A 112,413-nucleotide genomic window follows, 5' to 3' on the forward strand; every position below is an offset into this window, starting at 1 on the left:
TCGCGGCCGAAGTAGGCTTGGATGTCCTTGCCATTGACCGTGATCTTGCCAGTGCCTTTTTTCAGAAACACGCGGGCGACGCTGGATTTGCGACGGCCTGTGCCATTGTTCCATTCACCAATCATCTCAAGGCTCCTTAGATGTCCAGCACTTTGGGCTGTTGGGCGGTGTGTGGGTGCTCTGCGCCACCATACACCTTGAGTTTCTTGATCATGGCGTAACCGAGTGGGCCCTTGGGCAGCATGCCTTTGACAGCCTTCTCGAGTGCGCGGCCAGGGTGTTTGGCTTGCATGTCGCGGAAGTTGGTGGCAGTGATGCCCCCTGGGTAGCCGGAATGGCGGTAATAAATCTTGTCGGTCGTCTTGGTGCCCGTCACCTTGAGCTGGGCAGCATTGATGATGACTATGAAGTCACCGGTGTCGACGTGAGGCGTGTAAATGGCCTTGTGTTTGCCGCGCAAACGGAGAGCAACTTCGCTGGCTACTCTTCCGAGGACCTTGTCGGTCGCGTCAATCACAAACCACTCGTGCACGACCTCAGCGGGTTTGGCGCTGAAAGTTGTTGTCATGAGTTTTCTCTTTAAAAGAAAGGTTTGGCGGGTCCTTTTCCACGGTCGGTGCTCCTCTTTTGGGAGCCTCTTAGGTGGGAATTTGCTTGGGCCTTGCGGCGGTTGGCGTCTTCGCCGCGGGACCACTGGATCGCTGCGAAGCCTTCTATTATACGAAAAATCAAGGACTTGCGCGTGTAATTGGTTACCATCAAGACATGTTCAGTTACCGACACGCTTTTCACGCGGGCAACCATGCCGATGTGCTCAAACACATCACCTTGCTCGCCACCATGCGCCACCTCATGCAAAAAGAGGCCGGCATCACCCTGATTGACACCCATGCCGGGGCCGGCCTGTACCGCCTGGACGGCGATTACTCCCAAAAAGGGGCTGAGGCTGAAGACGGTTTGTTCAAGCTTTTGGCTGCTGCCGAGAAGCTCGAAGTCCTGCCTGACCCCGTGCAGGATTACCTGGAACAAATTGCCAGCTTTAACCCCAACGGGCAAGCCAAAATTTACCCTGGTTCGCCGTTTTTGATGCACAAACTGATGCGCCACGCCTCGCGCGACCGCTTGCGGCTTTTTGAGTTGCACCCCACCGACAGCAAAGCGCTGATCGCCAACATCGCACAGCTCGAAGCCGGCCGCACCATCACCGTCAGCCGCGAAGACGGCTTTGAGGCGCTCAAAAAAATCCTGCCGCCCCCGCCTTCGGCCACAGGCTCTAAACGGGCCATGGTGCTGATCGACCCCAGCTACGAAATCAAATCGGATTACAGCAAGGTCGCCAGCGTCATTCAGGAATACCTCAAGCGCTTTTCAACCGGCACGTATCTGGTCTGGTACCCGATCATCCCGCGCCCCGAAGCGCACGACTTACCCAAACGCTTGCGCACCTTGGCCAACCAGTCCCAAAAGCCTTGGCTCAACGCCACACTGGCGATTGGGCGAGGTCCGGGCGACGAAGGCGGCCTGGTGGCCAGCGGCATGTTCGTCATCAACCCGCCCTTCACACTGAAAGACCAGATCCGCAAGGCTCTGGACATGGTGGGACCGGCTCTGGCTCGCGGATCGGGCAAAAACTGGGCGGTTGAATCGTCTTGAGGGGTGTTCTGAAACGAGCGTTTGGCGTTGGGCTTTGAGCAACGTAAGCTTGTTCAGCACTGATGTCTCTTCCGCTCAACGCTCAACCCACAACGCAAAACACCCACCACAGCAAGTTAACCGACCGCACGGTCGGTTAATGGGTATACTGGCACCTGCGCCGCGATCATTCCATCCTGTTTGGCGCAGGAGAAGCCCATGTACACGCAATCATTCAGCGTCCCGGACGGTTCCGACGACGCCAAGTCGGTCGGTCTGAAAGCCGTCCCCACAGCCTTGAGCGCACAAAACACCGCCCTGCAAGCAGCCTTTGACGCCCGCATCGACGCCGACGGCCGCATTGAGCCCCGCGAATGGATGCCCGAGGCCTACCGCAAAACCTTGGTGCGCCAAATCAGCCAGCACGCCCACAGCGAAATTGTTGGCATGCTGCCTGAAGCCAACTGGATCAGCCGCGCCCCGAGCCTGAAGCGCAAAACAATTTTGATCGCGAAAGTGCAAGACGAAGCCGGCCATGGCCTGTACCTGTACAGCGCCGCCGAGACCCTGGGCACCAGCCGCGACCAGATGCTGGACGGCCTGCACAGCGGCAAAGCCAAATACAGCTCCATCTTCAACTACCCCACCCTCAACTGGGCCGATGTGGGCGTGGTCGGCTGGCTGGTCGATGGCGCGGCCATCATGAACCAGGTGCCCCTGTGCCGCTGCTCTTACGGCCCTTACGCCCGGGCCATGGTGCGCGTTTGCAAAGAAGAAAGTTTCCACCAGCGCCAAGGCTACGAAGCCCTGTTGGTGATGATGCAAGGCACGGCCGAGCAAAAAGCCATGGTGCAAGACGCCGTCAACCGCTGGTGGTGGAAGTGCCTGGCCATGTTTGGCCCGCCTGACGCCGACAGCCCCAACAGCGCGCAAGGCATGCGCTGGGGCATCAAGCGCATCAGCAACGACGACCTGCGCCAAAAATTTGTCGACGCCACCGTGCCACAAGCCAAGGTGCTGGGCGTGACCCTGCCCGACCCGGACCTGAAATGGAACGAGGCACGTGGTCAACACGACTACGGCCAGATCGACTGGGACGAGTTTTGGGCCACGGTGAATGGCAACGGGCCTTGCAACAAAGAACGCCTGGGCGCCCGCGTCAAGGCTTGGAATGACGGCGCCTGGGTGCGAGAAGCGGCTCTGGCCCATGCCAAGAAACAACAAGCACGCCAATTAAAGGAAGCCGCATGAACACCACTGCCAACACCGCCGCATTGAAAGAATGGCCCCTGTGGGAAGTTTTTGTCCGCTCCAAGCAAGGCCTGGAGCACAAGCACTGCGGCAGCCTGCACGCATCGGACTCCGAGCACGCCCTGCAAATGGCGCGCGATGTCTACACCCGCCGCCAAGAGGGCGTGAGCATCTGGGTCGTGCCCTCCGCCAACATCTCGGCCAGCGAGCCCAACGACAAGCCTGAGTTCTTCGACCCGGCCAGCGACAAGGTGTACCGCCACCCGACCTTTTATCAAATCCCCGACGAAGTCGGCCACATGTGAAAACGTTCGGCGTTCAGCGATCAGCGTTGAGCGTCAAGCACGCGACTCGTCCAATATGAACACGCTCAACACCCAACACTCAACGCCTAACGCGCCAGTCGACTACCTGCTGCACTTGGCCGACAACGCCCTGATCCTCGGTCAGCGCAACGCCGAATGGTGTGGGCACGGCCCCATCCTCGAAGAAGACATCGCGCTGTCCAACAACAGCCTCGACTTGATCGGCCAGGCCCGCATGCTCTACCAGCACGCGGCCACGCTGCAAGGCGGCGGTGCCACCGAAGACACGCTGGCTTATTTTCGCGAAGTGCCCGATTTCCGCAACTACACCATGTGCGAATTGCCGCACACGCCGTTGATGTCGGCCACAGCTCAGGGCGACCGCGATTTCGCCATGACCATGGCACGCAATTTCCTCTACAGCAGCCTGATGGTGCTGGTGTGGGACCAGCTGCAAAACTCCAAAGATGCGCAGTTGGCCGCGATTGCCGCCAAGTCGCTCAAAGAAGTGCGCTACCACCTGCGCCATTCGCGCGACTGGCTGGTGCGTCTGGGCGACGGCACCGGCGAATCCCACGCCAGAGCACAAGCGGCCCTCGATCAGCTGCTGCCCTACACCCAGGAATTTTGGGCCAACAGCCTGCATGAAGCCGCCGCACTGGCCAACGGCACAGGCATCGACCTGGCCGCTTTGCGAAACGACTGGAACCAAATCGTGAACGAGGCCCTGCAAGAGGCCACCCTGCAGCGCCCAGCCGATGGCGGCTTTGTGCCCACAGGCAAACAAGGCCTCCACTCCGAGCACCTGGGTTTCGTGTTAGCCGAAATGCAAAGCCTGGCGCGCGCTCACCCGCAAGCGACTTGGTAAGCCCAAACATGCCCCCCCTCTTTTCTCAGCCCACCACCGCCGATGTGGCCCACGCCTGGACCCTGCTCGACAGCCTGACCGACCCGGAAATTCCGGTGGTCACTTTGCGTGAGCTGGGCATCTTGCGCGACGTGCGTGCGGGGGGCACGGGACTGGAAGTGGTCATCACGCCCACCTACAGCGGCTGCCCGGCGATGGGCCAGATCGAGGACGACGTGAAAGCCCTGCTGCAAGCGCACGGCCTGCAAGGGCGTGTCGTCACGCAGCTGGCCCCGGCCTGGACCACCGACTGGATGACTGAAGCGGCCAAGGACAAGCTGCGCGCTTATGGCATCGCCCCGCCACATGCCTGCGCCAGCGGCGCCACAGGGGCGGCCAACGTGGTGCATTTTGCAGCCCGCGGGGCCAAGCCCGAAGTGGTGAATTGCCCGCAGTGCGGCTCGGCCAACACCACCGAAACTTCCCATTTCGGCTCCACCGCCTGCAAGGCCCTTTACCGGTGCCTGGCCTGCATGGAACCCTTCGATTACTTCAAACCTTACTGAGCGGCCGCAAGCCACCCAGCTTCAGAGCCTCAAGCCATGTCCGCACCTCGATTCCATGAACTCCCGATCGCACGCATCAACCCGGAAGCGGCAGGCGCCGTGGCCATCACGCTGAGCGTCCCCACCGATCTGCGCAGCAGCTTCGACTTCCAGCCGGGCCAGTTTCTGACCTTGCGTGCCGACATCGGCGGCGCTGACGTGCGCCGCAGCTACTCCATCAGCTCGGCACGCAGCCAACTGCACCAGCATGGTGTGCTCGAAGTGGGCATTCGCCCGGTGCAAGGGGGCTTGTTCTCCAACTGGGCCGCCAGCCAACTCCAAGCTGGCGATACCTTGCGCGTGATGCCACCCGATGGCCGCTTTGTGGTGCAGCGCGCCCGCGCCATCCACCGGGTGGGCTTTGCCGCAGGCTCGGGCATCACGCCCATCTTGTCCATTTTGTCGAGCACGCTGGAAGAACAGCCCGACAGCAAATTCACCTTGGTTTATGGCAACCGCCGCATGGACAGCGTGATGTACAACGAAGCGCTGCAAGACCTGAAAGACCGCTACCCCTCACGCCTGACGCTGATCCATGTCCTCTCACGCCAGGCGCAAGAAGTGCCGCTGCTCGAAGGCCGCATCGATGCGGCCAAAGTGCAGGCCATCATCGACGCCTTCTTGCCCGTGGCCAGCATGGACGAGGTGTTCGTGTGCGGACCAGAAGCCATGATCGAAACCACCGAGCAAGCGCTGCTGAGCGCAGGCGTGAAAGCCGACCGCATTCACACAGAACGCTTCAGCTCGCCCACACTCGATGCGCTGTCGCCCGCAGCCCGCGCTCAAGCGGTGCTGGGCCAACCCGCTGAGCGCGCCAAAGGCGAAGTGCAACTCACGGTGGTGCTGGACGGCAAGCCCTACAACATGCCCATGAACCGCAACGAAAAGATTCTGGACATCGCTTTGTCGCTGGGTCTGGACCTGCCCTACTCCTGCAAAGCCGGCGTGTGCTGCACCTGCCGCTGCAAAGTCATGGAAGGCACCACCGAGATGGAAAAGAACTTCACGCTTGAAAAGCCCGAAGTTGAACAAGGTTTCATCCTGTCCTGCCAAGCGAGACCCACCAGCAAGCGCGTGGTGATCAGTTTCGACGAGCGCTGAAACTCGCGCTAAAACCCGCACATCAAGTCCGCCATGGTCGCTGCGCAAAACGATGCTTATCGGACCTGAAGGCCCGACCTACAGGACAACCTGGGTTCACTCGCTCGACTGCTGCATCGCCCACATGCTGGCGTAGCGACCTTGCTGGGCCAGCAGCTCGGCATGGTTGCCGCGCTCAATGATTTGCCCAGCCTCCATCACCAAAATTTCGTGCGCATCCACCACCGTGGACAGGCGGTGTGCAATCACCAGCGTGGTTTTGTTTTGCGCCACATTGGCCAGCTCAGCCTGGATGGCGCGTTCGTTGGCCGAATCGAGTGCCGAGGTGGCTTCGTCGAACACCAGAATTGGCGGGTCCTTGAGCAAGGTGCGCGCAATCGCCACGCGCTGCTTTTCGCCGCCTGACAATTTCAGCCCGCGTTCACCCACAGAAGTTTGGTAGCCCTTGGGCGTGGAAGCGATGAAATCGTGGATGCGGGCCGAACGTGCCGCACCCTCAATCTCATCCTGGCTGGCACCGGGGCGGCCATAAGCAATGTTGTAGGCCACGCTGTCGTTGAACAGCACCGTGTCTTGCGGCACGATACCCAAGGCTTGGCGCACGCTGTTTTGGGTGACCTGCCGAATGTCTTGCCCTGCAATGCGGATGAAGCCTTGCTGCACATCATAAAAACGGAACATCAGGCGCGCCAGCGTGGACTTGCCCGAGCCCGAAGGTCCGACCACCGCCACGGTTTTGCCAGCAGGAATCGTGAAGCTGATGTCTTTCAGGATGGGGCGGTCGCTCTCGTAAGCAAACGACACGCGGTCAAACACCACATCGGGCGCGCCTTGCCAAGCCAGCGCAGGCGCACCGGGTGCATCGGCCACTTCGCGCTCACGGTCCATCAGCACAAACATCTTTTCCAGATCGGTCAAGCTCTGCTTGATCTCGCGGTACAGCACACCCAAAAAGTTGAGCGGGATGTAAAGCTGAATCATGAAGGCGTTGATCATGACCAAATCGCCCAAGGTCATGCGCCCGGCCACCACGCCTTCGGTGGCGCGCCACAGCATGGCCACCAAAGCCGCTGCAATGATGAGTTGCTGCCCGGTGTTGAGCAAGGACAAAGAGGTTTGGGCCTTCAGGCGCGACAAGCGCAGGCGCTCCAGGCTTTCGTCATAGCGGCCCGCCTCGAATCGCTCATTGCCAAAGTATTTGACGGTTTCGTAGTTCAAGAGCGAGTCAACCGCCCGCGTGTGGGCAGCCGAATCGAACTCGTTGGCCTGCTTGCGGAATTGGGTGCGCCATTCGGTCACGCGCACGGTGAAGAAAATATAAAACACCAAGGCTGTCAACGTGATGCCTGCAAACCAAGCGTCGAACTTGACGGCCAAAATGGTCAGCACCAGACCCACCTCGATCAGCGTAGGGATGACGCTGTAGAGCGAATACGAAATCAGCGACTCGATGCCGCGCACGCCGCGCTCAATGTCGCGCGTCATGCCCCCGGTCTGTCGCGCCAAATGAAAGCGCAGACTTAAAGCGTGCAAGTGCTCGAAGGTTTCCAGGGCGATGCTGCGCGAAGCGCCTTGGGTGGCTTTGGCAAACACCAATTCGCGCAACTCGGTGAAGGCCGAGGTCAGCAAACGCAAAGCGCCATAAGCCACCAGCAGCGCCACCGGCACGACCAACACCGCTTGCGCGTCGCCGGGCTTGAGGTTCATGGCATCGACCAACTCCTTGAGCAGCAGGGGCACACTGACGTTGGCCAGCTTGGCACACACCATGAGGCTCAGGGCAATCACCACGCGCCATTTGTATTGCCACAGGTAGGGCAAGAGGCGAGAGAGGGTTTTCCAGTCGTTGCCAGGCGGCGTTTGAGTCGCAGCGCCGGGCTTGGCGCCCGAGGCATGGGGAGAAGCAGGGGCAGCGGTTTCGCCGTGGTGGCGCATAAAGGACAATCCAATTCAACGATAACCACCGATTGTGCCCATGTCTGAAACCCAACGCCCCAACACTGTGTCTTTGCCCACTGACCAAGAGCTGGTCCTCAAGGTCATCCCCATGCCCGCCGACTGCAATGCCAGCGGCGACATTTTTGGCGGCTGGGTCATGGCGCAGGTCGACTTGGCCGGTGCTGTGTTGCCCGCCCGGCGTGTGCGAGGACGCATGGTCACCGTGGCGGTGAACGAGTTCATCTTCAAACAAGCCGTCAAAGTGGGCGACATCCTGTCCTTTTTCTCACGCATCGTCCGGGTGGGTCGCACCTCGGTCACCGTCAAGGTGGAGGTCTTTGCCGAACGATTTCAATTGCAAGGCCAGTACATCAAGGTCACCGAAGCGAACCTGACCTATGTGGCGGTGGACGACCAAGGCAAGCCCAGGCCCGTGCCGGCCGAGTGAATCGCTGCGGCACTCAGGACACAATGTAAGCCGCAGCACCGGTGGACATCAAGGTCCCATCGGGTCCGCAAAACTCCATGCGGGACGAGCCTACACGCGAACCCACGCGCAGGGCATGGGCCGTGATGGTGAAGTGCGCACCGATGCCGGGGCGCAGATAGTCCACCCGCAAGTCGATGGTGCCCAGCTTGGCAAAGCGCTCCAGGCGCTCGGCGGGCGGCTCGTCCATGTGTTTGGCAGCCTGCGCCGCCATCACGGCTGCGCTGCCAATGGCGTCCAGCACCGCGCTGATGACGCCGCCGTGGATTCGGTTGTAGGCGAAGTGCCCGACCAGCTCAGGCCGCATGTCGATGCGGGCCTCCACCCCTTCGGGTGACACCTTGACCAGTTTCAGGCCCAGAGTTTGGTTGAAAACGATTTTTTCTTCGTAGATCTGGCGAAAGCCTTCGATGTACTCGGGTTCCAGAACGACGGGGGTGTTTGGGCAATGGGGCATCAAGTGATTTTATCGATGGCCGCGCAGCCGGGGTGATCGGCGTCTGGGCAGGTTCCCTATCGCCGTCTGGGACCACAAAAAGGCCCTGCCACCCGCTGCAGGAGCGGTCTATGACCGCGATGGAACTGATCGCGGTCATAGGACCGCTCCTACGGGGCAAGCTTCAAAGCTTGGAAAAATCGGGCTTGCGCTTTTCCATGAAAGCACCAAAGGCTTCCTTGGCGGCGGGTTCGCGCAGCATGCGGCCAAAGCTTTGGCCTTCTTCGTCCATTTTTTGCAGCACGGCCTGCTGGTCGCCTTTCATCAAGCGCTTGGTGGCGATGAGTGATGACAAGGGTTTCGCGGCCAATTTGCGGGCCTGTGCTTGGGCATAGCCGTTGACTTCGGTGGGTGGCACAACGCGGTTGACCAGGCCAACTTCTTGCGCGGCTTCGGCAAAAAAGGGCTCGCCCATGAGCAAGGCCTCTGCGGCGCGGTGGTAACCAAACATTTTGGGGGCCAACAAGCTCGAAGCAGCCTCGGGGCACAAGCCCAGGTTGACAAAAGGCATGGAGAACGCCGCGTTGTCGCCGGCGTAGACCAGGTCGCAATGGAACAGCATGGTGGTGCCGATGCCCACCGCAGGCCCTGCCACGGCGGCGAGCAGCGGCTTTTCGAAGGTGGCGATGCCACGCAAGAAACGGAACACGGGCGACTCTTGCGTGCTGGGCGGCTGGCTCAGAAAGTCACCAATGTCATTGCCTGCACTGAAGATGCTTTCGTGCCCCTGAAACACCACCACACGCACGCTGGGGTCAGCCCCGGCCTGCGCCACCGCATCGGCCATGGCCGCGTACATGGTCGAGTTGATGGAGTTTTTCTTGTCCAGGCGGTTGAAAGTGATGGTCATCACCCCCGCGTCAATGTGTGTCAGGATGTCAGACATGGTGTTCCTTGTGGTGTGTCGTACGGGGCGAGAGGGCTTACTGCACCCGAATCCAAGTTTGGGTACGCCCCAACATGGGGGCACCGATGTAGCCGCGAACTTCCAGCTTTTTGCCGCCGTCGATGGGGGTCAGCCGCAGGCTGTAGTTTTTGCCGTTCTCGGGATCAAGAATTTTCCCACCCTCCCACACCGCTTTGCCGTCACCTTGTTGACCGCCTCGGATGATTTCCATGCCGATTTTGGGCTTGTCTTTGCGGTCGTCAGTGCACAAATTGCAATTCGGGTCGGTGTTGGGGTTGTTTTGCAGTGCGCGCTCCACCACGCCGGAGAGACCCGCACTGGCCGTTTGGGTGATGCGGATCTCTGCTTTGGGCTGCTTACTCTCATCGTCGATGCTGCGCCACAGGCCCACCGGGCTCATTTGGGCGTGGGCAGCCAGACTCAGCAGGCCAGCGCTCAGGGTCAAAATGGTTTTGATCATGGGGGAGTCCTCCTGATTCGGTTGCAGGGGTGAGGTCAAGCCAATGCGGCGTCGGTGTCCATCAGCACATCGCTGCCGGCCCTGATGCGGCGCATCAAGCTGGAGGTTTCGGGCATCAGGCGGGTGAAGTAAAAACGCGCGGTTTGCAGCTTGGCTTGGTAGAACGGATCGGGGCGTTGCGCCTCTTCTTCCGCCTCAGCCAGTTTGACCAGCGCAATTTGCGCCGAACGGGCCCAAAAGTAACCGAGCACCAAGTGCCCCACCACGCGCAGGTAGTCCACCGCCGCAGCACCCACTTCGTCGGCGTTGCTCATGGCTTTCATGCCGACTTCACCGGTCAGCTGCGTGAGCTTTTGGCCCAAATCGGCCAAGGGCTTGATGAACTCACCCATGGCTTCATTGGCCATTTCGGCCTTGACCAGTTGCTCGACCAGTTTGCCGAACTTCTTGAGGGTGGCACCCTGGTTGCCCAGCACCTTGCGGCCCAGCAAATCCAGCGATTGGATGGTGTTGGTGCCTTCATAAATCATGTTGATGCGGGAGTCGCGCACGAACTGCTCCATGCCCCACTCCTTGATGTAGCCGTGGCCGCCAAAAACTTGCTGGCAGGCCGATGTCGCCTCCCAGGCGTTGTCGGTGGTGAAGGCTTTGACGATGGGCGTGAGCAAGGCCACGACTTCGGCAGCCTCGGCCCGCACGGCCTCGTCGGGGTGATGGAGCTCTTTGTCGAGCAGCAAGGCGCAGTAGCAAGCGAGGGCGCGGCCGCCCTCGGCGTAGGCCTTCGCGGTCATCAGCATGCGGCGCACATCCGGGTGCACGATGATCGGGTCGGCCGGTTTACCGGGTGCCTTGACGCCCGTGAGCGAGCGCATTTGAACGCGGTCTTTGGCATAGACCAAAGCATTTTGGTAGGCCACTTCGGTCAGGCCCAGCGACTGGTTGCCCACGCCCAGGCGGGCCGCGTTCATCATGACGAACATGGCGGCCAGGCCTTTGTTGGGCGGGCCCACCAGGGTGCCCACGGCTTCGTCCAACACCATTTGGCAAGTGGCGTTGCCGTGGATGCCCATCTTGTGCTCCAGGCCACCGCAGTAAATGCCGTTGCGCTCGCCCATACTGCCGTCGGCCGCCACGTTGAATTTGGGTACGATGAAGAGGCTGATGCCTTTGCTGCCGACAGGCGCATCGGGCAAACGGGCCAACACCAAGTGCACGATGTTGGGGGCCAGATCGTGCTCACCTGCGCTGATGAAAATCTTTTGGCCACTGAGCTTGTAACTGCCGTCGGCCTGAGGCTCGGCCTTGGTGCGCAAGAGCCCCAAGTCGGTGCCGCAATGCGGCTCGGTCAGGCACATGGTGCCGGTCCACTCGCCGCTGGTCATCTTGGGCAGGTACAGGGCTTTTTGCTCAGGCGTGCCGTGCGCGTGCAAGCACTCATAAGCACCGTGACTCAAGCCGGGGTACATGGTCCAAGCTTGGTTGGACGAATTGAGCATCTCATAAAAACACTGGTTGACCACAAACGGCAAGCCTTGCCCGCCAAACGCTGGGTCGCAGCTCAGCGAGGGCCAGCCACCGGCCACATATTGCGCATAGGCTTCTTTGAAGCCATCGGGCGCTTTGACTTCGTGTGTGTCGCGGTTGAGTTGGCAGCCTTGAGTGTCACCTGAAATATTCAGGGGAAAGACCACCTCGGCGGCAAACTTGCCCCCTTCTTCCAGCACCGCGTTGATGATGTCGGCATCGGTCTCGGCGTGTTTGGGCAAGGCTTTGAGTTCGGCGCTCACGTTGAGCAACTCGTGCAAGACAAACTGCATGTCGCGAAGTGGGGGGGTGTAAACGGGCATGGGAAACTCCTTGAACCGGTGGGCAATGCTTGGGGAATTGGGAAAAATCAGTCGTTCGCAGGCTTGCGTCGCGCCTTGGGCACGGCAGCGAGCTTGTGTGACTTGGCCACGCTGGCAGGCGCAGGCAGGGCAGGTGTACCGGTGCCGGCGTAGCGGGTCAGGATGTGCTGAAAGCCTTGGCGTGCGCGGTCAGTCGCACTGGGGTTGCGCAAAAAGCGGGCCTCGTAATGCAGCGCTAGGATCAGACCATGGATTTCAAAAGCGATCTGGTGCGCATCGGATGCGCGGCTGAGCTGGCCTTCGACCTGGGCGAGCTCCACAGCCCGGCGCAAAGCGGTTTGCCAAGTGGCCACCGAAGAGGCCAGCGCGTCGCGCACCGGGCCGGTGCGGTCGTCAAATTCGACCGCCCCGCTGATGTAAATGCAGCCCGAATCAATCTCAGCCGAGGTCTGCACCATCCAGTTGTCAAACAAGGCCTGCAATCTCGATACGCCGCGCGGTTTTTGCATGGCGGCGTAAAACACCTCAGACTCGAATCGGTCGTGGTATTGACGGATGACAGAGATCTGCAGCTCTTCGCGCGAGCCGAAGTGAGCAAATACGCCCGATTTGCTCATGCCCGTGACTTCGGCCACCGCCCCAATCGACAGGCCTTCCAGACCGATTTGTGCAGCCAATCCCAAGGCAGCATCAATGATGGCAGCCTTGGTTTGCTGGCCTTTGATCAGCACACGGCGGCCATTTTCGGCAGCGGGTGAAAGCTCGGTTTCGCGCGGGATTGGGGTGTCGGTCATGGTGCACCAAAAAAGAACGATCGTTCTATTTTGCACCAATTTTCCGCCACACACGCATGCACCCGCCCAAATCAGGGTAAATCAGGGGGCGTTGAGCGTTGAGCGTTGAGCGTTGAGCGTTGAGCGTTGAGCGTTGAGCGTTGAGCGTTGAGCGTTGAGCGTTGAGCGTTGAGCGTTGAGCGTTGAGCGTTGAGCGTTTGGCTTTTGGCGTTGCGCGGCGAACACTAGACCCGACATGCCTCTCGCCTCTCGCTCAACGCTACGGCCCAGCCTGATCTCTCAGCGGCAAATGTCCCGCCAACTCAAGCTGCATGCAAATCATATTGACCAGCATGGCCACCGAAGGGCGGCCAGTTTCGATGACAAAGTGCGCCGCGTCTCGGTACAGTGGGTCACGCGATTCAAACAAGGTGCGCAAACGGCTGAGCGGATCGTCCACTTGAAGCAAAGGGCGGGCGGTGTCATGGCGCACGCGCCGAAATACATCTTCCGGTGTGGAGCGCAAGTAGATCACCTGGCCACGTTCATGCATGTGCCGTCGATTGGCTTCGCGCAGAACGGCACCGCCCCCCGTGGCGATCACGCCTTGCTGCGTTTGGGTCAACTCGTCAATCACCTGCTGCTCCAGATTCCGAAAACTGTCCTCCCCCTCGCGAGCAAAAAACTCCCGGATCGAGCAGCCCAGACGGTGCTCGATCTCATGGTCGGAATCGACAAACGGCTGACCAAGACGGCGCGCCAACTGGCGGCCAATGGTGGTTTTGCCCGAGCCGGGAAGGCCCACAAAGATGATGATCAAAGGAATTCTCTTGCAGAAAAAATCAGCGTCAGCCCCCAAGCTCGGGGCCTGGGGATCGCGGCCTGCAAGTGTATTCGACGCGGTTTGGGCGCTGCTCCCAATCACACGCTCATGTCACAAGTCAAGGGAACAGCGCGAAGACCGTCGCGAACATCAAGGCTGCTCAGTCGCCGGACCATCGGCCATGACGCGGGGCGTCAAAAAAATCAGCAACTCGCTTTTGCGCAGGGACTTGTCGCGGTTCTTGAACAACCAGCCCAAGCCCGGCACATCCCCCAGGCCCGGCACCTTGGCTTCGTTGTTGCGGTCGGTCTCCTCAAAAATGCCACCCAACACCACGGTGCCACCGTCCTCAACGCGCACCTGGGTCTTGACGTGCTTGGTGTTGATGGCAAAACCGGCCGGGGTGAGCTGGCCCACGCTGTCGCGGTTGACGTCCACCTCCAGCACCACCGAGCCGTCTGGGGTGATTTGTGGCGTGACCTCCAGCTTCAGGTTGGCCTTGCGGAAGGTGATCGAGGTCGCGCCACTGGCCGATGCGGTCTGGTACGGCAATTCGGTGCCTTGCTCGATCAAGGCCTTGGTTTGGTCGGCTGTGACCACCCGCGGGCGCGAGACCACCTTGCCCCGGCCATCGGCTTCCAGCGCGGAGATTTCCACGTTGATGAACCGATCGGCCGCCGCGTTGAACAAGGACACTGCAAAACTGGCTGGCGCATTCAATGTCTGCCCAGCCAAGCCCGCAGGCAGCTTGACCTGGTTGCCGGTCACCACCCCCGCGCCCGTCTCAGCATTGCCCGCCCCCAAAGCCAGGGTGTTTGCCCGCTGGTTCACACGCAAGGGCACCGCCAAGCCAGCCCCCAATCGCACGCCCAGCGATTGTCCGAACTGGTCGTCGGCCTCGACAATGCGAGCTTCGATCAGCACCTGTCGCACGGGAATGTCCAGCTGCAGCAACAGTTTTTGCACCTCTGTCAGTCGCTGCGGCAAGTCGGAAATGAACAATTGGTTGGTGCGCGGCTCTGCCAGAACACTGCCCCGGCTGCTGAGCCAGCGGCCACCTCCCGATCCGGCCCCTTGCAAGCGCTGAGCGACATCCGTGGCCCGGGCATATTGCAAACGCATGCTCATCGTCTGCAGCGGGCTCACAGACTCCAGCGCGGCTTGGGCTTCCAGTTGCATTTTTTCGCGCTGGGACCATTCCCCCTGCGGCGCCACCCACAGCACACGCCCATCCTGACGAGAAGCCAGTCCCTTGGACTGCAACACAATTTGCAGGGCTTGCGGCCAAGGCACATCGGTCAGCCGAACCGTCACCTGGCCCTTCACACTGTCGGTGGCCACCAAATTCAAGCCGGTGAACTCGGCAAAGACCTGCAGCAAGGTGGTGATCTCAACATTCTGAAAATTCAGGCTGATGGGCCGAAGATCATCGGCGGCGCCCGATGCGAGGGCACTCTTCAAAGCGGGAGCTTCAATTCCAATCTTCGGACTGGCCTGCTGCGGGGTTTGCGCTGCCACACCAGGCGCCATGCAAAAACACAAACAACACTGTGCGGCAAGCCACATCGGGCTTTTGCAAGCGCTCAAAGGAAGTGCACTGGATCTCATGGCGTTGCCTTTTCCAAACCAATCACCTGCATCGGACCTTGCCCAGCGCGCAAATGCACCTCCCGGGCATGAATGCTTTGCACCACATGACCTTGCGTACCGATGCGCTGGCCCACTCGGGCAGGCACCCAATGTGGTCCAGCCATCAAAATCAGCTGCGCTTCATGCGCATGCCGCCAAATGCCCGCCAGACGCACTTGCTCAAAGGGCCAATCGGCAGGGTCAGGCGAAAGCAGCGCTGTTTGCACAACCGAAGTGCGGTTCTCTTGCGGTGAGGTCAGGGAGGGCACGCCAGCCCCGGTGAGCCTGAACAGCGGGCCCTCGTCCTGTAAGTTCGGGGCCGCCACAGAAGAGGCCACGATGGGCACAGGCGTTGTCACAAAGACAGGGCCACCTGCCCTGGCTCGCCATCCGACAGGGGCAGGACCGGGAAACAAGGCCCCAGGCGCCATCGCTGAGCCCCCACCCGGCATACTCGTTGCCGGAGAAAGCCACAGGCGCATCACGGCTTCGATGGCCACCCCGCCCCCCTGGGGAGTGATGCGCAACCGCTCAATGGCCCAGATTGGGCCGCGCGCGTTCATGGCTGCCCAAACGGCCACCCAATCGTCAAATCGGGCCTGCAACCGCAACGCCACGGCCTGGCTGGGCCAAGCGCCCATGGGGCTGGCTGGCTCAGGTCGCAAAGACAACAAACGCACGCCGTGTTGCGCGAACAAGCGCTCGAGTTGTGGCCAAACTGCGGACTGCGTGCCTTGGACAGGCCACCAAGCCATGACCGGTGGCGGGCCCGCTGGAGCCGTCAAGTCGGTGTGGGCTCCAGGCCCATGGCTAGCCTGCTTTTGCTGCGCCAGAAGTTGCGCCCGCAGGTCTTGTAGCTGAGCCTGACTTTCCCACAAAGCGTCCAAGGCTTGGAGTTGCCCGTTGCCTACCCCCAGCAAACCCAGCCCAAATCCGGCCAGTGCAAATGCCCAGCGGCGTGCCAACCAGCGCCACCGGTCGCGCCAAAGGCTGGGCCAACCCAGCCGCCAAGCAGGGGCCAAGGCACGCCAGGTCAATGCTCGGGGTCGACTCATGGTTGCGCCCTGCCGGGCTCGGCCTCTCGCCGATTGATGCCAGGCGCTGCGGCAACGCGGCCTGTCCCCAACTGCGGCCAATGGGCCTGCCAGACAAACTCCTGCGTCGCCGGTGGGGCTGCGTTGTCAGCACCCGCCGAATTCAGCAGGCTGACCAGCGTCCAGGCTGGGTCCCGTGCAGGGTCAACCAGTGGGACAGACAAGCGCGCTTGGGCCTGCGCCATTCTCTGCAAATTGATCGCCTGGCCGTGCAACTCCAGGCTTTGTGAATCGAGCTGAAAGCGCAACAACTGCACCGAGTCCGGGCCGGCCTCCTGCAGCAAGGCCTGATGCAAGTCCTCCCAGGCCTGTAACTCCACCTTCAGCGCTTGAACATGTGCGGCTTGCTGCTGCCATGTGGTGTGCTGCGCTTGCCGAGCCTTGTCTGTCGCCAACTGGGTTTGCACCTGCTTCAAGCGGGACTGCAGCAGGGCAACTTCTTGCGCCAGATGCAGCCGTTGTTCCTGTACCCCCGCCATTCCCAATAAGGCCGCCAGGCCCCCCACCACCAAACCGGCCAAGGAGGTCCACCTGCGGTGAAGTCTTCGACGCTGCCTCGCCAAAGCAGGGTACTGCAAAAGGTTGAAGGCCATCGTCACAGCCAGGCTTTGAGCGCCAGACCCGAGGCCACCAGGCGGGGCCCGGCGTTCGATTGCAGGGCCTGCTTCAACAAAACATCCCATTCCACAGGCGCCCTGCCCAAGCCTTGCCGTTGACCCAGTTCCTGATCCAAAGTTAAATCGAATTGCCAGTCTTGCGGGGCTTGCGTGAGCAAACTGTCCAGACCCCCCTTGAGATGGCTCACCGCCCGATGGGCTGCGCACCAAGCGGGCTCGACGCTGTCGAGCTGCCAACCGGCCCTGCGCACCGCGTCCTTGAGCGCCAAAATGTGCACCTGATCGCAACCCACCCAATTCACGCGGGTCAGCAAGCCCTGGCTCACCGGGTCGGCTTCAAAATCAAAATTGACCTCATCTGGCGCCAAACCCAGCACCTGTGCCACTTCCAGCTGCACCTCGCTAGCCCAGTCATCGCGGGGCAACTGTGCAGGCAACTCCAGGACCCCCGCCATCACCTTGTCTTCCGCCAAGGCCACAGAAACCTGCTGGCGCGCCCGCACGCCCACCCGCCTCAATCCTTCAGTGAATCCAAAAGCAGCGTGATCCGAGCCCGTGGGAATGATTTTTTCCATCGCTTGCACGCGAACACCCACCACTTTGTGAAATGACAAGCCCATCAAGGCCCAATCCTGGCCATCCGAGGCCAAGCCCCAGGCCCGCCGCACCCGAAGACGGGCCAGTTGCTGCCAAAACCGAGACCAAGATGGCATGATCCTCCTTGTCCAAGCCAAAGATGGCTTGTGTTGCCAAGTTTTGTAACATGATTTTGCTGGAAGAACAATCTATTTTTATATTTAAAGTATTCATATTTCAAAATTTGACACTGTGCTGGCGCGCAGGATTTTTATAATGCAATGCGCCTGGTCATCCGCTGGCCGCACCCACCCCAAGCCCTATGCCCCATCAAGACACTGCACCGGACACCCGCCAAAGAGCCCCCAAAACCAAGCCCCCCGCTTCCAGCGCTTGGGGCTGGCTGGTCAAGTTGAGCTTGTGGGCCATGGGATTGCTTGCAGCAGGCTTGTTTTGTTTGCTGATGGTGGTGGGCGTGGCCATGGTAACGGCCTTCCCCAACTTGCCTGACATCTCGGACCTGGCCAACTACAAGCCCAAACTGCCCCTGCGCGTGTTCACCGCCGATGGTCAGTTGATGGGTGAATTTGGCGAAGAGCGCCGCAACCTCACGCCCATCCAAGACATCCCAAAAATCATGAAGTACGCGGTGCTGTCCATTGAGGACAACCGCTTTTACGACCATGGCGGCGTGGACTACCTGGGCATTTTGCGTGCGGGCATCGCCAACATCGGGCGTTTGAAAAGCCAAGGCGCTTCCACCATCACCATGCAGGTGGCGCGCAACGTCTACTTGTCTTCCGAAAAAACCTACACCCGCAAGATCTACGAAATTTTGCTGACCTACAAACTGGAACACCTGTTGACCAAGGACCAGATTCTGGAGATCTACATGAACCAGATCTTCCTGGGCAACCGAGCCTATGGTTTTGCCTCGGCGGCAGAAACTTACTTCGGCAAATCGCTCAAAAACATCTCCATTGCCGAAGCGGCCATGCTGGCCGGATTGCCCAAAGCGCCCTCGACTTTCAACCCCATCGCCAACCCCAAACGTGCCCGTTCACGCCAGCTCTACATCATCGAGCGCATGGAAGAAAACGGCTACATCACCGCGCAACAGGCTGCGCAAGCCAAAGCCGAGCCTTTGGCCTTGAAATCATCGGGCAACAAAAAAACCCTACACGCCGAGTTTGTCGCAGAAACGGTCAGGCAAATGGTCTTCGCCCAATACGGGCAGGACACCTACACCCGTGGGCTGAACGTTTACACCACCATTCAGTCGCAGGACCAAATGGCGGCCTACCAGGCGTTGCGCCAGGGCCTGATGGACTACGAGCGCCGCCAAGTTTACCGTGGACCTGAAAAATTCATCAACCTGCCCAACAACCCCAAACTGGCCGAAGACCTGATTGACGATACCCTGGAAGACCACCCGGACAACGGCGATGTGGTGTCAGCGGTCGTGCTGGAGGCATCCCCTAAAAAAGTCGTGGTGGTCCGACAAAACAGCGAACAAATCACCATCACAGGTGATGGCCTCAATCCAGTCCAATCGGGCCTGTCAGACAAAGCCCCAGAGGCCAAACGCATACGCAAAGGAGCTGTAGTCCGCATTGTTCAACTGCCTAAGGGCCAGTGGGAGCTGACCCAATTGCCGGAAGTCGAAGGCGCTTTTGTGGCTTTGACGCCGCAAACTGGCGCCATCCGAGCCCTGGTCGGCGGCTTTGACTTTGCCAAGAACAAGTTCAACCACGTCACCCAGGCCTGGCGGCAGCCAGGCTCCAGTTTCAAACCCTTCATTTATTCCGCCGCGCTGGAAAAAGGCATCTCGCCTGCGACCATGATCAACGATGCGCCCTTGTTTTTTGATGGGGGTGTGACCGGTGGCCAGCCCTGGGAGCCCAAAAACTACGATGGCAAGTTTGATGGCCCCATGAGCTTGCGCACCGGCTTGGCCAAGTCCAAAAACATGGTCTCCATTCGCGTGCTGCAATCGGTGGGCACCCGCCCGGCACAAGAGTGGGTCACCCGCTTTGGCTTTGACGCGGACAAACACCCACCCTACCTGACCATGGCCTTGGGCGCAGGCTCGGTCACGGTCATGCAAATGGCCACGGGCTATTCGGTTTTTGCCAACGGGGGCTACCGGGTCAGCCCCCATTTGATCAACCGCATCACCGACTACAAGGACCGTTTGTTGGTCGACAGCCCTGCCCCTGAAATCGATGACACGTCAAAACGTGCGATTCCCCAGCGCAACGCTTTTGTCATGAACAACCTGTTGCAGGAAGTGACCCGCTCCGGCACGGCCGCCCGCGCACAAGCGACACTCAAACGGCCGGACATTTACGGCAAAACCGGCACCACCAACGATGCCATGGACGCCTGGTTTGCGGGCTACCACAGCCAAATCGCCGCCGTGGTCTGGATCGGTTACGACACACCCCGCAAACTCGGCGACCGAGAAACCGGGGGCGGTCTGAGCTTGCCTGTCTGGATCAAGTACATGGAAACCGCCTTGCGGGCCCTGCCCATCACCGAGCCCACGCCTGCAGAGGGTTTGGTCCAAATCGGGGGCGAATGGTTTTATTCGGAATTTTCAGGCAACAACGGCATTGCGTCACTGGGCGGCAACAGCGACACCAGTGGCCAAGCAGACGCCATGCAACCGCAAGAAGAGCGCAAGCGAATACTCGACCTGTTCAGAAATTGAAGCCCTTGAAGGCTTGACACACGAAGCCAATGGCCCAAATGCTCATGGACTGAACGTCAAGCTTTGTCCTGATTGTTCCGAGGCATATCGCGACAGGCTCTGCCAAAACTCACCCTGGCCCTTGGTGTCTTGCCAGTGCGCGCCGTCAAATTTGTAATGAAAACCGCCGCAGCGGGCCGCCAGCCACACTTCATGCAGGGGCTTTTGCAGGTTGATCACGATCTGGCTGCGGTTGGGGAACGTCAAAGTGACCATGCCGCCCACCCGTTGGTTGTCCACGTCGGCATCGGTGTCGTCGTTCAGACGATCACAGCTGATCTCTACGCCCGTCAGCAGGCGTTCAGCTTGGTCCAGAAATTCAAGGTCGGTCATTACAATCGCAGCATGTTGAAGGTGATGAAGATTCTAGTCATGCTGCATGCCCTTGTTGGCGGTGCGGCCGTATTGAGCGCTTGCGGTCAACGGGGCCCGCTGGTCCTGCCCAGCACGCCGGCTTCGGCCGGGCGCGCCACCTTGCCCCAAACACTGAACCCGCTGCACTCGCCCCCCAAGGCCTCGCCAAGCGCGCCTGCGCCCGCTGGCCAAGCCACCACACCGCAACCGATTCCTGCTGCAACGCCTCGATAACGAGCACAGACCCAAGCTCAAGCCCCGTTGACACCTGCCTACTTGACATCCCTTTTTTTTCCCCGAGCATCCTTAACCCATGACCTCTAACACCGCGCTCCCAGGACAACCTCACATCGCCTATGCGGGCGACCAGCTGCATGTGGAGGGCGCGGCGCTGTCTCAACTGGCCCGCGAACACGGCACGCCCTTGTTCGTCTATTCCAAGGCCGCCATGCTCGCGGCCCTGGCCGCCTACCAGCGCGGCTTTGCCGGCCGCCAGGCGCAAATTTGCTACGCCATGAAGGCCAATTCCAGCCTGGCCATCTTGCAGGTGTTTGCCGAGGCCGGTTGTGGCTTTGACATCGTCTCGGGCGGCGAACTGGCCCGCGTGCTGGCCGCAGGCGGCGACCCGGCCAAGGTGATTTTTTCGGGCGTGGGCAAAACCCGCGCTGAAATGAAACAAGCCTTGCAAGTGGGCATTGGCTGCTTCAACGTGGAAAGTGAGGCCGAACTCGATGTGTTGAGCGAGGTGGCCATGGGTCTGGGCAAACAAGCCCCGGTCAGCCTGCGCGTCAACCCTAATGTGGACCCCAAAACCCACCCCTACATCTCGACCGGCCTCAAAGGCAACAAATTCGGCATCGCCCATGAAGAAGCCCTGCGCGCCTACCGCCATGCGGCCAGCCTGCCGGGCCTGAAGGTGGTGGGCATCGACTGCCACATCGGCTCACAAATCACCGACAGCACACCCTATCTGGACGCCATGGACCGGGTGCTGGACCTGGTGGCCGAGGTCGAGTCAGCGGGCATTCCGATCCACCACATCGACTTTGGCGGCGGTCTGGGCATCAACTACAACGGCGACACCCCGCCCGAAGCCGATGCGCTGTGGGCACAGCTGCTGACCAAACTTGATGCCCGAGGTTACGGCCAGCGCCAACTCATGATCGAACCGGGTCGCTCACTTGTGGGCAACGCGGGCGTGTGCCTGACCGAAGTGCTGTACCTCAAGCCCGGAGAGCAAAAGAATTTCTGCATCGTCGACGCCGCCATGAACGACCTGCCCCGCCCGGCCATGTACCAGGCTTTCCACCAGATCGTGCCCGTGACACCCCGCCCGGGCGATGGCGTGGTGTACGACGTGGTCGGTCCGGTCTGCGAAAGCGGCGACTGGATCGGCCACGACCGCCAGATGCAGGTAGCAGCGGGTGACGTGCTCGCCGTGTTGTCGGCAGGTGCTTACTGCATGAGCATGGCCAGCAACTACAACACCCGAGGCCGCGCAGCAGAAATTCTGGTGGACGGCACAAAGGCCCACCTGATTCGCCAACGCGAATCGGCGTTTGACACCTTTGCGTTGGAGCAGCTCGTCTAGAAAGCGACTGAACCCTCAAGACGATGCACAGCGTGTGAGCGGGCACTTAGGGTCGTCGCACTGACCGCAGCAAGCGCCAGCCCAGCAAACCCGCCAAGATGCCGCCATACACCAGCACCTCGTCAAAGTCCTGCTTGCCCGCGCGCATCCACCAAAAGTGCAGCACGGCCAGCACGGCCACCGCATAAACACCCCGGTGCAGCATTTGCCAGCGCTTGCCGCCCAGCCAACGCACAGCGCGGTTGAACGAGGTGGCGGCCAGTGCCAGCAAAATCACAAAAGCACTGAAACCCAACCAAATGAAGGGGCGCTTGAAGATGTCTTGCAGCGTGTCGGCCAGGTCAAAACCCATGTCGAACCAGGCGTAGCACATCAGATGCAGGCTGGCGTAGCCAAACACCAGCAATCCCAGCAGACGCCGAAAACGCAGCAGTTCGGGCCAGCCCAGCAGAACGCGCAAAGGGGTGACTGCCAGCACCAGGCACAGGCTGCGCAGCGTCCAGTCGCCCGTGGCGCGGATCAGGGCTTCGGCGGGGTTGGGGCCGAGCTGGTCCTGCAGGGTTTGCGCCAGCAACCAGGCCAAGGGCAGGCAGCCCAGCACCAAAAGGGCCCACCAAGCGGCGGGATGACGCAGCGCCGCCCTCATGCCCTCAAGACTTTGACCCGCAGCGGCATCAGAAGAACTTTTTCAGGTCCATGCCAGCATAAAGCTGACCGACCTGTGTCTCGTAGCCATTGAACATGAGCGTCTTGCGCTTCTTGGCCAGCAAACCGTCTTCGCCGATGCGCCGCTCGGTGGCCTGGCTCCAGCGTGGGTGGTCCACATTCGGGTTCACGTTGGAATAAAAACCATACTCCTGAGGCGCAGATTTCTCCCAGGAGATGACCGGCTGCTTGTCCGTGAAGCGGATCTTGACCAGGCTCTTGCTGCTCTTAAAGCCGTACTTCCAGGGCACCACCAGACGCAGGGGTGCACCGTTTTGCTTGGGCATCACCTCGCCATACATGCCAAAGGCCAGCAAAGTCAGGGGGTGCATGGCCTCGTCCATGCGCAAGCCTTCGAGATAAGGCCAATCGAGCACACTCGAGCGCAAACCCGGCATGGTCTTGGGGTCAGCCTGGGTGACGAACTCCACAAACTTGGCACCCGGCAGGGGCTCCACGCGCCGGATCAGATCGGCCAGCGAGTAACCGATCCAGGGGATCACCATCGACCACCCTTCCACGCAGCGCAAGCGGTAAATGCGCTCTTCCATGGCGCCCCACTTCAGCAGGTCTTCCAAGTTCACGCGGGCGGGCTTCTTCACCAAGCCCTCGATCTCCACGCTCCAGGGATCGGTCATGAGTGTGTGGGCCCGCTTGGCCGGGTCGGACTTGTCGGTGCCGAACTCATAAAAGTTGTTGTACGTGGCGGCATCTTTGTAGGGGGTGAGCTTGTCCATGACCACGGCACCCGCCATCTTGGTGGGCACCGACGCCAGGGGCGGCAGCTGGCCGGGCCGGGCCATTTGAGCTTGGGCGTCGCGCAGCCCCCAGCCCGCCAAAGCCACGCCCGCCGAGCCCGCGGCGAGCTGTCGCATGAGGTCGCGGCGGGATTGGTAAGCCGCCTGGGGGGTGATGTCGCTGGGCACAGGGTGCAAAAAACCCGATGAAGAAGAGCGGATGATCATGTGATGGACCTGATGGTGAATTACCTCGTGTTCATTGTGAACGGTCCCAATCACTTTTGCACAAAGGGGCCAAAAGTCCCGCAACAAGAGACAAGCCATGCCCCACTGTCGACCGACAGGCCTCGGCATTGGACGTCGCCAAACTGCGGCCAGTTCCAGGCTCTGGCCACACGCCAAGGCCTTTGAGCGGTCGTTAAAATCAAGTACCACCTTGTTTTTTGAAGCCCCATGTCCAACCCAGCCCTGATCGAAGTGGTCGATGACGATCCAGACATCCGGCGCATGCTGCAGCTGGTGTTGGAGGCCCGTGGCTTCAAAGTCCGCACCCACGACGGCGCCCATGCTTACCTGGCAGCCGAGCCGGTGACCGAGCGGCGTGTGATGTTGCTCGATGTGCGCATGCCCAAAATGACGGGCGTGGAACTCCAAGCCCAAATGGTCCAAGCAGGCAACCGCGTTCCGGTGATTTTCATGAGCGGCGAGAGCCTGCCCCATGAAACACTGGCCGCGCAGCAATCGAACGCGGTCACCTTTTTATGGAAGCCCTTCAGAACCGAGGTCCTGCTCAATGCCGTAACCCACGGACTGACGCTTTACGACCAGCTGTGAGTCGGAGGGCCCCAGGCCATTTCTGACTTGAGCAACATCGCCCCTGAAGTCACAGCGTGCCGTAGCTGTGCAAGCCGCTCAGAAACATGTTAACCCCGAGGAAGGCAAAAGTCGTGATGCCCAGGCCCGCCAAAGCCCACCAAGCGGCCACGGTGCCGCGCAGGCCCTTCATCAGGCGCATGTGCAGCCAGGCGGCGTAGTTGAGCCAGACAATCAGGGCCCAGGTTTCTTTCGGGTCCCAGCTCCAGTAACCGCCCCAGGCCTCTGCCGCCCACAAAGCGCCCAGCACGGTGGCGATGGTGAAGAAGGCAAAGCCCACGGCGATCGATTTGTACATCACATCGTCGAGGATTTCAAAAGATGGCAGGCGCTCGGCGATGCGTCGGCGGCCCAACAAAATGCCTGCCACGATGAAGGCGGACACCCCAAAATAAACCATCCAGTAGCTGCTGGTCTGGTCGTTGGCGGATTGGCGGAACACCACCGGCTCAAAACACAACACGATGCCCAACAACCACAAGGGGGCCAGTTTGTACCAACGTGTCTCGCCAGCGGTTTGCTTGATCAGGTAGGCAAAAGCCACCATCGCGGCCAGGGCAAAGGTGCCATAACCAATGAAGTTGGCCGGCACATGGATCTTCATCCACCAGCTCTTGAGGGCAGGCACCAAGGGCTGAATGGCATGCGCCTCACGCACCAGCGTGTACCAGAGCAAAAAGCCCACCGCTGCACTCACCACCAACATGACAAACGCACCCAAAGCGCGGGTCTTGTACTGCGCCTCATAGTACAAATAGAACGCCGCCGTCATCCAGCAAAACATGATGAAAACTTCATACAAGTTGCTGACCGGGATGTGGCCAATGTCCGGGCCCAACTGGTGGCTTTCGTACCAGCGCACCAGGGTGCCGATCAGCGCCAAGCCCACCGCCACCCAAGCCATGCGCGAGCCCAAAGACTCCATGGCATCGCCTTGCCCGCGAATGAACATGCCCGCCCAATAAAACATGGTGCTGATGAAAAACAGCAGGCTCATCCACAAGATGGCCGACTGGCTGGACAGGAAATACTTGAGCAAAAACACCTGCTCGGACCGGGCCAAATCGCCTTGGTAGAGGTAAATGGCCAACAGCGACAAACCCGTCACCACCAGCACCAGGGTGCGCAGCGGCCGCCAGAACCAGGCCAGCCAGATCACCGCTGGCAAAGTGCCGATCAAAATGCCTTGCTCGTACACATCCATGGCGTGCTGGTAGCGGGTGAAGGCGAACACCGTACCCAACAACGCCAACAGAGCAAAGCCCCAATCCAGGGCCGAGCGGCTGGAAAAATAGCCGGGGTTCAAAGTCACAGTCGTCATGGTGTTTTCTCGGAGCGGCCCAGCAAACGGGCGGTCAGTTGTTCAAATTCACGGTCTACGTCCATGGTCTTGCGGTTGGACGACAAGGCCAAGCTCGCTTGGGCACCCGCGCCCTGGGGCGACAGCCAAACCCACAGGCGACGGTCCCGAACATACAGCATGGCAAAAATACCCATGATCAAAAAGGCACAGCCCAAGTACACGATGGACTGGCCCGGCGCTCTGGCCACCTGGAACACGCTGGCTTGCACCTGCTTGAAGTCTTTCAGCAAAAACGTCATGGGCGCGGAGTAAAACGGCGCGTCAGACAGGGCCAGCACAGCTTGCGACATGAAGCCCTGCACTTTGTCGGCAGGCAAAGGTTGGGCTGCGGCTTGCTCGCGCGCCACGGCATCCAACTCGAGCAAGGTGCCGTTCAAAATGCGCACAAACATCTCGCCTGCGCGGGCGCGTTCGGCCTCGGGCACATTGGCCTCCAGAAAATCTGCCAAGGCCTGCAGGCCCGCTACTTTTTGGCCCTTGACTTCTTCTTTGCCTGCAAACAAGCCCAAAGCACGCTCAGCCGAATAGGCCAGTTGCTGGGTCAATTCGGGTCGTTGGGGGTCCACCGCTTGGCGGGCATAACGCTGCACCGCACGCGCACGCAGCTCGGGCGTTTCAAGGGCAGCACGCAATCGGATGAAACCGGTCAACTCGCCGTTTTCATCGGCCGGGGGGCGCAGGTAGCGGTAAGGCTCACTGGGCGCCTCGCGCATGCCCAGCAAGAACACCGGCACGCCGTCACCTGCATCCACCGGCAACATGTAGTTGTTGTATTCACGGGCTTGGCCCGCCGCATCACGCAGTTTGTAGCTGACGCTGGGGCCCACATTGCGCAGGTCTTTGGTCTGGGTGGTTTTGTTACCCGCCCCCAAACGCTCATCGATGGCGCTGCGCAAATCCACCTTGCGCACATCCACCGCTGTGCCTGTGGGGCCTTCACCTTCCGACATGTTCTCGACATTGATGACGCGCAACCCGGTGAACTCCAAGCTCAATTTTTCGTTGCCATTGGTCAGGTCGGTGCTGCCGCCAATGGTGCCTTCCACCTCAAAAGACTGGGTGGCCACCCCCATGGGCACGGCCTGCAGCTTGACGCTGGAGCCGCCGTCGTCAAAGCTGGACTGGTAAATGTTGATGCCCTTGAAGCTGGCCGGGTGGTTCACCTCAACACGCGCTTCCTTTTTCTCGCCCGTGGCCTTGTCGTGGATGATGATGTCGCTGGCAAAAAGCTTGGGCATGCCCGTCGAGTAGTACTCGACGATGAATTTTTTCAGCTCAATGACAAAGGGCAGCTCCTGCAGCAAGATGCCGTTGGACTGGTTCAGGATGGCGGTGCCCGACGCGGTGTCTTCGGCCACCAACAAATTGGCGCGAAACGCCGGGTTGCGCTCGGACAGGCGGTGCTGCGCGGGCACATCGGCGATCAGGCCGCCGCCGTTGTAGATTTCCTTGCCGCCAAACCACATCTGGGCGCGAACAGCCAAGTCGCCATCGAGCAAGCCCCCCACACACACCAGCACGATGGCCGAATGCGCCGCGATGTAGCCCATTTTGTTGGCCGCACCCGCCTTGGCCGCCAGCATCCAGCCCTTGCCCGCCGGGGTGTCCCGCTCTTGCAGCTTGACCTTCCAGCCGCCCGTGGCCAGCAGGGCCCCAAGGCGCTTGGCCGCAGCCTCGGGCGTCTCGTTCAAATGGCCTTCGGCCTTGTGATGAAAAGCCTTGAGGCTTTGCTCGCGGATGTTTTCCTTGTAGTTCTTCAGGTCCACCAGAATCTTGGGCGCGTTGCGGGCAATGCACAGGCTGGTGCTGAGCACCAGGAAAGCCAAAATCAACAAGAACCACCAGGCGCTGTAAACACTGTTGAGATTGAGGGTGGCAAACAACTCGGCCCAAAACGGCCCGAACTGGTTGATGTAGTTGTTGGTTGGCTCGTTTTGCTTGAGCACCGTGCCGATCACCGAGGCGATGCAAATGATCGTCAGCAAGGAAATGGCAAACCGCATCGACGACAGCAATTCGATCACGGCCTGCCCTCGGGGCGAGCTGCGCTCGGATTCAGGGTGGGATGCAACAGTCGTCATGGGGTGTTCAAAAAAGAAGCCAGCATAGAAATGGCGGGACAGGGCCCGCCAGAAACGTTCAAGGCCGGAAAACCGGCCTTGGTGCTTGTCATATCAGCCGATTCTTAATTATGTGCTAGGGCAGTGCCCTTGACCTTAAACCCCCTGAAGTTCACAGGGCAAAACGGACACGTGCCCAGGTCATCACCCGGCCCAACAATCAGCGCAGACCCGCGATGTAGTCCGACACCGCCTTGATTTCGCGGTCGTTCATCTTGGCGGCGACCTGCGTCATTTGCAGGTTGTTCTTGCGCACGCCTTCACGGAACATCACCAATTGGCCCGCGGTGTAGTCAGCGTGCTGACCCGACAGCCGGGGGTACTGCGAAGGCATGCCCGCGCCATTGGGCGAATGGCAGCTCGCGCAAGCGGCGATTTGGCGGTCAGGGATGCCACCACGGTAAATGCGCTCACCCCAAGCCACGGTTTCTTTGGCGTTGGCAAACCCAGGTTTGGCTTGCTTGGAAGCCAACCAGAAAGCGATGTTGCGCATGTCTTCAGGGCTGAGGGCAGCGACCATGCCGCTCATGACGGCGTTGGCACGTTTGCCCGATTTGTACTCTTGCAGTTGCTTGAGCAAATACTCAGGGTGTTGCTGGGCCAACTTCGGGTTGGCTGGCGTGCTGGAGTTGCCATCTGCCGCATGGCAAGCCACACAAGCTTGGCTGAAAATGGCTTCGCCTTTGGCCAGGTCGGGTTTGGCGGATTGCGGCGCAGGGCCGGCAGCCAAGGCAGAACCGGCCACCAAAGCGGCTGACAGGGCGGTGGTCAAGAGAGAGAAAATCGACTTCATGGCGTAATCCAAGAGTTGGCGCAAAACCCAAGGATTCTACAATGAGGTCTGCGTCAGTTTCCTGACGGCCCAAGGTATCCCTGATTTATGAGCTCCCGCCCCCATGTTCGCGTTCCTGCAAGCCCCCCCAAAGCCGCCAAAGCCAGTCCGGCCGTGGTTTCGGCGGCGCGCAACAACCCCGCAGTTGTCACGCCCATGGGCTGGATGCACACCGCCCGTTTTTTGACCACCGCCGCGCAACTGCACCACCTGCCCGCGATGGACGCGCCCGAAATCGCCTTTGTGGGCCGCTCCAACGCGGGCAAGTCCACCTGCATCAACACCCTGACGCAAAAAAAGCAGCTCGCCTTTGCCTCCAAAAAACCCGGCCGAACCCAGCACATCAACCTGTTCGCTTTAGGCAAACAAGGCATCACCGACACCGTGCTGGCCGATTTGCCCGGTTACGGTTATGCCGCTGTGGCCAAGATGGACAAGTTGCGTTGGCAGCAAGTCATGGCCAACTATTTGGTCAGCCGCGAAAACCTCAAGGGCATCGTCATGATGTGCGACCCGCGCCACGGCCTGACCGAACTCGACGACATCCTGCTGGAAGTGATCCGTCCGCGTGTTGAAGAAGGCCTGAAGTTCCTGATCATCTTGACCAAAGCCGACAAGCTCACCCGCGCCGAACAAGCCAAAGCCTTGTCGATTGCGCGTCTGCAGGCCGGTGGCGGTGAAGTCAAACTTTTTTCAGCCCTGAAAAAACAAGGCGTGGACGAAGTGGCCCAACTGCTGTGGGACTGGACCCACTCGGCCGAAGACGCCGCCCCGGCTCCGGCGCACTCCGAACCACCCGAAGCAGAACCCGAAGCAGAACCCGAAGCCCTGGACGAGTGAGTCCAAGCAGTTGACAGCAACTGGATCGCCGCCACGCAAGGAGTGCCCCCGTGTCAACATCCCCGACCGACATTGAGACCTGGCAGCAGGACCTGCCCCACGGCATCACCCTGAGCTGCCGCGCCTGCGGCAAACGGGGCCGTCCCGTGCTGATTTTCCTGCATGGCTTTCCGGAAGCCGCCTGGGTTTGGGACCCTTTGCTGGTCCACTTTTCCAAACCCGAAAACGGCGGCTACCGCTGCGTGGCCCCCAACCTGCGCGGCTATGAACGCTCCAGCGCCCCAGAAGATGTCAAGGCCTACCGGGCCAAGCACCTGGTGCAAGACATTGTGGCCCTGATCGGCCTGGAATCGGGCCTGGCCCCATTGGCCGCTTTGGTGGCCCATGATTGGGGCGGCGCGGTGGCCTGGAGCCTGGCCAACCAGCACCCCGACCTTCTGCGCCAAATGGTCATCGTCAACTCGCCGCATCCCGGTCCTTTTCTCAAAGCCCTGCAAAGTCACGCAGCGCAACAAGCGGCCAGCGCGTACATGAACTTTCTGGTGCAGCCCGATGCGGCAGCGCAACTGGCGGCCAACGATTTTGAACGCTTGCTGGGTTTTCTGGACGGAAACGACCGTTCACTGACCTCGCTCACGCAGCCACCGGGTGACCTCACCCACGCAGCCGCCCGCTGGCTCACCCCTGAAATCAAAGAACGCTACCGGCAGACCTGGCGACATGGCCTGCAAGGTGGGCTGAACTATTACCGGGCCTCACCCCTGCGCCCCGCTACGGCGCAAGACCCGGGCGCATCGGCGGTTCAGATCCCGCCAGAAGCCCTGCACATCGGTGTGCCCACGCTGGTGCTGTGGGCACAAGACGATGTGGCCTTGTTGCCCTGCCTGACCGAAGGCCTGGCGCAGCATGTGCCCGATCTGAAACTGGTGCCCATCGCCCAAGCCACCCACTGGGTGGTGCATGAAAAACCCGAGCAGGTGATCCGTGAAATCACCGGTTTCCTTGCGCCCTTGCTTCAATAAAAGCCCGGCTCAGCTTCGGGCCGAGTCTTGAAGCGCTTGTGCACCCAGTAATACTGCTCGGGCATGGTGCGCACCCAGTCGGCCAACAAGGCGTTCATGCGGGCGGTGTCTTGCACCAGGTCGGCGCTCGGGAAATCGGTCAGCGGCGCATGCACTGATATGTCATACCCCTGCGGCGTCATGCGCGTGACCACCGGCACCACGCGCGCACCCACCACCTTGGACAAACGCGACAGCGAAGGCACAGTGGCGGCTTGTTCGACCCCCATGAAGGGCACAAAAATAGATTCGCTGCGGCCAAAATCCATGTCAGGTGACAAGTGCAAGGGTTCGCCTTTTTTGAGGCGCGTCAAAATTTGCCGCATGCCTTCATGCCGAAAGTACGGCCGCACATTGCCCGAGCGCTCGCGCCCTTGGCGCACCAAGGCATCGACCGCCGGATTGGACTGCCCGACAAAAATGAACGCGATCGGCCCGGGGACATCCAGGGAGACTGCCAGGCCACCGGCATCCAGCCCCACAAAATGCGGGGCAAACACCACCAATGGCCCCGGCTGTTTCAAGGCTTGCAGATCCCCTACCCAGCGCAGGCGTTGCCGCACCAGTGCCTCAGGCGCATGCCAAAGCCAAGAACGGTCCAGCACCGACTGGCCAAACACCACAAAATGGCGGTAAGCCAGCGCCTCACGCTCCGGCTCGGACAACTCGGGCATGCACTTTTGCAAATTAATGGCCACAACGCGGCGGCGCTGACGGGCCAGGTGCCACAGCAACCAACCCAAACCATGACCCACCGCACGCAACCACGGCAACGGCATGCGCGCCAACAAACGCATAACAAAGATCAACAAATTCAGCATGATTTGTGAGGGCTGCTCAGGTCTGCCTGGGGGTTTTGTAGCGGGCATATCCCCAGACGTATTGCGATGGGCACTGCAGGATCAGCGACTCCATGGCCTGGTTGATCTGCACCACGGCGGTGTCCAGGTCAACCGACAGTTCGTGGCTCAGCGCCTGGGTGTGCAAGCGGTAACCGCGCCCCCAAGACAAGCGCTCGCCCCAGATGAGCACCACACGGGCGCTGGTTTGCAAGGCCAAACGCGCCGCCAAAGTCATGGTGTAAGCCGGTTGGCCAAAAAACGGGGCCCACTGGCCCATGCCCTCGGGCGGCACCTGATCAGGCAACAAACCCACGGCGCGGCCTGAGCGCAAGGCCTTGATCATTTGGCGCACCCCCGCCAAGGTGGTGGGCACCGCCTCCAGACCGGGTCTTTGGCGGGCCAAGGTCATCACTTCTCCCAATCCGGCATGGCGCGCAGGACGGTAAAGCACCGTCAAAGGGCCTTGCAGTTCAGAAAAGCGCAGCGCCAGTGCCTGCGCTGTGATTTCAAAACAGCCCATGTGCGGGGTCAAAAAAAGCACCCCTTGTCCGCTGGCATAGGCGTCTAAAGCGGCGCGGTCATCGTCCCAGAACAGTGGCGGGGTTTGGCCCAACCACAAACGAGGCAACTCGGCAGACATGCGCCCAGCCTGCCCCACAGCCCGCCACACCGTGCCCCAGTCCAAGCCCGCTTGGCGGGCATTGTCCAGAAAACGGCTTCTGTAGCTTCCCGAATAGAACCAGGCCAGCCACCCCCCCATGCTGCCCAGCAGATGCAGTAACCACAGAGGCCAACGGGAAAAGATACGGAACCAAAAAAGCATAGGGGGGTGATTTTGCCTTGAACCGGAGACGCTGCGGCTGGCACGACAGCCAACATGTGCCGCCCGCCTTCGAAACAATGGCCCATTGGGCGCATGTCAAGGTCATCACCCACCCATTGGTCTTGATGGGCATTCACCCGTCAATGGGGGTCTTTCTCATCGACTTGGCTCAAAAAATCAAGCTATTTAAGGGCGACATCAGCACCGACATGGTTTGCGGCGCTCTCTTGGACCGCTCAAAAGACACCGACACACCCTGCCCGCTTCGCCAGTAAAAAAGGCCCTGGACTTGAAATGTGCGAAAAAGCCCTTATCATTAGCACTCGAAGGAGTTGAGTGCTAACAACGCCCCTCCTCAGATTTCATCAACACCCTTTTTCAGGTGTTTTTGTTTTTTTAACCCTTGTTTCAAATCCAGGAGATTCCATGAAACTGCGTCCTTTGGGCGATCGCGTGATCGTCAAGCGTATCGAAAGCGAAACCAAAACAGCCTCGGGCATCGTGATCCCCGATTCCGCTGCAGAAAAGCCCGATCAAGGTGAAGTCTTGGCCATCGGCCCTGGCAAAGCCAACGACAAAGGCGACATCAAAGCCCTGAGCGTGAAAGTCGGCGACCGCGTGTTGTTCGGCAAGTACAGCGGCCAGACCGTCAAGGTCGACGGCGACGAGCTGTTGGTCATGAAAGAAGAAGACCTGTTTGCGGTAGTGGAATAACTTGCGGGACAGCGCGAACGACGCGCGAAGCGCCCGTTCGCTCTGTCCTCAACCGATTAAATCAATTTTGGAGTTAGAAAAATGGCAGCAAAAGACGTAATTTTCGGCGGCGAAGCCCGCGCACGCATGGTTGAAGGCGTGAACATTTTGGCCAACGCGGTCAAAGTGACTTTGGGTCCTAAAGGCCGCAACGTGGTTCTGGAGCGCTCGTTCGGCGCCCCCACCGTGACCAAAGACGGTGTGTCCGTGGCCAAGGAAATCGAACTCAAAGACAAACTGCAAAACATGGGCGCGCAGATGGTCAAGGAAGTCGCTTCCAAGACTTCTGACAATGCAGGCGACGGCACCACGACCGCCACCGTGTTGGCCCAAGCCATCGTGCACGAAGGCATGAAGTACGTGGCCGCCGGCATGAACCCGATGGATCTGAAGCGCGGCATCGACAAGGCTGTAACTGCTTTGATCGAAGAGCTGAAGAAAGCCACCAAGGCCACCACCACCACCAAAGAAATCGCCCAAGTCGGTTCGATCTCTGCCAACAGCGACCACAGCATCGGCGAAATCATCGCTAAAGCCATGGACAAAGTGGGCAAAGAAGGCGTGATCACGGTGGAAGACGGCAAGTCTTTGGACAACGAGCTCGACATCGTTGAAGGCATGCAGTTTGACCGCGGCTACCTGTCGCCTTACTTCATCAACAACCCCGAAAAGCAAGCCGCTTTGCTGGACAACCCCTTCGTGTTGTTGTTTGACAAGAAGATCAGCAACATCCGCGATCTGCTGCCTACATTGGAAGCCGTTGCCAAAGCGGGCCGTCCTTTGTTGATCATTGCCGAAGAAGTTGAAGGCGAAGCCTTGGCGACTTTGGTGGTCAACACCATCCGTGGCATCTTGAAAGTGGTCGCCGTCAAAGCCCCTGGCTTTGGTGACCGCCGCAAAGCCATGTTGGAAGACATCGCTATTCTGACCGGCGGCAAAGTGATCGCTGAAGAAGTGGGCCTGACCCTCGAAAAAGTGACTTTGGCCGATTTGGGCCAAGCCAAGCGCATCGAAGTGGGCAAAGAAAACACCATCATCATCGACGGTGCAGGCGCTGCGATCGACATCGAAGCCCGCGTCAAGCAAGTGCGTGTGCAAATCGAAGAAGCCACTTCTGACTACGACCGCGAAAAGCTGCAAGAGCGCGTGGCCAAGTTGGCTGGCGGTGTGGCCGTGATCAAGGTGGGCGCTGCCACCGAAGTCGAAATGAAAGAAAAGAAAGCCCGCGTTGAAGACGCCCTGCACGCCACCCGCGCTGCAGTGGAAGAAGGCATTGTGGCTGGTGGTGGCGTGGCTTTGCTGCGTGCACGTCAGGCTGCTGGCACCATCAAAGGCGACAACGCTGACCAAGAAGCCGGTATCAAGCTGGTGTTGAAAGCCATCGAAGCGCCTTTGCGCGAGATCGTGTACAACGCCGGCGGCGAGCCCTCAGTGGTGGTGAACGCTGTGTTGGCCGGTTCGGGCAACTACGGCTTCAACGCTGCCAATGACACCTACGGTGACATGATCGAAATGGGCATCTTGGACCCCACCAAAGTGACACGCACTGCTTTGCAAAACGCAGCGTCTGTGGCCTCTTTGATGTTGACCACCGAATGCATGATCTCTGAAGCCCCTAAAGACGAGTCCGGCGCTGGCGGCGGCATGCCTGACATGGGCGGCATGGGTGGTATGGGCGGCATGGGCATGTAATTGCCCTGTCTGCCTGGACTGAGGGTTTGCGCCCTCACCCAGCCAAACATAAGCCCCGCAAGGTTCGCGCCTTGCGGGGCTTTTTTCATGGCGGCAGTTCTAGGCCTGCGCTGGAAGGGAGCGCTACAAACACGCGGTGCCGATCGCTCTCGCCTAAAGAGCTCACAGGGCCGCAGCCTCGATCTTCACCACCCAATAAGCGCCTTTATCCTGTACCGCTTGAAAGCGCACTTTTTGGCCAACTTGCAAGGCGCCAACTTGTCTCGGGTCCTTGACCTGAAACACCATGCTCATGGGCGGCATGTCCAGATTCTTGATCTCGCCGTGCTTGAGCGCCACCTTGCCCGCAGCCTTGTCGATGCGCCGCACCTCGGCTGTGGCCCAAGGCAAAGCGGCAGCGTCATCGCTTACGCGTTGCAGGCCGTCACGCTGCGCCATGCGGCGCAGCCCCGGGTAGTGTTGAAAGCTTTTCGTGCTGCCATCTTTTTTTACCAACAGCACGTCGTAGGCGTCTTTGCGGCCCTTGTACTCGGGGCCGTCCATGCCGGGACTGCCAATCGGCATGCCCGGCACCGACAAACCCAAAGCCGCTGGCCGCTCCTTGAGCAGGCGGTGAATGTCGGCAGCGGGCACATGGCCCTCGATCACGTAGCCGCCCACGCTGGCGGTGTGGCAAGAGCCGAGCTGCTCGGGCATGCCCAGGCGCTTGCGGGCGGCGGTGTTGCCCACGTCGCGCACCTCGACCTTGAAACCGCTGGCCTGCAGGTGTTCCACCCACAAGTGGCAGCAGCCGCAGTTGGGGTCTTTCCAGACCTGCACGTTGGTGGCCTGCGCCAGCGCGGTGCGCTCAAAACCGGTGAGGGCCAACACGGCAGCCGCTGCCAGCCAATGCCGCCGAGGCAAGGTGGTGGATTGGGCATTTTTCATGGCGTGTCTCCTTTACTTGACGACGATGTGGCCGATCATGCCTGCTTCAAAATGGCCGGGGATCAGGCAGGCAAATTCAAAGTTGCCTGCGCGGTTGAAGGTCCAGACGATGGTGCCTTTTTGGCCGGGGTCCACATGCGCCATGTAGGGCTCGTCGTGTTCCATACCGGGGTGTTTTTTCATCATCTCGGCATGGGCTTTGAGCTCTTGCGGCGTGCCGATCACGATCTCGTGCAGCACCTTGCCCGCGTTCACGGCCACCAGGCGCACGGTCTCGCCCAGCTTGACCTGAATGGCCATGGGGGCAAAGCGCATGTCGTCGGTCATGCGGATCTCGATGGTGCGTTTGGCTTTTTTAAGATCGCCTGCAATGCCCCAGTCTTTTTGTTCAGCCGGGGATGCAGACTTGGCGAGGTGGTTTTGGTGGGCAGCGGGCGCATGGGCCTGCGCGAGTGGCAGGGACAACAGGCCAAGGCTCAGGATGAAGGTGTTCAATGCAGTGCTCATGGTTTTTCTTGATGTGTGTAGGTGGGTGCAGACGCCACGTTTGGGGCTTCAGAGGTGCCCGTGGCCCTACACCAGGGAAGAAATCCAGCTACCGCTCTGGCCCACGGCCATGTCGGTGGTGACCTCGGGCCCGTGCGCTGTGGGGACAAGTGGCCCATTCTGGAATCATAAGCCCAGCTCCGCAAGACTCGGGGGTTAACGAACCCCAGACCGTTCATGTCTCGCTTTCAGACAAAAGCGTGCAAGCGGCCACGTGCGTCGTAGGTGGTCAAAAACGGTAGCGCGTTGCGCACTGACGCCTGCGTCGTGGTGATGTGAATCAGAGGCGCCGCAAAACGGGGGCGCGCTGTATACCGGCTGGCATCGTAAGCACGACGCCGCTCAGGCTGGCTCAAAACCCTGTAGGCCTGGTTGATCCGGGCCATCTTGGCCGCCCACAAGGCGGATGCGCCGGCTTGGCGGTCGGGATGGTAACGCTGGGCCAACGAGCGAAAAGCCGCCCGAATGACTTCGGGTTCGGCTTGTGATGTGACGCCGAGTTCAGCGTAAAGATCCATGGCGTTGTCCATGGTTGAATCATAAAATATGAATACAAATAAACTAAATAAAAATGTAATTTAAACGTATCAAAATGTTAAAACTTCAAACGCATGGCCTGCTGTCAAGGCCGGGCCCACTGCGCATCTTCATGCCTGACCACCGGGGTTCGCCTTTGGCCGCACACGAACCAGAAGACGGACCCCGGGTCAAGCCAGGGGTGATCAAGCGGGCTGAAAATCAGCCCAAGCGCACGCGCTGCAACAAGGCGGCGCTCGAAGCATCCAGGCCCACCAGATCGCCTGAGGCCATGCGGGCATGGATGTCTTTAGCCAGCACTTTGCCCAGCTCCACGCCCCATTGGTCAAAGCTGTTGATGCCCCAGACCGAACCGCTCACGAACACACGGTGTTCTTGCAGCGCGATCAGTGCGCCCAAGCTGGTGGGCGTGAGTTCGTCGAGCAGCAAGAAGGTGCTGGGTCGGTTGCCGGGAAAGTGTTGGTGACCGCCTTCGTCGTCTTGGCCCAGCATCAACGCCTGGGCCTGCGCGATCGCATTGGCCAGCAGCAGTTCGTGGTGGTCGGCCAAGTTGTGCGTGGGCTTTTTCACAGCGATGAATTCCACCGGCACCACATCGGTGCCTTGGTGCAACATCTGGAAATAGGCGTGCTGCCCGTTGGTGCCCGGCTCGCCCCAGAGCACAGGCGAGGTGCCATAAGGCAGGGCTTGGCCATGGCGGTCCACCCGCTTGCCGTTGCTCTCCATCTCCAGCTGCTGCAGGTAAGCAGGCAGGCGGCGCAAGGCGCTGTGGTAGGGCGCAATGCTTCGGCTGGTGTAATGCAAAAAGTTGCGGTACCAGACGTCCAGCAAACCCAAGCGCACCGGCAAGTTGGCCTCAAAGGGCGCTGATTGAAAATGCTGGTCCATCGCATGCGCCCCGGCCAGCAGATCCCTGAAACCCTGGGCACCGATGGCGATGGCCAAGGGCAAGCCAATGGCCGACCACAACGAATAGCGCCCGCCCACCCAGTCCCAAAATCCAAAAGTGGTGCGGATGCCACATTCGGCTGCTGCGGCCACGTTGGTGGTCAGCGCCGCAAAGTGGCGGGCCACATCGGTGCCGCCTTGCGTCCGGAACCAAGCCAGCGCCGAGCGGGCGTTGGTCATGGTCTCGAGGGTGGTGAAGGTTTTGGAGGCGATCAGGAACAGCGTGTTCTCGGCCTTCAGGCACTTGAGCACGGCAGCCAATTCGTGCCCGTCCACATTTGACACAAAGTGAAAGCGCTTGCCCGGTATCGCCAAGTGTTGCAGCGCCAGCACCGCCATCTGCGGCCCCAGGTCTGAGCCACCAATGCCGATGTTCACCACGTCGGTGAGCTGCGCATCGGCGCGGATGCTTTCGGCATACGCCAGCATGGCCCTCAAGGTGTCGTGAACTTGCTGCAAGGGTACGGCCAGCGCACCGGGCAGCGTGCCTTCGGGCTGGCGCAGCAGCCAGTGCATCACGGCGCGGCCCTCGGTGTGGTTGATGGGCTCACCCCGGAACATGGCGTCGCGGTGCGCGGCCAGGCCGGTTTGACGGGCCAATGCTTGCAGCAGGGCTTCGGTCGCGGCATCCACATGGTTTTTGGACAGGTCGGCAAACACATGCGGGGCAGTCTGGCTCAGGGCCGGTGCCCGCTCGGCATCCAGCGCAAAAGCGCTGCGCAAATCAAAACCTGCAAAGCTCTTCGCATGGCGTTGCAAGGTTTGCCAGGCAGGTGTCAGGTTACAGCGCATCAGGGTCTTTCTGAGATTGAAGCACCTGCAAAACAAGCGCCGACAGAGTTTACGGATGGGCAGGTCGGGCCTTTAGGGTCCGACATCTTTTTAGCGAAACGACATGCCCCACGGCCACGGCGCACCCACGTCCCGTCGGACCTGAAGGCACGACCTACAAGGCAGAATCGTGTTTCAAGCTTTCTTCATCAATTCTTCAAGTTTCACGGCATCGGCGCAAAAGGCGCGAATGCCTTCGGCCAGCTTCTCGGTGGCCATGGCGTCTTCATTGAGCGCCAAGCGAAAAATGGCTTCGTCATACTGCACAGCAGGCAAGTCCATGCCCTGCGCCGCTGCCGCGTTGAGCGCCTGGCTCAGCGGCAGATCGGTCGCGGCCAGCTGTGCCAGCAGCTCGGGGCTGATGGTCAACAAATCACACCCGGCCAAGGCCACGATCTGACCGACATTGCGAAACGACGCGCCCATGACTTCGGTGGTGATGCCGTGCTTTTTGTAATGGTTGAAGATGGCCCGCACCGACTGCACGCCGGGGTCGTTCGCGCCTGACATCGCCGCTTCGTCCCAGGCGGCACCTGCGGACTTTTTGGTCCAGTCGTAAATGCGGCCCACAAAGGGCGAGATCAGTTGCACCTTGGCTTGACCACAGGCCACCGCCTGGCAAAACGCAAACAGCAGCGTCAGGTTGCATCGAATGCCTTCGCGCTCCAGTTCGGCCGCCGCCTGAATGCCTTCCCAGGTCGAGGCGATCTTGATCAGCACGCGCTCGCGGGGGATGCCTTTCGCCTCGTACAGCGCCATGATGCGGCGCGCCCGCGTCAAGGTGGCGGTGGTGTCAAAACTCAAACGGGCATCGACTTCGGTCGACACGCGGCCGGGAATGGTCTTCAGAATTTCACAGCCAAAACGCACCAGCAGGTGGTCCATCACCACGTCCAGTGGCTGGCCCCGGTGAGCGGCCACGGCCTCGGCCAGCAGGGGCGCGTATTCGGGCTTTTGCACGGCCTTCAAGATCAGCGATGGGTTGGTCGTCGCATCTTGTGGCTGGAACTGCGCCAACTGCTTGAAGTCGCCGGTATCGGCCACCACGGTGGTGAATTGTTTGAGGGCGTCGAGTTGGTTCATGGGGGATTTTTAAAACAGACTTGAATTATTGATGAAACAAAGTTACATTACAAATCAATTTTTTATGTAACTCAAGAACAACATGGCTTTTGATCTGGTTTTCTTCGGCGGCACGGGCGATCTGGTCTGGCGCAAACTCATGCCGGCGCTGCTCCAGGCTTTTCGACACGACACCTTACCCGAAGGCGGTCGCATCATCGGCGTGGGCCGCGACGACCTGAGCGACGAGCAATACCGGCAACGAATCCAGTCACGCTTTGAGCAAGTCGAAGGCGACAAACGGCCCAACCCTGAAGAATTTGCCCGTTTTGCCAGCCTGCTGTGCTACGTGCGCATGGACTTGTCCCAGCCCGAAGCCTACGCCGCATTGGCCAGTCGTCTGGCCGAGCGCGACACCGACCATGTGGTGATGTATTTGTCCACCGCACCCAGCCTGTTCACCACTGTGTGCGAACAACTCGCTGCCAACGGTCTGAACACGCCCCAAACCCGCATCGTGCTGGAGAAACCGCTGGGCCACGACCTGGCCTCCAACCGATTGATCAACGAGGCGGTGGGCCGCGCTTTCAAAGAGCAACAAATCTTTCGCATCGACCACTACCTGGGCAAGCCCGCGGTACAAAACCTGTTTGCCATGCGCTTTGGCAACGCCTTGTTTGAGCCCCTGTGGCGGCGCGAGCACATCGCCAACATCCAGATCACCATGTCCGAAGAACTGGGCGTAGAAAAACGCGGCGGCTTTTATGAGACCACCGGCGCCTTGCGTGACATGGTGCAAAACCACGCACTCCAGCTGCTGTGTGCCATCGCCATGGAGCCACCCATCAACGCACACGCCGACGCCATCCGCGACGAGAAACTCAAAGTGTTGCGCGCCTTGAAGCGCTGGACACCCGAGACCCTGGGCCAGCACGTCATTCGCGGCCAGTACAGCACGGGCAACACCGAAGGCAAAGCGGTGCCCGGCTACCCCGATGAGCCGGGTGTAGACCCGCAAAGCAGCACCGAAACCTTTGTGGCTCTGCGCACCGAAATCGCCAACTGGCGCTGGGCGGGCGTGCCGTTTTACATCCGCACCGGCAAGCGCATGGCCTCGCGCGAGGCGCACATCAACATCAATTTCCGCCCCACCCCGCACGAAATTTTCAAAAGCCCGGTGGGCCAGGTGAACAAATTGGTGATCCACCTGCAACCCAAAGACGGGCTGGAGTTGCACCTGTTTGCCCAAGGCCAAAGCAAACGCGGCCAAGGCAGCGGCGGTGCAACGCTCAGCCCGGTGCACCTGGACCTGGACTTTGACAAACGCTTTGGCAGCGAACGCGTGGGCGCTTACGAGCGCTTGCTGCTGGATGTGCTGGACGGCCGCCTGAACCTGTTTGTGCGCAGCGACGAACAAGAAGAAGCTTGGCGCTGGGTCGAGCCCATCCTCCAACACTGGAAAAACGACCCCACCGGCCCGCGCCCCTATGCCGCCGGCACCTGGGGCCCCAGCGCCGCCAGCGCCATGATCGCCCGCGACGGCTTTTGCTGGTCTGAAGAAAGCTAAAAGGAATTCCACCATGCTCGACCGAATCAAAGCCTCCCTGCCCTCGCTGGCCCCAGCCGAGCAACGCGTGGGCAAACTGGTGCTGGCCGACCCGCGTGCCTTTGCCAAACTGCCTGTGACCGAGCTGGCCGAGCGCGCCCATGTGAGCAAACCCACCGTGGTGCGCTTTTGCCGCAGCGTGGGCTACGACGGCCTGTCCGACTTCAAACTCAAACTGGCCGGCAGTGTCAGCGAAGGCGTGCCCTTCATCCACCGCAGTGTGGACGCCGACGACAAGACCAGCGACATTGCGGTCAAAGTCATCGACAACACCGTGGCCGCGTTTTTGAAGTACCGCAACGACGCCAGTTCCTTTGCACTGGATCACGCCGCCCAAGCCCTGGCCGGCACGCAAAAGACCAACCGCCGCATTGAGTTTTATGGCGTGGGCAATTCGGGCATCGTGGCGCAAGACGCACAGCACAAATTCTTCCGTCTGGGCGTCAACGCCATCGCCTACAGCGACGGCCACATGCAAGTCATGAGCGCCTCCATGCTCAAACCGGGCGACTGTGCGGTGATCATCTCCAACTCGGGCCGCACCCGCGACCTGATGGATGCCTGCGACATCGCCAAAAAACAAGGCGCCACCACCATCGTCATCACCGCCAGCGGCTCACCCCTGGCCAGCGCCGGGCACATCCACCTCACGGCCGATCACCCCGAGGGCTACGACAAATACAGCCCCATGGTCTCGCGGTTGCTGCACCTGCTGATCATCGACATCTTGGCCACCACAGTGGCCCTGCGGATTGGTGAAGCGCTGCAACCTGCGCTGCGCGACATGAAGAAAAACCTGAGCAGCAAGCGTTACACCTGAAGGGGCGGGTCTGCAAGGGTTCATCGCGCCGAATCCATCAAAAGTCAATCTGCGCAGATTGACCGACTCAGGCTGCAGACCAACTCAGGCGAATGGCTGTGCCGCGCCCATCGGCAAGAGGACTGCGCGCACTGACTTGCGCCCCATGCTGGCTCGCGATTTCTTTCACAATGGCCAGGCCCAAACCACTGCCCGCAACACCCGAGGGCGCGGCGCGGTAAAAGCGCTCGAACACATGGGCCTGGTGCTCAGGCGCGATGCCCGGGCCATCGTCCTCCACTTCAAGCCAACGGTCCCCGACCCGCACCGTGATGTGTGTGCCCGCAGGACCGTGGTGAATGGCGTTGTCGATCAGGTTGCTCAAGGCCTCGTGCAGCAACAGGTCAACGCCTTGCACCTCACAACGCACCACCTGGGCCTCTAGCCCAAGGTCATCGCCCAGCTGATGGGCACGCATCAAATGCTCTTGCGTCACGCGCCGCGCCAGCGCCACCAGGTCCACCGTCTGTGGGCTGTGCATTTCGCGGGCATGCTCGACCCGCGTCATGGCCAGCAGCTGTTCGGTCAGGCGCACAGCGTCGTCGGTGGTTTGCCTGGCCGCAGACAGCAAGGCCTGCGCCTGCTCGGGCTCGGCATTGCGCTGGGCCAGCGCCAGCTGCGTTTTGAGGGCCGTGAGGGGCGTGCGCAACTGGTGCGCGGCGTTGTCCAAAAAGCGCTTGCGGATGTCGATCAAACGCCCCAGGCGGTCCAGGTAGCTGTTGAGGGTCTCGATCAGGGGCCGCAACTCGCGTGGCAAGTCCGGCGGCTGAATGGGAGAAAAGTCGTCGTCGGCCTTGTTCACCAATTGTTGGCGAAACGCCTCCAGCGGCCTGATGCCGCGCTGTACACCCCAGACCACCAAAATTGCAGCCGCCAACAGCAACAAGCCCTGGCTGCCCAGGGTGTCCCACAAAATGTGTTGAATCAATTGCTGACGCGCCTCCATGGTTTCGGCCACGGTGATCTTGATCAGCGGCTCGCTCAGGCCCGCGTCCTCCATGACGTGCGTGAGCTGCGCCAGGCGCACGGGCTGGTTCAGGTACACCCCATCGTCAAACTGCACCAAAGCAAAGTACTTCACGGCCGACTGCGTGCGCACAGGCGCATCGGGCAAAGCCTCTACCCCCGCCAGCCAACGGCCGCCAGGGGTGGAGACTTTGTAAAACAAACGCGAGCCGGTGTGGTTTTCAAACAAGTAACCTGCGGCCTTCATCACGTCCAGCTGCAGGAGACCATCGCGCCAAGCCAGCTCTTCAGCCAAGGTGCGCGCAGCCAGGTACAGGGATCTGTCATAGGCCTCGTTGGCCGCCTGCACCGCGTTGCCATAGCCCACCCAGGCGTTGACGCCGATCAATGCGGCCAGCGGCAGCAAAATCCAGCTGAGCAAGCGCCTGCGCAGCGACGCCACGGCGCGGACCGGATGCGCTGGCGTGTCTGTCATGCGCTGCCCGAAGGCGAAGTCAGCATGTAGCCCATGCCGCGAAAGGTGGTGATCACCACTTCGGCTGGCCTCCCGTGGGATGCCGCAGAAGATTCAAGTTTTTTGCGCAGGCGGTAAATCAGCACCTCCACCGCGTCCAGGCCGGCGGCCTCCTCGGCAAACACCTCGCTGTGCAGTTGCTCTTTGCTCACGGTGCGCTGCGGCGAAGACAGCAACACGCGCAGCGCAGCGGCTTCGCGTTGTGTCAAAGCCAGCACCTGGCCGTGCAGTTGTGCGGTGCCGTTTTCGGGCTGCATCTCCAGCGGCCCCCAGCGCAGGGCCGTGGTTTTGGCGCGGCCATGGCGGCGCAGCAAGACCTGCAAGCGCGCTTCGAGCTCGCTCAAATCAAAGGGCTTGGGCAAGTAGTCGTCGGCGCCCATGTTCAGGCCCAGCACCCGGTCCGGCACGCTGGCACGCGCCGTCAAAATCAGCACCGGCACCGCATCGCCCCGCGCACGCAAGGCTTGCAACACGCTCAGGCCGTCTGGCCCCGGCAGCTGCAAATCGAGCAGCACCGCATCAAAGCCGTGCCCCGGCTGAAGGCAGCGCTCGGCCGCATGGCCATCGGTGGCAAAGTCCACCGCCATGCCGCCCTGGCGCAAGGCGGTGCCCAGCCACAGGGCAATGTCGGGCGTGTCCTCCACCAACAAAATTCGCGGGGTCATCGGATGCTTGAGGGTATTCACTGAATGGATTTGACAGGTGCTTGACAGCTTGACGCTTGGCTCGGCACCAAAATCGTGCCATCTGCCCAAGGCACGTGCCCGGCAGTGGCTTTTTGATTTTCACACAGGAGACCTGCATGTCCATTTCCAAACGCGACTTCCTGGCCCTCGGCGCTGCCGCTGGTGCTTCCATGGCCCTGCCCACTTGGGCACAAGGCAAACCCCTGTTTGACACGCTCAACATGTTCGTGCCCGCTGCCCCCGGCGGCGGCTGGGATGGCACCGCCCGCTCGATCGAACGCGCGGCCAAGGCCGCTGGCCTGGTGGGCAACATGCAGTTTGAAAACGTCGGCGGCGCCGGTGGCATGGTGGGCTTGCCCCGCTTCGTGAACCAGCGCAAAGGTCAGGGCAACATCCTGATGGTGGGCGGCTCGGTCATGATCGGCGCGGGCATCGCCAACAAGAGCCCGGTGACCATCAAAAACGTCACCCCCATTGCGCGCCTGACCGAAGAGGCTGGCGTCATCGTGGTGCCTGCAGCGGGCAAGATCAAAACCTGGAAAGAACTCGAAGCGGCCATCAAAGCCAACCCCAAAGCCGTCTCGGTGGCCGGTGGCAGCGCTGGCGGCACAGACCACTTGATTTTGGGCATGTTGATCAAAGCGCTGGGCAAAAACCCGCGTGAAGCCGCTTACGTGGCCTTTGCGGGTGGTGGCCCCGCCAATGCGGCCATTTTGGGCAACCAGGTGGTGGCGGGCATTTCCGGCTACTCCGAGTTTGAAGAGCAAATCAAAGCCGGCAAGATGATCCCTCTGGCCGTCTCGGGCAAAAGCCGCATTCCCGGCGTCAACGTCCCAACTTTGAGCGAACTGGGCATCAACGTGTCCGAATCCAACTGGCGCGGTGTGTTTGCAGCCCCTGGCATCAGCGACGCGCAGCGCAACAACTTGGTTGACTTTGTCACCCGGCTGAGCCAATCGGCCGCTTGGAAGCAAGAGCTCGAAACCCGCAAGTGGACCAACGCCTTCATGACCGAGCGCCCATTTGAGCGCGATCTGGCCAAAGACATTGCCGACAAGGAAGTGCTGATGAAAGAACTGGGCCTGGCATGACGCCTGTGCGCCTGGCTCTTTTGCTGTTGGCCGTGTGCGGCGTGGCGGCCTGGCAGGTCACGGTCATTCCGCCATCCCTGATGCAGATGACCGTGGGCCCGGTGCTGGCCCCAGCCGCCATCGTGGCAGCGCTCACACTGGTGGCGCTGCTCTACGGCTGGAGCGCCTGGCGCGGTCGCCAAGTGGACCTGAGCCAGGACGCAGGGCAAGAAGCCCTGCCCGGCGCGACCACCCGGATGCTCAGCTTGCTGGGCGGTGGGGTGGCCTTCATCACGCTGGTCATTCCACTGGGTTTTGTGCTGCCGGGTACGCTGTGCGGCATGTGCATTGCGCGTGCGTTTGACGCGCCCTTCAACGGCAAGTCGCTGCTCATTTGCGGCCTGATCGCCAGCGTGTTCTGGTTTGTCTTTGCCCGCCTTCTGGGCGTAGGGCTGGGCTCGGCTTTGCCCTGGTTGTTTTGAAACACGCCCTCTTCAGGAAGGCCCAAGCCTGAATCCTGAACGCTCAACCCCGAACGCTCATCGCTTAACCCCAACGGAAACCCCATGGAAGCTTTTGACGCCCTGATGGGCGGCTTTGCCATTGCCTTGCAACCCACCACCTTGTTGTGGGGCTTTGTGGGCTGCTTTATCGGCACGCTGGTGGGCGTGCTGCCAGGCATTGGCCCGGCGCTGACCATCGCTTTGCTGCTGCCCCTGACCTACCATGTGCCCGCCACCAGCATGTTCGTCATGTTCGCGGGCATTTATTACGGCGCGGCCTATGGCGGCTCCACCACCTCCATCTTGCTCAACACCCCCGGCGAATCAGCGGCCGTGGTCACCGCGCTCGAAGGCAACAAAATGGCCAGAAACGGCCGCGCCGGACAGGCCCTGGCGACAGCGGCCATTGGCAGTTTTGTGGCCGGTACCATCGGCACCCTGGCGCTCACCTTTTTTGCCCCCTTGGTGGTCGACGCGGCGCTGGCCTTTGGCCCCGCCGAATACTTCAGCCTCATGGTGCTGTCGCTGGTGGCGGTATCAGCCGTGCTGGGCAACTCCATGCTGCGCGGCCTGGTGGCCCTCAGCCTGGGCTTGCTGCTGGGCATGGTCGGCATCGACCTGCAAACGGGCCAACCCCGCTTCACCTTTGGCCGCCCCGAACTGCTCGATGGCATCGAAGTCACCGTGGCCGCGGTAGGCCTGTTTGCGGTGGGCGAAGCGCTTTACCTGGCCTGGCAAGGGCGCGAGTCCAAAGGCGGCGAAGTCATGAAACTCTCGGGCAGCCTGTGGATGAGCAAAAAGGACTGGGCCCGCTCGTGGAAAGCCTGGCTGCGTGGCGCTTTTTATGGTTTTCCCATCGGCGCCATGCCAGCGGGCGGGGCCGAGCTGCCCACGCTGTTGTCGTACTACACCGAGAAAAAACTCTCCAAACACCCCGAAGAATTTGGCCACGGCGCGATCGAAGGTGTGGCGGGTCCAGAAGCCGCCAACAACGCGGCCGCTGCGGGCGTGCTGATGCCACTGCTGACCCTGGGCATCCCCACGTCGGCCACCGCGGCCATCATGCTTTCGGCCTTTGAGGGCTACGGCATTCAAACCGGCCCGCAACTCTTCAGCCAACAAGGCGGCCTGGTCTGGACCCTGATCGCCAGCCTCTACATCGGCAACGTGATCTTGCTGGTGCTCAACCTGCCGCTGGTCAGTCTGTGGGTCAAACTGCTCAAGATCCCGCCGCCCTGGCTGTACGCGGGCATCATCGTCATCTCCACCGCTGGCGTTTATGGCGCAGGCAATTCGGTGTTCAACGTCGGCCTGCTGTTTGTCTTTGGCCTGCTGGGGTATCTGATGCGGCGCTTTGACTTCCCGGCCGCGCCCCTCATCGTGGGCCTGATCCTGGCCCCCATGGCCGAACAATCCATGCGCCAGGCCCTGACCATCAGCCAAGGCGAATGGTCGACCTTTTTCACCCGCCCTCTGTCGGGCAGCTTGATGGCGATCTCGGTGTTGCTGCTGGTAGCTCCGACACTTTGGCGACTGTTTCGCCGCCGCGCGAAACCTTGATACGTAATAACCCGCTTCAACGACTTCTTATTTTTTGGTTAGATACGGGTTCAATTTTTACACCACGAGTCCAGAGACATGCAAGATCCCCAATCCCCTCTCATTCCCCGCCGTGATTACCTCAAATGGATGGGCGCGGCTGGCCTGGCGGCTACTGGCGTCTCGGGCCATGCCCAATCCGCCTGGCCCAGCAAGCCCATTCGCTGGATCATCCCCTTCGCATCTGGCGGGACCTCCAGCATCGTGGCCCGCGGCATTGCGGCCCAGCTGACCAAACAATTGGGCGCCTCCTTTGTCATCGACAACAAAGGCGGCGGCGGCGGTGTGCCGGCCATGCAAGAGCTCCACCGCGCCCCGGCCGACGGCTATACCATCATCATGAGCCACATTGGCCTGATGGCGGTCAACCCCCTCATCTACCCCGACAGCGGTTACGACGTGAACAAGGACTTTGTGCCCGTGACCCTGCTGTCACGCGTGCCCAGCCTGTTTGTGGTGCACAAAGACGTGCCGGCCACCGACATGAAATCCTTGATTGCCTACGTCAAGTCCCGTCCGGGTCAGCTTAACTACGCTTCTGCAGGCAACGCCAGCGCGGGCCACTTGGCCATGGAAGCGCTCAAGCTGGCCACCGGGATGTTCATCACCCACATCCCCTACCGCGGCACAGGCCCCGCCTTGAACGACGTACTTGCGGGGCGTATTCAACTGATGTCCGCAGGTACACCAGCGCTCTTGCCACACATCAAAAGCGGCGTCCTGCGCTGCATTGCTGTGGGCACCACCGAACGCATCCCGGTTTTGCCAGACGTACCCACGGTGCAGGAGTTGGGCTTCAAGGACTTTGAAACCGTGCAGTGGTATGGCATCCATGCCCGCGCAGGCACACCGCCAGAAATTCTCTTGAAGCTGCAACAAGAGTGCGCCAAAGCCGTGAAGTCGCCTGAAGTCATGGCCCAAAACGCCGCCGAAAGCGCCATCCCTGGTGGCGGCCCCTCCAGCGAATACGCCGCCTTTGTGGCCCGTGAACAGGCACGCTGGAAAGAGGTTGTAATCAAGGCACAGATTCGGCCCGGTTGAGTCTTGCACTGCTTGGGTGACCTACGGCCCAAAATGCCAACCCTTGCAGGGCAACTTGCAGGGGTTTTTTTGATGAGGTTCATTTACGGTTCAGTGTTTGGACGTTCTGCGACTTTGCAGCACATCCACATTCGGGGCTGTCAAGACAAGCGTGACCGTTGCTTTTGTACCTCCTGAAGGAGGGTTTGAGCGGTGGACCGGCGAATGTCGAAACCACTGATCAAATCAGCCCACTGGTCCATCACGCCCAGCATGCCATCGAGCCGCTGAGCGGCCCAACGCTGATCGAGCCCGCCGGTCTGCGCCAATTGCATCACATGGCTGCGCTGGATGTTCAAACCCTCACCACAAACATCCATCTGGTGCTCACCACCGGGACCCTGGCTGTACGTCAGGTCAAAACAAGGCGCCAGCTTCCACTGGCGTTGCGCGTCCATGCGGAAAGCCAAATTTTTCGGGTGGTCATCCCGGTTGTGGAACAGCACATTGAAGACAGCGCGCTCAAACGCTTTTTGTACCTCGCGCTCATCGCGCGTGATCATGCGTGTGGCCCTTAAAAAAGTCGTGTAATCCACTGCCGAGGGAATTCTGAAGTCGGCGTGCAAGAAACCAGCCAACGAATGAATCGGGACGCGTTGACCTTGCGCCAGATCGAAGCGCTCAATGCCCAGTGCAGCCTGTTTGGCACTCAAATCAAACACATGCGTGTCGGGCATATCCAAACCGCAAGCTCTGGCCAGTTGTGCATAAAACGCCTCTATGGCACAGACTTCTTTGTGCTCGCCCATGGCCTGAAACTTGACCATCCAGCCTGCCCCGGCGGTCATGGGTGTTGTGCTGATGCGAGCCGTAGCCGGATCGTAAAACACAAGTACTTTGGGCCGGGCGCCCTGCGGAGAGCCACCCAACCAGGCCAAGCGTTGCAAAGTTTCGGTCTCTGCGCCCTGCAAGACCAGAGCAGTTTCGTTGGCCAGCGCCACCAAATCCACCGTGTCGGGCAGGACATCACCCTGTGTGTCAGGCTCGTAGGTGAGCGCACCCATGCCACGGTGGCCAATGAAGCTCAAACGGTCCAGTGGTGAAACTTGTTCGGGCCGAATTCCTTGCCATTTGAAGCGCTTGTCCATCTGTCTATGGGCCAGTTTCAAAATCTTCATGGCGGCTTAAGGGTAATCCCTCAAAGGGATTGCTCCCTATCACATATGCAAATGCTGCTACGCTGAATGTGCAGTTGAGACTTGGAAAACATACACTTATTTCACACCATCGAAGCTTTTCAGCCTGATGGTTTTTTATGGAAATCTAAGGTGATGGCACGAGCAGTCAAATCAGCTATCCGGGTGCTTGGGGTGTTGGAGTTGTTTGATCGACTTCAACGCGAGGCATCGGTCGGCGAAATTGCGCGTGAGTTGGGTTATCCCCTTTCCAGTACATCTATGCTCTTGGCCAACCTGTTAGAGATGGGTTATTTACGACATGGGCCTGATCAACGCACTTATTTTCCAACGCCGCGTGTCACTGCCTTAGGCGCTTGGCTTGAGCCACTGTTGACACCTGGTGCCGAGATCATGCGCATGATGTCGGATCTCGGTAATGAAACCGGAGAGACAATTATTTTGGCCGCACCCACGCGAGACCAAGCGCAATACGTTCATGTCGTGCCAGCGACTACAACCATGCGAATGCATGTAGGACCAGGAACGATGCGTCCTTTATTGGCCTCAGGACTCGGCAGAGTTTTACTTTCGTCCATGCCACAAGAAAAAATCAATCTTCTGGTCATGCGCCACAACGATGGTCCTTTTGCCACTGAGGGGCGAATCAGCAACGCGGCATTGCAACGCGAATTGGCAGCCATCCGCATCAAGGGTTATGCCGTTGTATTGCGTGGCGTGACACCAGGTGCCGGACTCATTGGAATGCCACTGCCACTCGAGTTGAGTGGCCTTCCATTAGCGCTCGGTATTGGCGGATGGGCCAAAGAGATTCGTTCGAGGCAACAAGAATATTTGCAATTAATGCGTGATGCCATAGACCGACATCTTCGTCGCGACTTACGCTCAGCCTCTTGAAAGTAATGTAATGGCCATACCACAAGCTTTTCAATTTCAGACTTCAAGGTCGATGGTTATTTCGGATATTGGATGTCTCTCTAAAATTGATGCCTGCATACAAACCATGGGCAGCGATCGTGTGATGTTGATCTCAAGTCAACGTGCTTCACAAGGAATTGCTGCTCGCACGGTAGTTAAAGTGCTAGGCAAAAAAATTGCATGCCAATATACAAAAGTAACTCAACACTCGGGAGTTGACATCATCGAAGAAATTGTGAAGTTGGCTCAACTTCACAAGATCGATGGATTCGTTTCAGTAGGCGGCGGAAGTTGTTCAGACAGCGCTAAAGCGGCGGCTATTTTGCTGGCGGAAGGGGGAAAGTTAAAAGACCATGCCAATGTTTTTTATCCTCCCGATCGATATGTGCAACAGCATTTAATTCACCCCAAACTTCCAATCATTGCTATTCCACTGAGTCTTTCTGCTGCAGAGGTAACGCCTGGTTTGGGCATCCGCGATCCTCATGGACACAAGTTGGTTTTTTGGGATCCATTGGTAGTTCCACGCTTCATTTTGCTGGACGGAGAATCGTGCACTGATGTACCTGCTGAAATTTTCACAACAACAGGGATGAATGCATTGGCTCATTGCATTGAGGGCATGTATTCGAAAGTTAGAAATCCTATTTCTGAGGCGCTTGCTGTTCAAGGAATTGCCTATTTAAAAGAAGCCTTGCCTCGAATTCAAACTTCACCGCAAGACAAAGATGCACGGAACTTGGGACTCATTGGTGCTTACTTGAGTGGTATGGTCATTAGCAATGCGCGTGTAGGCATTCACCACGGCATTTGTCATGGCCTGGGTGCATTGGGCGGTTTATCACACGGCGTGGCTAATTCTGTTTTCTTGCCACATGCCATGCGATTTAATTTGGATGCGGCCACAGACTATTTGGCCAAGGTTGCAACGGCAATGGGTGTGGACACACACCAACTTTCAACAAAAGAAGCAGCGCTTCAAGCGATCACTGCCGTTGAAAAATTGCAATTGACATTGGGTATACCTCAAGGACTCAAAGAAGCAGGATTGGATCGATCCTTGATTCCACAACTGGCCAAAAATGCCATGTCCGATCGGGGGTTGTATTTCAACCCCCGATTAGCCACCGAATCAGAAGTGATGCAATTGTTGGAGGCCGCTTGGTAACCACTGAAGTTCATCGTTTAATTGCTGATATGCAAAGCGGGAAAATTCGTGCTTTGTCCAGAGCTATATCGTGGGTTGAATCACAAACGCCACAATCGAGTGAGCTTTTAGAAAAAGTATATGCCCTCGCCAAAGCGCCTTGGGTGATCGGCATCACCGGTGTCGGTGGTGCTGGAAAAAGTTCGCTCGTACCCCACATGGCCAAATACTTTGCCAATCAAGGCCATCGTGTTGCAGTGCTGGCAGTCGATCCCTCAAGTCCGATCAGTGGTGGTGCTTTATTGGGAGACCGCATTCGAGACAATGGCGGACAACAGCACCCGAATATATTTTTCCGCAGTGTAGCTTCGCGTGGCGGTCAAGGTGGACTTGCTACTTGCGTTTCAGACCTCACGCGCGTGGTCAGTACAGCAGGCTTTGATATTGTGTTGATTGAAACCGTTGGGGCGGGGCAGTCAGAGTTGGCTATTTTGAATGTTGCCCACACCATTGTGCTGATTCATGCCCCAGGCTTAGGAGACGATATTCAAGCTCAAAAAGCAGGTGTCATGGAAATAGCTGACGTGCTGATCGTGAACAAAGCCGACAAGCCTGGGGCTGATGATGCTGTACTGATGCTACAGCAAGCCTTGTTACTTTCTGAAAAAAATGCACACATGCATGAGGGCTTGAACCAATTCACAAATCTGCAAGCCCACTGGCATCCACCCGTGGTTTCAACAATCGCTATTGAGGGCAAAGGGATTGTTCAAGCATGTGAACAATTGCAAGCACATTTTGCCTTTATGCAATTGGATGGAGGTTACGAAAAACGCAACCATGTCCATGTGATGAAACGCATGAACGATTACATAAAGCAATTGGTATTGGAACGTCTTGCGCATCAAATCCAAGCACCAGCAGTAAAAATAAGAATGGAAAAAGAGTTAATAAGTGACAGGCACGATCCACTGGGAACAGCCCGTGAATTGGCTGATGCTTTTTTCCCGTCGCAAGCGACACATTCGGAGTTTTCTCAACTGTTACGTCAATCATCTCAAAAGGAAATTGCACCATGAACTTCAATCAGCAATCCCAAAAGCTTGTACGTGTTTGGGGATCTATTTTTCTGGGTCTGCTTTTAAGCTTTACCAGCCTATTGAGTTTTGCGCAGGCCAATTACCCCAATCGACCGGTTCGCATCATTGTTCCATTTTCAGCAGGATCTGGAACTGATATTTTGGCGCGTTTGGTGGCTGAGCGATTGACCAAAAGTTTGGGCCAATCGTTTGTGGTTGAAAACAAGCAAGGTGCCGATGGCATTTTGGGTACCGATCAGATTGCCAAATCTGCACCTGATGGGTATATCTTGGGCATGGTTCCATCTAGCCCCATTGTGATGAATCCTGCTTTGTACAAATTACCATTTGATCCCATCAAAGATTTGATACCAGTGGTTGTGATGGCTAATTTGAGTTGTGTCTTAGGCGTTCAGCCTAATTTACCCATTAAAAATGTACAAGAGTTAATTGCCTATGCTAAGGCCAATCCCGACAAACTCAACTATGCTGCAGGTTCAACATTTACACATTTGGCCGGTGAAATGTTTAAATTCATCGGAGGTGTCAACATGACGGCTATTCCATACAAAGGAACGGCACCACAAGTAACCGCATTTTTAGGCAACGAGATTGAAGTCATTTTCGATCCGTTTTTAGCTGTTCAACACATCAAAAATGGAAGAATTCGTCCTTTGGCCGTAACCGCTGCTAAACGATCGAGTGTTTTCCCAGACTTGCCTACACTGCAAGAAGCAGGGTTCAAGGATTATGTGGTTGAAACTTGGGTTGCCATGTTTGCGCCACCCGGTACACCCAAAGCCATTGTTGACTTGTTGCACTCGGAAGTGAACAAGATTACCGGTTCACCTGAAGTGCGTGCACGATTGGCGGACATGTCTTACGACCCCATCATTGAATCGCAAGAACAATTTACAAAACGAATTGCAGCTGACACTGCTCGATGGGCAAAAACAGTAAAAGATTCGAAGTTTCAAGTAACGAAATAAGGAGTTGACATGAAAAAAATTACAAAGCGCTTGATGTTGGTTAGTGCGATGGCCTGTGCTATTTTGGGCGCAACAAATTCGTGGGCTCAAGCTTGGCCCAATAAACCCATTCGAATGGTTGTTCCTTTGGCACCTGGTGGCGGCACTGACATCGCTTCTCGCGTTGTCGCTAATTATTTATCTGAAGCTTTGGGACAACAAGTCATTATTGAAAATAAATTGGGAGCCAACGGTGTTGTGGGCGTAGACTTTGCATCTAAGGCTGCTCCTGATGGTTATACGATATTGGTTGGTTCAACCACCACCATGGCCGCCAATAATTTCATGTACAAGAATCCTACCGTTGATCCTTTAAAAGATTTTCTACCTGTCTCAATATTAGGAACAATAGAATTTGCGATGCTGGTTCCTGCCAGTTCTAACTACAATTCTTTGAAAGATTTGATCGGTGCTGCAAAAGCAAATCCAGGCAAACTCAGCTATGGATTTGGCTCTAGCGCTGCCTTGTTGTGCGGTGAAATGTTCAATGCAGCCGCTGGCATACAAATTGTCAAAGTTCCTTACAAAGGAACCCCTCAATCCCTGATTGATTTGGCAGCAGATCGGATCCAATTGGTATGCGAACCATTAGGACCAAGCCTTCCTTTGATCAAATCGGGCAAACTTCGACCATTAGCGGTAACCAGCGTTAATCGACATGGTCTGGCTCCTGAAGTGCCCACGATGGCAGAAGCCGGTTTACCCATGGAGCACGCCACATGGGCTGGTTTCTTTGTGCCCGCCAAAACGCCCAAAGAAATTGTGACGAGACTGAGTAATGAAATTGTGAAAATAATGGGTAGAGCCGATGCACAAGAAAAAATTCGTGAAACTGGCTTTATTCCCCGTCAGATTGGTAGCGATGAATTTGGTGCTGTCCATCGAAATGATTACAGCCGCATGGAAAGAATCATTAAACAAGCTGGAATAACTCCGGATTAAGGCTCTGAACATGTCGACTTCCTCTAAATCGCTCCCGCAGACATACGATCATTGGCTATCAGAGCACTCCCAAGATCTACAAAACTCTCGAAAGAAATCGTTTGAAAGTTCAAGCGGTATTCCCGTTGATACGCTGTATACCCCTGAGCATTTGCAAAAATCGGGTTGGGACTATCAGCGTGACGTAGGCTATCCAGGTCAAGCGCCTTATACGCGCGGCTTCACACCAGGGGGCTATCGCCAACACCTTTGGAAAATGGAGATGTATGCTGGATTTGGTTCTGCTGAAGAAGCCAATGAGCGCTATCGCTATTTGATGTCGCAGGGCAGTACAGGCGGCATTTCAATTGCACTCGATTTGCCAACTCAAGTTGGGTATGACTCGGACCATTTGATGGCCAGGGATGAAGTGGGTCAAATTGGTGTTGCTTTAACCTCATTGGACGATGTAGAGCGAGTGTTTGATGGCATACCGCTTGATCAGGTTGGACATATTTTTTCAACCGCTAATTGCATTGGTCCTATTGTTTGTGCATGGTTGTTGGCACTCTATGAAAAGCGAGGTACACCTACTGCTGACTGTATTGTTCAATTGCAAAATGATCCGATCAAAGAGTACATAGCCCGCGGCACACAATTTTTACCTATTGAATCGGCAGTGAAATTAACCACTGACATGATCGAGTATTGTCGAACCGCTGCACCAGAATGGTTGCCTATTTCCATTTCCGGCTCTCACATGAAGCAAGCTGGTGCAACGTGCGTGCAAGAAGCAGCCTTCACCATTTGCAATGGCATTACATATGTAGAGAGCTGTTTGGCGCGCGGCATGAAGATCGATGACTTTGGCCATGTGATCGAATTGCATTTTTGCACCGAAATGGATTTCTTTGAAGAAGTTGCCAAATACCGTGCAGTTCGAAAAGTCTGGGCCAGATTGGTACGTGAGCGTTTTGGAGGCACTACGGCCAAGGCACAACACTTTCGATTGCATGCGGCAACATCTGGCCGACCATTGACAGCGCAACAACCACTGAACAACATTGCGCGCATTACTTTACAAGCACTCGCACAAATCTTAGGTGGTTGTGAGCAAACTCGAACCGCCTCTTTTGACGAAGCGCTGGGTATACCCACGCAAGAAGCAGCACGCACATCCATCAGGGCCAATCAAATCATTGCATTTGAAACAGGAATTCCAGACACAGTCGACCCTTTGGGTGGTTCTTATTATTTAGAAAACCTCACGATTGAATACGAAAAACGGATTGACGCCATCATTGCTCAGGTTGACAAGATGGGGGGGTCATTGGTCGCTGTAAAAGATGGCTTCTTCCAACGCGCATTGGCCCAAGGTGCATACCGAGAGCAGTGCGCCGTGGAAAGTGGCGAACAAGTGGTTGTGGGTGTCAATCGTTTTCAATCAGAAGAAGGGCAACCTGTACCGACTTTCAAAGTTGATCCTGGCGCGGCCGAAAGGCAAATTGCAAAACTTAAACAAGTGCGCGCAAGCAGAGATGCTGATGCAGTTGCCAAAGGATTGCAACGCTTAAAGGAAGATTGCCTGGCAAAGCGCAACATCATGCCTGCCACATTGGAGTGTGTAAAAGCCTATGCAACCATAGGTGAAATCGCAGACGTGTGGCGCGAAGTTTTTGGTGTTTATGTTCCTGAATCGGTGAGGTTTTAATGACGAACAAACAAGCAGCAGTTGGTCAGCGGCCAATTCGAGTGGTCCTGACAAAAGTAGGACTGGATGGTCATGATCGTGGCGTGAAAGTCATTGCGCAGGCCTTACGAGATGCAGGCATGGAAGTGATCTATGCTGGTCTTCGCAGAACACCTGAAGAAATTGCACGCATTGTTTTGGAAGAAGATGCGGACGTTTTAGGCCTCTCCATTTTGTCGGGCGCTGTGGTGCCTTTGACACGCCGTGTCGTTGAAGCCTTGAAGGCTCAACAATTAGAAGATGTTGTGCTGGTCGTGGGTGGCATTGTTCCTGAACCATCGCGCTTGGAACTCAATGGCATGGGCGTTACTGGTATTTTTACACCTGGCTCAAGTCTCAAAGCAATCATTGATTTTATTCAAGCTGGCGTAGCCAACCATCGCACCTACCAGGAGTCAAAATGAAAGGTCATGATGTTTTTATCAATGGCGTGGGCTATCACCCCTTTGGGCGGTTTCCAGAAAAAACGCTCAAGACCTTGGCAGCCACAGCTGCCCTTTCGGCTTTGGACGATGCACAAATTCAGGTCAAAGATATACAAGCTGCCTTTTGCGCCAATGCCTATGCAGGTTTACTCAATGGACAAGAGTCCATTCGTGGCGAAACTTGGTTAAGGGGCATTGGTTTGGGCGGTGTGCCCATCATGAATGTTGAAAACGCATGCGCCAGTGGTTCCACTGCGGTTCACATGGCTTGCATGGCTATCGCCAGTGGCAACTACGACACCGTGTTGGTCGTGGGTGCCGAAAAAATGTTTGTCGGCGATACAAGCCGCACATTGGCAGCACTTGCCAATTCTGCCGATACCGAAGTGATGAGCAATATTGGATTGCAATTTTCTGCGTTAGATGCCATTCGCGTGCGTGAAATGATGGCAGAAGAGACTTTGGGCGAAGATGATTTCGCTTGGGTCACCGTTAAAAATCACGACCATGCTTTGAGCAATCCGATAGCCCAATACCGCAAACCATTGACCATCGAACAAGTTCAAACATCGCGCATGATTGCAGACCCCATTCGGTTGCTCATGTGCAGTGCCATTTCTGATGGCGCTGCCGCATTGGTGCTCTCACGCAAACCATCACGCGGTGGCGTTCGCGTGCGTGCGAGCGCCATGGCTTCATCACCTTGGCGACTCACACCTGACAGCACGCCTGGCCCCACAGTGGCGGCCAACAAAGCTTATGACCAAGCCTCTGTGGGTCCTCAAGACTTGGATTTGGTCGAGGTACATGATGCAGTTTCACCAGCAGAATTGATGCATTACAGAGAATTGGGTTTGTGCGCGCACGGTGATGTTGGCAAATTTGTTGCAGAAAAAGCCAGTGCCATTGGTGGAAGATTACCCGTCAACACCAGCGGTGGCTTAAATTCTCGTGGACACCCTGTAGGTGCAACAGGCGTAGCGCAATTAATTGAATTGACTTTGCAGTTGAGAGGTGATGCAGGCGCTCGACAAGTACAAGGTGCACGCATAGCCATGGCTCACAACTCAGGTGGATGGATTGATCAAGATCCGGCTGTTAGCAGCATTCACATCTTAGAAAAAACCACATAAAGATCGATCATGGAAAAAACCAATCCTTCCCTGTTCTTTGTCGAAGGCGAAGCTCCCGGCGCGCCAGGGCTCAAAGGCTCACATTGCCCTGAATGTCAACAAATTGTGTTGTTAGAAGTGGCTGCTTGCCCCAAATGCGGCTATCGCGAATTAGAGACTGTTTGTATAGGACAAAAAGCAACACTGGGGCAATCTTCTGAGGTTCTACATTCCACCGAGGGGTTTGAAGCGCCGTATTTCATTGGACAAATTGAAACTGCTGAGGGCCCGCATACCTTTGCGCCATTGGATGTCAAACCAGGCACACAACTCCGTGTTGGCATGCCCTTGACATTCAAACTTCATCATCGAGCCGATGGCCGGGTTGGATTTATCTACGCAGTTGGATTGGAATAATAGAATGAATGTTGCCGATCAGCTGTACAAGTCAGCTTTACTCTATAAAGATAATATAGCTGCCAGATGTGATGATGAAACGATGACTTATGCTCAATTGGATGAGCAAAGCAATCGCTTGGCAAATGCACTTTTAGCAAATGGCCTTCATCAAGGCGATCGGGTGGCCACTTGGATTGAGAATTCGATTCGATGTATAGAAATTGATTTTGCCCTTGCCAAGGCTGGGCTCGTTCGAGTATCTCTCAATCCAAAATTAACCCCACGAGAGGCTGCTTATATTTTTCAAGACAGCGATGCCAAATGCATCATCTATGGTGCTTCATTTGATCAAGCCATCATAGAGTCTACTCAAGAGACGCCACTCGTACAAATCAAAATTCGTGCAAAAGAAACGAGCCCTACCGATTTAGAAGGCAGCCATAATTATGAAAGCTTTCTAAATTCAGCTGAATCACACGCCCCTGGCATTATTGTTGATGGCGAAGATATTTATTGTTTTTTTTACACATCAGGTACAACGGGAAAACCTAAGGGCGTGATGCTCTCGCATCGATCCATTCTTCAAACTTCATTTAATTTATTGATGGAGTTGGGCCCTATTGCAGCAAATGAAAAAATATTATTGATGCAACCCTTGAGCCATGGCGCAGGATTTTTTGTGTTGCCACAATACATGAAGGGAGGATGCTGCATCATCATGCGTCATTTTGATCCTGTTCAATTGATTGATTTGGCAATCAAATATCAAGTGGAAGTGATTAAATTAATTCCCACGATGCTTCAAAGAATTTTATTGTTGCCAGATGCCAAGAAAATAAAATTACCCCATCTGCGGTACATGATATACGGCGCAAGCCCAATGCCCAACGAACCGCTCAAGTCAGCGATTGAAATTTTTGGTCCCAACAAGTTGGTTCAAATTTATGGCCAAAGTGAATGTCCAGTCACTTTGACCATTCTTCCAAGCGAAGAACACATAGCCAATCCACCTTTTCCGCAACGCCTGCTTTCAGCAGGGCGCCCTTGGGCACCTGTTGAAATGCGGATCGTCGATGATCACATGAAGGATGTAGAAAAGGGTGGTATCGGTGAGTTGGCTTTGAAAGGACCTCACATGATGTCGGGGTATTGGAAGCGCGATGATTTGACTCAAGAAACGATCCAAAATGGGTGGCTCAAGACCAAAGACATGGGTCGAATTGATGAGCATGGATTTGTCTATTTGCTGGGTAGAAAAGATGAGATGATCATCAGTGGCGGCTACAACATAGCCCCCAGAGAAGTAGAAGATATCCTTTATCAATTCCCAGGCGTTGAGCAAGCCGCCGTGATTGGCGAAGCTGATCTTGAGTGGGGTCAGGCGGTCGTCGCGTATGTGGTGATGAACAAGGCCCATCTAGGCCATGCCAAAAATCTAATGGATTTCGGTCGTCAAGAACTGGGATTTAAAAAACCAAAGCGTATTTATATCGTCGTTGAGTTGCCAAAAAATGCAGCAGGGAAAATACAAAAAATAGCATTGAAACCCAGCATGGCTTTAGAGCAAATTGGACAATAAGGTAGATTATGCGCGACGAACTCGGAAGTTTTGTAACCCATGTGTCTTGGAAAAATTTAAACCAAGAAGCCAAAGACAAATTGTTATTGTGTTTGTTGGCCAATTTGTCAGTCGCTGTTGCTGGCTCAAGTGCCATGCGACTGCCAAAACCGCCATTACAAAAAGGACATCTTTTGCTCGATGGTGGAGAAACATCGAGTGCCCGAGAGGCCGCTTTTTACAACGCTGCATTGATGCATGCGCGAACACAGGACGATTTTCATCCGATTGGCAATTTACACATCGCGACCATTGTCATTCCTGCAATTTTTGCGCAAGCAGAACGATTGGCCTCTAGCGGTGAAGCATTTTTGGACGCGCTTGCAGCCTCATACGCCACTTCTGCTGGTCTGTCGCGCCAATTTTCACCTGTGACAACCCCAAGAGGTTTGCGCTCAACGAGTTTGTATGCCTGTATGGGCGCCGCCGTGGGTGTGGAACGATTGAAAGGCAACGATCCATTGGCCATTGCGAATACGCTGGGGTTGGCAACGCAAACCAGTTTTGGTACGACACAGTGTTGGCCTGATGGCAGTGATGAATATCAATTCCATGTCGCCAATGCAGCGAGTCAAGCCCTGTTGTGTTCTGATTTAACGCAGGCCAAAGTTTTATCGGGCAAAAGTGCTTTAGATGGACCTTATGGATTTTATTCGGCACTGATGGGTCTCAGGCCATCATTTGAATCCATCAAAAATGATTTTGAACCCAATGCTGCCATTGTAGAAACCGTACTCAAGCGATACCCAGTCAGTGGCATTTGCCAACCGGTGGTCAGATTGTCTGAACAACTGGCGTTGCAAGTCAAGGACCAAGAAATTGATAAAATTTTACTGGAAATGAATGCGTTTGAGATGAATTATCCAGGCACTCTCAAAGAAGGACCCGTATTTCATTCTTTCTCTGACAAGTTGATGAGTGCGCGGTATTGTTTAAGTTCCGTTCTTGCAGAAGGGCGGTTTAACTTTGATGCATTCTTTAGCAGCCATTATGCAAAACTGGTACCCATAATGGCGCAGACCCATGTTATTTCTGCTTCAGATTTAGGTACGCTCAGTTGTCGCATTTCCATTCACTTGAAAAATGGCGAAATCATTCGAGATGAGTTGAAAAATGGAGGCGCTCAGCTGGCCATTAACTGGTCAAGTATTGATGAATGGGCTCGTGATTTATGGATGAGTGGAGGACGAACACCTTCCTCTTATTCCAAAACAAGAGACGTTATTCTTGACTTGCATAACCTGCAATTGAGTGATTTAAAAAAATCCCTGTCATTAGAATAAATTTTTTAGCTGACTTATCCCGTTGATTTTTTTATTCTGATAGGGACTGTTGCATGATATTCAAGAAAACCAAAATTTCCATCGCCTTGGAATTTTATTATCAATACTCAATCATCAACGCTGGCAACGAAATAATTTGAATTTCTTGGAATTTTAGCCATACATTAGATACTATCAAATAATCTCAATTCAAATCATGAATAATCTCTTAGATAATTTTCAATTGGCACGGTTGCCCCAAAGCTCCGATGCATTGCGAATTGAAGTCAAGCAATTTTTAAATGAAGCGATGCCAACACTCTCTGCCGACCGAAGGGCAAGGTCATGGTTTGGCTTCGATCCTGAATTCAGCCAACGATTGGCCGAGAGAGGATGGGTGGGCCTCACTCTTCCTAAGACTTATGGCGGCGCTGAGCTGGATGCATTTTCACGGTTTGTTTTGGTTGAAGAATTGCTTTGCGCGGGCTCGCCAGTCGCAGCACATTGGATTGCCGATCGACAAAGTGGGCCACTCATTTTTAAATACGGAACAGAAAAACAAAAGTCTTTCTATTTACCTTTGATTTGCCAAGCCAAAGCATTTTTCTGCATCGGTATGAGTGAACCCAATTCGGGTTCTGATCTTTCATCCGTGGCCACTCGTGCTGTCAAAACCGATCAAGGATGGCGTCTCAACGGTCAAAAAATCTGGACCACTAACGGACACCAGTGCCACTTTGCAATTGCATTGGTTCGCACATCCGGCACAAGCGCTGATCGTCATGCTGGTCTGTCGCAATTTATTATTGACCTCTCCTTACCAGGTGTGACTCGAAAACCCATTGTCGACCTAACGGGTGACCAGCATTTTTCTGAAATATTTTTTGAAAATGTGATGTTGAATGAAGATGCTTTGATTGGTGTTGAAGGTCAGGGCTGGGATCAAGTGATTGCAGAATTGGCATTTGAGCGAAGCGGCCCAGAACGTGTTTATTCCAGCATTGTTTTGCTTGATGAGTGGATCAAATGGCTCAAACAAGGACGGGCCACTCCGCAGCGCATTGCCATGGTAGGGAGATTCACTGTGCACCTCAGCACTTTGCGAAATATGTCGATTGCCGTCACTCACCAATTGGTGGAAGACAAAAGTCCAGTGATTGAAGCGGCCCTTGTCAAAGACATTGCCACCGAGTTCGAACAACATATTCCGGCATTGTTAGAAGATGAAATGGGGTCAGATCCAAATGAGATCATTGATCCCAACTTGCTCCGCGCATTGGCTTATGTGAGTCAAATGGCTCCAACTTATTCCTTGCGCGGCGGCACTCGTGAAATATTGCGTGGCATGATTGCCCGTGGATTGGGTCTCAGATGACGAATATTTTTGTAGAAGCACTTGAACCGATACTGGCTCACCATTGCAAGACATCCGATGTACGCCGAATTGAATCCAATGATTCTGGTCATTCTCTTTTTGAAAAAATTTCTGATGCTGGTTTTTTTGAATTATTGACCGATGAATCTGATGGAGGTGCTGGCATCAGCACTCGAGATTTATTTCCAATACTACTTTTACTGGGTCAATATGCAGTTCCACTTCCGATTGCCCAGACGATTGCCGCGCGTTGGTTATGGAAAAACCATGCGAGCATTCCAAATGGATTGATTGCTTTCGCACCTCATCACACGGTCAAGGATGAGTTGTTGATTTGCGCCAACATCCCCATGGGTAGAGTTAGCCAATTCTTTGTTATTCAGGATCGACTCGGCTACAAAATTTTAAATTGCGCTGATGCAATCAATATTTATGACAGTGGAATTCATGGAAGTTTATTGGCAACTTTGAATTGGGAAAGCCATGCGGGTCAATTTTTTGATATCAAAAATTCGCCTACAGATCTCATGTCATTGTCGGCATCATTAAAAGCCGTCGAATTGGCTGCATCCATCAAAAAAGTTTTTGATATGACGCTTCAATACGCCAACGATCGAGTTCAATTTGGAAAATCAATTGGCAAATTTCAAGCCATTCAACATCAGCTCAGCGTGATGGCTGAACATGTCGCTGCAGCAAGCATCGCCGTGCAAGCGGCATTTGATATTGAGACTGGGCCGCCTTCACGCATGCTGAGCGCGATTGCAAAATCAAGAACGAGTGAATCGGCACAGCTGATAGCAGCAACAGCGCATGCTGTTCATGGTGCCATTGGCATTACATACGAATATGACTTGCAAATTTATACCCGTAGACTTCACCATGCCCGCATGGCCTATGGATCCGAGTCTTATTGGAATCAATGGATTGGAGAGCAAGTGTTAGCAAGCCCATCAACTCAACTGTCCGATTTCATTCAAATGACCTCTCAGCCATGACCAAAACAACACAGACGCCCAATCCGCTTTGGGAAAAGTTGAAGAACGGCGAACGTGGCATCGGAACATTTGTTTTTTCGTCTGACCCCTGCCATACAGAAATTATTCGCCACGCGGGCTTTGATTTGGTCGTCATAGACATGGAACATGCACCCCTGGAAATAGGCGATGTTGCAGCACATGTTCGTGCTGCAAACGCAACGGGTATTTCATGTTGGGCTCGCGTGGGACACGCACAACCACAGCAGATGGGAAGATTGCTTGATCAAGGCGTACACGGAATTGTGCTGCCACATTTCGGTTTGGACATGACCCGCACGCAAGAAGTATTGAAAGCATTTCGATACGCTCCCAGTGGCACGCGCGGAACTTGTACGGGTGTTCGAAGCGTTTCGTATGGCTTAACTTCATTCGAAAACTATGCAACCACGTCCAACGAACAAGCAATGGCCATTGGGCTCATTGAAGATGCTTCAGTGGTTAACAACATTGAGTCTGTTTTAGCAAACTGCAAACTTGATGCCATCGTTCCAGGCGGTCCGGGCGATTTGGCCACATCCATGGGATTTCATGGTCAAGGCAATCATCCCGAGGTCATCGCTGCGGTCAAGAAAATTGTTTCAGCTGGGAAAAAAATCCCTGGCCTCAAAATTGGTGTCTATCTGATTGATCCCAAAACAGCAGGAATGTGGATTGATTTAGGCGTTGATTTCTTCCTGTGCTCCATTGACTATCGCGTCATGGCCAATGCTTATCAGTCTATTCAAAAAGAGATGACGAGCATTCCTTCCTTTTAAAACCACTGATTTTTATTGGCCCTGCTGTCGCATCCCGAATGATTGCATGGACTCAAACCGGTCTCCGCTCTTCATGGCCAGGGAAGTCTTTCGTCAGTTGATAGACAGTTTTTACTTCGCCACTGCAGTCCATTGGCCACTCAAAACAAGCGAAATCTCATCAACAGACAAAGGCTTGAAGTCACACCACCGCGTGACAAGCGATCTTGATGCCTTTGAAGTCACGCAAAGCGGGGCGCTCAGCACGGCAGATGTCGGTGGCCTGCGGGCAGCGGGGGTGGAAGGTGCAGCCACTTGGGGGGTTCAGCGGGTTGGGCACTTCGCCTTGCACCGGGGTGCGGGCGCGGCCGGTGTCGTGCATTTTGGGAATCGCGTCCAGCAGCATCTTGGTGTAGGGGTGCTGGGGGTTGCCAAACAAGGTGTGTTTGTCGGCCAGTTCCACCAGTCGGCCCAAATACATCACGCCCACCCGGTCGCTCACATGGCGCACCACGGCCAGGTTGTGGCTGATGAACAAATACGTCAAACCGCGCTCGCGCTGCAGGTCTTTCATGATGTTGAGCACCTGCGCTTGCACGCTCACGTCGAGCGCCGAAGTCGGCTCGTCGCACACCAAAAACTCAGGCGCGGTGGCCAATGCACGGGCGATTGAGATGCGCTGGCGTTGCCCACCCGAGAACTGGTGCGGGTACTTGACCATGTCGAGCGGCGACAAGCCCACTGACTTGAGCAACTCGGCCACGCGGGCTTTGAGCTCTTCAGCGTCGCGGATCAAACCATGCTCTTTGAGCGGTTCGCCAATGATGTCGTCCACCGTCCAGCGCGGGTTCAGGCTGGCATAGGGGTCTTGAAAAATCATCTGGATGCGCTGGCGCATCTTTTGCGCGTCGGCCGACTTGAAAGCGGCGTGCGCGTCTTGCCCATCAAAGGTCAGGCCGCCGCGTGTGGGCTCGTACAAGCCCACCAGCAAGCGGGCCACGGTGCTTTTGCCGCAACCGGACTCGCCCACCAGGGCCAGGGTTTTGCCGCGTTCAATCTCAAAACTCACGCCGTCCACAGCATTCAGCAGTTGGCGCGGTTTGCCCTCGATCACGCGGTTAAGCCAGGGGGCTGACACGTCGAAAGTTTTGGCCAGGTCGTGCGCCACGACCAGGGGTTGGGGTTTGGCGTTGCTCATGGTGTCGCTCATGCGGCGCTCCCGTCGTGCAGCCAGCAAGCGGCCATGTTGGCGCCCGCCTGAACCAAATCGGGCCGGTCCTGGCGGCAGCGGTCAAAGGCTTTGGGGCAGCGGGGATTGAAGGCGCAGCCCTGCGGGATGGCGTTCAGGCGCGGCATGGCACCGTCAATTTGGTTGAGGCGTTCGCGGTCACTGTCCATGTCGGGGATCGAGGCCATCAGGCCTGCGGTGTAGGGGTGGGCCGGGTGGTTGATGACCTGGTGCACCGGCCCGATTTCGGCCACGCGCCCGGCGTACAACACCGCCACACGGTCACAGGTTTCGGCGATCACGCCCATGTCGTGGGTGATCAGCATCACGGCCGCGCCCCGGTCTTTGCAGACATTTTTGAGCAAGCTGATGATCTGCGCCTGGATCGACACGTCGAGCGCGGTGGTCGGCTCGTCGGCCACAATCAGTTGCGGCTCAGCGGCCAGCGCCAAAGCAATCACCACGCGTTGGCGCATGCCGCCCGAGAACTGGTGCGGGTAGTGCTCAATTCGCTCTTCGGCGGCCGAAATGCCGGTGTCCTTGAGCAGCTGAATGGCGCGCTGGCGTGCCTCTTGGGGCGTCACCGGCAGGTGGGCCAAGATGGTTTCAGTCAGCTGCCTGCCGATGGAATACAGCGGGTTGAGCGAGGTCAGCGGGTCCTGAAAAATCGCGCCGATCTTGCGGCCCCGGATGTGGCGCATCTCGTCGTTGTTCAGGTGGTCGATGCGCTGGCCTTCCAGCAGGATCTGCCCTCCCGCCACGCGGCCTGGCGGCTCCAGCAGGCCAATGATGGCCGCACCCGTGAGCGATTTGCCCGCGCCCGACTCGCCCACCACACCCAGAATTTCACCAGGGGCGATGTCGAAAGAAATATCGTCCAGCGCACGCAGCGTGCCGTGGCGGCTGGGGAATTCCACCACCAGGTTTTTAACTTGTAAAAGACTCATCGCAATCTCGGATTCAGCGCGTCGCGCAACCAGTCACCCAGCAAGTTCACCGACAAGGCGATCACCACCAGCATCAGGCCCGGGAAAATCGTGATCCACCACTCGCCCGAGAACAAATAGTCGTTGCCCACGCGAATCAGCGTGCCCAGCGAAGGCGAGGTGGGCGGTGCGCCCACACCCAAAAATGACAGCGTGGCTTCGGTGATGATGGCCGTGGCCACCTGAATGGTGGCCAACACCATGACCGGACCCATCACGTTGGGCAGCACATGCTTGAACATGATGCGCAACGGCGCCACACCCGTCACGCGGGCGGCCTGCACGTATTCTTTGTTGCGCTCCACCAAAGTGGTGCCGCGCACGGTGCGGGCGTACTGCACCCAGCCCGTCAGCGAGATCGAGATGATCAGCACACCAAAGGCCAGCGACTCGTGCGCATTGGGAAACAGGGCACGCCCCACGCCCGCGATCAAAAGCGCCACCAAAATGGCCGGGAAGGACAGCATCACATCGCACAGGCGCATGAGCAAAGCGTCGAGCCAGCCGCCCTTGAAACCCGCCAACAAGCCCAGGCCCACGCCGACCACCACCGACAAAATCACCGAAGCCAGGCCGACGATCAAAGAAATGCGGGAACCATAGATCAGGGCCGACAAAATGTCTCGCCCCTGGTCGTCGGTGCCCAGCAAAAACTTGGAAGTGCCGCCCTCCATCCAGGCAGGCGGCAAGCGGGCGTCGCTCAACTCCAGCGTGGCCAGATCAAACGGGTTGGTAGGCGACACCCACCCGGCAAAGACCGAACAAAAAAGACAAATGAAGGCGATGGCAGCCGCCACCATCGCCATGGGCGATTGGCGGAAGCTGTAACCGACGTCGCTGTTCAGCCAACGTTTCAATGCGTTCATGGATTACTTGATGCTGATGGATTTGAACGGCATGGAGTTGTCACCGCGCTGCACCAGTGTGACCTTTTTGCTGGTGCCCCAGGCCAAGGCCTGCTGGTGCAGTGGCAAGTGGCCGATGTCGGCGTTGTGCAACTCAAAGACCTCTTTGATCATGGCGTTGCGCTTGGCTTGGTCGGTTTCGCTTTGAATTTTCACGGTCAGCTCGTCCACCTTGGGGTTGCAATAAGCGCCCAGGTTGAACTGGCCTGTACCTTTGTCGTCCACGCAGCGCATCAAGGCATTGAGCGCGTTGTGGGCGTCATAGGTGCTGGGGGTCCAACCCAGCAAATAGAAACTGGTATCACGGCGCAGAATTTTCGGGAAATAGGTGCCCTTGGTCTCGGCCTTGAGGTTGATCTTGATGTTCACCCGTGCCAAGTTGGCGGCCACGGCTTCGCAGATCTGGCCATCGTTCACATAACGGTCATTGGGGCAGTTCATGTCCACCGAGAAACCTGTGGGGTAACCCGCTTCGGCCAGCAGCTTTTTGGACGCTTCAGGGTCAAAGGGCAAGCGCTTGTTCAGATCGGGGTTGAAGCCGTTGATGCCAGGGCCGACCATCAAGGCGCTGGGGTTGGAGGCGCCACGCATCACGGTGCGCTTGATGCCTTCGATGTCGATGGCTTGGTAGAAGGCCTGGCGCACGCGCTTGTCCTTGAAGGGGTTCTTGCCCTTCACACTGGAGTACAGCAATTCGTCACGCTTTTGGTCCATGCCCAAAAAGATGGTGCGCAACTCAGGCGCCACCAAGGCGCGGGTGTTGGCACCAGAGTTGATGCGGGGCACGTCTTGTACCGGCACGGGTTCCATGATGTCGATTTCACCGGACAGCAAAGCCGCCACGCGGGTCGGGTCGTTGGCAATCACCGAGAAAATGACTTCGTCCACGTTGCCTTCGATATTGCCCCAGTAGCTGCCGTTGCGCACAAAGGTGGTGCGGATATTGGGCTGGCGCTCACGCAGGCGGTAAGGGCCTGTGCCATTGGCGCGGAAAGACGCGGCATTCTCGATGCCCTTGCGGCGGTCCACCGGGCGTGTGGCTTGGTTGTCCTCGCACCACTTTTTGCTCATCATGAAGACGGTGGACAGCACGTTGGGCAAGATCGGGAAAGGGGCCTTGGTTTCGATTTCGATGGTGTGGCTGTCCACCTTGCGCACTTCCTTGATGTCGTTGGTGTTGCTGCGCATGTCCGAGCCTTCGCCTGCGGCGCGGTTCAGCGAGAACACCACGTCATCGGCCGTAAAAGGCGTGTCGTCATGAAAGCGCACGTTCTTGCGCAGTTCAAAACGCCACACGTTGGGCGAGGTCTGCTTCCACGAGGTGGCCAGTCCGGGTTCAAACTTCAGGTCTTTGCTCACGCCGACCAGCGACTCGTAAACGTTGTTGGTCACGCTCAGTTGCAGCGATTCGTTGAGCGAGTGGGGATCCATCGACAAGGCGTCGCCCTGGTTGGCAATGCGCACGGTGGCGGCATTGGCAACGCCCAGCGACAGGGCCGACACCAAAGCGGCAGCCATCAAGGAACGGGAGAGTTTGGAAGTACGCATAAAAGACTCCAGGGGTTGAGAGAGAGAGAAGTGTTGTGCAAGGTCAAACGGGTGAGCCCACAGGCAGCGCCTGCTCCACCAAACTGGCGTGCAAAGCCGCGCCCAGTGGCAAGATCTCGTCGTTGAAATCGTAACGGCTGTTGTGCAGTGGGTGCGGCCCCGGACCGTGCGGCAGGCCTTGGCCGATGCGGATGTAAGCGCCGGGTTTGGCCTGCAGCATGAAGGAAAAATCTTCGCCGCCCATGCTGGGCAGCATGTCGCGCCAGACCTTGTCTTCGCCTACCAGAGTGGCCGCGACATCGCAGGCAAACTGCGCTTCGGGCACGGTGTTGACAGTGGCGGGGTAGACGCGCTCGTAGGTCAATTCGGCCGAGGCCCCAAAGCCTTGCGCCACACCGTTGCACAAGGCGCGCAAACGGTCTTCGATCTGGTCTTGCACGCGCTCGCTGTAGGTGCGCACGGTGCCCACCAAAGTGGCTTCGCCCGGAATCACGCTCATGGCGCCAGGGTGGCCCGCTTGCATCGAGCAGATGCTGATGACCGCCTGATCAAAAGCCGACAGGTTGCGTGAGACCACGCTTTGCGCGGCCGTGATGATGTGCCCGGCCACCAGCACCGGGTCAACGCCCTGGTGCGGGCGGGCGCCATGGCCGCCTTTGCCGATGATGCGGATCTCGATGCGGTCCACCGCCGCCTGCATGGGGCCGGGGGTGATGCCGATCACGCCCAAGGGCGTCTCGGGCGAGTTGTGTTGGGCATAGACCTGCTCGCACGGAAAGCGCTCAAACAGGCCGTCTTGCATCATGGCGCGCGCTCCCGCATAGCCCTCTTCTCCCGGCTGAAAAATCAGCACGGCCGTGCCGTCAAAGCGCCGGGTTTCGGCCAGGTAGCGGGCTGCGCCCATCAGCATGGCGGTGTGGCCGTCGTGGCCACAGCCATGCATGAGGCCGGGCGTGCCCGACTTCCAGGTGCATTCGTTGTGCTCGGTCAGGGGCAGTGCGTCCATGTCGGCGCGCAGGCCGATCATGCGGCCGGGGTTGGCCGCCGAGCGACCTTGGCCGTACACCAAGGCCACCACGCCGGTTTTGCCGATGCCGGTGTGGATGCTGTCCACGCCACACACCTGCAGCATTTCGGCCACGCGGCGTGCGGTGTAGACCTCTTCAAATCCCAACTCGGGGTGGGCGTGCAGGTCGCGCCGAAACGCCGTGAGCTCGGGGTGGAACTGCGCGATGCGCGAAAAAGCAGCACCCCGCCCCAACACCGATTGCAAAGAAGCGCCCACGCTCAATGGCCCCCGGGCTTGCCCACGCGCAGGCGCGGGTCCACCACAAAATACAGCAAGTCCACGATCAGGTTGATGACCACAAAGATCAGCGCGATCAGGCACAGATAAGCGGCCATGACCGGGATGTCGGCAAAGGTCACCGCCTGGATGAACAGCAAGCCCATGCCGGGCCACTGGAACACCGTCTCGGTGATGATGGCAAAGGCAATCAGGCCGCCCAACTGCAAACCGGTGATGGTCATCACCGGCACCAGCGTGTTTTTGAGGGCATGGCCAAAGTGGATGGCACGGTTGGACAGGCCACGGGCACGGGCAAACTTGATGTAGTCGGTGCGCAGCACCTCCAGCATCTCGGCGCGCACCAGGCGCATGATGAGCGTGAGCTGAAAAATTGCCAGCGTCACGGCAGGCAACACGATGTGGTGCCAGCCCTTGGCCGTCATCAAGCCGCTCGACCACCAACCCATCTGGATCACCTCACCCCGGCCAAAGCTGGGGAACCAGCCCAAGATCACGGCAAACACCAGAATCAACAAAATGCCGATCAAAAAAGTGGGCAGCGACACACCCAGCAAGGACACCGTCATGATGAACTGGCTGGCCCAAGTGCCCCGGCGCAGGGCTGCATACACCCCCATGGGGATGCCGATCACCAGCGCCATGGTGGCGGCCACCAAAGCCAGCTCCAGCGTGGCAGGCAAGCGCTCGGCGATCAGGCGCGAGACCTTGGCGCCTTGCCGCAGGCTGAGGCCAAACTCGCCCTGCACCGCGTTGACCAAAAAGTGGCCAAACTGCACAAAGAAAGGCTGGTCCAAACCCAAGTCCGATCGCAGCAAGTCAATCTGTTCTTTGGTGGCGTCTTGCCCCAGCAAAAACACCACCGGATCTCCCACATACTGGAACAACAAAAACGCGATGAACGCGACCGTGACCATGACGATCACGGCCTGGATCAACCGCTGCAAAATGAATGCGAGCATCAGTTGACCTTGATCAGTGTCCAGTCAAGGCGGTTGTCAGGGCGGTGCACCACATCAACGCTTTTCTTCATCGCCCAAGGGATCACCTGGTTGTGCAGCGGGATGTGAGAGACCGTGTCGTTGGACAATTGGAGGCCTTCGGTCAACAAACGGTTGCGCACGGGCAAATCGGTTTCGGTTTTCACGCGGTCCACGATGTAGTCCATGCGGGTGTTGGTGTAGCGGCCCACGTTGTAATTGCCGTCACCACCGGTGCCCACGCTGCGCGTGAGCGACTGCAGGCTGTAGAGCGCGTCAAAGGTCGGCACGCCCCAGCCCAGCATGTAGATGCTGGCTTCGTAGCGCTGGATCATCGGGAAGTAAGTCACGAGGGGCTGCGTGCGCAGCTTGGCTTTGATGCCCACCTTGGCCCACATGGCCGTGATGGCCTGGCAAATTTCTTCGTCGTTGATGTAGCGGTTGTTGGGGCAGGCAAAGTCCACCTCAAAGCCTTGTGGGTAACCGGCTTCGGTCAGCAGCTTTTTAGAGGCATCCAGCGAATACGGGAAACGGGTGTTCACGGCTTGGGTCCAGCCGTTGACCTGCGGCGCCACCAGGGCACCCGTGTTTTGTGACAGGCCGCGCATGGTCACGCGGTGGATGGTGTCCATGTCAATCGCTTGGTACAGCGCCTTGCGCACTTTCACGTCCTTGAGCGGATTCTTGCCCTTCACGCTGGAGCCTGGCAATTCGTCACGGTGCTGGTCCATCCCTAAGAAAATGGTGCGGTTTTCAATGCCGTCGATCACCTTCAGGTTGGCGTTGTTGCGCATGCGGCCCAGGTCTTGCGGGCTGGGGTCGAGCACAAAGTCGATTTCGCCCGACAGCAAGGCGGCAGCGCGTGTGGCTTCGTTCTTAATGGGGGTGTAGATGATTTCAGTCACGTTGGTGGCGGCGTCCGACCAGCCCCACCAATTGGGGTTTTTCACCAGCGTCAACTTTTGGTCAGGCTGCCATTCCTTGACCATGTAAGGGCCACTGCCCATGGCGTTGCGGTGGGCAAAGTTTTCTTCTTTGGTCTTGATGTCCTTGGGTTCGATCGATTTGTTCTTTTCGGCCCAGGCTTTGCTCATGAGCCGCAACTCGGTCATCTGGTTGAGCAAAACTGGGTTGGGGCCACTGAGGAAAACGTCGACCGTGTTGGTGTCGACTTTCACCACTTTGCTCATACCCTGGGTGTAGACGTTGAAGTTGGAGGTTTTGGCGCGGGCGCGGTCCAGTGAGAACACCACGTCGTCGGCCGTCAGGGCCGAGCCGTCGCTGAACTTGACGCCCTTGCGCAGGTTGAAGCGGTACTGTGTGGGCGACACCTCGCGCCAAGAGGTGGCCAAGCGGGGTTCGATTTTGAAGGTCTTGCTGTTGTAGTAAACCAGCGAGTCAAAGATGGCGGCGTGCACGCCATTGCCCAAAGCGTTGTTTTGCGAGTGGATGTCGAGTGTGGGAATGTCGCTGGCGCTGGTCCATTTGAAAGGCTTGGCTTGCACCAAACCAGCGGTCATCACACCGGCCAAGACCAAAGAAGCGGTCAGGGAGCTGGACAGCACAGCGGCGGGGGTCATCTTGTTCATCAAAACACCTCGGTGACAAAAAGTTAGTTAGAACACGAGTATGCAACATTCGAGCCCGCCGACAGGGCAGGGAATTCCCCCAAATGTGCTGTCGCGCACCGGACTGGGGCACTCACTGCAGCCGTATCGCGCCATACCAGGCGCGTGTGGTGCTGCGGGTGTTGTCGGTGTCGGTCATGATGGCCAGCCCCAGCAAGGCCCCGGGCGGCTCGCCAAAGGCTTTCTCAAAGTCGGCCCGGATGTCGCGGCGGTAACTCAACCACTGCCCCACTCGCCCCGCACCCGACTCCACCGCCAGCTTGCGGATGCGGTCGGTTCTCGGGTTCACGATCACCGACCCGGCTGGACAGTCGTTGCACCACACGTACATCAGCGTCGCGTAGGGCAGAGGCTCGCCGGTCAGGCTGAGGGTCAACTCGCTGAGCAGGTTGTTTTGCGCCAAAAAATGCTGGCGGTCGCCCTCAAACACCAGGATCAGGCGCACCGGGGAGTCTTCGGTCTCACGCTGGCGCATGTCCGCGCCCGTTATGAGCTGATCGACTCGCCAGTCAAACTGCAATTTTCCCAATTGCTCTGGGGGGATGTGCAACGCCTGTCTCAACATGCTGGCCGAGGAATCCGCTTCGGCCAGCAAGGCATCGCGCGTGCCTTGCGGGGCCACCCGGTAAGCCGTGAGCAGCTTGCCCGGCAAGCGCATGACCTGCCACTGCGACTTGTCCTGCGCACTGAACTGCAGGGGCAACTGCCGCAGAACCTGTGGCGGCTTGTCTTGCGGTGCTTCGGCCTTCCAGAAGGCGCAGCCGGGCAACAACAGACTGCTGCACAGACTGGCGTACAGCGCCAAACGAAGCCTTGGGGTGCTTGGTTTTATCATCCTGTCTCAAACTTTTTTTGGAGTGTGCCCATGCTAAGCCGCCGCCTCGTGATGCTCGCTGCCCTTTTGCCCGCAGGGTATTTGAACATTGCCTGGGCTCAAGCCGCTTTTCCCTTCAAAGCCCTGCGCATCGTCGTGCCTTTTGGTGCGGGTGGCGTGGCCGATCTGACGGCGCGTGCCGTGGCGCAGCAGCTGTCTGTGAATCTGGGCCAACCCGTCGTCATTGACAACCGGCCCGGCGCAGGCGGCATCGTGGCAGCCGAGCTGGTGGCCAAGGCCGAGCCCGACGGCCACACCCTGCTGCTGATGTCCAATGGCACGGCCGTGAGTGCGGGCCTATTCAAGTCCTTGCCCTTCAACCCCCGCACCGACTTCGCGCCCGTGTCTTTGCTGGGCTTGTTTGACATCGCCATCGTGGTGCCAGAGTCCTCACCGCACAAAAGCCTGGCCGAGCTGATCGGCTTTGGCCGCGCCCACCCGGGCCAGCTCAACTTCGGCACCATCAACATCGGCAGTACCCAACACCTGGCCGCCGAGCTGCTGCGCACCCAGGCCAACCTGATCGCGCAAATCATCCCTTACAACGGCACGCCTGCGGTGATCAACGCCCTGCGCGGCGGCCAGATCGATGCGGTGGTGGAGATCCTGGGACCGCTCAAACCCCAGATCAACGCCAAGGCTGTGCGGCTGCTGGGTGTGATGGGCGCCAACCGCCCCAAAGACCAGCCCCAAGTGCCGGTGGTGCGCGAGTTGCCAGGCCTGAGCAACTTCAATGTGTCGTCTTGGAACGCACTGGCCGCGCCTGGTAAAACCCCCAAAGCCGTGGTCGATCGTCTGAGCACCGAAGTGGCCAAAATCCTGGCCGATCCTGCCATGGTGCAACGCCTGGCGGGTTTCAACGTGCAAGCCCAATCCAGCACCCCCACCCAACTGGCTCAGTTGCTCGATACAGACATCCAGCGCTGGACGGAAGTGATTCAAAAAGCCGGGATTGCGCAGCAGTGATTGGGCTTGCAGCGGCATGCGCCAGCCGCTGCACGTACCGTCCGCGTTCAGCGCGGAGCGATGCGGGTGGCCAAAGGCTGTGGGGTGTAGGCCGTCTGAAACCGGCACTCAGCAGCTTGTGCAGGCCGCAAGGCCGCGCAACGTGCAGAGATGCCCACAGGTGTTGGCTTGGTGCCGAGGTTGACCCAAGCCAGCAAGGCCTCAAACAGCGGCGGGTAAATGACATCGCCCAAATAACTGTGCTCAGCAGAGTCCACAAAGGTTTGCACCAGCCGCGCACCGTTACCAGAGGCTTCCATGCGCAGGCGCAGGGTGTCGCTGCCCTCCACAAACACCGTCGAATCCCGGATGCCGTGTGCCGATAACACAGGCACCTTGAACCGGCCACGGTGATTGACATCGGCATCAAACTTGGCGCTGGCTTGCGGGTCGGCTTTGAAGCGCAGCACGGCCGCATTCAGGGCGGCGTCGTTGGCGGAGCCGCGGTACTGGACTGTGTCATTGCCAAAGGGGCTGGCACCGCCACTTTTGGTGACCACATCGCGCAGCGTGAACGTGCCCCAATTCAGGTGACCTGCAATCGAGTTTTCCGGGATTTTCAAGACATCGACGATGGTTTTGATTTTTTGGATTTGTTCAGCACTGCGTTGGGCTGCTGGTTTTCGCACACCCAAACAATCGTTGACCCGCGTGGCCAACTCCGCTGACGTCAGTTTGCTGTCGGCCGGCAACCCCAGCGACAGTGGGTACCGAGGCTCATTGGGGCGCGGGTGGTTTTGGCACAGGTGCTGGTAAATGGCGCGCAAGTCCAAACGGAAGTCGTAAGTGGTGGGCCCGGCCACCACACCGCTGGTCAGCAAAATGCCTTCCCAGGATTGGGGGTACATCTCGGCCGCACGCGTGGCCACCATCGCCCCCCAGGATTGTCCGTGCAACAAAGTCCTCTGCGGCTTGGCCACATGGTCCACAAAGATGCGCCGAACACGTTCTGTGTCTTCGGCCGCCGTGGTGACGGCAAATCCACCCTGCCTGAACACCGACCCGGCCCACGCGTGGCCTTCGGTCAAAGTGATCGCCCAACGCTTGATGTCTTCGTCTGCCCTGGAGGCCTTTGGCTCGCCCAAGGCGGGACCGCCATGCGCGTGCACCACCAGCACACCGCTCCACTGGGCAGGCTTGGCCAGCAAATAATGCGCGCCCGCAGAATCCTGCCCTCGCCAACACTGGGTGCCCGCAGGAACCCCCTCAGGACAGGCCAGTTGGGCAGGTGGCGCCTCTTTGGGCGCACTGGCGCATCCCGTCAATAACAGCAAGCCCGCGGTGGACAGGCCCAAGCCCAGTGAGGCGCACCACGAACGAAAAGAGACAGGGGGGTACAACATGTTGAAAATCCTGAAAATCCTAACAATCCTCCAATCTATCAGCTCTTCAGCGTTGCCGTACCCGTGCTATCCCTTGCAGGGGTGTGTTTTTTGGATAGACAGCGCCACCGAGCAGTCATAAAAAAACCCACCGTGTTGCCACGGTGGGTTTTGTGTCTTTTAAAACTCAACTGGCTTGCGCCAGCTGGGAATTAGAAGGCGTGGCGCAGACCCAAGTAAAACTGAGCAGCATCAGTGCCAACAGCATTGGCAGGTGTACCGTTCAGGGCTGTCTGGGTGTACAGTGCGTAGCCAGCAGCGGTTTTGTTGTCCAGCTTGGCATAGCTCACACCCAAGGTGGTGCGCTTGGAGAAAGCGTAGTCATAACCGACGGACATCAATGTAGCGCCGGTGTTGGCCTGTGTGACGCCGCCAATTTTTGTTTCGCCAGCTTTGCTGTATGTGAACAAAACTGTACCAGCACCCATGGGCACGGTGACAGGGATGGAAGTCACAGTACGCTCGGTGTCGATGAAGGCTGCACTGGCTGCTGCTGCACGCGTAGCCGATGTGTCATAGGTCAGGCCAATGGTGGCCACGCCCAAGTTGTAGTTGGCCATGAAGGTGGTTGCTTTTTGACCGGTACGAGCAGCAGTCGTCGTTTGGTCTTCGCCCTTGGCTTGCCACATGCTGGCGCCGACAGTCAGAGGACCTGCAGCGTAAACACCTTGGAAGTGCGATGCATTGCCGCCGCTTGTTGTACCGACTGCACCTTCAGAGCCAGATTGTGCGAAGCTGTAAGTGCCTTGCAAAGTCAAACCGCTCATAGCAGGGGCTGTGTAGCGAACCACGTTGGTGGAACGGCTGGCGTTGGCAATGGCTTGGCCGCTGCCAGAACCGTTCACAAAGCCCAACAGTGCGCAGCTGGCCGCTTGCAATGCAGTGGCACGTGAGCCGTGGGTGTCGCCGCCCATGCAGTAGTGGGTGTCCAGCTTGCCCATTTGGACGTTACCGAAACCGCCAGACACGCCCACAAAGGTGTTGCCGCCAGCCAATGGGCTGGATGTAGGCGCTGCACCGTTGTCGTCCATACGGTAACGTGTGTCCACTTGGAAGTTGGCTTTCAAGCCGCCACCCAGGTCTTCGCTGCCGCTCAAAATGAAGCGCGAAGAACCGTCGGCCAAACCAGTGGCTGTACCATTGTTTGCAGCAGCGGCTCCGCCGGAGTATTTGGTCTGTGCCACGCCAGCTTTGACGTTACCAGACAAAGTCACGGTGGATTGAGCGAAAGAGGTGCCGGAAGCTGCCAAAACAGCCAGAGCAATCAGAGATTTTTTCATTGCAAGTTTCTCCAAGGTTAAACAAGGGCCCGAATCAGATGGGTGATATTCACCCGTCGAAACCCTGAGCCAACCTCCAAATCAGGAAGTTGTCTGTATTCCACCAGACGACTGTGTGTTCGCCAAGACATTCGTCCAAGAAAAGTTCTTTTCGTTGCAAGCATGCAACAACCCCCCGTATTTACCCTCGTTCGACTCTAAAAACCGCATTTTTATCAATGGCGACAATGACTTTGGACCCATTTCAAAACACGATTGCTAACAGTTACAAATTCAGTAACCCAGATCCCAGCACGGGCCCGTTGGCGTTTTTCAGCCCGAACGAATCGATTGTTTACACTTGGACCATGAGCAATGCCTTGATTTTGGCCGTGGACAGCGCCCTGCGCACCCTTTGCGCCGAGCCGCGCGCCAGTCGCCCCAATCCGGCGGTCTCTGTGGCTGCGCTTGAGCTCAACGAGGCCGAGCAGCGCCAAGCGGGTGCGCTGATGCGCATCAACCATGTGGGTGAGGTCTGTGCCCAGGCGCTGTACACCGGCCAGGCCCTGGCATGCCAGAGCCCTGCACTGCGCGCTCAACTGGCCGAGGCCAGCCGCGAAGAGACCGACCACTTGGCCTGGACGAAGCAGCGCCTCGACGAGTTGAACGACCGGCCTTCTTTGTTGAATCCGCTTTGGTATGCCGGTGCGTTTGTCATCGGTTTTGCGGCGGGTAAGCTGGGCGGCGACCGGGTGAGTCTGGGCTTTGTGGTGGAAACCGAGCGCCAGGTGGAAGCCCACCTGCAAAGCCACATGGATTTGCTGCCGGCGGCAGATTTGGCGTCTCGCGCCATCGTGTCGGCCATGAAGGCTGACGAGGTCGCCCACGCCCAGATGGCCATGAAAGCCGGCGCGGTGGAACTGCCCGCCCCAATCAAGGCCTTGATGCAAGCCGCCGCCAAGGTGATGACCACGGTGGCCCACCGGGTTTGAGCCGCCTGATACCCGCCCACGGGTACTCAGGGTCTCAGCAGGGCATTTACCCAGCCTGCTCAATGGTCAACCGTTCACTTCCACCACCTCAAAACTGGTCGTGATCTCAGCCGTTTTGCCCAGCATGATGCTGGCCGAGCAGTATTTGTCGTGGCTCATGGCAATGGCCCGCTCCACGGCGCTGGCGGCAACGCCTTTGGCGGTGACGGTGAAGTGCATGTTGATCTTAGTGAAGACTTCGGGGTCGACCTCAGCGCGTTCGCTGCTGATCTTGACGCTGCAGCCGCGCACGTCATGGCGGCCGCGCTTCAAGATCAACACCACGTCATAAGCGGTACAACCGCCCGTGCCGGCCAACAGCATTTCCATGGGGCGCGGGGCGAGGTTTTGGCCGCCGTTTTCGGGCTTGGCCGCGTCAGGCGCGCCGTCCATGTTCACGATGTGGCCTGAGCCGGTTTCGGCCACAAAACCCATGCCCGAGCGGGTGCCGGCAACGCCGGTCCAAGTGACTGTGCATTCCATTTTTGTTTCCTTGTGTGTCATCCGTGCTGAACGCAAGGATTTTGAGTGGTCTTGGAGGTGGTCAACTTTACAAGTTTTTGCACTCCGAGACACTCAACTTGCTGCAACGCAACAAAAACACCCGTACAATTGCGAACAAGCGTGCTTTTTTGCATGCACCCCTTGTCTCCTCCACCCTCTGAAAAGGTGGATTTGCCCCCAGCCGCAAGGCTTGGGGCATTTTTTTTGGCCGTTATCGGCCGTTATCATCAAGCCCACACTTTTTAGGCGATGCGGCACGTCTGCCATCGCACCGGACATGACCACCCCACACCTCCAACCCGCCGATTACCTGATCAAGATCCTCAACGCCAAGGTGTATGACGTGGCGACCGAGTCCGCCTTGGAAACGGCCAAAAACCTGTCGAAGCGCTTGGGCAACCAGGTGCTGTTGAAGCGCGAAGACCAGCAACCGGTGCACAGCTTCAAGCTGCGCGGGGCCTACAACAAGATGGCGCACCTGAGCCCGGAGCAGCTCAAAAAGGGTGTGATCTGCGCCTCGGCGGGCAACCACGCGCAAGGCGTGGCGCTGAGCGCCAGCCGCCTGGGCACCCGTGCGGTGATCGTCATGCCCACCACCACGCCGCAGGTCAAAATCGACGCGGTCAAAGGCTTTGGGGGCGAGGTGGTGTTGTTTGGCGAGAGCTATTCAGACGCCTACAAACACGCCCTGACGCTGCAAAAAAAGCAGGGCCTCACGTTTGTGCACCCCTTTGACGACCCGGACGTGATCGCGGGCCAGGGCACGATCGCCATGGAAATGCTGCGCCAGCACCAAGGGCCGCTGGATGCGGTGTTTGTGGCCATCGGGGGCGGCGGTCTGATATCTGGCGTGGCCAACTACATCAAGGCGGTGCGCCCAGGCGTCAAGGTGATTGGCGTTCAGATGAACGACTCGGATGCCATGATCCAGTCGGTGACCGCCAAACAGCGCGTGACTTTGGCAGATGTGGGGCTGTTCTCGGATGGCACTGCGGTCAAGTTGGTCGGCGAAGAAACTTTCCGCGTGGCCAGCAACTTGGTGGACGCCTACATGACGGTGGACACCGACGCGGTGTGCGCGGCCATCAAGGACGTGTTTGTGGACACCCGCTCGATCGTGGAGCCCGCAGGCGCGCTGGCGGTGGCGGCCATCAAACAGTATGTGGCAGCGCACAAATGCAAGGGACAGACCTTTGCGGCCATCTTGTGCGGCGCCAACATGAACTTCGACCGCCTGCGCTTTGTGGCCGAGCGGGCCGACGTGGGCGAAGAAAAAGAAGCTCTGTTTGCTGTGACCATCCCGGAAGAGCGCGGCAGCTTCAAACGCTTTTTGGAGCTGATCGGCAGCCTGCCCGGCGGCCCGCGCAACGTGACCGAGTTCAACTACCGCATGAGCGATTCGGACAAGGCCCATGTCTTTCTGGGCCTGAGCACGCAGGGCAAGGGTGAGAGCAGCAAGATCACCACCAAGTTCAACAAACACCAGTTCAAGGCCATCGACCTGACCCACGACGAACTGGCCAAAGAGCACATCCGCCACATGGTGGGTGGGCACTCGGCCCTGTCACAAGACGAACGCTTGCTGCGCTTTGAGTTCCCCGAACGCCCCGGCGCACTGCTCAAGTTTTTGAGCCTGATGCGCCCGGGCTGGAACATCAGCCTGTTTCATTACCGCAACCAAGGCGCCGACTACGGCCGCATTTTGGTGGGCCTGCAAGTGCCCCCCAAGGACGACAAGGCGTTTGAGAAGTTCCTCAAAACGCTGGGGTATCCGTATGCCGAAGAGACCGACAATCCGGTGTACCGTTTGTTTTTGCGCGCCTGACAACGCTGCGCGACAGGGGTTTCAGGGCGCTTTAAGGCGCTTTGTCTGCGCCAGGCAATCGGAGCGAAAAAAGGGCCGCGCCTTGCGCGCTGGCACCCAACTGCGCCTGCTTTGGGCCCAGGCTTTGCAAAACCACGCCATCCGCCACGGTTTGCCCTACCCGAAAAGGCCGAGGCGGTTGACCATCCACCGCGATCAGGGCGCTGCCCTGGCCAGAGGCACCGGCCACCACACCCCAAAGCTCAAAGCGCGCGGATTGGGCGATGCTGACCTCGGGCAAGGCCGCTTGCACCCCCCAGGCCCGGGCCAAATGGGACGAAAATGAACTGGTCACGGCTTGGACTGAGCTTTGGACCAAGGGCACGCCCTGCACCGCACTGCCGGCAGGGAAGTTCAACACCCAAAACACCACGCTGGCGGCGGCCGCACAGCCAACCAAAGCGGCCGAAACACCCGGCCAAAGATTGGCACTTTGTGAGGCAGGGGAGATTTGTAACATGGCCGGATTATGATCGAAGCCATGCAAGACCACGCCCCACTCCCCCACCCTTGCGCTGTCGCGGCTGCGGCTCGCCCTGCGCCGGCCCGTCAACGCGGCTTCACCCTGATCGAGCTGATGGTGGTGCTGGCCATCATTGGCGTGTTGGCCGCGTTGATCGTGCCCAATGTGCTGGGCCGCGCGGATGACGCCCGCATCACCGCTGCCCGCACCGATGTGGGCAACCTGATGCAAGCCCTCAAGCTCTACAAGCTGGACAACCAGCGCTTTCCCAGCACCGAGCAGGGCCTGAACGCCCTGATCCTCAAACCCACCACCGAGCCTGTGCCTGGCAACTGGAAGCCTTATCTGGACAAACTGCCCAAAGACCCTTGGGGCCGCCCTTACCAATTTCTGAACCCCGGCATCAAGGGCGAGGTGGATGTGCTGTCCTTTGGCGCTGACGGTCAGGCCGGCGGTGAGGGCAACAATGCCGACCTCGGCAGCTGGCAGTAAACGCCCTTTCGCCCTGTCCCTGGGCTTCACGCTGCTGGAACTGCTGGTGGTGGTGGCCCTGATCGCCGTGGCCACAGCGGGCGTGAGCCTGTCGCTGCGAGACAGCGCCCAAAGCGCCCTTCAGCGCGACGCCGAACGCCTGGCCGTGCTGCTCGAAACCGGCCGTGCCCAGGCCCGCGCCAACGGGTTGCCGGTGGTCTGGCGCACCCAAGACAACTCAGCCAACCCCGTGCAAAGTTTTGTTTTTGAAGGCTTGCCACCGCCTGGCCTGCCGCAAAACTGGCTGGCTGACACCACCCGCGCTGCGCCAGGCAGCGCCATCACCCTGGGGCCGGAGCCCCTGATCGCGCCACAAGCTGTGGCCTTGTCGACCGCACAGTCGGCACCACAGTCTCCCGGCCAGACCCTGTGGGTTGTGACCGATGGCCTGCGGCCCTTCAAAGTGCAAAACACGCGAGAACAGACGCCGCCATGAACCAGCGCGGCTTCACCCTGATCGAGGTGCTGGTCGCCCTGGGCATCACCGCCATAGCGCTGATGGCCGGGCTGCAGGCCACGGGCTCGCTCAGCCGCAATGCCGAACGCCAGACCGTGAGCATGCTGAGCCAAATCTGCGCCGACAACGAATTGATCGTGCTGCGCTTGCGCAGACAACTGCCCGACACGGGCAACACCAGCGTCGAATGCACCCAAGCCGGGCGCTTGCTGCAGGTCGAGGTGTCGGTGCGGCCCACGCCCAACCCCAATTTCAGGCGCGTCGATGCGCGGGTGTTGGACCAAGGCGTTTATGTGCTGCAGGTGTCCACCGTGATGGGGCGCAACTGATGGCGACAACCCAACAAGCCGAGCGCGGCTTCACCCTGATCGAAGTGCTGGTGGCCATCAGCGTGATGGCCTTGATGAGCCTGATGGCCTGGCGCGGGCTGGACGGCATGCTGCGCAGCCAAAGCAGTTTGCAAAGCCGCTCCGACGAGATCCGCGGCCTGCAAGCGGGCCTGGCCCAGTGGCAAACCGACCTGGACCAATTGGCCGAGCTGCCCGGCACCCCCAGCTGGGACTGGAACGGCCAGGTGCTGCGCCTGACACGGCGCACCGCCGACGCCCCCCTGCCCAGCAGCAGCCCAAGTCCCCCCACAAGCGCAACCAACCGCCAGCCCCCCCCCGCGCCCGCCAGTGTCCGCGTGGTGGCCTGGACTTGGCGCAGCGACCCGGGCCGACCCGGCGGGGGTGACTGGCAGCGGTGGCAATCACCGCCCTTGAGTCAGCGCCAGGACTGGCAAAGCGCCTGGGCGCTGGCAGCGCAGTGGGGCCAAACAGCCAACGACAGCACCCGCGCCGGCCAGATCCAGATTCACCCCTTGTCGGGCTGGCAGCTGTTCGTGCACCGGGGCGGCAGCTGGGCCAACCCCTTGTCGAGCGCTGCCGTGACCGCAGGCACGCCTGACAGCCCCAACGCCACCCCCGGCACAACAACCAGCGCCACCCCCCCCACCCCGGATGGTGTGCGTCTGGTGCTGAGCCTGCCCCCCGGTCCCGCCGGATCGGGCCCGCTGACCTTGGACTGGGTGCGGCCGACCTTGTCAGGAGCGCCTCCATGATGCGCCCCTTCTTACGCCCCAAGATGCGCCACCTGAATCGCCCCCTGAAGCGCCAGCGCGGCGCAGCCTTGCTGACGGCCATGCTCACGGTGGCCTTGGTGGCCACGCTGGCCAGCGCCGCACTGTGGCAACAGTGGCGACAGGTCGAGATTGAGATCGCCGAGCGCGGTCGCAGCCAGACCGCCTGGATGATGACGGGCGCACTGGACTGGACACGGCTGATCTTGCGCGAAGACGCGATTTCGGCGCAAAGCGCCGCAGCCGACCACCTGGGCGAGCCCTGGGCCTTGCCGGTGCAAGAATCCAAACTGTCGACCTTCCTGTCGCAAGACCAGCAGTGGCGCGAGGGCGATACCGAGGTTTTTTTGTCGGGCCAGATCACCGACGCCCAATCGCGCATGAACGTGGTGAACTTGGTTGAAGACGGGCAAATCTCACCCCCGGCGCTGGCCCGCTTTGCCGCCTTGTTCGAGCGCCTGGGCCTGCCATTGGCCGAGCTGCAAAGCCTGGCGCAGCAGTTGCCCGCCAGCTTGCAGGCCAGCCGGGCCAGCCAAGCCCCAAACAGCTCAGGCACCAACTCAGGCACCGGCAAAGAAGGACCCGCCGCCTTGATGCCCCAGCAAACGGCTCAATTGGTTTGGCTGGGTCTGAGCCCCGGCACGCTGGCCGCCTTGCAGGCGCACATCACCTTGCTGCCCGAGGCCACCCCCGTGAACCTGAACACCGCCTCGGCCGAGGTGCTCTCGGCCGTGGTGCCCGGGCTGGACCTGGCCTCGGCACGGCAAGCCGTGGCCCAGCGCCAGCGGGGCCACTGGGCCAGCCTGAACGCCGCGAAAGAAGCCCTGGGGCCAAGCGGCCGCCTGCTGAACGACAAACAACACAGCGTGCAAAGCCGTTACTTTGAGGTGCAAGGGCGCATGCGCATCGACAACGTGGTGCAACAAGAGACCGCGCTGGTGCGGCGCGATGGCAGCCAGGTGCGCATGCTCTGGCGCGTGCGCAGCCCCCAATTGCGACTTGATGCCCCTCTACAATGATCTGCACATGCGCACCCTGATCATCCAACTGCCGTCGGGCCCACCCAGCCCCACCCTCGCCTACCCCCATGCCCGGGTCGAGGCCGAGCCCGGCTCACGCCCGCTCACGCTGCAGTGGGCGGCGGCCGCTTTGTTGCCTGCCGCCGATCGCCAATCCGAAACCGTGGCCCTGGTGCCCGCCGCTGCGCTGTCGTGGCACCGCGTCGAGTTGCCTGCCGGCCTGCACAAACAGGCCCAGCGGGTCAAAGCGGCCTTGCAAGGCCTGCTGGAAGACCGCCTGCTGGACGACCCTGAGCACGTGCACCTGGCCTTGCAAACCGATTGGACCAGCACCCCGCGCCCTTGGGTGGCTGCGTGCGACCGAGTCTGGCTGAGCGACCACCTGCAAGCCCTCGAACAAGCAGGTTTGCCCGTGCACCGCATCGTGCCCGAACTCTCCCCAGGCACGCCAGGCAACCCGGTGCAGCTCACCGCCCTGGGCGATGCCGACACCGGCTGGCTGTGGGTCAGCCACCCCGAACGCGGCGTCTGGGGCCAGCCCTGGCCAGCCCTGCGCCCAGCCGGATTGGCGGCCCATGAACGACTGGGGCTGTCCAAGCCCGAGCGGGCCACGGCCACGCTACTGGCCGAACCCGGTGCCGTGGCCTTGGCCACAGAGCTGCTGGGCGCTGGCGTGCGCCTCATGCCCCCGGCCCAGCACTGGCTGACCGCGGTGCAAGGTGATTGGGACCTGGCCCAATTTGAGCTGCGTGCCAACGCCCGCAGCCGCCAACTGAAAAACTGGCAACGCACCGTCAGCAGCCTGTGGCACAGCCCCGCCTGGCGGCCGGCCCGCTGGGGCTTGTGGCTCTTGCTGGCCGCGCAATTGGTCGGCCTGAATGCCTGGGCCTGGAAAACCCGCGCCGACTGGCAAGCCCAGCAAAGCAGCTGGGGCCAGGTGCTGCGCGAGACCTTCCCGCAAACCAGCTTGGTGGTCGATGCGCCGCTGCAAATGACCCAACAAGTCGAGCGGCTGCGCCAAGGCTCGGGCCAGCTCGGCGCAGGCGACCTCGAAGCCATGCTGGCCGCGCTGGGCCAAGCCCTGCCGCCAGGGCTGGCCGCGCCGCGCCAATGGTCTTACCAAACGGGCCAGATGCGCCTGCAAGACTTTCAGCCCGATGCGGCCCAACAGCAAGCCTTGCAGCAAAGCCTGAGCGCACTCGGTTACGCCTGGCGCGCCCAAGGCGACGGCTGGTTGATGAGCGCCCAAGTGGAGGCCAAGCCATGAACCTGCCAACCCTGACCGCGCAATTGCGCAGTGGCTGGCAAGGCGTCTGGTCCCGGCGCAAACCGCGTGAACAGCGGCTGATCGGCATTGGCGTCTGGGTGCTCGGCCTGGCCGCGCTGTGGATGCTGGCTCTGGCCCCGGCACTGCGCACCTGGCAAGAGGCCCCGGCCCGCCAGGCCCTGCTCGACGCCCAAAGCCAGCGCATGCGCCAGCTGCAAGCGCAAGCCCAGAGCCTGCAAAAGCCTGTGGCCATCTCCCGCGCCGATGCCGCCAAGTGGCTGGAGAAAAGCCTGGCGGAACTCGGCCCCAACGCGCGCATCAGCCTGCAGGGTGAAACCGCCACCCTGAGCCTGCAAGCCGCCCCGGCCGCCGCACTGGCCCGCTGGCTGAGCCAAACGCGTGACAACGCCCAGGCTTTGCCCACTCAAGCCCAGCTGCAGCACGCCAGCCCCCCCGGCCCGGACAGCTTGGATGCCACCTGGCGCGGCAGCCTGGTGCTGCGTTTGCCGTCCAATCCATGAACGCCATGAAAACCCTTCGTCGAGCCAGCGCAAGTCCGGTCAGTCCGGTGCGTGCGCCCTGGTCTTTGGCCTGGCTCGGCGCACTCTTGGGCCTGGGCCTGGCGCTGCTGGTGTGGGCGCCTGCCCGCTGGCTGGCTTGGGGCGTGGCCCAGGCCAGTCAAGGCCAGGTGCAATGGCTCAACCCCCGCGGCACGGTGTGGCAAGGCTCGGCCCAGCTGCTGCTCAGCGGCGGCGCGGGCAGCCGCCAGCCGCAGGCCCTGCCCGGCCGGCTGCACTGGAGCCTGTCACCCACCTGGACAGGCCTGCGCCTGGGCTGGCGGGCCGACTGCTGCATGACGCAGGCCGCCAGCTTGCAAGCCGCTTTGGGCTGGAACACCCTGCACCTGCAAACCAGCGACCACCAGTCGAGCTGGCCAGCCGCCTTGCTCAGCGGTCTGGGTGCGCCCTGGAACACGCTGCAGGCCGAAGGTCAATTGCAGCTGCGCACCGAAGCGCTGCAACTGCACTGGGCACAAGGCCGCCTGCAAATGCAGGGCCTGGTGGCGCTGGGCCTGCACGAGATGTCTTCGCGCCTGAGCCCCGTCAAACCCATGGGCAGCTACCGCCTCACCCTGACCGGCACCCCGCAAGGCACGCCCACACCGGGCTTGGCGCTGAGCACCCTGCAGGGCCCTTTGCTGCTGTCGGGCCAGGGCCAATGGGTGGGCCAGCGCCTGCGCTTTACCGGAGAGGCCAGCGCAGCCGAAGGGCATGAGGCGGCATTCGATAATTTGCTCAACATCCTGGGCCGCCGCCAAGGCGCGCGCAGTTTGCTGTCTTTGGGATGAACCCGGTTCAGCCTCAGCCCGCATGATCAGCCCCCACCTTCAACCCCTGTTGCAACCCAGCTGCACCCCCTGTTTCAAGACCTGAACACCATGAACGACTTTGCTCACATGCGCCCCTTGAACCGTGCCCGCTGGCCACGCAGCGCTTTGGCCTTGGCCTGCCTGGCGGCCATGGGCTGGCTCATGCCACAGGTGCATGCCCAGAACGCGGACAAACCCGCGGCCAATCCAATGACGAACCCACCGGCCCTCAAGTCCTCACGCCGCGAACCCGTCACGCTCAATTTTGTGAACGCCGAGATCGAGGCCGTGGCCCGCACCCTGGCCACCTTGTCGGGTGCCAACGTGGTGGTCGACCCGCGAGTCAAGGGCACGATGTCGCTGTCCAGCACCGTGCCCGTGCCCCCGGCACAGGCCCTGCGCTTGTTTGCTGCGCAGCTGCGCACCCAGGGCTTTGCGTTGGTGGAGTCGGCCGGGCTCTACACCGTGGTGCCCGAGGCCGAAGCCAAGCTGCAAAGCAGCGCCGTGTCGGCCGGGGCCGTGCCCGCCGGGACCGGGCAAATCGTCACACAAATCTTCAAACTCAACCACGAAAACGTGAACAACCTGGTGCCGGTGCTGCGCCCCCTGATCAGCCCCAACAACACCATCAACGTCAACCCCGGCACCAACGCGCTGGTCATCACCGACTACAGCGACAACCTGCAGCGCCTGGGCCGCATCATCGCGGCGCTCGATGTGTCCAACGCCACGGGTGTCGAGGTGCTGCGCCTGCGCCACGCCATTGCGGGCGACCTGGCCCCGATGGTGCAGCGCCTGATCGAATCGGGCGCAGCCGCTGCACCAGCCGCGCAAGGCCAGACGGACAGTTCCTTTAAGACCACCGTGATCCCCGAGGTGCGCACCAACTCGCTCATCGTGCGGGCGGCCAACCCGGCCAGGCTGGCGCTGGTGCGCAGTTTGGTCGACCAACTCGACCAGCCCAGTGCCACCGGCGCGGGTGCGGCCAGCGGCAACATCCATGTGGTCTACCTGAAGAACGCCGACGCCACCAAGCTGGCGACCACCTTGCGCGCCGCCATCGCGGGCGAAGGGCGCAGCGGTGCGGTCGCGGCAGGCGCATCACCGGGCAATCCAGCAGCGCCTGCAACAAATCCCGCAAGCAGCAACATCAGCCCCTCAGCCCAGCCGTCCACCGGTGGCCAGATCCAGGCCGACCCGGCCACCAACGCGCTTATCATCAGCGCACCCGAGCCGCAATACCGCCAGCTGCGCAGCGTGATCGACATGCTCGACCAACGCCGCGCCCAAGTGTTTGTGGAGAGCCTGATCGCCGAGGTCAGCGCCGACAAAGCCGCCGAGTTTGGCGTGCAGTGGATGAGCGGCACCGGCACCAACGGAAGCCTTGTGGGCTTGTTGGGCACCAACTTTGCAGTGGGCGGCACCAACTTGCTGACCCTGGCTGCAGGGGCCGCTTCGGGCAATTACACGGCATCGACAGGCTTGAACCTTGCCGTGGGCGCACAACGCAACGGTGCCTTGGCCCTCGGTGCTTTGGCGCGGTTTTTGCAGACAAACGGCGATGCCAACGTGCTGTCCACGCCCAACTTGCTCACGCTGGACAACGAAGAAGCCAAGATCGTGATTGGCCAAAACGTGCCCTTTGTGACCGGCTCCTTCGCAGGAGCAGCAGTGGGCACCACCAACCCCTTCACCACCATTGAGCGCAAAGATGTTGGCCTGACTCTGCGGGTGAGGCCACAGATCAGCGAAAACGGCACGATCAAGATGCAGGTCTACCAAGAAGTGAGCAACGTCGACGCCAAATCCATTGGCTCCAAAGATGGCCTTATCACCAACAAGCGCTCGATTGAGACCAACGTGCTGGTGGACGACGGCGCCATCGTGGTGCTGGGCGGCTTGCTGCAAGACGACACCAGCACCAGCCAAGAAAAAGTGCCGGGCCTGGGAGATATTCCTTTGTTTGGCAATTTGTTCAAGTCGGAAGTCCGCAGCCGCAAAAAGACCAACCTGATGGTGTTCCTGCGCCCGGTGGTGGTGCGCGATGGCGCAGCGGCCGACGCCCTGTCGATGGGCCGCTACGAGCAAATGCGCTTGCAGCAACAGGGTTTCCAGCCGCTGCCCACCGGGCCGCTGCCTGTGGCAGGCTCGGCGGTCTTGCCACCTGTGGACAGGTCGCCCACCGTGACACCCATTGCCCCCGCTGAAGCGAAGCCAGCGACATCCACCCGCCAGCCCTGAACCCGCCATGCGCCACCCCCTGCCCTACGCCTTTGCCCGCACCAGCAAACTGTTGCTGGAGGGCGATGGCGACCGCCTGACCCTTAGTTGGTGTGACGCCAGTGACCGTTCGGCCTTGTCCGAGGTAGCGCGCAAATTTGCAGGACCCAGCCTCCAGATGCAAATCGTGGAGGCCGCCGACCTGAGCCAACGCATCCACCAGGCCTATTCGGGTGGCCAGGCGCACGGCGCGTCCACCGCCGCTGCGGTGGTCAGCGAGGTCGAATCCGAAGCCGACCTCTCGCGCATGATGCAAGACCTGCCCGCGGTGGAAGACCTGCTCGAAGCCAGCGACGACGCGCCCATCATCCGCATGCTCAACGCCTTGCTCACCCAGGCCACACGCGACGGGGCCAGCGACATCCACATCGAGCCCTACGAACGCCACTCGAGTGTGCGTTTCCGCATAGACGGCACCCTGCGTGAAGTTGTACAACCCAACCGGGCGCTGCATGCCGCACTGATTTCGCGCCTGAAAATCATGGCCGAACTCGACATCGCAGAAAAACGACTCCCACAAGACGGCCGCATCAGCTTGCGACTGGGCGCACGCGCAGTCGACGTGCGCGTGTCCACCCTGCCCAGTGCGCATGGCGAACGCGCCGTGCTGCGCTTGCTCGACAAAAGCGAAGCGTGCCTGACCCTGGAGGCCGTGGGCATGCAGGGCCAAGTGCTGCAACAGCTGGACCAACTCATCAGTCAACCGCACGGCATTTTGCTGGTGACGGGGCCCACCGGCTCGGGCAAAACCACCAGTTTGTATGCCGCGCTGCAGCGGCTGGACGCCACGCGCCACAACATCATGACGGTGGAAGACCCCATCGAATACGAGCTGCCCGGCGTGGGCCAGACCCAGGTGAATGCGAAGATCGACCTGACGTTTGCCAAGGCCCTGCGTGCCATCCTGCGGCAAGACCCCGACGTGATCATGATCGGCGAGATCCGCGACTTTGAGACCGCGCAGATCGCCATTCAGGCCTCACTCACCGGCCACCTGGTGCTGGCCACGCTGCACACCAACGACGCGGCCAGTGCGGTGAACCGCCTGATCGACATGGGCGTGGAGCCGTTCTTGCTCAGCTCATCGCTGTTGGGCGTGCTGGCCCAGCGCCTGGTGCGCAAGCGCTGCACCGCCTGCCACGGTGCGGGTTGCGCGGCCTGTGGCCAAACCGGCTACGCCGGGCGCACCGGCATTTTTGAGCTGCTGGTCGCCACCGACGAGGTCCGCGCCCAAATCCACCACCGCGCCGCCGAAGCCGAGCTGCGCGCCACCGCTCTGACCCAAGGCATGGTGCTGATGCGCCACGATGGCCAGCGCCTGGTGGATGCCGGCATCACCAGCGCCGAAGAGCTGCTGCGCGTCACGCGGGACTGAAGCCCGATGAGCCCATGCGCCCCCCGTTGTCCCAACCCACCCTGGTCAGCGACAGACACTTGGCTGGTGATCGCCTTGTGTGGTGTGGGCATGTCAACCGCGGCCATGGCGACCACGGTCCCATCCAAGTCTGAGGCTGCGATGACTGCGCCTGAGGCTTCGGAGGCAGAAACAGCCGTCCCGCAAAACACTGGCCAACGCTCGCGCTACACCCTGGGCCTGAAACTCAAAACCCGGGAATTGTCCGATGGCCACACTGAGCTGGCGCTGCGCCCGGTCCTCGGTTTTCGCTATGGGCGGTGGCGGCTGGGCCATGCCACAGGTGACGAATGGCTGGCCTTCAGCGGTTACCGCAAAGAGTCGAATTTGGCCTACCAGCTGCGCGACGATGAACGCCTGAAAGTGGCGCTGTCTTTGCGCATCCAGAACCTGCAAGACAACAGCAGCTTTGACGGTTTTTCTTCGGGCAAGAACACTTTGCGCGCCCGCGTGAGCGCGAACTACCAACTCAATAAACGCTGGTCGGTGGGCACCGACCTGACGCAAGACCTGATGGACCGTGGCGACGGCACCACCTTGTCGGTGGGGGCATCGTATGGCCTGCCGCTGAGCGAGCGCAGCGCGATCAGCCTGAGCGGCGGCGTCGAATGGGCCACAGCCGACCACTGGGCCACCCAGCTGCGCCTGTTGCCCCCGCCACCCGGAGGCTGGCACTCTGGCTTGGGCTCGGTGGGTCTGGGCCTGAGTTACCGTTATGCCCTCAGCCCACAATGGGCCTGGTTTGGCACAGTGGGCAGCTCGCGCCATCTGGGCCAAGTCCATGCCGTCAGCCCCAGCACCTTGAGCTGGAATGGCCAGATCGGCGTCCTTTACTTCAGCCGCTGAAACCTGACACATGCCCGCCTACCGTTTTGAAGCCCTGCAAGCCGATGGTGTCCTGCGCAAAGGCACGCTCGAAGCCGACAGCCTGAAAACCGCCCGCACCCAGTTGCGCACGCAGCAGCTCGTGCCCCTGCTGGTGGAGGCCATCGCCTCGGGCTCGGCCAGCGAAACGGCCAGCGCCCTGCCCTGGTGGCAGCGCCCCATTGGCGCAGGCCGCGCCTTCAGCACCAGCGAACGCGCCGTGTGGACGCGTCAGCTCGCCGGTCTGGTGGGCAGCGGCTTGCCGGTCGAACGCGCCTTGGCCGCTTTGAGCGAAGAGGTCGAAGACGAGAAGCAGCGCCACCTGCTGGCCGCCATCCGCGCCGACATCAACTCGGGCAGCACCCTGGGCCGGGCGCTGGCGCAGTTTCCGCAAGAGTTTCCAGCCATCGACCGCGCCGTGATCGCCGCAGGCGAGCAAAGCGGCCACTTGTCAGATGTGCTCAACCAGCTGGCGAACGACTTGGAAGACCAGCAAGTGCTGCGCGCCAAGCTCCTGTCGGCCTCGCTGTACCCGGCCATCGTCAGCCTGGTGGCGCTGGCGATTGTGATTTTTTTGGTCACCTCGGTGGTGCCGCAAGTGGCCGGGGTCTTTGCGGGCACTAAACGGCAATTGCCGGGCTTGACCGTGGCCATGCTGGCCATCAGCGACTTTGTGCGCAACTGGGGCTGGTTTCTGCTGTTGCTGTTGGCGGGCGGCTTGCTGGCTTTTCGGCTGGCCATGCGCCAAGCGGCGCTGCGCCTGCGCTTTGACGCCGCCTGGCTGCGCCTGCCCCTGATCGGCCGGCTGGCGCGGGGCTACAACAGCGCCCGCTTTGCCTCCACGCTGGCCATGCTCACGGCCGCGGGCGTGCCCATCCTCAAAGCCCTGCAGGCCGCGGCCGACACGCTGTCCAACCAGGCCCTGCGGGCCGACGCCCTCGAAGCCCTGGTGCGCGTGCGCGAAGGCGCGCCGCTGGGCACGGCGCTGGCGCAAAACGCCCGCTTTCCGGGCCTGCTGTCCATGTTTGCAAGGCTGGGCGAACAAACCGGTCAACTGCCGGTGATGCTGCAACGTGCGGCACAACAAATGTCGGGGGAGGTGCAGCGCCGCGCCCTGGCCTTGGCCACCGTGCTGGAGCCCTTGCTGATCGTCGCCATGGGGGGCATGGTCATGCTGATCGTGCTGGCGGTGCTGATGCCCATCATGCAGCTGAACCAGTTTATCAAGTGAGCGCTGATGAACCGCTTTTTTTGAAGTTTTGAAGGAGTGAACCATGCCCGCCACATTGGAAGGTCAACTCGTCGTCGCGATTTCGTCTCGCGCCTTGTTCGACTTCGAAGAAGAAAACAAGGTGTTCGAGCAAGGCGACGACCGGGCGTACATGAAGCTGCAGCTTGAGCGCCTGGAAGCGCCGGCCAAACCCGGCGTGGCCTTTTCTTTGGTGCGCAAGCTGTTGGACTTCAACAATGCCGATGCGCAGCGCGTGGAGGTGGTGATCCTCTCGCGCAACGACCCGGTCTCGGGCATGCGGGTGTTCCGCTCGGCGCAGCACTACGGCCTGCCCATCCAGCGCGGCAGCTTCACACGCGGGCAGCCGCCGTGGCGCTACCTGCGGCCGCTCAACGCCAACCTGTTTTTGTCCACCCATTTGTCCGATGTGCGCGCCGCGCTCGATGCCGGTGTGCCTGCCGCGCAGGTCTACCCGCACTCGGCGCTGGCGTCCGAGGCGCACCCGCACGAGGTGCGCATTGCTTTTGACGGCGATGCCGTGCTGTTTTCCGACGAAGCCGAGCGCGTGTTTCAAGCACAAGGCCTGTCGGCATTTCAGAAACACGAAAGCGACAGAGCAGGTCAACCCCTGCTGGCCGGGCCTTTCAAGCCCCTGCTGCAAGCGCTGCAACAATTACAGCAAGCAGGCACACCGGCCATGCGCATCCGCACCGCACTGGTCACGGCCCGCAGCGCCCCGGCGCACGAGCGCGCCATCCGAACCCTGATGGACTGGAACATTGAAGTCGATGAAGCCATGTTTTTGGGTGGCTTGCCCAAAGGCGAATTTCTGCGCGAATTCGAACCCGACTTTTTCTTTGACGACCAAACCGGCCACATCGAATCGGCGGCTCGGCATGTGCCTTCGGGGCATGTGGCTTCGGGGGTGTCCAATCCGGCGTGATCAGCGCTTTTTGTCCTGGTAAGGCGTCACGGCCTTGGCGTCGATGCGGTAACTGGCCACGCCCATGTGCGAGTCGGTCTTGGTGGCACTCAAGGGGCCGGACACCCAGACCACGTCCATGAGGCGCAGGTTCTTAACAGGTTTGTCCAAGAGCACATGCACGATTTGGTTGGCCGGGGGCGGGGGCGAATGCACGCAAGCGCCGAAGTAAGGCACCAGCAAAAACTCCTTGATGCCAGCGGCCAGGTCTTCCAGCGGCACCACATAGCCCGGCAGGCGCACGCCCTGACCAAGAATCAGGGGGTTGATGGGCGCGTTGTCCCACATTTGGCGCATTTTTTTCAGCGCCTCCTCGGCCTTGGGGTCGTTGTCTTTCAATGCGTCAAGGTTGAGCGCCTTGAGGTCTTTGTACGGGTCCCAGCCTGCCGGAATCAGCTGCTCCCAGCCGATGGTGCGCGTGGCTCCCGGCACGTTGGCACCGGGCGGAGAGGCGTCGGCCGACAAGGCGGGCTGGACCAGAGGCACGGTGTCGCGCACGGTCTCTCGCACACTTTGCGCCTGCGCACTCCAGACCCACAACGCAGGCAGCAGCACGCCCACCGTCCAACACCTTGCAACTTGTCTCATCCCTGCGCTCTCATTCCCGTTGTCATTGCAGCGCATTGTGCAGCAACCCCACCTCACACGCGTGGCGACAAGCCGTCGGCCAGGGACAATCGGTAGGCCCGCCAAGCGGGCCCGAGGCTGGCCAGCAATCCGGCCAGCAAGACCGCGCCCGCCAGCGCCAGCTGCGAAGGCAAAGGCGCCTCCATTTGCAAGCGAATGCCCAGCGACTGCTGCAGCCAGGGTGTGGCCAAGGCCATGCCCGAGTGGGCCAACAGCACACCCAACGCGACCCCGGCGCAGGTGACCCACAGCCCTTCGAGCGTGAGCAGACCCAGCACATGGCGCGGCGCGGCGCCCACGGCGCGCAGCACCGCCAGTTCGCGGCGGCGCTCGTTCAGGCCCGCCAGCACCACCGCCACGAGCGAGACCACACTCACCAAGGCCACCAGGGCCGAGACTGCCAGCAAGGCGTTTTCACCCAGGCCCAGCACCGACCACAACTCCCCCAAGGCCACGCCGGGCATGACGCCGATCAGGGCTTCTTCTTCGTAGAAATTCACGAAGCGCTGAACATTGAAGACGGCCGCACGGCTTTTCAGACCCACCAGGGCGGCCGTGACTTCTTCGGGCTCCAGGTTGAATTTGCGCGCCTGGTCGGCCGGGATCTGCCCGCCCGGCATGGGCGTGCCCGCGACCCAGTCGAGGTGGATGGCTTCCAGGGCCTTGAGGCTCACTTGCACCGAACGGTCCACCGGGGTGCCCGTGGGGGCCAGAATGCCGACCACCTTGAAGGGCTTGTCGGCATGTTCGTCAGTATTTCCGTCGGCTGGCTCGCCTTTGTGGTCATGGTCATGGTCGTGCATGCCGTGGCCCAGCGTGATACTTTGGCCCAAGCCATAGCCCATCTTGCGCGCCACTTCGGCCCCGATCACCGCCTCGTACAAACCATCGAGCGTGTCGGCAAACGCCGCGCCTTGCTGCAAGACCAGCGGCTGTTTGTCGCCATAGGCAAAGTGCTGAAAATAAGCGGGCGTGGTGCCGAGCACTGGAAAGCCCCGGTGCGAGTCGCCCAGACTCAAAGGCACGACCCAAGACACCGAGCGGTGCTGCGCGAGCTTGAGCACACTCTCCATGCGCATGCTTTGCGGCACGCTGCCAATGTGGAACACCGAAAACAGCATCAGCTGCAACGGGCTGCTGCGCGCGCCCACGATCAAATCGACACCGCTGACCGATTGCGAAAAACTGTGGCGGATGTCGTGGCGCAAACGCTCCAAAGTCCACAGCAAGGCGGTGGCCAACGACAGCGACACCACCACCCAAACCAGGGTGCTGCGCCGGTTCCAGGCACTTTGCCGGGCGATGGTCAGCAGCTTGTTCATGCCTTCACCCCCGCTTGTTGCAAGGCGGGCAAGGACCACTGCACATCAAAGCGTGCGGCCTGCTGTTCGTCGTGGCTCACGCACACCAAGGCGCTGCCCGCGTCGCGTGCGGCCTGCAGCAACAAGTCCATGAAGCCCTGGCGCAAAGCCGCGTCGAGTGCCGAGGTGGGCTCGTCGGCCAAAATCAATTCGGGCTGACCCATCAGTGCGCGGGCAGCGGCCACGCGCTGCTGCTGGCCCACCGACAAGGTGTCGGCCCGGCGGCGCCACAGGGCCTCGGGCAAACCCATGCGCTGCAACCAGCTTTGGGCCGCGGTCTCGGGGCCACCGGCAGCTTGGCAGCGCTCGCGGCGCAGCTTGGAGAAACGGCAAGGCAGGGTCACGTTGTCCAGCACACTCAGGTAGGGCAGCAAATTGAACTGCTGAAACATCACGCCCACATGGTCGGCCCGAAAGGCGTCGCGCTGGCCGGCCTTCAAAGCGGCCCAGTCTTGCCCCAGCAAAGACACGCGCCCTTGGCGAGGCGACAACACCCCCGCCAGCAGGCCGAGCAAAGTGCTTTTGCCGCAGCCGCTGGGTCCGTGCAAAAAAACAGTTTGTCCACGGTCCACCAGCAGGCGGCCCAGCAGCAGTGTGTCTGGCCCTCCCCGGGTCCAGGCAAAGCGCAATGGCTCGATGTCGATCACACAGTTCTCCCTGTTGAGCGGGGCAATATACCCCGTCAATTGGGCTCAGCGGTTTTTCTCCGGCCTTCTCTGCGGGCAATCCAGACGGTGGCACCCAAGATGACCAGGGCCCCAGCCCAAGTCCACTGGCTGGGCACATCGCCAAACACCAGCCAGCCCAGAATCGAGGCCCAGACCAGGTCGAGAAAGCGCAACGACTGGGTGGCCGAAATGTCGGCCAGCGCAAAGGCCCGCGTCAGGCAATAGTGGGCCAGCGTGCCCAACACGCCCGTGGCGGCAAAGCCGATCCACTGCATCAGGGTGGGCGCTTGCCAGTTGGGCAGCGCCATCGGCAAGCTCAAAATCGTGACCGTCAGGGCTTGCCACAGCACAATCACGCCCGCTTTTTCGTAGCGGGTCAAGGCTTTGGTGATCAGGAAGGACGCCGCAAACACCGGCGACGAGGCCAACATGATCAGGTTGAACCAGCCCCCCTCACCCGACATCTTGGGCAAGACCACCACCAGCACACCCGCAAAACCAATGATGGCGGCGATCCAGCGGTCCCGGCGCATCGGCTCGCCCAAAAACCAGGCCGCGCCGAGCATGATGAAAATCGGACCGGTAAAGCCAATCGCGGTAATGTCGGCCAGCGGAATCTTGGGCAAGGCCGTGAACCACAACACCAGCCCCAGCGTGTGCACCCCACCGCGCCAGAACTGGCCCACCATGTTCACTGGCATGTAAGACCGCCAGCCACCGCGCCAAACCCAAGGCAAGATGAACAACAGGCCAAACAAGTAACGCAAAAACTGCGATTGGTAAACGTCCAGTTGCAGCGTCAGCTCACGGGCGATGGTGTTGAGGAAAGAAAACAGCAACCCACCCAGCACCATCCAGACCATGCCCCGAACGGCCGCTGGCAAGGCGTCAAAGGCCCGCCTGCTGCGGTGCTGCGCAAGCGACCACTGGCGGGATGGGGACCAAGGCTTGCGCGGTTTCATGCCGCTGCGCTTTTGTAGGGGTGAATCACCCGATCATCTTAGGGGCAATGCGCACCCTCGCCGGTCGCTTGCGTTACCAACCTTGCCTCCTCGCCACTTCAGGTCGGCGGCAGGGGTGGCAAGGACCTGGCTGCCGGGTTGGCAGCCGGAGCGGCCGGCGCTGCGGGTGCCAAAGCCGGCGGTGGCGGTGTTGCCGTTGGGCTCGTCTGGGCTGGTGCCGCAGCTGGCGCCACTGCCACGGGAGCCACGGGTGCTGCGGGTGCGGGTTGCGCTGCTGGCGCCCCAGCAGGTGGCACGGAACCCGGCGCCACAGGCGCAGCCGAACTGGCGGGTTGGGGCGTTGCTTGCGGCTTGGCATCGGGCGCAGGCACGCCCCTGATCTTGTCGATCTGCTTGAAGACCCAATTTTTCTCTTGCGCGGCCAGTGCTTTTTCTTCGGCAATTTGCACCTTCAAGGCGGCGATCTTGTCTTGCAGCGCACGCTGCTCGGCCGCCTTGGCCTCTTGGGCTTGTTGCTCGGCCTTCAGCCGGGCGTCTTCGATGGCCTGCCGATTGGCTGCATCTTCAGCGGCCTCGCGGGCCACGCGGTCTTTTTCCTGCTGGATGCGCGAGGTCCTGACCGATGCGATCTCACGCACCCCAGAGCTCCAGGGCAAATTTTGCAATTGCATTTGAATGGCGGCTTCGCGCGAAATCGTCTGCACCTTGCCGTTCACGCTGGCCGTGAAGAAGCCTTCACACCGGGTTTTGATGCCCGCCACGGTGCAGGCATGGCTTTGCGGGCTTTGCGTGCCCCAGGCTTTGGGCCGCGCCAAAAACGCCTCGCATTGGGCAAAAGCCCGCTCAATTCTGGCGTCCTCACCGCTGGGCTGCGGGTCATTGAAGTCAAACCACTCGGGCCGCACCCGGTCCAGCTCGAACGCGGTACGCACGCACTCGGCCTTGGCCGGCGCCAATTGCGCCTGCATGCCAGCCCACACGGCCCGGGTCAAGGCATTGCTGCTGACCACCTTGAAGCGGGTTTCGCCTTGTGTGGGGCAGCCATTGACCACCTGGTCATTGATGCGACGGGACTGGCCTTGCCAACGCACCGTGACGGACTCCTCATTCAGCGGTGTGATGGCCATGGCCGTGTCAAAGAACGGGGCTTGCACCACACGTTCCACATCGGCCTGACCGGGCACGCTGATGCGCAAATTGCAGCGGGTCTCGCCATTGACCACCCTGGCCGCCACCGGCACGGTCTGGGTCTGTCCGGCCAGCAGCACGTACTGGCCCGCCCATGCCCAAGGCGCAGCACACAGCCACAGCAAACCAACCCAACCAACACTTGTTCTCATCGCGCACCCGTCCACAAAAACCTTTGATTGATGAGGCTCTCTGAAGTTTTCAATGCTCAAAGCTGTTGTAGGTCGGCGGCTTCAGCCCCGACATGCAGCCTGCACCGAAGCCATCCATGTCGGGGCTAAAGCCACCGACCTACAAGATGACTTAGCGCACACATTTCAAACTTCAGCAAGCCTGGTCCATAAAGGACGTATCGGCAGCAAAGCGCCCAACTTGATAGCGCGGCGGGAGGTCATCCATGCGAGGTTTTGGCTCAACAGCGGCTCAGCGGCCGGTAAAGACCGGCGTGCGGCGCTGCGCAAAGGCCGCCCGGCCTTCGGCAAAGTCGGCACTTTGGCTGGCGCGCTGTGCGCGCTCTCGCATGCGGGTCACGTCCCCCAACCCAGCCTCAATTTCGCGAATCGATTGCTTGGTGTCTTGCAAGGCCAGGGGGGCCAACGCCAAAAGGTCGCGCACCAAGGCCTGCTGGGTGGCTGCCCAGTCGTCAGCGCTGACCAGGGCCTCGAACAGGCCCAGGGCATCGAGTTGCCGGTCGGTAAAAGGCCGGGCCGTCAAAAAAGCCCTTTTGGTGGCGGCCAAGCCAAAACGGCTGACATAACGCTGCAAGCCACTGGGGTAATAGTGCAAACCCAACGCGGTGGCTGGCATGCGCCACTCGATGCCTTGCAAGCCGATGCGCAGGTCGCAAGCCAACACCACATCGGTCGCGCCGCCGTACACGCTGCCGTTCAGCGCGCAAAGGGTGACCGGACGCATGGCGGCCAGGGCATCGGGGATTTCTTCAAACAGGGGCGCACCATGCCCGGACTCGTCAAAGCCGCCGATGTCAAAGCCCGCGCAAAAAACCGGCCGGGGCTGCCCCGCCGTGTTGGCCGTCAGCACCATCACGCGCACCTCGGAGTCGAGGTTCACAGCGTCAAAGTGCGCCATCAAAGCCGCGAGGTCGGCATTTTCCAGTCGGTTGCGCTGGGCCGGGCGGTTCAGGGTGATGGTGGCCACACCGCCTTCGGTGTGCAAAACGGGAACAGAAGCTGGCGTGAGAGTTGGTGACATAAGGGCAATCCAAAACAAAAAAGGGTGTCCTAAGACACCCTCATTGTAGGTAACAGCCCCTGAGTTAAGGGCTGGCCCATGAAGCCAAAGCTCAAGCCTTGGCTTTGGACTTGCTCATGGCGGACTTGACCGAAGCTTCGGCTTGGGCCGTGACAGCCTTCATGCTGGTTTCGGCGCTGTCAGCGGCTTGCTTGGCCACTTTTTTCAGAGTCTCGGCAGCGGTTTGGCTGGCTTCGAAAGCCGTCTTGAGCACGGCCACAGCGGCGTCAGAACCGGCGGGGGCGTTCTTCAGGCTGTTTTCGACCAGGCTTTTGACGGCTTGCTCGGACTCGGCCATTTTGCTTTCGACGGCCTTGGTGAACTGGGCACCGGTGCTGTTGGCGATGTCAGCGATGTGACGACCGTAAGAGACCGACTTTTCGAAGGCAGGCTGCACCAGAGCGGCTTGCACAGCCATCAGGTCTTGAGGCGACTTGGCGGCCATCAGGGCTTGCATGTTGGCGAAAGACTCGCCCACAGCGGCTTTGCCAGCGGCCATGTTCAGCTCGACCAGGCGCTCGAAGCTGGCGAAAGCCGATTGCGACAGGCCAGCGGCTGCGTTCAGGTTGGCTTGTTGGGTGGCGGTGAATTGTTCAGCGTTGAAGTTCATGATTTTTTCCTTTGAGAAGTTTTGTTGCACTGCAGCAATTGGAACAGCATGGGTGCGCTGTGGCAAGGGAAAACCCGCACTTTAGAGTCCGCTCTCCAAATCGGGGGCTGTGGTGTGCAGGTTCGTTGATGCGTCGGGCCCAAGGGGCTGCCATGGGCGAGGCAAGGTTGTTGAGTGGCCTCTGCGCCGGGCTCACTACACTTGATGGTTCGGCCAATCTGGCCCCCTCACCTTGCATGTATGGAATTCATCAGCCTGTTCTTCATTTTGGCCATGGGCATCCACTGGCTCAACCTCCAGGGCCAGCGCAAACGCACTGCCTTGCTGGCCGAGCAATTGCGCCCTTTTCAGATCGAAAAAAACATGGCCCAACTCACGGGCGCCTACATGCGGGCGCTGGGCGAGTCTGACTTGGCGCGGCAGCAGCAAATCATGCAACTGCAAGAACAGGCGGAGCAACAGATGGCCAACGAGTTCCAAAACCTGGCGCGCGAGTTTGCCAAGCTGCCCGCCCCCGTGGCGCGTGGCTTCAAAGTGGCGCTGCCCTACATCGACCAGCTCTCGCCCAAAGCCACGTTTGACATGCGCCGCATGCTGGAAGTGCACGCCCAAGGCATTGAGCGGGCGGTGAACAACCTTCAAGGCCTGTCCACCAAAGAGCGCTCGTTTCGCATGATGGGCGAAATGTTTTTGATGCAGCACAGCTGCCACTGGTTTTGCCGCTCCAAGACCATCGCCTCGGCCCGCATGCTGACCCAGCACCAAACCCGCTACGAGCAAGCGCTGGACGCCGTCAGCCCCGAAACACGCCAGGCCTATCTGGCCGTGGTGCAAGGCTGATCAGCCCTACTTCCAAGCCGTGCGCAGCGCGTGGGCGCACAAGGCCACCGCCGTGTTGGCCTCTTGCAGCACCCGCCCCATGGTGATGAAACCGTGGATCTGCCGCTCAAAGCAGATGTATTGCGATGACACGCCCGCCTGGCTCAGGGCATCGGCGTACATCAGGCCCTCGTCGCGCAAAGGATCAAAGCCCGCCGTCAACACGAACGCTGGCGGCAAGTGGGCGTGGCTGGGGGCCAGCTGCGGTGAAGCGCGCCAGTCTTGGGCGTCTTGCGGGCCGCGCAGGTAGTTGCCCGAATACCAGGCCATGGACTCACGCGTGAGCATGTAGCCTTGGCCGTTGGCTTGGTACGAAGCCGTGTCGGGGGCCATCAGCGTGCTGGGGTAAATCAGCAATTGCATGACTGGCTTCAGGCCCAAGTCGCGCAAGCCCAGGCAAGCCGCAGCAGCCAAGTTGCCCCCTGCGCTGTCGCCACCGATGGCGATGCGTGCAGGGTCAATGCCCAAAGTGGCCGTTTGCGAGGCCACCCATTGCCAGGCCGCCACCGCATCGTCGTAGGCTGCTGGGAATTTGTGCTCCGGTCCCATGCGGTAATCCACCGCCACCACCACGCCACCGGCTTGCTGGCACAGGCTGCGGCACAGCACATCGTGCGTATCCAGATCACCCACCGTCCAGCCCCCACCGTGCAAGTAAACCAAGGCGGGCAGGGCCTGCTTGGCCTCACTCGGGTGGTACACCCGCACCGCAACGTCCACGCCCGAATGGCTGAAATGCAGGTCTTGCACACGCCCCACCTCGGGGGCCTCGGACTGGGTGATGGAACGCCTTGCCAGGTAAGAGGCCCGCGCCTCCACCGGCGTTTGCGTGTAAACCGGGGGAATGCCCTTTTCGCTCAACAAAGTCATCAGGGCTTGGGCTTGCGGGTCGAGCATGGGGGCACTCCGAGGGGTTGAAACGTTGGCGCATTATGTGTGCGCGAGTGGCCCCCTCTGGGCAAATGGGCGACACAACCAGGCGCAGCCATCGCGTCACCCCATCCGTCATGGCGAGGAGCTTGCGACGTGGCCATCCATCTTCGTTCGGTCGAAAGGTCAGCAGCGCTGGGACCACCCCAGCAGATGGATGGCCACGCTTCGCTCGCCATGACGAAGAAAAAAGGCTCCGCAATGTCGGATCAAAAGGCGCGACATTTGGCTGCAAGGCTGACAGCGACGTGGCAGGCGTTGGCTTTTCAGTTGACCAGGGCTTGCCGCGCCGCTTGCGCGATGCTGCCAGCGTCCACCGCAAAAAAGCGGCGCAGGGCGGCCCGCGTGTCGCTGCGGCCAAAGCCGTCTGTGCCCAGCGTGGTGTAGCGGCGGCCGTCAGGCACAAAAGCGCGCACGCTCTCGGGCACGGCACGCACGTAATCGGTGGCGGCGATCACCGGGCCGTGGGTGGCGCTCAGCAAATGGGATAAATGGCCAGCGCGCACCCCTGGCGCAGCGTCTTGCGCCATGCCGTCGCGCGCCAGCTCGCTCCAGCTGGTGATGCTCAGCACCTCCACGCCCACGCCTTGCGCAGCCAATTGCTCAGCGGCCTTGATGACTTCGGTCAGGATCGCGCCAGAGCCGAGCAAGGTCACGCGCTGTGCGGCATCGCTCGGGCCGTACACCCCAAAGCGATACCCCCCGCGCAGCACATCGCCCTCGACCCCTGGCGGCAAGTCGGGCTGGGCGTAGTTCTCGTTCATCAGGGTGACGTAATAAAACACATCGGCCTGCTGTTCGACCATCTCGCGCATGCCCTCGTCCAGAATCACCGCCAGCTCGCCCGCAAAGGCGGGGTCATAAGCCTTGCAGTTGGGGATGGTGGCCGCCACCAAATGGCTGCTGCCGTCTTGGTGCTGCAGGCCCTCGCCACCCAAGGTGGTGCGCCCCGAGGTGGCACCCAGCAAAAAGCCCCGCGCCCGTTGGTCGGCCGCAGCCCAAATGGCGTCGCCCACACGCTGGAAACCGAACATCGAGTAATAAATGTAGAAGGGCAGCATGGCCAAGCCGTGCACGCTGTAGCTGGTGGCGGCCGCCGTCCAGCTGGCGATCGCGCCCGCTTCGCTGATGCCTTCTTCCAGAATTTGGCCGTCGGTGGCTTCGCGGTAGCTCAGCACCGAGCCAATGTCTTCGGGCGCATAACGCTGGCCCACGCTGCTGTAAATGCCCACCTGCTTGAACAGGTTGGCCATGCCAAAGGTGCGCGCCTCATCGGCCACGATGGGCACGATGCGCGGGCCAAGCTGGCTGTCTTTGAGCAAGCCGCCCAGCATGCGCACAAAGGCCATGGTGGTGCTCATCTCTTTGCCGTCGGCCTGCAACGCAAACTGTCCGTAGGTGCTCAAAGCGGGCACGGGCAAGCGCTCACACGCGGTCTCGCGTTTGGGCAAGCTGCCACCCAATTGGGCGCGGTGCTCGCGCAGGTAACGCATCTCGGCGCTGTCGTCGGCGGGCTTGTAAAACGCCAAGCCCTTGGCCTGCTCATCGCTCAGCGGCAAATCAAAGCGGTTGCGGTAGTCGATCAGGTCTTGCCCATCGAACTTCTTTTGGCTGTGCGTGGTCATCTTGCCCTGGCCTGCGCTGCCCATGCCAAAGCCTTTTTTGGTGTGCGCCAGGATCACCGTGGGTTGGCCGCGGTGCGCCGCCGCAGCGGCATAGGCGGCGTGGATTTTGACGATGTCGTGCCCGCCGCGCTTGAGCCGGTCGATCTGCTCGTCGGTCATGCCCTGCGCCAGCCGCGCCAGCTCTTCGTTTTGGCCAAAGAAGTTGTCGCGGTTGTAGCGCCCGTCCTTGGCCGCAAAGGTCTGCATCTGGCCGTCCACGGTGTTGGCAAAGGCGCGCAGCAAAGCACCCGTGGTGTCGCGCGCCAGCAGGCCGTCCCAATCGCTGCCCCACACCAACTTGATCACGTTCCAGCCCGCGCCGGCAAACAGCTTTTCCAGCTCGTCGATGATGCGGCCGTTGCCGCGCACCGGGCCATCGAGTCGCTGCAAATTGCAGTTGACCACCCACACCAGGTTGTCGAGTTTTTCGCGGGCGGCCAGCGTGAGCGCGCTCATGCTCTCGGGCTCGTCCATCTCGCCATCGCCAAACACGCCCCACACCTTGCGGGCGCTGCAGTCTTGCAACTGGCGGTGCGTCAGGTAACGCATGAAGCGCGCATGGTAAATCGAGCTGATCGGCCCCAAGCCCATCGAACCAGTGGGGAACTGCCAAAAATCGGGCATCAGCCAAGGGTGCGGGTAGCTCGACAAACCGCGTGCGCCGCTCTCGGGCGCGGTGATTTCTTGGCGGTAATGCAGCAAGTCGGCCTCCGTCAGGCGCCCTTCCAGAAAGGCGCGGGCGTACACACCGGGCGCGCTGTGCGGCTGAAAAAACACCAGGTCGCCTTGGTGCTGTTCGGTGCGGGCATGAAAGAAGTGGTGAAAGCCGGTCTCAAACAAATCGGCCACGCTGGCGTAACTGGCGATGTGCCCGCCCAGCTCACCATAGGCCTGGTTGGCACGCACCACCATGGCCAACGCGTTCCAGCGCATGATGGCCACCAGCCGCTCTTCGGTGGCCAAATCGCCCGGAAACACCGGCTGCTCGTCGACCGCGATGGTGTTCATGTAAGGCGTGTTCAGCTCGGGCTGCCAGCCGGTGCGCTGCTGGCGCGCCACGATGGCCAGCTCATCCAGAATCTGCCGGGCCCGCGCTGGGCCTTGGGTGCCGATCAGCGCCAGCAAAGCCTCACGCCACTCGGCGGTTTCTTCCGGGTCCACATCGTGGGGGTGTGACAGCGCGTGCAAGAGGGGTTCAAAAGGTGCGTTCATGCACTTCACTTTACAGAGGCCGTCGGCGCATGTGCTGCGTATTTGCACCCATCAGACCTTTATTTAAAGCACAATATGCCGAAATTAAAAGGAATTCAGCACATGATTCTGGACAGCATGGATTTGAAGATACTGGACGAGCTGCAGCGCGACGGCGCACTGTCCAACGTGACCCTGGCCAAGCGCATTGGCCTGTCACCCTCGCCCTGCTTGGCGCGTGTCAAGGCTTTGGAGAGCCATGGCGTGATCCACCGCTACGTGGCCTTGGCCAGCGCGGCGGCGCTGGGGCTGGGCCTGACGGTGTTCATCTCCATCAGCCTCAAGACCCAAAGCAAGGAAACCTTGGCCGACTTTGAGGCGCACATCGCGCGGCACGACGAAGTGATGGAGTGCTATTTGATGACCGGCGACAGTGACTACCTGTTGCGCGTGGCCGTGCGCGACATGGCGGCGCTGGAGCGCTTCATCTTGGAGCAACTCTCGCCCATTCCCGGCGTCGAAAAAATCCGGTCCAGCTTTGCGCTCAAACAAGTGCGCTACAAAACGGCGCTGCCGCTGGGTTTGGGTTGAACGCGCTCGCGGCTCAGGCCCGGATCGAAAACCCGCCGTCTACCGCCAGGCATTGGCCAGTGATGTACTGGGCTTCGTCAGACGCCAAAAAGGCGGCGGCCTTGGCAATGTCCCAGCCCGTGCCCATGCGGCCGGTGGGGCACATCGCATTGCGCTTTTCCACCATCTCTTCATGCGAAGCGTATTGGCCTGCAATGGCTTTGTAAATGTGGGGCGTGTCCATCATGCCGGGCATGATGGCGTTGACCCGGATGCCCTTGCGTGCGTATTCGAGTGCCATGGACGCGGTCAGGTGGTTCACCGCAGCTTTGCTGGCGTAATACGCCGGATAGGGGTAGCCGGTGTAACGGATCGCGGCGAGTGATGAAATGTTGACAATCGCGCCTTTGCCTTGCCGCACCATGACGGGCAAGACCGCCTGGCAGGTCAGGAAGACACTCTTGAGGTTGACATCCATCGCATGGTCCCACTCCCCCTCATTCAGCGTTTCCATGGTGCCCATGGCAGGCAAACCCACGTTGTTGTGCAGCACGTCAATGCGCCCGAAATGCGCCACGATCTCATTCATGACCGCGTTCACTTCATCGCGCTGGGTCACATCGCAGCGCCAGGCCACGGCCGTACCGCCTTCGGCGACGATCAGGTCCACCGTGGCCTGAGCAGCGTCCAACTCGATGTCGATGGCCGCAATCGTCGCTCCGTCACGCGCATATTGCACCGCCGCCGCTTTGCCATTGCCCCAACCGGGTCCGACCGAACCGGCACCACACACCACAGCCACACGGCCATCAAAACGACGAGTCATGTCTCAACTCCTGGGAAAAAGACAGCCAGCGGGCCTTTGTCAGCGCCCACCAATCACGGAGGGCAACCACAAAGAGATCGATGGCACAAAGGTGATCAAAAGCACGACACCGATGGCGGCGGCCAGAAATGGCAACACTTCCCGGTTGACCTCGTCCGACCGCGCCCCCGCAATGAGTGCGCCAATCGACAGGCTGATGGCCACCGGCGGCGTGATCAAACCGATCAGCAAATTGATGCCGACGATCATTGAGAAATGGTAAGGATCGATACCGAACTTGGCCGCCACCGGGTACAGCACCGGGCACAGCAGCACCAAAGATGGACCGTTTTCCATGAAGGTGCCCACCAAGAGCAGCAGCACATTGACCAGCAACAGGAACACGATGGGGCTGCCGATGGAGCCGAGCATCCACTCGGCAATGCGCTGGGGTGCTTGCTCATACGCCAAGAACCACGACACCACCTGCGCCCCGCCCAAAATGATCATGATCACCGCCGTGCCGCGTGCCGAGCTCACCAGTGCCTGCCAAATCTTGCGCCAATTCAGTTCGCGGTGAATGAAAAGACCCACCATCAACGCATACACCACCGCCACAGCAGACGACTCGGTCACGTTGAAAATGCCTGTGCGAATGCCCACGATCAAAAACACTGGCATCGCCAATGCCCAAAAAGCCAGCTTGAACTCGCGCCAAATGCCCGCCAAGTTCACCTCCTGCGCCGCCGGGTAGCCGCGGCGCCTGCTGATCACCACCGCCACCACCATGATCGCGCTGGCGTACAGCACGCCCGGAATCACCGCTGCCATAAAGAGCTTGAGCGGTGACAAATTGGTCAACACGCTGATCATCAAAAATGTGATGGAAGGCGGAATGATCGGCCCCACCACGTTGGCCGCCGCCGTCAGCGCGGCAGAAAACCCCCGTCCATAACCCGCCTTGATCATGGCCGGGATCAGCACCTTGCCGAGCGCCGAGGTGTCGGCAATGGCAGAGCCAGAAATGCCCGACATCAATGTGGCCGAAGCCACGTTGGTCATGGCCAGCCCACCACGAAAACGACCAAACACGGCATTGCAAAACCCGAGCAAACGGTCGGTCATGCCGCCCTGCGACATGAGCTCCCCAGCCAGCAAAAACAACGGAATCGCCAGCAGCAAAAAGCTGTCCAGCCCTTGGTAAATTTGCTGGGGAACGATCATCAGATCAATGTCACCGACAAACACCACCGCAATCGTGGCCGACAGCACCAGTGCAAACGCAACCGGCACCGCCAAAAGCAACAGCACCGTCAGGGACAGCAACAGCACACCAAGCATCGTCATGGGATTCTCAATCGGTTGGGGACAGCGAGTCGACCGGCGGTGTCTCCCCCCCCATGCGGGCCAAGGTGAGCATCAGCGCCAGCAACACCGCGCCAATGCCCATCGCCGAATAAGGGATGGCCATGGAAATTTCCAGTGCAGGGGAGTCCTGCGTCGCGTTCATGTCGGCGAAACGTGCCCCCGACCAACCCAGCACGGCGGCTGTGGTCATGATGCACAAATCCCGAACAGCCAGCAGCCAACTGCGCACAGATGGGGGCACGGCGTTGACCAATGCCCCCACAGCAATGTGCCCACCATCGCGCAGACAGGCGGCAGCCCCAAGCATGGCCATCCAGGCCACAAGCATGCGGGCAACCTCTTCGGTCCACCCAGGCGCTTTACCGATGACATACCGGCCAAACACTTGGTAAAACAAAGACAAGGCCAAGGCCAGCAACATCAGTCCCAACAAGATGTTAAGGGTTTTTTCGATGCGCACGGCCCAGGCAATGGCCAACCGGGACAAGCCCTTAGGCGCCCCAGTTTCAAAGGCTCGCTCGCTCACTTGACGTTCGCGAACTTGATGGCCCAAGGTGCCAAGTCAGGGAATTCCTTGCCAATGTCGGCCACGCGGGCTTTCATGGCGACGGTGTCAATGGCGTTGAACTTCATGCCGTGGCCTTCGAGCTTCTTGCGTAAGGCGCCTTCTGTCGACACCATGGTGTCGGTCGCCTCCAGCATCACACGCTCGCCTTCGTCTTTCAGGAGTTTCTGCACGTCAGCAGGCAGACGCTTGAAACGTGCGTCCGAATAAATCCAGGTCATGGCGCCAATCACATGGCGCGTGTCGATGGCGTACTTCTGAACTTCGTAGTACTTCATCGTGTCGATGATCTCCAGCGGGTTTTCCTGCCCGTCAACCACGCCCTGCTGCATAGAAGTGAACATCTCGGCCATACCCATGGGCACCGGGCTGGCACCCAGCAACTCCCAGGTCATGCGGTACATCTTGAGCGGGGGCACGCGCAGCTTCAAGCCCTTGATGTCGGCCACCGATGCCACAGGCTTGTTGGAGCTGAGCCAGCGTGCGCCACGGTAGCCCGCACCAATGATGCGGAATGAACTCTTTTTGGCCACTTCTTCCATGAACTCGGCACCCACAGGGCCGTAGTAAACCTTCTTGAAGTGGTCGACATCGCGCACCAGATAAGGATAAGCCTCAAGGCCTGGCAGCACGTTGTAACGGTCGAGCGTACCGATGGACTGGAGCACGATGTCGTTGGTGCCGATCTTCAGGCCCTCGATCGAGGCAGGCCAATCGCCGGTCGAGCCACTGGCCGCGATCTGAATTTTCACCTTGCCACCCGACTTGGTTTCCACCGCCTTAGCATAAGACTCGGCGGCATTGAACCAGATGTTGCCAGGGTTGTAAACGTGCGCCATTTTCAGGACGATCGGGGCCTGCGCCCAGACAGGACCTGCAGACATACCTGCCACCATGGCTGCAGCACCAAGTGCCTTGAGCATTGCGCGTTTGTTCGTCTTTAACATCTTGAAAGTCTCCTGAATGAGGTGAATGATTTCGTGGCAGCCACCATGTTCTTGCTGCTCAAATCAGTATGTCACCCGATACCCACATGCCCACAAGGGAAAACCCTAGGACTCATGCCCACCAGCACGGATGCAGTTACCTGCGTGACACAGCGCAAACTCAAACCCCAAGGGCTTGGCGCGATCCTGACAGACATGAGCTGATCATTTTTGCGACTTGGTTTGCGCTTTTATTCAGCCCCCCGCCCGCGCTTTCAAATACGGCCCCACCATGTGCCGGCTGGTGCGCTGCAGGCCCATGAGCAGTGCGTGGTCGGTTTGGCTGCAACCGTAGCGGGTTTTCAGATCGTGCTGCATCTGCGCCAGCAAATGCGCGGTCATCTCGGCATCGGCCATGGCCCGGTGGGCGCGGCCTGACGAAGGCAAATGGTGCAGCGCGGCCAGTGTGCCCAGCTTGTGGTTCGGTGCTTGCGGGTACAGGCGGCGCGACAGCAGCAAGGTGCAGGCAAAGGGGTGCGCACCGTCTTGGCCGCAGCGCGCCAGCTCGGCCTGCCAGAACTTTTTGTCAAAGGCCGCGTTGTGCGCCACCATGGGCCGGCCCGCCACAAAGCGCGCCGCCTCGCGCATCACCTGCTCGGCCGGCGGCGCGGCCTGCACCATCTCGTTGGTGATGCCGGTGAGCTGCGTGATGAAAGGGTTCACCCGCACCCCGGCGTTCATCAGGCTCTGAAAGCGGTCCACCACCTGCCCGCCCTCCAGCATCACCACCGCCACCTCGGTGGCACGGTCGCCCATGCCCGGCGAAATGCCCGTGGTTTCAAAGTCGATGATGGCGATGGCGCTCACGGTGATGTCCGTTGTCAAGAGGGGGGTGCGCCATTATCCCCAGTGGTTCAGGTATGCCGTCGCCACAAGAGTGCGAGTGATCTCCCGCAGGTCGGGCCTTTAGGTCCGACATTTCAATTGGCGGTGATTCACAAGGCGCATCGTCGGACCGTGAAGGCCCGACCTACAGATGCCCTGGGTGCACCCATAATCAACGTCTTCGTATTCACCCTCTGCATGTTCCCACCCCCCCATGACCGACACCCTTGCCCAACTCTTCCAACCCACCCGCATCGGCGACATCGACATGGCCAACCGCGTGGTCATGGCCCCTTTGACCCGCTGCCGCGCCGACGAGCCCGCAGGCGACATTCCCGGCAGCGCCATGAACATCGCGTACTACCGCCAGCGCAGCAACGCGGGCCTGATCATCAGCGAAGGCACACAGGTCTCACCCGGAGGCAAAGGCTACATGGCCACACCCGGCATTTACTCGGATGCGCAGGTCGAAGGCTGGAAGCCCATCACCCAAGCCGTGCACGCGGCGGGCGGCAAGATCGTGGCGCAAATCTGGCACGTGGGGCGCATCAGCCACCCCGACCTGACGGGCGGCGCTGAGCCCATCGCCCCCTCAGCCGTGGCCGCCAAAGTGATGGCCTATGGCCGCAACGGCAAAGTGCCCGCCCCCGTGCCACACGCCCTGAGCGAAGAAGAAATCAAAGAAGTCGTGCAGCAATACCGCCAAGGCGCGGCCAACGCCATGCGCGCCGGTTTTGACGGCGTGGAAATCCACGGCGCCAACGGCTACCTGATCGACCAGTTCTTGCGCGACAGCACCAACCTGCGCACCGACGCCTACGGTGGATCGCCCCAAAACCGCATCCGCTTTGCGCTGGAAGTGGTGGACGCTGTGGCCGCCGAAATCGGCGCAGGCCGCACAGGCATCCGTCTCTCGCCCGTCTCGCCTGCCAACGACTCGGCCGAGAGCAACCCCCAAGCGGTGTTCGGCCCGCTGGTCGAAGCGCTCAGCCAACGCGGCATCGCCTTCATCCACTTTGTAGAAGGTGCCACCGGTGGCCCGCGTGACCTGACCGGCTTTGACTTTGCGTGGGCACGCCAGGCCTTCAAAGGCGCCTACATCGCCAACAACGGCTACACCCGCGAGATGGCCATCGACGCCATTGATTCTGGCCGCGCCGACGCTGTGGCTTTTGGCCGCGCCTACATCTCCAACCCCGACCTGGTGCAACGCCTCAAAGCCAACGCCCCATTGGCCAAAGCCAGCTCCAGCACCTTTTATGCACCAGGGCCTGAGGGGTACATCGACTATCCGGCGATGTGAGGGCAGCCAAGTCAATCGGATCAGCAGGTCAGTGGTAGTCCTGCTCTCGCTGATGCCGCAAGGCCAGCACGAACACGACATCGGCGGTCGCGTCATGGACGTACAGCGCTAAATAGCCCGAACGCCCCCGTGAAATCACCAACTCGCGCATGCCATGGGCCACAGGCCGGCCCATGAGCGGGTGACGCTCCAACACTGACAAAGCGTCCAGCACCAAGTCCACGGTTTCAACCGCGTATTCAGGCCGGTTGAGAAGCAAGAAATCCACCAGCTCTTCGAGGTCCTGAGCGGCCTCGGGCGAGTGCACCAGACGCGTCATGAACGCGGGGCCAGCAATTGCTCCAGGCCCTGCACGGGCGGGCGTTGGCTGTCGATGCCGCGCACCTTGTCCTTGAGGTATGCCGCCATGGCCTGCCCATCCACACCCATACCGGTTTGCAGCAAGTTTTGCCTGACCTGCAAGGCCTTGGCCACCCAGGCGCCATCTTCGTTTGAGCGGGTGACCGCCGACTCGATGGCCTGCACCATGAACGCGTGCGGCGTGACCCCGCGCTGACTTGCGGCCAGCAGCACCTTGGCACGGGCCTGTTCATCCAATTTGACTGAAAAGGTGGGCATGTGATGGCTCCTGTTGCCTTCAGTATAGCCGGGGTGTTACCTAATGAACACCGACTGTGAAACTATCAGACCATGCGGGTGTTGCCAGTCAGGAAGTCAAAAATTGATATCAAAATAAATAAAGTGATATCATTCAGG

111 protein-coding genes are annotated in these 112,413 nt (G+C 59.6%); 54 read left to right on the forward strand and 57 right to left on the reverse strand.

The window, feature by feature from the left end:
* Window positions 1-125 (reverse strand): 30S ribosomal protein S9 (rpsI, locus tag Q0O99_RS03025; RefSeq protein ID WP_293748670.1); only part of this gene is annotated, 125 nt, incomplete at its 3' end.
* Between the two features lie 11 nt (window positions 126-136).
* Window positions 137-568 (reverse strand): 50S ribosomal protein L13, encoded by a 432-nt coding sequence (gene rplM / locus Q0O99_RS03030; RefSeq protein ID WP_293748422.1) that lies wholly within the window; start codon window positions 566-568, stop codon window positions 137-139.
* Window positions 569-765: 197 nt separating this feature from the next.
* Here rplM and Q0O99_RS03035 point away from each other — a divergent pair, with 197 nt between their 5' ends.
* The 6 genes from Q0O99_RS03035 (at window position 766) to Q0O99_RS03060 (ending at window position 5,741) form a co-directional block, all read left to right on the forward strand.
* Window positions 766-1,653 (forward strand): 23S rRNA (adenine(2030)-N(6))-methyltransferase RlmJ, encoded by an 888-nt coding sequence (locus Q0O99_RS03035; RefSeq protein ID WP_293748424.1) that lies wholly within the window; start codon window positions 766-768, stop codon window positions 1,651-1,653.
* Between the two features lie 198 nt (window positions 1,654-1,851).
* Window positions 1,852-2,883 (forward strand): 1,2-phenylacetyl-CoA epoxidase subunit PaaA, encoded by a 1,032-nt coding sequence (paaA, locus tag Q0O99_RS03040; protein ID WP_293748425.1) that lies wholly within the window; start codon window positions 1,852-1,854, stop codon window positions 2,881-2,883.
* A complete protein-coding gene (paaB, locus tag Q0O99_RS03045; RefSeq protein ID WP_293748427.1) occupies window positions 2,880-3,188 on the forward strand; it encodes a 1,2-phenylacetyl-CoA epoxidase subunit PaaB in 309 nt (102 codons plus the stop codon). Before paaA ends, paaB begins: the two co-directional genes overlap by 4 nt.
* A 55-nt stretch (window positions 3,189-3,243) precedes the next feature.
* On the forward strand, window positions 3,244-4,056 hold the full coding sequence (gene paaC / locus Q0O99_RS03050) for a 1,2-phenylacetyl-CoA epoxidase subunit PaaC (RefSeq protein ID WP_293748429.1): 813 nt from the start codon (window positions 3,244-3,246) through the stop codon (window positions 4,054-4,056).
* An 8-nt stretch (window positions 4,057-4,064) separates the two neighbouring features.
* Complete coding sequence (paaD, locus tag Q0O99_RS03055) at window positions 4,065-4,601, forward strand: 1,2-phenylacetyl-CoA epoxidase subunit PaaD (RefSeq protein ID WP_293748431.1); 537 nt, start codon at window positions 4,065-4,067, stop codon at window positions 4,599-4,601.
* A 36-nt stretch (window positions 4,602-4,637) separates the two neighbouring features.
* Complete coding sequence (locus Q0O99_RS03060) at window positions 4,638-5,741, forward strand: 2Fe-2S iron-sulfur cluster-binding protein (RefSeq protein ID WP_293748433.1); 1,104 nt, start codon at window positions 4,638-4,640, stop codon at window positions 5,739-5,741.
* Between the two features lie 96 nt (window positions 5,742-5,837).
* Here the strand turns inward: Q0O99_RS03060 and Q0O99_RS03065 are convergent, their stop codons facing one another.
* On the reverse strand, window positions 5,838-7,676 hold the full coding sequence (locus tag Q0O99_RS03065) for an ABC transporter ATP-binding protein/permease (RefSeq protein WP_293748435.1): 1,839 nt from the start codon (window positions 7,674-7,676) through the stop codon (window positions 5,838-5,840).
* Between the two features lie 40 nt (window positions 7,677-7,716).
* On the opposite strand from Q0O99_RS03065, the gene Q0O99_RS03070 reads away from it, so the two are divergent.
* A complete protein-coding gene (locus Q0O99_RS03070) occupies window positions 7,717-8,127 on the forward strand; it encodes an acyl-CoA thioesterase (protein ID WP_108354246.1) in 411 nt (136 codons plus the stop codon).
* 13 nt (window positions 8,128-8,140) lie between these two features.
* Here the strand turns inward: Q0O99_RS03070 and Q0O99_RS03075 are convergent, their stop codons facing one another.
* The 10 genes from Q0O99_RS03075 to Q0O99_RS03120 form a co-directional block, all read right to left on the reverse strand.
* Window positions 8,141-8,623 carry a thioesterase family protein gene (locus Q0O99_RS03075; RefSeq protein WP_293748439.1) on the reverse strand — a complete coding sequence of 161 codons (483 nt, stop codon included), beginning with the start codon at window positions 8,621-8,623 and terminating at the stop codon, window positions 8,141-8,143.
* Between the two features lie 163 nt (window positions 8,624-8,786).
* A complete protein-coding gene (locus tag Q0O99_RS03080; RefSeq protein ID WP_293748441.1) occupies window positions 8,787-9,548 on the reverse strand; it encodes an enoyl-CoA hydratase in 762 nt (253 codons plus the stop codon).
* 37 nt (window positions 9,549-9,585) lie between these two features.
* Window positions 9,586-10,029 (reverse strand): DUF2147 domain-containing protein, encoded by a 444-nt coding sequence (locus Q0O99_RS03085; protein WP_293748443.1) that lies wholly within the window; start codon window positions 10,027-10,029, stop codon window positions 9,586-9,588.
* A 35-nt stretch (window positions 10,030-10,064) separates the two neighbouring features.
* Entirely contained in the window at window positions 10,065-11,876 is a 1,812-nt protein-coding gene (locus Q0O99_RS03090; RefSeq protein WP_293748445.1) for an acyl-CoA dehydrogenase C-terminal domain-containing protein, read from the reverse strand.
* A 47-nt stretch (window positions 11,877-11,923) separates the two neighbouring features.
* Entirely contained in the window at window positions 11,924-12,670 is a 747-nt protein-coding gene (locus Q0O99_RS03095; protein ID WP_293748447.1) for a TetR/AcrR family transcriptional regulator, read from the reverse strand.
* 259 nt (window positions 12,671-12,929) lie between these two features.
* Window positions 12,930-13,469 (reverse strand): shikimate kinase, encoded by a 540-nt coding sequence (locus tag Q0O99_RS03100; protein WP_293748449.1) that lies wholly within the window; start codon window positions 13,467-13,469, stop codon window positions 12,930-12,932.
* A 153-nt stretch (window positions 13,470-13,622) separates the two neighbouring features.
* A complete protein-coding gene (locus tag Q0O99_RS03105; RefSeq protein WP_293748451.1) occupies window positions 13,623-14,933 on the reverse strand; it encodes a type IV pilus secretin PilQ in 1,311 nt (436 codons plus the stop codon).
* Between the two features lie 143 nt (window positions 14,934-15,076).
* Complete coding sequence (locus Q0O99_RS03110) at window positions 15,077-16,156, reverse strand: hypothetical protein (protein ID WP_293748453.1); 1,080 nt, start codon at window positions 16,154-16,156, stop codon at window positions 15,077-15,079.
* Complete coding sequence (locus tag Q0O99_RS03115) at window positions 16,153-16,716, reverse strand: hypothetical protein (protein WP_293748455.1); 564 nt, start codon at window positions 16,714-16,716, stop codon at window positions 16,153-16,155. Before Q0O99_RS03115 ends, Q0O99_RS03110 begins: the two co-directional genes overlap by 4 nt.
* Window positions 16,717-16,790: 74 nt before the next feature.
* On the reverse strand, window positions 16,791-17,525 hold the full coding sequence (locus Q0O99_RS03120) for a hypothetical protein (protein ID WP_293748457.1): 735 nt from the start codon (window positions 17,523-17,525) through the stop codon (window positions 16,791-16,793).
* Between the two features lie 290 nt (window positions 17,526-17,815).
* Here Q0O99_RS03120 and Q0O99_RS03125 point away from each other — a divergent pair, with 290 nt between their 5' ends.
* Entirely contained in the window at window positions 17,816-20,101 is a 2,286-nt protein-coding gene (locus Q0O99_RS03125; protein WP_293748672.1) for a penicillin-binding protein 1A, read from the forward strand.
* Window positions 20,102-20,143: 42 nt separating this feature from the next.
* On the opposite strand, the gene cyaY is transcribed toward Q0O99_RS03125, so the two are convergent.
* A complete protein-coding gene (gene cyaY, locus Q0O99_RS03130) occupies window positions 20,144-20,473 on the reverse strand; it encodes an iron donor protein CyaY (protein WP_293748459.1) in 330 nt (109 codons plus the stop codon).
* 39 nt (window positions 20,474-20,512) lie between these two features.
* On the opposite strand from cyaY, the gene Q0O99_RS03135 reads away from it, so the two are divergent.
* The gene (locus Q0O99_RS03135; RefSeq protein WP_293748461.1) at window positions 20,513-20,728 is read left to right on the forward strand and encodes a lipoprotein; all 216 of its coding nucleotides are present in this window, start codon (window positions 20,513-20,515) and stop codon (window positions 20,726-20,728) included.
* A 79-nt stretch (window positions 20,729-20,807) separates the two neighbouring features.
* On the forward strand, window positions 20,808-22,085 hold the full coding sequence (gene lysA, locus Q0O99_RS03140) for a diaminopimelate decarboxylase (protein WP_293748463.1): 1,278 nt from the start codon (window positions 20,808-20,810) through the stop codon (window positions 22,083-22,085).
* A 46-nt stretch (window positions 22,086-22,131) separates the two neighbouring features.
* Here the strand turns inward: lysA and Q0O99_RS03145 are convergent, their stop codons facing one another.
* A complete protein-coding gene (locus tag Q0O99_RS03145) occupies window positions 22,132-22,731 on the reverse strand; it encodes a sulfite oxidase heme-binding subunit YedZ (protein WP_293748465.1) in 600 nt (199 codons plus the stop codon).
* 28 nt (window positions 22,732-22,759) lie between these two features.
* Window positions 22,760-23,755 (reverse strand): protein-methionine-sulfoxide reductase catalytic subunit MsrP, encoded by a 996-nt coding sequence (gene msrP / locus Q0O99_RS03150; protein ID WP_293748467.1) that lies wholly within the window; start codon window positions 23,753-23,755, stop codon window positions 22,760-22,762.
* Window positions 23,756-23,983: 228 nt separating this feature from the next.
* Between msrP and Q0O99_RS03155 the strand changes: the two genes are divergently transcribed.
* Window positions 23,984-24,364 (forward strand): response regulator, encoded by a 381-nt coding sequence (locus tag Q0O99_RS03155; RefSeq protein ID WP_293748469.1) that lies wholly within the window; start codon window positions 23,984-23,986, stop codon window positions 24,362-24,364.
* A 49-nt stretch (window positions 24,365-24,413) separates the two neighbouring features.
* Here the strand turns inward: Q0O99_RS03155 and ccsB are convergent, their stop codons facing one another.
* From ccsB to Q0O99_RS03170, 3 genes are all read right to left on the reverse strand, one after another.
* On the reverse strand, window positions 24,414-25,724 hold the full coding sequence (gene ccsB / locus Q0O99_RS03160) for a c-type cytochrome biogenesis protein CcsB (RefSeq protein WP_293748471.1): 1,311 nt from the start codon (window positions 25,722-25,724) through the stop codon (window positions 24,414-24,416).
* Window positions 25,721-27,847, reverse strand: a complete 2,127-nt coding sequence (locus tag Q0O99_RS03165; RefSeq protein WP_293748473.1) for a cytochrome c biogenesis protein ResB — start codon at window positions 27,845-27,847, stop codon at window positions 25,721-25,723. Before Q0O99_RS03165 ends, ccsB begins: the two co-directional genes overlap by 4 nt.
* Window positions 27,848-28,046: 199 nt before the next feature.
* Window positions 28,047-28,679, reverse strand: a complete 633-nt coding sequence (locus Q0O99_RS03170) for a c-type cytochrome (RefSeq protein WP_293748475.1) — start codon at window positions 28,677-28,679, stop codon at window positions 28,047-28,049.
* Between the two features lie 195 nt (window positions 28,680-28,874).
* Here Q0O99_RS03170 and yihA point away from each other — a divergent pair, with 195 nt between their 5' ends.
* Window positions 28,875-29,558: a ribosome biogenesis GTP-binding protein YihA/YsxC gene (gene yihA, locus Q0O99_RS03175; protein WP_293748674.1), complete on the forward strand. Its 684-nt coding sequence runs from the start codon at window positions 28,875-28,877 to the stop codon at window positions 29,556-29,558.
* 50 nt (window positions 29,559-29,608) lie between these two features.
* Window positions 29,609-30,580, forward strand: coding sequence for an alpha/beta hydrolase (locus Q0O99_RS03180; protein ID WP_293748477.1), 972 nt, complete (start codon window positions 29,609-29,611; stop codon window positions 30,578-30,580).
* Here the strand turns inward: Q0O99_RS03180 and Q0O99_RS03185 are convergent.
* Together Q0O99_RS03185 and Q0O99_RS03190 are read right to left on the reverse strand one after the other, a co-directional pair.
* Window positions 30,574-31,440, reverse strand: a complete 867-nt coding sequence (locus Q0O99_RS03185; protein WP_293748479.1) for a lipid A biosynthesis acyltransferase — start codon at window positions 31,438-31,440, stop codon at window positions 30,574-30,576. The genes Q0O99_RS03180 and Q0O99_RS03185 overlap by 7 nt on opposite strands.
* 16 nt (window positions 31,441-31,456) lie before the next feature.
* A complete protein-coding gene (locus Q0O99_RS03190) occupies window positions 31,457-32,284 on the reverse strand; it encodes a lysophospholipid acyltransferase family protein (RefSeq protein WP_293748481.1) in 828 nt (275 codons plus the stop codon).
* A gap of 426 nt (window positions 32,285-32,710) precedes the next feature.
* On the opposite strand from Q0O99_RS03190, the gene groES reads away from it, so the two are divergent.
* Both groES and groL read left to right on the forward strand, forming a co-directional pair.
* Window positions 32,711-32,998 (forward strand): co-chaperone GroES, encoded by a 288-nt coding sequence (groES, locus tag Q0O99_RS03195; RefSeq protein WP_293748483.1) that lies wholly within the window; start codon window positions 32,711-32,713, stop codon window positions 32,996-32,998.
* 81 nt (window positions 32,999-33,079) lie between these two features.
* Window positions 33,080-34,729 (forward strand): chaperonin GroEL, encoded by a 1,650-nt coding sequence (gene groL, locus Q0O99_RS03200; protein ID WP_293748484.1) that lies wholly within the window; start codon window positions 33,080-33,082, stop codon window positions 34,727-34,729.
* A 162-nt stretch (window positions 34,730-34,891) separates the two neighbouring features.
* Here the strand turns inward: groL and Q0O99_RS17505 are convergent, their stop codons facing one another.
* The 5 genes from Q0O99_RS17505 to tal form a co-directional block, all read right to left on the reverse strand.
* Window positions 34,892-35,656: a DUF411 domain-containing protein gene (locus tag Q0O99_RS17505; protein ID WP_367185170.1), complete on the reverse strand. Its 765-nt coding sequence runs from the start codon at window positions 35,654-35,656 to the stop codon at window positions 34,892-34,894.
* Window positions 35,657-35,668: 12 nt separating this feature from the next.
* Complete coding sequence (locus Q0O99_RS03215; RefSeq protein ID WP_293748486.1) at window positions 35,669-36,163, reverse strand: cupredoxin family protein; 495 nt, start codon at window positions 36,161-36,163, stop codon at window positions 35,669-35,671.
* Window positions 36,164-36,390: 227 nt separating this feature from the next.
* A complete protein-coding gene (locus tag Q0O99_RS03220) occupies window positions 36,391-36,720 on the reverse strand; it encodes a J domain-containing protein (RefSeq protein WP_293748488.1) in 330 nt (109 codons plus the stop codon).
* 220 nt (window positions 36,721-36,940) lie between these two features.
* Window positions 36,941-38,479 carry a glucose-6-phosphate isomerase gene (gene pgi / locus Q0O99_RS03225; protein ID WP_293748490.1) on the reverse strand — a complete coding sequence of 513 codons (1,539 nt, stop codon included), beginning with the start codon at window positions 38,477-38,479 and terminating at the stop codon, window positions 36,941-36,943.
* A 174-nt stretch (window positions 38,480-38,653) separates the two neighbouring features.
* A complete protein-coding gene (gene tal / locus Q0O99_RS03230) occupies window positions 38,654-39,601 on the reverse strand; it encodes a transaldolase (protein ID WP_293748491.1) in 948 nt (315 codons plus the stop codon).
* 82 nt (window positions 39,602-39,683) lie between these two features.
* Here tal and zwf point away from each other — a divergent pair, with 82 nt between their 5' ends.
* Window positions 39,684-41,147, forward strand: a complete 1,464-nt coding sequence (gene zwf / locus Q0O99_RS03235; protein ID WP_293748492.1) for a glucose-6-phosphate dehydrogenase — start codon at window positions 39,684-39,686, stop codon at window positions 41,145-41,147.
* Between the two features lie 13 nt (window positions 41,148-41,160).
* Window positions 41,161-42,006 carry a MurR/RpiR family transcriptional regulator gene (locus Q0O99_RS03240; protein ID WP_293748493.1) on the forward strand — a complete coding sequence of 282 codons (846 nt, stop codon included), beginning with the start codon at window positions 41,161-41,163 and terminating at the stop codon, window positions 42,004-42,006.
* A 67-nt stretch (window positions 42,007-42,073) separates the two neighbouring features.
* Here the strand turns inward: Q0O99_RS03240 and Q0O99_RS03245 are convergent, their stop codons facing one another.
* Window positions 42,074-43,486: a sensor histidine kinase gene (locus Q0O99_RS03245; protein ID WP_293748495.1), complete on the reverse strand. Its 1,413-nt coding sequence runs from the start codon at window positions 43,484-43,486 to the stop codon at window positions 42,074-42,076.
* On the reverse strand, window positions 43,483-44,190 hold the full coding sequence (locus tag Q0O99_RS03250) for a response regulator transcription factor (RefSeq protein ID WP_293748497.1): 708 nt from the start codon (window positions 44,188-44,190) through the stop codon (window positions 43,483-43,485). The genes Q0O99_RS03245 and Q0O99_RS03250 overlap by 4 nt, the downstream gene beginning before the upstream one ends.
* A gap of 137 nt (window positions 44,191-44,327) precedes the next feature.
* Here Q0O99_RS03250 and Q0O99_RS03255 point away from each other — a divergent pair, with 137 nt between their 5' ends.
* From Q0O99_RS03255 to Q0O99_RS03270, 4 genes are all read left to right on the forward strand, one after another.
* A complete protein-coding gene (locus tag Q0O99_RS03255) occupies window positions 44,328-45,302 on the forward strand; it encodes a tripartite tricarboxylate transporter substrate binding protein (RefSeq protein ID WP_293748499.1) in 975 nt (324 codons plus the stop codon).
* Window positions 45,299-45,763: a tripartite tricarboxylate transporter TctB family protein gene (locus tag Q0O99_RS03260; protein WP_293748501.1), complete on the forward strand. Its 465-nt coding sequence runs from the start codon at window positions 45,299-45,301 to the stop codon at window positions 45,761-45,763. Before Q0O99_RS03255 ends, Q0O99_RS03260 begins: the two co-directional genes overlap by 4 nt.
* An 84-nt stretch (window positions 45,764-45,847) precedes the next feature.
* Window positions 45,848-47,344, forward strand: coding sequence for a tripartite tricarboxylate transporter permease (locus Q0O99_RS03265; RefSeq protein WP_293748503.1), 1,497 nt, complete (start codon window positions 45,848-45,850; stop codon window positions 47,342-47,344).
* A 78-nt stretch (window positions 47,345-47,422) separates the two neighbouring features.
* Window positions 47,423-48,424 (forward strand): tripartite tricarboxylate transporter substrate binding protein, encoded by a 1,002-nt coding sequence (locus Q0O99_RS03270; protein WP_293748505.1) that lies wholly within the window; start codon window positions 47,423-47,425, stop codon window positions 48,422-48,424.
* Window positions 48,425-48,564: 140 nt separating this feature from the next.
* Here the strand turns inward: Q0O99_RS03270 and Q0O99_RS03275 are convergent, their stop codons facing one another.
* Window positions 48,565-49,581, reverse strand: coding sequence for a type II toxin-antitoxin system HipA family toxin (locus tag Q0O99_RS03275; protein ID WP_293748507.1), 1,017 nt, complete (start codon window positions 49,579-49,581; stop codon window positions 48,565-48,567).
* Between the two features lie 81 nt (window positions 49,582-49,662).
* On the opposite strand from Q0O99_RS03275, the gene Q0O99_RS03280 reads away from it, so the two are divergent.
* From Q0O99_RS03280 to Q0O99_RS03345, 14 genes are all read left to right on the forward strand, one after another.
* Entirely contained in the window at window positions 49,663-50,496 is an 834-nt protein-coding gene (locus Q0O99_RS03280) for an IclR family transcriptional regulator (RefSeq protein ID WP_293748509.1), read from the forward strand.
* Between the two features lie 10 nt (window positions 50,497-50,506).
* Complete coding sequence (locus Q0O99_RS03285; RefSeq protein WP_293748511.1) at window positions 50,507-51,685, forward strand: iron-containing alcohol dehydrogenase family protein; 1,179 nt, start codon at window positions 50,507-50,509, stop codon at window positions 51,683-51,685.
* On the forward strand, window positions 51,679-52,743 hold the full coding sequence (meaB, locus tag Q0O99_RS03290; RefSeq protein WP_293748513.1) for a methylmalonyl Co-A mutase-associated GTPase MeaB: 1,065 nt from the start codon (window positions 51,679-51,681) through the stop codon (window positions 52,741-52,743). Before Q0O99_RS03285 ends, meaB begins: the two co-directional genes overlap by 7 nt.
* Window positions 52,740-53,732, forward strand: a complete 993-nt coding sequence (locus Q0O99_RS03295) for a tripartite tricarboxylate transporter substrate binding protein (RefSeq protein ID WP_293748515.1) — start codon at window positions 52,740-52,742, stop codon at window positions 53,730-53,732. Before meaB ends, Q0O99_RS03295 begins: the two co-directional genes overlap by 4 nt.
* A gap of 9 nt (window positions 53,733-53,741) precedes the next feature.
* Window positions 53,742-54,713, forward strand: a complete 972-nt coding sequence (locus Q0O99_RS03300; protein ID WP_293748517.1) for a tripartite tricarboxylate transporter substrate binding protein — start codon at window positions 53,742-53,744, stop codon at window positions 54,711-54,713.
* A gap of 10 nt (window positions 54,714-54,723) precedes the next feature.
* Window positions 54,724-56,403 carry a methylmalonyl-CoA mutase gene (locus tag Q0O99_RS03305; protein WP_293748519.1) on the forward strand — a complete coding sequence of 560 codons (1,680 nt, stop codon included), beginning with the start codon at window positions 54,724-54,726 and terminating at the stop codon, window positions 56,401-56,403.
* Window positions 56,403-56,846 (forward strand): cobalamin B12-binding domain-containing protein, encoded by a 444-nt coding sequence (locus Q0O99_RS03310; protein ID WP_293748521.1) that lies wholly within the window; start codon window positions 56,403-56,405, stop codon window positions 56,844-56,846. Before Q0O99_RS03305 ends, Q0O99_RS03310 begins: the two co-directional genes overlap by 1 nt.
* A complete protein-coding gene (locus Q0O99_RS03315) occupies window positions 56,843-58,000 on the forward strand; it encodes a thiolase family protein (protein WP_293748523.1) in 1,158 nt (385 codons plus the stop codon). The genes Q0O99_RS03310 and Q0O99_RS03315 overlap by 4 nt, the downstream gene beginning before the upstream one ends.
* Before the next feature lie 9 nt (window positions 58,001-58,009).
* On the forward strand, window positions 58,010-58,396 hold the full coding sequence (locus Q0O99_RS03320; RefSeq protein WP_293748525.1) for a hypothetical protein: 387 nt from the start codon (window positions 58,010-58,012) through the stop codon (window positions 58,394-58,396).
* A 4-nt stretch (window positions 58,397-58,400) separates the two neighbouring features.
* Window positions 58,401-59,957: an AMP-binding protein gene (locus tag Q0O99_RS03325; RefSeq protein WP_293748527.1), complete on the forward strand. Its 1,557-nt coding sequence runs from the start codon at window positions 58,401-58,403 to the stop codon at window positions 59,955-59,957.
* An 8-nt stretch (window positions 59,958-59,965) separates the two neighbouring features.
* A complete protein-coding gene (locus Q0O99_RS03330; protein WP_293748529.1) occupies window positions 59,966-61,279 on the forward strand; it encodes an MmgE/PrpD family protein in 1,314 nt (437 codons plus the stop codon).
* 196 nt (window positions 61,280-61,475) lie between these two features.
* Window positions 61,476-62,633, forward strand: coding sequence for an acyl-CoA dehydrogenase family protein (locus Q0O99_RS03335; protein WP_293748531.1), 1,158 nt, complete (start codon window positions 61,476-61,478; stop codon window positions 62,631-62,633).
* Window positions 62,630-63,631, forward strand: coding sequence for an acyl-CoA dehydrogenase family protein (locus Q0O99_RS03340; RefSeq protein ID WP_293748533.1), 1,002 nt, complete (start codon window positions 62,630-62,632; stop codon window positions 63,629-63,631). The genes Q0O99_RS03335 and Q0O99_RS03340 overlap by 4 nt, the downstream gene beginning before the upstream one ends.
* The gene (locus tag Q0O99_RS03345) at window positions 63,628-64,428 is read left to right on the forward strand and encodes an aldolase/citrate lyase family protein (RefSeq protein WP_293748535.1); all 801 of its coding nucleotides are present in this window, start codon (window positions 63,628-63,630) and stop codon (window positions 64,426-64,428) included. The genes Q0O99_RS03340 and Q0O99_RS03345 overlap by 4 nt, the downstream gene beginning before the upstream one ends.
* Window positions 64,429-64,609: 181 nt before the next feature.
* Here the strand turns inward: Q0O99_RS03345 and Q0O99_RS03350 are convergent, their stop codons facing one another.
* From Q0O99_RS03350 to Q0O99_RS03385, 8 genes are all read right to left on the reverse strand, one after another.
* Window positions 64,610-65,617, reverse strand: a complete 1,008-nt coding sequence (locus Q0O99_RS03350) for an ABC transporter ATP-binding protein (protein ID WP_293748537.1) — start codon at window positions 65,615-65,617, stop codon at window positions 64,610-64,612.
* On the reverse strand, window positions 65,614-66,582 hold the full coding sequence (locus Q0O99_RS03355) for an ABC transporter ATP-binding protein (RefSeq protein WP_293748539.1): 969 nt from the start codon (window positions 66,580-66,582) through the stop codon (window positions 65,614-65,616). Before Q0O99_RS03355 ends, Q0O99_RS03350 begins: the two co-directional genes overlap by 4 nt.
* Complete coding sequence (locus tag Q0O99_RS03360; protein WP_293748541.1) at window positions 66,579-67,487, reverse strand: ABC transporter permease; 909 nt, start codon at window positions 67,485-67,487, stop codon at window positions 66,579-66,581. The genes Q0O99_RS03355 and Q0O99_RS03360 overlap by 4 nt, the downstream gene beginning before the upstream one ends.
* 3 nt (window positions 67,488-67,490) lie before the next feature.
* Window positions 67,491-69,044 carry an ABC transporter substrate-binding protein gene (locus tag Q0O99_RS03365; RefSeq protein WP_367185173.1) on the reverse strand — a complete coding sequence of 518 codons (1,554 nt, stop codon included), beginning with the start codon at window positions 69,042-69,044 and terminating at the stop codon, window positions 67,491-67,493.
* A 73-nt stretch (window positions 69,045-69,117) separates the two neighbouring features.
* A complete protein-coding gene (locus tag Q0O99_RS03370; protein WP_293748545.1) occupies window positions 69,118-70,359 on the reverse strand; it encodes a M20 aminoacylase family protein in 1,242 nt (413 codons plus the stop codon).
* Between the two features lie 2 nt (window positions 70,360-70,361).
* The gene (locus tag Q0O99_RS03375; protein ID WP_108355030.1) at window positions 70,362-71,342 is read right to left on the reverse strand and encodes an ABC transporter permease; all 981 of its coding nucleotides are present in this window, start codon (window positions 71,340-71,342) and stop codon (window positions 70,362-70,364) included.
* Entirely contained in the window at window positions 71,342-72,940 is a 1,599-nt protein-coding gene (locus Q0O99_RS03380) for an ABC transporter substrate-binding protein (RefSeq protein ID WP_293748678.1), read from the reverse strand. The genes Q0O99_RS03375 and Q0O99_RS03380 overlap by 1 nt, the downstream gene beginning before the upstream one ends.
* A gap of 121 nt (window positions 72,941-73,061) precedes the next feature.
* Complete coding sequence (locus Q0O99_RS03385) at window positions 73,062-73,823, reverse strand: DUF3047 domain-containing protein (RefSeq protein ID WP_293748548.1); 762 nt, start codon at window positions 73,821-73,823, stop codon at window positions 73,062-73,064.
* A gap of 30 nt (window positions 73,824-73,853) precedes the next feature.
* On the opposite strand from Q0O99_RS03385, the gene Q0O99_RS03390 reads away from it, so the two are divergent.
* Window positions 73,854-74,828: a tripartite tricarboxylate transporter substrate binding protein gene (locus Q0O99_RS03390; RefSeq protein ID WP_293748550.1), complete on the forward strand. Its 975-nt coding sequence runs from the start codon at window positions 73,854-73,856 to the stop codon at window positions 74,826-74,828.
* A 47-nt stretch (window positions 74,829-74,875) separates the two neighbouring features.
* Here Q0O99_RS03390 and Q0O99_RS03395 read toward each other — a convergent pair whose 3' ends face one another.
* Window positions 74,876-76,210, reverse strand: coding sequence for a hypothetical protein (locus Q0O99_RS03395; RefSeq protein WP_293748552.1), 1,335 nt, complete (start codon window positions 76,208-76,210; stop codon window positions 74,876-74,878).
* Between the two features lie 191 nt (window positions 76,211-76,401).
* Window positions 76,402-77,529 (reverse strand): porin, encoded by a 1,128-nt coding sequence (locus tag Q0O99_RS03400; RefSeq protein WP_293748553.1) that lies wholly within the window; start codon window positions 77,527-77,529, stop codon window positions 76,402-76,404.
* 347 nt (window positions 77,530-77,876) lie between these two features.
* On the opposite strand from Q0O99_RS03400, the gene coq7 reads away from it, so the two are divergent.
* Window positions 77,877-78,500 (forward strand): 2-polyprenyl-3-methyl-6-methoxy-1,4-benzoquinone monooxygenase, encoded by a 624-nt coding sequence (gene coq7 / locus Q0O99_RS03405; RefSeq protein ID WP_293748555.1) that lies wholly within the window; start codon window positions 77,877-77,879, stop codon window positions 78,498-78,500.
* 66 nt (window positions 78,501-78,566) lie between these two features.
* Here the strand turns inward: coq7 and Q0O99_RS03410 are convergent, their stop codons facing one another.
* A complete protein-coding gene (locus Q0O99_RS03410; RefSeq protein WP_293748557.1) occupies window positions 78,567-79,022 on the reverse strand; it encodes an OsmC family protein in 456 nt (151 codons plus the stop codon).
* Between the two features lie 298 nt (window positions 79,023-79,320).
* Here Q0O99_RS03410 and ilvA point away from each other — a divergent pair, with 298 nt between their 5' ends.
* Window positions 79,321-80,868 (forward strand): threonine ammonia-lyase, biosynthetic, encoded by a 1,548-nt coding sequence (ilvA, locus tag Q0O99_RS03415; RefSeq protein ID WP_293748559.1) that lies wholly within the window; start codon window positions 79,321-79,323, stop codon window positions 80,866-80,868.
* Window positions 80,869-80,899: 31 nt separating this feature from the next.
* On the opposite strand, the gene Q0O99_RS03420 is transcribed toward ilvA, so the two are convergent.
* On the reverse strand, window positions 80,900-81,367 hold the full coding sequence (locus Q0O99_RS03420; RefSeq protein ID WP_293748561.1) for a type II secretion system protein N: 468 nt from the start codon (window positions 81,365-81,367) through the stop codon (window positions 80,900-80,902).
* A 21-nt stretch (window positions 81,368-81,388) separates the two neighbouring features.
* On the opposite strand from Q0O99_RS03420, the gene gspG reads away from it, so the two are divergent.
* From gspG to Q0O99_RS03485, 13 genes are all read left to right on the forward strand, one after another.
* Window positions 81,389-81,862, forward strand: coding sequence for a type II secretion system major pseudopilin GspG (gene gspG / locus Q0O99_RS03425; protein ID WP_293748563.1), 474 nt, complete (start codon window positions 81,389-81,391; stop codon window positions 81,860-81,862).
* Complete coding sequence (locus Q0O99_RS03430; protein ID WP_293748565.1) at window positions 81,837-82,337, forward strand: prepilin-type N-terminal cleavage/methylation domain-containing protein; 501 nt, start codon at window positions 81,837-81,839, stop codon at window positions 82,335-82,337. Before gspG ends, Q0O99_RS03430 begins: the two co-directional genes overlap by 26 nt.
* Entirely contained in the window at window positions 82,334-82,687 is a 354-nt protein-coding gene (gene gspI, locus Q0O99_RS03435) for a type II secretion system minor pseudopilin GspI (protein WP_293748567.1), read from the forward strand. Before Q0O99_RS03430 ends, gspI begins: the two co-directional genes overlap by 4 nt.
* Window positions 82,687-83,460, forward strand: a complete 774-nt coding sequence (locus tag Q0O99_RS03440; RefSeq protein WP_293748569.1) for a type II secretion system protein J — start codon at window positions 82,687-82,689, stop codon at window positions 83,458-83,460. The genes gspI and Q0O99_RS03440 overlap by 1 nt, the downstream gene beginning before the upstream one ends.
* Window positions 83,457-84,497: a type II secretion system minor pseudopilin GspK gene (gene gspK, locus Q0O99_RS03445; RefSeq protein WP_293748571.1), complete on the forward strand. Its 1,041-nt coding sequence runs from the start codon at window positions 83,457-83,459 to the stop codon at window positions 84,495-84,497. The genes Q0O99_RS03440 and gspK overlap by 4 nt, the downstream gene beginning before the upstream one ends.
* Window positions 84,498-84,504: 7 nt before the next feature.
* On the forward strand, window positions 84,505-85,764 hold the full coding sequence (gene gspL, locus Q0O99_RS03450) for a type II secretion system protein GspL (RefSeq protein ID WP_293748573.1): 1,260 nt from the start codon (window positions 84,505-84,507) through the stop codon (window positions 85,762-85,764).
* A complete protein-coding gene (gene gspM / locus Q0O99_RS03455; RefSeq protein ID WP_293748575.1) occupies window positions 85,761-86,285 on the forward strand; it encodes a type II secretion system protein GspM in 525 nt (174 codons plus the stop codon). Before gspL ends, gspM begins: the two co-directional genes overlap by 4 nt.
* Window positions 86,286-86,290: 5 nt before the next feature.
* A complete protein-coding gene (gene gspN / locus Q0O99_RS03460) occupies window positions 86,291-87,112 on the forward strand; it encodes a type II secretion system protein N (protein WP_293748577.1) in 822 nt (273 codons plus the stop codon).
* 90 nt (window positions 87,113-87,202) lie between these two features.
* Window positions 87,203-89,374 carry a type II secretion system secretin GspD gene (gene gspD, locus Q0O99_RS03465; protein ID WP_293748579.1) on the forward strand — a complete coding sequence of 724 codons (2,172 nt, stop codon included), beginning with the start codon at window positions 87,203-87,205 and terminating at the stop codon, window positions 89,372-89,374.
* 7 nt (window positions 89,375-89,381) lie between these two features.
* Complete coding sequence (locus Q0O99_RS03470; protein ID WP_293748581.1) at window positions 89,382-90,788, forward strand: ATPase, T2SS/T4P/T4SS family; 1,407 nt, start codon at window positions 89,382-89,384, stop codon at window positions 90,786-90,788.
* 141 nt (window positions 90,789-90,929) lie between these two features.
* The gene (locus Q0O99_RS03475) at window positions 90,930-91,673 is read left to right on the forward strand and encodes a MipA/OmpV family protein (RefSeq protein WP_293748582.1); all 744 of its coding nucleotides are present in this window, start codon (window positions 90,930-90,932) and stop codon (window positions 91,671-91,673) included.
* A 10-nt stretch (window positions 91,674-91,683) separates the two neighbouring features.
* On the forward strand, window positions 91,684-92,922 hold the full coding sequence (gene gspF / locus Q0O99_RS03480; RefSeq protein WP_293748583.1) for a type II secretion system inner membrane protein GspF: 1,239 nt from the start codon (window positions 91,684-91,686) through the stop codon (window positions 92,920-92,922).
* A gap of 43 nt (window positions 92,923-92,965) precedes the next feature.
* The gene (locus Q0O99_RS03485; protein WP_293748584.1) at window positions 92,966-93,865 is read left to right on the forward strand and encodes a 5'-nucleotidase; all 900 of its coding nucleotides are present in this window, start codon (window positions 92,966-92,968) and stop codon (window positions 93,863-93,865) included.
* On the opposite strand, the gene Q0O99_RS03490 is transcribed toward Q0O99_RS03485, so the two are convergent.
* The 7 genes from Q0O99_RS03490 to Q0O99_RS03520 form a co-directional block, all read right to left on the reverse strand.
* Window positions 93,866-94,492 carry a DUF3299 domain-containing protein gene (locus Q0O99_RS03490; RefSeq protein ID WP_293748586.1) on the reverse strand — a complete coding sequence of 209 codons (627 nt, stop codon included), beginning with the start codon at window positions 94,490-94,492 and terminating at the stop codon, window positions 93,866-93,868.
* 53 nt (window positions 94,493-94,545) lie between these two features.
* The gene (locus Q0O99_RS03495) at window positions 94,546-95,853 is read right to left on the reverse strand and encodes an ABC transporter permease (protein WP_293748588.1); all 1,308 of its coding nucleotides are present in this window, start codon (window positions 95,851-95,853) and stop codon (window positions 94,546-94,548) included.
* Window positions 95,850-96,539 carry an ABC transporter ATP-binding protein gene (locus tag Q0O99_RS03500; protein ID WP_293748590.1) on the reverse strand — a complete coding sequence of 230 codons (690 nt, stop codon included), beginning with the start codon at window positions 96,537-96,539 and terminating at the stop codon, window positions 95,850-95,852. Before Q0O99_RS03500 ends, Q0O99_RS03495 begins: the two co-directional genes overlap by 4 nt.
* 35 nt (window positions 96,540-96,574) lie before the next feature.
* On the reverse strand, window positions 96,575-97,522 hold the full coding sequence (locus Q0O99_RS03505; protein WP_293748592.1) for a DMT family transporter: 948 nt from the start codon (window positions 97,520-97,522) through the stop codon (window positions 96,575-96,577).
* Window positions 97,523-97,620: 98 nt separating this feature from the next.
* Entirely contained in the window at window positions 97,621-98,862 is a 1,242-nt protein-coding gene (locus Q0O99_RS03510; protein WP_293748594.1) for a hypothetical protein, read from the reverse strand.
* Window positions 98,863-99,133: 271 nt separating this feature from the next.
* Window positions 99,134-99,922, reverse strand: coding sequence for an enoyl-CoA hydratase/isomerase family protein (locus Q0O99_RS03515; RefSeq protein WP_293748596.1), 789 nt, complete (start codon window positions 99,920-99,922; stop codon window positions 99,134-99,136).
* Between the two features lie 91 nt (window positions 99,923-100,013).
* Window positions 100,014-100,571 carry a phasin family protein gene (locus Q0O99_RS03520; RefSeq protein WP_293748598.1) on the reverse strand — a complete coding sequence of 186 codons (558 nt, stop codon included), beginning with the start codon at window positions 100,569-100,571 and terminating at the stop codon, window positions 100,014-100,016.
* A 240-nt stretch (window positions 100,572-100,811) separates the two neighbouring features.
* On the opposite strand from Q0O99_RS03520, the gene Q0O99_RS03525 reads away from it, so the two are divergent.
* Window positions 100,812-101,411, forward strand: coding sequence for a hypothetical protein (locus Q0O99_RS03525; RefSeq protein ID WP_293748600.1), 600 nt, complete (start codon window positions 100,812-100,814; stop codon window positions 101,409-101,411).
* 6 nt (window positions 101,412-101,417) lie between these two features.
* Here the strand turns inward: Q0O99_RS03525 and Q0O99_RS03530 are convergent, their stop codons facing one another.
* Window positions 101,418-102,347: an alpha/beta hydrolase gene (locus Q0O99_RS03530; protein WP_293748602.1), complete on the reverse strand. Its 930-nt coding sequence runs from the start codon at window positions 102,345-102,347 to the stop codon at window positions 101,418-101,420.
* A 299-nt stretch (window positions 102,348-102,646) separates the two neighbouring features.
* Entirely contained in the window at window positions 102,647-105,256 is a 2,610-nt protein-coding gene (gene mdeB / locus Q0O99_RS03535) for an alpha-ketoglutarate dehydrogenase (protein WP_293748604.1), read from the reverse strand.
* Between the two features lie 102 nt (window positions 105,257-105,358).
* Here mdeB and Q0O99_RS03540 point away from each other — a divergent pair, with 102 nt between their 5' ends.
* The gene (locus Q0O99_RS03540) at window positions 105,359-105,826 is read left to right on the forward strand and encodes an Lrp/AsnC family transcriptional regulator (protein WP_293748606.1); all 468 of its coding nucleotides are present in this window, start codon (window positions 105,359-105,361) and stop codon (window positions 105,824-105,826) included.
* A 13-nt stretch (window positions 105,827-105,839) separates the two neighbouring features.
* Here the strand turns inward: Q0O99_RS03540 and Q0O99_RS03545 are convergent, their stop codons facing one another.
* From Q0O99_RS03545 to Q0O99_RS03565, 5 genes are all read right to left on the reverse strand, one after another.
* Window positions 105,840-106,631 (reverse strand): SDR family NAD(P)-dependent oxidoreductase, encoded by a 792-nt coding sequence (locus Q0O99_RS03545; RefSeq protein ID WP_293748608.1) that lies wholly within the window; start codon window positions 106,629-106,631, stop codon window positions 105,840-105,842.
* Between the two features lie 39 nt (window positions 106,632-106,670).
* Window positions 106,671-107,957 carry a TRAP transporter large permease gene (locus tag Q0O99_RS03550; RefSeq protein WP_293748610.1) on the reverse strand — a complete coding sequence of 429 codons (1,287 nt, stop codon included), beginning with the start codon at window positions 107,955-107,957 and terminating at the stop codon, window positions 106,671-106,673.
* A gap of 7 nt (window positions 107,958-107,964) precedes the next feature.
* A complete protein-coding gene (locus tag Q0O99_RS03555; protein ID WP_293748612.1) occupies window positions 107,965-108,531 on the reverse strand; it encodes a TRAP transporter small permease in 567 nt (188 codons plus the stop codon).
* Window positions 108,501-109,490, reverse strand: coding sequence for a TRAP transporter substrate-binding protein (locus Q0O99_RS03560; protein ID WP_293748614.1), 990 nt, complete (start codon window positions 109,488-109,490; stop codon window positions 108,501-108,503). Before Q0O99_RS03560 ends, Q0O99_RS03555 begins: the two co-directional genes overlap by 31 nt.
* Before the next feature lie 234 nt (window positions 109,491-109,724).
* Window positions 109,725-110,336 carry a PolC-type DNA polymerase III gene (locus Q0O99_RS03565; RefSeq protein WP_293748616.1) on the reverse strand — a complete coding sequence of 204 codons (612 nt, stop codon included), beginning with the start codon at window positions 110,334-110,336 and terminating at the stop codon, window positions 109,725-109,727.
* Between the two features lie 232 nt (window positions 110,337-110,568).
* Between Q0O99_RS03565 and Q0O99_RS03570 the strand changes: the two genes are divergently transcribed.
* Window positions 110,569-111,657 (forward strand): alkene reductase, encoded by a 1,089-nt coding sequence (locus Q0O99_RS03570; RefSeq protein ID WP_293748618.1) that lies wholly within the window; start codon window positions 110,569-110,571, stop codon window positions 111,655-111,657.
* 28 nt (window positions 111,658-111,685) lie between these two features.
* On the opposite strand, the gene Q0O99_RS03575 is transcribed toward Q0O99_RS03570, so the two are convergent.
* Window positions 111,686-111,976 (reverse strand): type II toxin-antitoxin system RelE/ParE family toxin, encoded by a 291-nt coding sequence (locus Q0O99_RS03575; RefSeq protein ID WP_293748620.1) that lies wholly within the window; start codon window positions 111,974-111,976, stop codon window positions 111,686-111,688.
* Window positions 111,973-112,275 (reverse strand): CopG family transcriptional regulator, encoded by a 303-nt coding sequence (locus Q0O99_RS03580; protein WP_293748622.1) that lies wholly within the window; start codon window positions 112,273-112,275, stop codon window positions 111,973-111,975. The genes Q0O99_RS03575 and Q0O99_RS03580 overlap by 4 nt, the downstream gene beginning before the upstream one ends.
* Window positions 112,276-112,413: the final 138 nt, after the last annotated feature.

It is taken from the genome of Limnohabitans sp. Rim8 (assembly GCF_945901735.1).
Classification (GTDB): domain Bacteria; phylum Pseudomonadota; class Gammaproteobacteria; order Burkholderiales; family Burkholderiaceae_C; genus Limnohabitans_A.

Bases quoted from the DNA above. Each gene is read 5' to 3' on its own strand.
- rplM (WP_293748422.1), bottom strand. From the start codon at position 568: ATGACAACAACTTTCAGCGCCAAACCCGCTGAGGTCGTGCACGAGTGG.
- Q0O99_RS03035 (WP_293748424.1), top strand. From the start codon at position 766: ATGTTCAGTTACCGACACGCTTTTCACGCGGGCAACCATGCCGATGTG.
- paaA (WP_293748425.1), top strand. From the start codon at position 1,852: ATGTACACGCAATCATTCAGCGTCCCGGACGGTTCCGACGACGCCAAG.
- paaB (WP_293748427.1), top strand. From the start codon at position 2,880: ATGAACACCACTGCCAACACCGCCGCATTGAAAGAATGGCCCCTGTGG.
- paaC (WP_293748429.1), top strand. From the start codon at position 3,244: ATGAACACGCTCAACACCCAACACTCAACGCCTAACGCGCCAGTCGAC.
- paaD (WP_293748431.1), top strand. From the start codon at position 4,065: ATGCCCCCCCTCTTTTCTCAGCCCACCACCGCCGATGTGGCCCACGCC.
- Q0O99_RS03060 (WP_293748433.1), top strand. From the start codon at position 4,638: ATGTCCGCACCTCGATTCCATGAACTCCCGATCGCACGCATCAACCCG.
- Q0O99_RS03065 (WP_293748435.1), bottom strand. From the start codon at position 7,676: ATGCGCCACCACGGCGAAACCGCTGCCCCTGCTTCTCCCCATGCCTCG.
- Q0O99_RS03070 (WP_108354246.1), top strand. From the start codon at position 7,717: ATGTCTGAAACCCAACGCCCCAACACTGTGTCTTTGCCCACTGACCAA.
- Q0O99_RS03075 (WP_293748439.1), bottom strand. From the start codon at position 8,623: ATGCCCCATTGCCCAAACACCCCCGTCGTTCTGGAACCCGAGTACATC.
- Q0O99_RS03080 (WP_293748441.1), bottom strand. From the start codon at position 9,548: ATGTCTGACATCCTGACACACATTGACGCGGGGGTGATGACCATCACT.
- Q0O99_RS03085 (WP_293748443.1), bottom strand. From the start codon at position 10,029: ATGATCAAAACCATTTTGACCCTGAGCGCTGGCCTGCTGAGTCTGGCT.
- Q0O99_RS03090 (WP_293748445.1), bottom strand. From the start codon at position 11,876: ATGCCCGTTTACACCCCCCCACTTCGCGACATGCAGTTTGTCTTGCAC.
- Q0O99_RS03095 (WP_293748447.1), bottom strand. From the start codon at position 12,670: ATGACCGACACCCCAATCCCGCGCGAAACCGAGCTTTCACCCGCTGCC.
- Q0O99_RS03110 (WP_293748453.1), bottom strand. From the start codon at position 16,156: ATGAGTCGACCCCGAGCATTGACCTGGCGTGCCTTGGCCCCTGCTTGG.
- Q0O99_RS03120 (WP_293748457.1), bottom strand. From the start codon at position 17,525: ATGCCATCTTGGTCTCGGTTTTGGCAGCAACTGGCCCGTCTTCGGGTG.
- Q0O99_RS03125 (WP_293748672.1), top strand. From the start codon at position 17,816: ATGGGATTGCTTGCAGCAGGCTTGTTTTGTTTGCTGATGGTGGTGGGC.
- cyaY (WP_293748459.1), bottom strand. From the start codon at position 20,473: ATGACCGACCTTGAATTTCTGGACCAAGCTGAACGCCTGCTGACGGGC.
- Q0O99_RS03135 (WP_293748461.1), top strand. From the start codon at position 20,513: ATGCTGCATGCCCTTGTTGGCGGTGCGGCCGTATTGAGCGCTTGCGGT.
- lysA (WP_293748463.1), top strand. From the start codon at position 20,808: ATGACCTCTAACACCGCGCTCCCAGGACAACCTCACATCGCCTATGCG.
- Q0O99_RS03145 (WP_293748465.1), bottom strand. From the start codon at position 22,731: ATGAGGGCGGCGCTGCGTCATCCCGCCGCTTGGTGGGCCCTTTTGGTG.
- msrP (WP_293748467.1), bottom strand. From the start codon at position 23,755: ATGATCATCCGCTCTTCTTCATCGGGTTTTTTGCACCCTGTGCCCAGC.
- Q0O99_RS03155 (WP_293748469.1), top strand. From the start codon at position 23,984: ATGTCCAACCCAGCCCTGATCGAAGTGGTCGATGACGATCCAGACATC.
- ccsB (WP_293748471.1), bottom strand. From the start codon at position 25,724: ATGACGACTGTGACTTTGAACCCCGGCTATTTTTCCAGCCGCTCGGCC.
- Q0O99_RS03165 (WP_293748473.1), bottom strand. From the start codon at position 27,847: ATGACGACTGTTGCATCCCACCCTGAATCCGAGCGCAGCTCGCCCCGA.
- Q0O99_RS03170 (WP_293748475.1), bottom strand. From the start codon at position 28,679: ATGAAGTCGATTTTCTCTCTCTTGACCACCGCCCTGTCAGCCGCTTTG.
- yihA (WP_293748674.1), top strand. From the start codon at position 28,875: ATGGGCTGGATGCACACCGCCCGTTTTTTGACCACCGCCGCGCAACTG.
- Q0O99_RS03185 (WP_293748479.1), bottom strand. From the start codon at position 31,440: ATGCTGAATTTGTTGATCTTTGTTATGCGTTTGTTGGCGCGCATGCCG.
- Q0O99_RS03190 (WP_293748481.1), bottom strand. From the start codon at position 32,284: ATGCTTTTTTGGTTCCGTATCTTTTCCCGTTGGCCTCTGTGGTTACTG.
- groES (WP_293748483.1), top strand. From the start codon at position 32,711: ATGAAACTGCGTCCTTTGGGCGATCGCGTGATCGTCAAGCGTATCGAA.
- groL (WP_293748484.1), top strand. From the start codon at position 33,080: ATGGCAGCAAAAGACGTAATTTTCGGCGGCGAAGCCCGCGCACGCATG.
- Q0O99_RS17505 (WP_367185170.1), bottom strand. From the start codon at position 35,656: ATGAAAAATGCCCAATCCACCACCTTGCCTCGGCGGCATTGGCTGGCA.
- Q0O99_RS03215 (WP_293748486.1), bottom strand. From the start codon at position 36,163: ATGAGCACTGCATTGAACACCTTCATCCTGAGCCTTGGCCTGTTGTCC.
- Q0O99_RS03220 (WP_293748488.1), bottom strand. From the start codon at position 36,720: ATGGATCTTTACGCTGAACTCGGCGTCACATCACAAGCCGAACCCGAA.
- pgi (WP_293748490.1), bottom strand. From the start codon at position 38,479: ATGCGCTGTAACCTGACACCTGCCTGGCAAACCTTGCAACGCCATGCG.
- tal (WP_293748491.1), bottom strand. From the start codon at position 39,601: ATGAACCAACTCGACGCCCTCAAACAATTCACCACCGTGGTGGCCGAT.
- zwf (WP_293748492.1), top strand. From the start codon at position 39,684: ATGGCTTTTGATCTGGTTTTCTTCGGCGGCACGGGCGATCTGGTCTGG.
- Q0O99_RS03240 (WP_293748493.1), top strand. From the start codon at position 41,161: ATGCTCGACCGAATCAAAGCCTCCCTGCCCTCGCTGGCCCCAGCCGAG.
- Q0O99_RS03245 (WP_293748495.1), bottom strand. From the start codon at position 43,486: ATGACAGACACGCCAGCGCATCCGGTCCGCGCCGTGGCGTCGCTGCGC.
- Q0O99_RS03250 (WP_293748497.1), bottom strand. From the start codon at position 44,190: ATGACCCCGCGAATTTTGTTGGTGGAGGACACGCCCGACATTGCCCTG.
- Q0O99_RS03255 (WP_293748499.1), top strand. From the start codon at position 44,328: ATGTCCATTTCCAAACGCGACTTCCTGGCCCTCGGCGCTGCCGCTGGT.
- Q0O99_RS03260 (WP_293748501.1), top strand. From the start codon at position 45,299: ATGACGCCTGTGCGCCTGGCTCTTTTGCTGTTGGCCGTGTGCGGCGTG.
- Q0O99_RS03265 (WP_293748503.1), top strand. From the start codon at position 45,848: ATGGAAGCTTTTGACGCCCTGATGGGCGGCTTTGCCATTGCCTTGCAA.
- Q0O99_RS03270 (WP_293748505.1), top strand. From the start codon at position 47,423: ATGCAAGATCCCCAATCCCCTCTCATTCCCCGCCGTGATTACCTCAAA.
- Q0O99_RS03275 (WP_293748507.1), bottom strand. From the start codon at position 49,581: ATGAAGATTTTGAAACTGGCCCATAGACAGATGGACAAGCGCTTCAAA.
- Q0O99_RS03285 (WP_293748511.1), top strand. From the start codon at position 50,507: ATGGCCATACCACAAGCTTTTCAATTTCAGACTTCAAGGTCGATGGTT.
- Q0O99_RS03295 (WP_293748515.1), top strand. From the start codon at position 52,740: ATGAACTTCAATCAGCAATCCCAAAAGCTTGTACGTGTTTGGGGATCT.
- Q0O99_RS03300 (WP_293748517.1), top strand. From the start codon at position 53,742: ATGAAAAAAATTACAAAGCGCTTGATGTTGGTTAGTGCGATGGCCTGT.
- Q0O99_RS03305 (WP_293748519.1), top strand. From the start codon at position 54,724: ATGTCGACTTCCTCTAAATCGCTCCCGCAGACATACGATCATTGGCTA.
- Q0O99_RS03310 (WP_293748521.1), top strand. From the start codon at position 56,403: ATGACGAACAAACAAGCAGCAGTTGGTCAGCGGCCAATTCGAGTGGTC.
- Q0O99_RS03315 (WP_293748523.1), top strand. From the start codon at position 56,843: ATGAAAGGTCATGATGTTTTTATCAATGGCGTGGGCTATCACCCCTTT.
- Q0O99_RS03320 (WP_293748525.1), top strand. From the start codon at position 58,010: ATGGAAAAAACCAATCCTTCCCTGTTCTTTGTCGAAGGCGAAGCTCCC.
- Q0O99_RS03325 (WP_293748527.1), top strand. From the start codon at position 58,401: ATGAATGTTGCCGATCAGCTGTACAAGTCAGCTTTACTCTATAAAGAT.
- Q0O99_RS03330 (WP_293748529.1), top strand. From the start codon at position 59,966: ATGCGCGACGAACTCGGAAGTTTTGTAACCCATGTGTCTTGGAAAAAT.
- Q0O99_RS03335 (WP_293748531.1), top strand. From the start codon at position 61,476: ATGAATAATCTCTTAGATAATTTTCAATTGGCACGGTTGCCCCAAAGC.
- Q0O99_RS03340 (WP_293748533.1), top strand. From the start codon at position 62,630: ATGACGAATATTTTTGTAGAAGCACTTGAACCGATACTGGCTCACCAT.
- Q0O99_RS03345 (WP_293748535.1), top strand. From the start codon at position 63,628: ATGACCAAAACAACACAGACGCCCAATCCGCTTTGGGAAAAGTTGAAG.
- Q0O99_RS03350 (WP_293748537.1), bottom strand. From the start codon at position 65,617: ATGAGCGACACCATGAGCAACGCCAAACCCCAACCCCTGGTCGTGGCG.
- Q0O99_RS03355 (WP_293748539.1), bottom strand. From the start codon at position 66,582: ATGAGTCTTTTACAAGTTAAAAACCTGGTGGTGGAATTCCCCAGCCGC.
- Q0O99_RS03360 (WP_293748541.1), bottom strand. From the start codon at position 67,487: ATGAACGCATTGAAACGTTGGCTGAACAGCGACGTCGGTTACAGCTTC.
- Q0O99_RS03365 (WP_367185173.1), bottom strand. From the start codon at position 69,044: ATGGCTGCCGCTTTGGTGTCGGCCCTGTCGCTGGGCGTTGCCAATGCC.
- Q0O99_RS03375 (WP_108355030.1), bottom strand. From the start codon at position 71,342: ATGCTCGCATTCATTTTGCAGCGGTTGATCCAGGCCGTGATCGTCATG.
- Q0O99_RS03380 (WP_293748678.1), bottom strand. From the start codon at position 72,940: ATGACCCCCGCCGCTGTGCTGTCCAGCTCCCTGACCGCTTCTTTGGTC.
- Q0O99_RS03385 (WP_293748548.1), bottom strand. From the start codon at position 73,823: ATGATAAAACCAAGCACCCCAAGGCTTCGTTTGGCGCTGTACGCCAGT.
- Q0O99_RS03390 (WP_293748550.1), top strand. From the start codon at position 73,854: ATGCTAAGCCGCCGCCTCGTGATGCTCGCTGCCCTTTTGCCCGCAGGG.
- Q0O99_RS03395 (WP_293748552.1), bottom strand. From the start codon at position 76,210: ATGTTGTACCCCCCTGTCTCTTTTCGTTCGTGGTGCGCCTCACTGGGC.
- Q0O99_RS03400 (WP_293748553.1), bottom strand. From the start codon at position 77,529: ATGAAAAAATCTCTGATTGCTCTGGCTGTTTTGGCAGCTTCCGGCACC.
- coq7 (WP_293748555.1), top strand. From the start codon at position 77,877: ATGAGCAATGCCTTGATTTTGGCCGTGGACAGCGCCCTGCGCACCCTT.
- Q0O99_RS03410 (WP_293748557.1), bottom strand. From the start codon at position 79,022: ATGGAATGCACAGTCACTTGGACCGGCGTTGCCGGCACCCGCTCGGGC.
- ilvA (WP_293748559.1), top strand. From the start codon at position 79,321: ATGACCACCCCACACCTCCAACCCGCCGATTACCTGATCAAGATCCTC.
- Q0O99_RS03420 (WP_293748561.1), bottom strand. From the start codon at position 81,367: ATGTTACAAATCTCCCCTGCCTCACAAAGTGCCAATCTTTGGCCGGGT.
- gspG (WP_293748563.1), top strand. From the start codon at position 81,389: ATGCAAGACCACGCCCCACTCCCCCACCCTTGCGCTGTCGCGGCTGCG.
- Q0O99_RS03430 (WP_293748565.1), top strand. From the start codon at position 81,837: ATGCCGACCTCGGCAGCTGGCAGTAAACGCCCTTTCGCCCTGTCCCTG.
- gspI (WP_293748567.1), top strand. From the start codon at position 82,334: ATGAACCAGCGCGGCTTCACCCTGATCGAGGTGCTGGTCGCCCTGGGC.
- Q0O99_RS03440 (WP_293748569.1), top strand. From the start codon at position 82,687: ATGGCGACAACCCAACAAGCCGAGCGCGGCTTCACCCTGATCGAAGTG.
- gspK (WP_293748571.1), top strand. From the start codon at position 83,457: ATGATGCGCCCCTTCTTACGCCCCAAGATGCGCCACCTGAATCGCCCC.
- gspL (WP_293748573.1), top strand. From the start codon at position 84,505: ATGCGCACCCTGATCATCCAACTGCCGTCGGGCCCACCCAGCCCCACC.
- gspM (WP_293748575.1), top strand. From the start codon at position 85,761: ATGAACCTGCCAACCCTGACCGCGCAATTGCGCAGTGGCTGGCAAGGC.
- gspN (WP_293748577.1), top strand. From the start codon at position 86,291: ATGAAAACCCTTCGTCGAGCCAGCGCAAGTCCGGTCAGTCCGGTGCGT.
- gspD (WP_293748579.1), top strand. From the start codon at position 87,203: ATGAACGACTTTGCTCACATGCGCCCCTTGAACCGTGCCCGCTGGCCA.
- Q0O99_RS03470 (WP_293748581.1), top strand. From the start codon at position 89,382: ATGCGCCACCCCCTGCCCTACGCCTTTGCCCGCACCAGCAAACTGTTG.
- Q0O99_RS03475 (WP_293748582.1), top strand. From the start codon at position 90,930: ATGACTGCGCCTGAGGCTTCGGAGGCAGAAACAGCCGTCCCGCAAAAC.
- gspF (WP_293748583.1), top strand. From the start codon at position 91,684: ATGCCCGCCTACCGTTTTGAAGCCCTGCAAGCCGATGGTGTCCTGCGC.
- Q0O99_RS03485 (WP_293748584.1), top strand. From the start codon at position 92,966: ATGCCCGCCACATTGGAAGGTCAACTCGTCGTCGCGATTTCGTCTCGC.
- Q0O99_RS03490 (WP_293748586.1), bottom strand. From the start codon at position 94,492: ATGAGACAAGTTGCAAGGTGTTGGACGGTGGGCGTGCTGCTGCCTGCG.
- Q0O99_RS03495 (WP_293748588.1), bottom strand. From the start codon at position 95,853: ATGAACAAGCTGCTGACCATCGCCCGGCAAAGTGCCTGGAACCGGCGC.
- Q0O99_RS03505 (WP_293748592.1), bottom strand. From the start codon at position 97,522: ATGAAACCGCGCAAGCCTTGGTCCCCATCCCGCCAGTGGTCGCTTGCG.
- Q0O99_RS03510 (WP_293748594.1), bottom strand. From the start codon at position 98,862: ATGAGAACAAGTGTTGGTTGGGTTGGTTTGCTGTGGCTGTGTGCTGCG.
- Q0O99_RS03515 (WP_293748596.1), bottom strand. From the start codon at position 99,922: ATGTCACCAACTCTCACGCCAGCTTCTGTTCCCGTTTTGCACACCGAA.
- Q0O99_RS03520 (WP_293748598.1), bottom strand. From the start codon at position 100,571: ATGAACTTCAACGCTGAACAATTCACCGCCACCCAACAAGCCAACCTG.
- Q0O99_RS03525 (WP_293748600.1), top strand. From the start codon at position 100,812: ATGGAATTCATCAGCCTGTTCTTCATTTTGGCCATGGGCATCCACTGG.
- Q0O99_RS03530 (WP_293748602.1), bottom strand. From the start codon at position 102,347: ATGCTCGACCCGCAAGCCCAAGCCCTGATGACTTTGTTGAGCGAAAAG.
- mdeB (WP_293748604.1), bottom strand. From the start codon at position 105,256: ATGAACGCACCTTTTGAACCCCTCTTGCACGCGCTGTCACACCCCCAC.
- Q0O99_RS03540 (WP_293748606.1), top strand. From the start codon at position 105,359: ATGATTCTGGACAGCATGGATTTGAAGATACTGGACGAGCTGCAGCGC.
- Q0O99_RS03545 (WP_293748608.1), bottom strand. From the start codon at position 106,631: ATGACTCGTCGTTTTGATGGCCGTGTGGCTGTGGTGTGTGGTGCCGGT.
- Q0O99_RS03550 (WP_293748610.1), bottom strand. From the start codon at position 107,957: ATGACGATGCTTGGTGTGCTGTTGCTGTCCCTGACGGTGCTGTTGCTT.
- Q0O99_RS03560 (WP_293748614.1), bottom strand. From the start codon at position 109,490: ATGTTAAAGACGAACAAACGCGCAATGCTCAAGGCACTTGGTGCTGCA.
- Q0O99_RS03570 (WP_293748618.1), top strand. From the start codon at position 110,569: ATGACCGACACCCTTGCCCAACTCTTCCAACCCACCCGCATCGGCGAC.
- Q0O99_RS03575 (WP_293748620.1), bottom strand. From the start codon at position 111,976: ATGACGCGTCTGGTGCACTCGCCCGAGGCCGCTCAGGACCTCGAAGAG.
- Q0O99_RS03580 (WP_293748622.1), bottom strand. From the start codon at position 112,275: ATGCCCACCTTTTCAGTCAAATTGGATGAACAGGCCCGTGCCAAGGTG.